Annotated in this window: 107 protein-coding genes, 2 tRNA genes and 1 pseudogene (1 of these 110 cut by a window edge); 48 read left to right on the forward strand and 62 right to left on the reverse strand. The window is 66.1% G+C overall.

Translation table 11 applies throughout. The annotated features are described in order from the left end of the window. From IEX88_RS14525 to IEX88_RS14565, 9 genes are all read left to right on the forward strand, one after another. Positions 1-510, forward strand: a 510-nt coding sequence (locus IEX88_RS14525) for a phage tail assembly chaperone (protein ID WP_210319283.1), incomplete at its 5' end; no start/stop codon positions are given. Then, the gene (locus tag IEX88_RS14530; RefSeq protein ID WP_188851915.1) at positions 511-4,101 is read left to right on the forward strand and encodes a phage tail length tape measure family protein; all 3,591 of its coding nucleotides are present in this window, start codon (positions 511-513) and stop codon (positions 4,099-4,101) included. Further along, the gene (locus IEX88_RS14535) at positions 4,098-4,784 is read left to right on the forward strand and encodes a hypothetical protein (protein ID WP_188851917.1); all 687 of its coding nucleotides are present in this window, start codon (positions 4,098-4,100) and stop codon (positions 4,782-4,784) included. The genes IEX88_RS14530 and IEX88_RS14535 overlap by 4 nt, the downstream gene beginning before the upstream one ends. Next, complete coding sequence (locus IEX88_RS14540; protein ID WP_188851920.1) at positions 4,784-5,371, forward strand: hypothetical protein; 588 nt, start codon at positions 4,784-4,786, stop codon at positions 5,369-5,371. The genes IEX88_RS14535 and IEX88_RS14540 overlap by 1 nt, the downstream gene beginning before the upstream one ends. Next, entirely contained in the window at positions 5,371-5,754 is a 384-nt protein-coding gene (locus IEX88_RS14545; RefSeq protein WP_188851922.1) for a DUF6950 family protein, read from the forward strand. The genes IEX88_RS14540 and IEX88_RS14545 overlap by 1 nt, the downstream gene beginning before the upstream one ends. Beyond that, a complete protein-coding gene (locus IEX88_RS14550; protein ID WP_188851924.1) occupies positions 5,754-6,410 on the forward strand; it encodes a hypothetical protein in 657 nt (218 codons plus the stop codon). Before IEX88_RS14545 ends, IEX88_RS14550 begins: the two co-directional genes overlap by 1 nt. Before the next feature lie 527 nt (positions 6,411-6,937). After that, positions 6,938-7,729, forward strand: coding sequence for a hypothetical protein (locus IEX88_RS14555; RefSeq protein WP_188851926.1), 792 nt, complete (start codon positions 6,938-6,940; stop codon positions 7,727-7,729). Positions 7,730-7,785: 56 nt separating this feature from the next. After that, positions 7,786-9,381 carry an SGNH/GDSL hydrolase family protein gene (locus tag IEX88_RS14560; protein ID WP_188851928.1) on the forward strand — a complete coding sequence of 532 codons (1,596 nt, stop codon included), beginning with the start codon at positions 7,786-7,788 and terminating at the stop codon, positions 9,379-9,381. A 13-nt stretch (positions 9,382-9,394) separates the two neighbouring features. Then, positions 9,395-10,267 (forward strand): hypothetical protein, encoded by an 873-nt coding sequence (locus IEX88_RS14565; RefSeq protein WP_188851930.1) that lies wholly within the window; start codon positions 9,395-9,397, stop codon positions 10,265-10,267. A 19-nt stretch (positions 10,268-10,286) separates the two neighbouring features. Here IEX88_RS14565 and IEX88_RS14570 read toward each other — a convergent pair whose 3' ends face one another. The 5 genes from IEX88_RS14570 to IEX88_RS14590 form a co-directional block, all read right to left on the reverse strand. Beyond that, the gene (locus IEX88_RS14570) at positions 10,287-11,582 is read right to left on the reverse strand and encodes an acyltransferase family protein (RefSeq protein ID WP_188851933.1); all 1,296 of its coding nucleotides are present in this window, start codon (positions 11,580-11,582) and stop codon (positions 10,287-10,289) included. Between the two features lie 136 nt (positions 11,583-11,718). Further along, the gene (locus IEX88_RS14575) at positions 11,719-13,164 is read right to left on the reverse strand and encodes a hypothetical protein (protein WP_188851935.1); all 1,446 of its coding nucleotides are present in this window, start codon (positions 13,162-13,164) and stop codon (positions 11,719-11,721) included. 122 nt (positions 13,165-13,286) lie between these two features. Beyond that, a complete protein-coding gene (locus IEX88_RS14580) occupies positions 13,287-13,559 on the reverse strand; it encodes a hypothetical protein (protein WP_188851937.1) in 273 nt (90 codons plus the stop codon). 172 nt (positions 13,560-13,731) lie between these two features. Further along, positions 13,732-14,013 (reverse strand): hypothetical protein, encoded by a 282-nt coding sequence (locus tag IEX88_RS14585; protein ID WP_188851939.1) that lies wholly within the window; start codon positions 14,011-14,013, stop codon positions 13,732-13,734. Beyond that, positions 13,988-14,164: a hypothetical protein gene (locus tag IEX88_RS14590; RefSeq protein ID WP_188851941.1), complete on the reverse strand. Its 177-nt coding sequence runs from the start codon at positions 14,162-14,164 to the stop codon at positions 13,988-13,990. The genes IEX88_RS14585 and IEX88_RS14590 overlap by 26 nt, the downstream gene beginning before the upstream one ends. 143 nt (positions 14,165-14,307) lie before the next feature. On the opposite strand from IEX88_RS14590, the gene IEX88_RS14595 reads away from it, so the two are divergent. From IEX88_RS14595 to IEX88_RS14620, 6 genes are all read left to right on the forward strand, one after another. Further along, positions 14,308-14,451 (forward strand): hypothetical protein, encoded by a 144-nt coding sequence (locus IEX88_RS14595; protein ID WP_188851943.1) that lies wholly within the window; start codon positions 14,308-14,310, stop codon positions 14,449-14,451. Between the two features lie 109 nt (positions 14,452-14,560). Then, entirely contained in the window at positions 14,561-15,628 is a 1,068-nt protein-coding gene (locus IEX88_RS14600; protein WP_188851945.1) for an N-acetylmuramidase domain-containing protein, read from the forward strand. Then, positions 15,625-16,143, forward strand: a complete 519-nt coding sequence (locus tag IEX88_RS14605; RefSeq protein ID WP_188851947.1) for a hypothetical protein — start codon at positions 15,625-15,627, stop codon at positions 16,141-16,143. The genes IEX88_RS14600 and IEX88_RS14605 overlap by 4 nt, the downstream gene beginning before the upstream one ends. Before the next feature lie 3 nt (positions 16,144-16,146). Beyond that, a complete protein-coding gene (locus tag IEX88_RS14610) occupies positions 16,147-16,461 on the forward strand; it encodes a hypothetical protein (protein ID WP_188851950.1) in 315 nt (104 codons plus the stop codon). After that, positions 16,458-16,883 carry a hypothetical protein gene (locus IEX88_RS14615; protein ID WP_188851952.1) on the forward strand — a complete coding sequence of 142 codons (426 nt, stop codon included), beginning with the start codon at positions 16,458-16,460 and terminating at the stop codon, positions 16,881-16,883. Before IEX88_RS14610 ends, IEX88_RS14615 begins: the two co-directional genes overlap by 4 nt. Positions 16,884-17,067: 184 nt before the next feature. Beyond that, positions 17,068-17,376, forward strand: a complete 309-nt coding sequence (locus tag IEX88_RS14620) for a hypothetical protein (RefSeq protein WP_188851954.1) — start codon at positions 17,068-17,070, stop codon at positions 17,374-17,376. An 83-nt stretch (positions 17,377-17,459) separates the two neighbouring features. Here IEX88_RS14620 and IEX88_RS14625 read toward each other — a convergent pair whose 3' ends face one another. The 3 genes from IEX88_RS14625 to IEX88_RS14635 all read right to left on the reverse strand — a co-directional run bounded on the left by IEX88_RS14625 (position 17,460) and on the right by IEX88_RS14635 (position 18,369). After that, complete coding sequence (locus IEX88_RS14625; RefSeq protein ID WP_188851956.1) at positions 17,460-17,648, reverse strand: hypothetical protein; 189 nt, start codon at positions 17,646-17,648, stop codon at positions 17,460-17,462. Positions 17,649-17,717: 69 nt separating this feature from the next. Then, positions 17,718-18,020, reverse strand: a complete 303-nt coding sequence (locus tag IEX88_RS14630) for a hypothetical protein (protein ID WP_188851958.1) — start codon at positions 18,018-18,020, stop codon at positions 17,718-17,720. An 85-nt stretch (positions 18,021-18,105) separates the two neighbouring features. After that, positions 18,106-18,369 (reverse strand): hypothetical protein, encoded by a 264-nt coding sequence (locus IEX88_RS14635; protein ID WP_188851960.1) that lies wholly within the window; start codon positions 18,367-18,369, stop codon positions 18,106-18,108. Between the two features lie 323 nt (positions 18,370-18,692). On the opposite strand from IEX88_RS14635, the gene IEX88_RS27195 reads away from it, so the two are divergent. Beyond that, the gene (locus IEX88_RS27195) at positions 18,693-18,881 is read left to right on the forward strand and encodes an Rmf/CrpP family protein (RefSeq protein ID WP_308423847.1); all 189 of its coding nucleotides are present in this window, start codon (positions 18,693-18,695) and stop codon (positions 18,879-18,881) included. A gap of 105 nt (positions 18,882-18,986) precedes the next feature. On the opposite strand, the gene IEX88_RS14640 is transcribed toward IEX88_RS27195, so the two are convergent. The 4 genes from IEX88_RS14640 to ligD form a co-directional block, all read right to left on the reverse strand. Next, positions 18,987-19,502: a thermonuclease family protein gene (locus IEX88_RS14640; RefSeq protein WP_188851962.1), complete on the reverse strand. Its 516-nt coding sequence runs from the start codon at positions 19,500-19,502 to the stop codon at positions 18,987-18,989. Beyond that, positions 19,499-19,783, reverse strand: a complete 285-nt coding sequence (locus tag IEX88_RS14645) for a hypothetical protein (RefSeq protein WP_188851964.1) — start codon at positions 19,781-19,783, stop codon at positions 19,499-19,501. Before IEX88_RS14645 ends, IEX88_RS14640 begins: the two co-directional genes overlap by 4 nt. A gap of 95 nt (positions 19,784-19,878) precedes the next feature. After that, on the reverse strand, positions 19,879-20,076 hold the full coding sequence (locus IEX88_RS14650; protein WP_188851966.1) for a hypothetical protein: 198 nt from the start codon (positions 20,074-20,076) through the stop codon (positions 19,879-19,881). Positions 20,077-20,683: 607 nt separating this feature from the next. Next, entirely contained in the window at positions 20,684-21,739 is a 1,056-nt protein-coding gene (gene ligD, locus IEX88_RS14655) for a non-homologous end-joining DNA ligase (RefSeq protein ID WP_188851968.1), read from the reverse strand. 297 nt (positions 21,740-22,036) lie between these two features. On the opposite strand from ligD, the gene IEX88_RS14660 reads away from it, so the two are divergent. The 3 genes from IEX88_RS14660 (at position 22,037) to IEX88_RS14670 (ending at position 24,629) form a co-directional block, all read left to right on the forward strand. Further along, positions 22,037-23,539, forward strand: coding sequence for a hypothetical protein (locus tag IEX88_RS14660; protein WP_188851970.1), 1,503 nt, complete (start codon positions 22,037-22,039; stop codon positions 23,537-23,539). Positions 23,540-23,613: 74 nt separating this feature from the next. Continuing rightward, on the forward strand, positions 23,614-24,057 hold the full coding sequence (locus tag IEX88_RS14665) for a hypothetical protein (RefSeq protein WP_188851972.1): 444 nt from the start codon (positions 23,614-23,616) through the stop codon (positions 24,055-24,057). 56 nt (positions 24,058-24,113) lie between these two features. Next, positions 24,114-24,629, forward strand: a complete 516-nt coding sequence (locus IEX88_RS14670; protein ID WP_188851974.1) for a hypothetical protein — start codon at positions 24,114-24,116, stop codon at positions 24,627-24,629. Between the two features lie 295 nt (positions 24,630-24,924). On the opposite strand, the gene IEX88_RS14675 is transcribed toward IEX88_RS14670, so the two are convergent. Beyond that, positions 24,925-26,160: a tyrosine-type recombinase/integrase gene (locus tag IEX88_RS14675; protein ID WP_188851976.1), complete on the reverse strand. Its 1,236-nt coding sequence runs from the start codon at positions 26,158-26,160 to the stop codon at positions 24,925-24,927. Positions 26,161-26,318: 158 nt separating this feature from the next. Beyond that, positions 26,319-26,408, reverse strand: a tRNA-Ser gene (locus IEX88_RS14680). 572 nt (positions 26,409-26,980) lie between these two features. On the opposite strand from IEX88_RS14680, the gene IEX88_RS27065 reads away from it, so the two are divergent. From IEX88_RS27065 to IEX88_RS14715, 7 genes are all read left to right on the forward strand, one after another. Beyond that, complete coding sequence (locus tag IEX88_RS27065) at positions 26,981-28,198, forward strand: septal ring lytic transglycosylase RlpA family protein (RefSeq protein WP_188851978.1); 1,218 nt, start codon at positions 26,981-26,983, stop codon at positions 28,196-28,198. 132 nt (positions 28,199-28,330) lie between these two features. Further along, entirely contained in the window at positions 28,331-29,521 is a 1,191-nt protein-coding gene (locus IEX88_RS14690) for a D-alanyl-D-alanine carboxypeptidase family protein (protein WP_188851980.1), read from the forward strand. A 31-nt stretch (positions 29,522-29,552) separates the two neighbouring features. Continuing rightward, complete coding sequence (tmk, locus tag IEX88_RS14695) at positions 29,553-30,248, forward strand: dTMP kinase (protein ID WP_188851982.1); 696 nt, start codon at positions 29,553-29,555, stop codon at positions 30,246-30,248. Continuing rightward, positions 30,245-31,300 (forward strand): DNA polymerase III subunit delta', encoded by a 1,056-nt coding sequence (locus tag IEX88_RS14700; protein WP_188851985.1) that lies wholly within the window; start codon positions 30,245-30,247, stop codon positions 31,298-31,300. Before tmk ends, IEX88_RS14700 begins: the two co-directional genes overlap by 4 nt. Positions 31,301-31,389: 89 nt before the next feature. Beyond that, on the forward strand, positions 31,390-32,931 hold the full coding sequence (gene metG / locus IEX88_RS14705; protein WP_188851988.1) for a methionine--tRNA ligase: 1,542 nt from the start codon (positions 31,390-31,392) through the stop codon (positions 32,929-32,931). Next, on the forward strand, positions 32,931-33,734 hold the full coding sequence (locus IEX88_RS14710) for a TatD family hydrolase (protein WP_188851991.1): 804 nt from the start codon (positions 32,931-32,933) through the stop codon (positions 33,732-33,734). Before metG ends, IEX88_RS14710 begins: the two co-directional genes overlap by 1 nt. Continuing rightward, a complete protein-coding gene (locus IEX88_RS14715; RefSeq protein WP_188851993.1) occupies positions 33,731-34,540 on the forward strand; it encodes an MBL fold metallo-hydrolase in 810 nt (269 codons plus the stop codon). The genes IEX88_RS14710 and IEX88_RS14715 overlap by 4 nt, the downstream gene beginning before the upstream one ends. A 33-nt stretch (positions 34,541-34,573) precedes the next feature. On the opposite strand, the pseudogene IEX88_RS14720 reads toward IEX88_RS14715, so the two are convergent. The 5 genes and pseudogenes from IEX88_RS14720 to IEX88_RS14740 form a co-directional block, all read right to left on the reverse strand. Continuing rightward, positions 34,574-35,388, reverse strand: a pseudogene (locus IEX88_RS14720) (DUF2189 domain-containing protein). A 1,035-nt stretch (positions 35,389-36,423) separates the two neighbouring features. Then, positions 36,424-36,813: a response regulator gene (locus IEX88_RS14725; protein WP_188851995.1), complete on the reverse strand. Its 390-nt coding sequence runs from the start codon at positions 36,811-36,813 to the stop codon at positions 36,424-36,426. Between the two features lie 64 nt (positions 36,814-36,877). Continuing rightward, entirely contained in the window at positions 36,878-38,050 is a 1,173-nt protein-coding gene (locus IEX88_RS14730; protein WP_244640205.1) for a sensor histidine kinase, read from the reverse strand. A 381-nt stretch (positions 38,051-38,431) separates the two neighbouring features. Next, the gene (locus IEX88_RS14735) at positions 38,432-39,433 is read right to left on the reverse strand and encodes an SH3 domain-containing protein (RefSeq protein ID WP_188851998.1); all 1,002 of its coding nucleotides are present in this window, start codon (positions 39,431-39,433) and stop codon (positions 38,432-38,434) included. Positions 39,434-39,607: 174 nt separating this feature from the next. Continuing rightward, a complete protein-coding gene (locus tag IEX88_RS14740; protein ID WP_188852000.1) occupies positions 39,608-39,934 on the reverse strand; it encodes a hypothetical protein in 327 nt (108 codons plus the stop codon). A 259-nt stretch (positions 39,935-40,193) separates the two neighbouring features. Here IEX88_RS14740 and IEX88_RS14745 point away from each other — a divergent pair, with 259 nt between their 5' ends. Together IEX88_RS14745 and IEX88_RS14750 are read left to right on the forward strand one after the other, a co-directional pair. Continuing rightward, positions 40,194-40,577 carry a DUF2946 domain-containing protein gene (locus IEX88_RS14745; protein WP_188852003.1) on the forward strand — a complete coding sequence of 128 codons (384 nt, stop codon included), beginning with the start codon at positions 40,194-40,196 and terminating at the stop codon, positions 40,575-40,577. A 98-nt stretch (positions 40,578-40,675) separates the two neighbouring features. After that, positions 40,676-41,218 carry a copper chaperone PCu(A)C gene (locus IEX88_RS14750; protein ID WP_188852005.1) on the forward strand — a complete coding sequence of 181 codons (543 nt, stop codon included), beginning with the start codon at positions 40,676-40,678 and terminating at the stop codon, positions 41,216-41,218. A gap of 134 nt (positions 41,219-41,352) precedes the next feature. Here the strand turns inward: IEX88_RS14750 and IEX88_RS14755 are convergent, their stop codons facing one another. Further along, a complete protein-coding gene (locus IEX88_RS14755; protein ID WP_188852007.1) occupies positions 41,353-42,573 on the reverse strand; it encodes an adenylate/guanylate cyclase domain-containing protein in 1,221 nt (406 codons plus the stop codon). A 276-nt stretch (positions 42,574-42,849) separates the two neighbouring features. Here IEX88_RS14755 and IEX88_RS14760 point away from each other — a divergent pair, with 276 nt between their 5' ends. From IEX88_RS14760 to IEX88_RS14770, 3 genes are all read left to right on the forward strand, one after another. Next, complete coding sequence (locus IEX88_RS14760) at positions 42,850-43,710, forward strand: transglutaminase-like domain-containing protein (protein ID WP_188852009.1); 861 nt, start codon at positions 42,850-42,852, stop codon at positions 43,708-43,710. Between the two features lie 111 nt (positions 43,711-43,821). After that, on the forward strand, positions 43,822-44,952 hold the full coding sequence (locus tag IEX88_RS14765; protein ID WP_188852012.1) for a YihY/virulence factor BrkB family protein: 1,131 nt from the start codon (positions 43,822-43,824) through the stop codon (positions 44,950-44,952). A gap of 166 nt (positions 44,953-45,118) precedes the next feature. Beyond that, complete coding sequence (locus IEX88_RS14770) at positions 45,119-45,274, forward strand: DUF1127 domain-containing protein (RefSeq protein ID WP_188852014.1); 156 nt, start codon at positions 45,119-45,121, stop codon at positions 45,272-45,274. A gap of 96 nt (positions 45,275-45,370) precedes the next feature. Here the strand turns inward: IEX88_RS14770 and IEX88_RS14775 are convergent, their stop codons facing one another. Both IEX88_RS14775 and pcsA read right to left on the reverse strand, forming a co-directional pair. Beyond that, on the reverse strand, positions 45,371-46,345 hold the full coding sequence (locus IEX88_RS14775; protein WP_188852016.1) for a quinone oxidoreductase family protein: 975 nt from the start codon (positions 46,343-46,345) through the stop codon (positions 45,371-45,373). Further along, entirely contained in the window at positions 46,342-47,085 is a 744-nt protein-coding gene (gene pcsA / locus IEX88_RS14780) for a phosphatidylcholine synthase (RefSeq protein WP_188852018.1), read from the reverse strand. The genes IEX88_RS14775 and pcsA overlap by 4 nt, the downstream gene beginning before the upstream one ends. A gap of 143 nt (positions 47,086-47,228) precedes the next feature. Here pcsA and IEX88_RS14785 point away from each other — a divergent pair, with 143 nt between their 5' ends. Continuing rightward, on the forward strand, positions 47,229-48,449 hold the full coding sequence (locus tag IEX88_RS14785) for a UbiH/UbiF family hydroxylase (protein WP_188852020.1): 1,221 nt from the start codon (positions 47,229-47,231) through the stop codon (positions 48,447-48,449). Here the strand turns inward: IEX88_RS14785 and IEX88_RS14790 are convergent. Next, complete coding sequence (locus tag IEX88_RS14790) at positions 48,414-49,379, reverse strand: AEC family transporter (RefSeq protein ID WP_188852022.1); 966 nt, start codon at positions 49,377-49,379, stop codon at positions 48,414-48,416. The two genes, IEX88_RS14785 and IEX88_RS14790, sit on opposite strands and share 36 nt — an antisense overlap. Before the next feature lie 241 nt (positions 49,380-49,620). Here IEX88_RS14790 and hspQ point away from each other — a divergent pair, with 241 nt between their 5' ends. Continuing rightward, positions 49,621-49,944 (forward strand): heat shock protein HspQ, encoded by a 324-nt coding sequence (gene hspQ / locus IEX88_RS14795; protein WP_188852024.1) that lies wholly within the window; start codon positions 49,621-49,623, stop codon positions 49,942-49,944. 70 nt (positions 49,945-50,014) lie between these two features. Here hspQ and IEX88_RS14800 read toward each other — a convergent pair whose 3' ends face one another. Beyond that, on the reverse strand, positions 50,015-50,626 hold the full coding sequence (locus IEX88_RS14800; RefSeq protein WP_188852439.1) for an invasion associated locus B family protein: 612 nt from the start codon (positions 50,624-50,626) through the stop codon (positions 50,015-50,017). A 250-nt stretch (positions 50,627-50,876) separates the two neighbouring features. On the opposite strand from IEX88_RS14800, the gene IEX88_RS14805 reads away from it, so the two are divergent. Beyond that, positions 50,877-52,721 (forward strand): extracellular solute-binding protein, encoded by a 1,845-nt coding sequence (locus IEX88_RS14805; RefSeq protein ID WP_244640207.1) that lies wholly within the window; start codon positions 50,877-50,879, stop codon positions 52,719-52,721. Positions 52,722-52,961: 240 nt separating this feature from the next. On the opposite strand, the gene IEX88_RS14810 is transcribed toward IEX88_RS14805, so the two are convergent. The 3 genes from IEX88_RS14810 to IEX88_RS14820 form a co-directional block, all read right to left on the reverse strand. Next, entirely contained in the window at positions 52,962-53,579 is a 618-nt protein-coding gene (locus IEX88_RS14810; protein ID WP_188852027.1) for a hypothetical protein, read from the reverse strand. Between the two features lie 175 nt (positions 53,580-53,754). After that, positions 53,755-57,264: a transcription-repair coupling factor gene (gene mfd, locus IEX88_RS14815; RefSeq protein WP_188852030.1), complete on the reverse strand. Its 3,510-nt coding sequence runs from the start codon at positions 57,262-57,264 to the stop codon at positions 53,755-53,757. Beyond that, positions 57,261-57,557: an FAD assembly factor SdhE gene (locus tag IEX88_RS14820; protein ID WP_188852032.1), complete on the reverse strand. Its 297-nt coding sequence runs from the start codon at positions 57,555-57,557 to the stop codon at positions 57,261-57,263. The genes mfd and IEX88_RS14820 overlap by 4 nt, the downstream gene beginning before the upstream one ends. 131 nt (positions 57,558-57,688) lie before the next feature. Between IEX88_RS14820 and recG the strand changes: the two genes are divergently transcribed. Continuing rightward, a complete protein-coding gene (gene recG, locus IEX88_RS14825; protein WP_188852034.1) occupies positions 57,689-59,794 on the forward strand; it encodes an ATP-dependent DNA helicase RecG in 2,106 nt (701 codons plus the stop codon). A gap of 95 nt (positions 59,795-59,889) precedes the next feature. Here the strand turns inward: recG and IEX88_RS14830 are convergent, their stop codons facing one another. From IEX88_RS14830 to IEX88_RS14855, 6 genes are all read right to left on the reverse strand, one after another. Continuing rightward, positions 59,890-60,306: a hypothetical protein gene (locus tag IEX88_RS14830; RefSeq protein ID WP_244640208.1), complete on the reverse strand. Its 417-nt coding sequence runs from the start codon at positions 60,304-60,306 to the stop codon at positions 59,890-59,892. A gap of 150 nt (positions 60,307-60,456) precedes the next feature. Beyond that, on the reverse strand, positions 60,457-61,143 hold the full coding sequence (locus IEX88_RS14835; protein ID WP_188852036.1) for a DUF502 domain-containing protein: 687 nt from the start codon (positions 61,141-61,143) through the stop codon (positions 60,457-60,459). Positions 61,144-61,297: 154 nt separating this feature from the next. Continuing rightward, entirely contained in the window at positions 61,298-62,626 is a 1,329-nt protein-coding gene (locus tag IEX88_RS14840; protein WP_188852038.1) for a chloride channel protein, read from the reverse strand. A 60-nt stretch (positions 62,627-62,686) separates the two neighbouring features. Next, a complete protein-coding gene (gene glmS / locus IEX88_RS14845) occupies positions 62,687-64,513 on the reverse strand; it encodes a glutamine--fructose-6-phosphate transaminase (isomerizing) (RefSeq protein WP_188852040.1) in 1,827 nt (608 codons plus the stop codon). Positions 64,514-64,654: 141 nt separating this feature from the next. After that, entirely contained in the window at positions 64,655-66,019 is a 1,365-nt protein-coding gene (gene glmU, locus IEX88_RS14850; RefSeq protein ID WP_188852042.1) for a bifunctional UDP-N-acetylglucosamine diphosphorylase/glucosamine-1-phosphate N-acetyltransferase GlmU, read from the reverse strand. 68 nt (positions 66,020-66,087) lie between these two features. After that, positions 66,088-66,915, reverse strand: a complete 828-nt coding sequence (locus IEX88_RS14855) for a cytochrome c biogenesis CcdA family protein (RefSeq protein ID WP_373289596.1) — start codon at positions 66,913-66,915, stop codon at positions 66,088-66,090. 283 nt (positions 66,916-67,198) lie between these two features. Between IEX88_RS14855 and IEX88_RS14860 the strand changes: the two genes are divergently transcribed. The 5 genes from IEX88_RS14860 to IEX88_RS14880 all read left to right on the forward strand — a co-directional run bounded on the left by IEX88_RS14860 (position 67,199) and on the right by IEX88_RS14880 (position 70,715). Then, positions 67,199-67,274, forward strand: a tRNA-Lys gene (locus IEX88_RS14860). 293 nt (positions 67,275-67,567) lie between these two features. Then, positions 67,568-67,933: a hypothetical protein gene (locus IEX88_RS14865; protein WP_188852044.1), complete on the forward strand. Its 366-nt coding sequence runs from the start codon at positions 67,568-67,570 to the stop codon at positions 67,931-67,933. A gap of 80 nt (positions 67,934-68,013) precedes the next feature. Beyond that, positions 68,014-68,241, forward strand: a complete 228-nt coding sequence (locus IEX88_RS14870; RefSeq protein ID WP_188852046.1) for a hypothetical protein — start codon at positions 68,014-68,016, stop codon at positions 68,239-68,241. A gap of 40 nt (positions 68,242-68,281) precedes the next feature. After that, on the forward strand, positions 68,282-69,460 hold the full coding sequence (locus IEX88_RS14875; protein ID WP_188852048.1) for an endonuclease/exonuclease/phosphatase family protein: 1,179 nt from the start codon (positions 68,282-68,284) through the stop codon (positions 69,458-69,460). 139 nt (positions 69,461-69,599) lie between these two features. Continuing rightward, positions 69,600-70,715, forward strand: coding sequence for an acyltransferase family protein (locus IEX88_RS14880; RefSeq protein ID WP_188852050.1), 1,116 nt, complete (start codon positions 69,600-69,602; stop codon positions 70,713-70,715). Positions 70,716-70,742: 27 nt separating this feature from the next. On the opposite strand, the gene IEX88_RS14885 is transcribed toward IEX88_RS14880, so the two are convergent. From IEX88_RS14885 to IEX88_RS14910, 6 genes are all read right to left on the reverse strand, one after another. Further along, positions 70,743-71,753, reverse strand: a complete 1,011-nt coding sequence (locus IEX88_RS14885; protein WP_188852052.1) for an AI-2E family transporter — start codon at positions 71,751-71,753, stop codon at positions 70,743-70,745. A gap of 208 nt (positions 71,754-71,961) precedes the next feature. Then, complete coding sequence (locus IEX88_RS14890) at positions 71,962-72,141, reverse strand: CsbD family protein (protein WP_188852054.1); 180 nt, start codon at positions 72,139-72,141, stop codon at positions 71,962-71,964. A gap of 212 nt (positions 72,142-72,353) precedes the next feature. Beyond that, complete coding sequence (locus IEX88_RS14895; RefSeq protein ID WP_188852056.1) at positions 72,354-72,524, reverse strand: DUF2256 domain-containing protein; 171 nt, start codon at positions 72,522-72,524, stop codon at positions 72,354-72,356. After that, positions 72,521-74,050 carry a cryptochrome/photolyase family protein gene (locus IEX88_RS14900; protein WP_188852058.1) on the reverse strand — a complete coding sequence of 510 codons (1,530 nt, stop codon included), beginning with the start codon at positions 74,048-74,050 and terminating at the stop codon, positions 72,521-72,523. The genes IEX88_RS14895 and IEX88_RS14900 overlap by 4 nt, the downstream gene beginning before the upstream one ends. A 67-nt stretch (positions 74,051-74,117) precedes the next feature. Next, positions 74,118-75,320 (reverse strand): FAD-binding domain-containing protein, encoded by a 1,203-nt coding sequence (locus tag IEX88_RS14905; protein ID WP_188852060.1) that lies wholly within the window; start codon positions 75,318-75,320, stop codon positions 74,118-74,120. A gap of 282 nt (positions 75,321-75,602) precedes the next feature. Then, positions 75,603-76,130 (reverse strand): MarR family winged helix-turn-helix transcriptional regulator, encoded by a 528-nt coding sequence (locus tag IEX88_RS14910; RefSeq protein WP_188852062.1) that lies wholly within the window; start codon positions 76,128-76,130, stop codon positions 75,603-75,605. Between the two features lie 109 nt (positions 76,131-76,239). On the opposite strand from IEX88_RS14910, the gene IEX88_RS14915 reads away from it, so the two are divergent. Continuing rightward, positions 76,240-77,766 (forward strand): MDR family MFS transporter, encoded by a 1,527-nt coding sequence (locus IEX88_RS14915; RefSeq protein WP_188852064.1) that lies wholly within the window; start codon positions 76,240-76,242, stop codon positions 77,764-77,766. 144 nt (positions 77,767-77,910) lie between these two features. On the opposite strand, the gene IEX88_RS14920 is transcribed toward IEX88_RS14915, so the two are convergent. Continuing rightward, the gene (locus IEX88_RS14920) at positions 77,911-78,396 is read right to left on the reverse strand and encodes a MarR family winged helix-turn-helix transcriptional regulator (RefSeq protein ID WP_188852066.1); all 486 of its coding nucleotides are present in this window, start codon (positions 78,394-78,396) and stop codon (positions 77,911-77,913) included. A gap of 238 nt (positions 78,397-78,634) precedes the next feature. Continuing rightward, the gene (locus tag IEX88_RS14925) at positions 78,635-80,542 is read right to left on the reverse strand and encodes a heavy metal translocating P-type ATPase (protein ID WP_244640210.1); all 1,908 of its coding nucleotides are present in this window, start codon (positions 80,540-80,542) and stop codon (positions 78,635-78,637) included. A gap of 283 nt (positions 80,543-80,825) precedes the next feature. On the opposite strand from IEX88_RS14925, the gene mazG reads away from it, so the two are divergent. Beyond that, positions 80,826-81,692, forward strand: a complete 867-nt coding sequence (mazG, locus tag IEX88_RS14930; RefSeq protein ID WP_188852068.1) for a nucleoside triphosphate pyrophosphohydrolase — start codon at positions 80,826-80,828, stop codon at positions 81,690-81,692. A 141-nt stretch (positions 81,693-81,833) separates the two neighbouring features. Here the strand turns inward: mazG and hflX are convergent, their stop codons facing one another. The 7 genes from hflX to dusB all read right to left on the reverse strand — a co-directional run bounded on the left by hflX (position 81,834) and on the right by dusB (position 91,005). After that, on the reverse strand, positions 81,834-83,222 hold the full coding sequence (gene hflX, locus IEX88_RS14935; RefSeq protein ID WP_188852070.1) for a GTPase HflX: 1,389 nt from the start codon (positions 83,220-83,222) through the stop codon (positions 81,834-81,836). Further along, a complete protein-coding gene (hfq, locus tag IEX88_RS14940; protein ID WP_188852071.1) occupies positions 83,223-83,468 on the reverse strand; it encodes an RNA chaperone Hfq in 246 nt (81 codons plus the stop codon). 197 nt (positions 83,469-83,665) lie between these two features. Continuing rightward, a complete protein-coding gene (ntrX, locus tag IEX88_RS14945; RefSeq protein ID WP_188852073.1) occupies positions 83,666-85,030 on the reverse strand; it encodes a nitrogen assimilation response regulator NtrX in 1,365 nt (454 codons plus the stop codon). Continuing rightward, a complete protein-coding gene (locus IEX88_RS14950) occupies positions 85,030-87,279 on the reverse strand; it encodes a sensor histidine kinase NtrY-like (protein WP_188852076.1) in 2,250 nt (749 codons plus the stop codon). Before IEX88_RS14950 ends, ntrX begins: the two co-directional genes overlap by 1 nt. Before the next feature lie 79 nt (positions 87,280-87,358). After that, entirely contained in the window at positions 87,359-88,807 is a 1,449-nt protein-coding gene (gene ntrC / locus IEX88_RS14955; protein WP_188852078.1) for a nitrogen regulation protein NR(I), read from the reverse strand. A gap of 13 nt (positions 88,808-88,820) precedes the next feature. Continuing rightward, positions 88,821-89,963, reverse strand: coding sequence for a two-component system sensor histidine kinase NtrB (locus tag IEX88_RS14960; RefSeq protein WP_188852080.1), 1,143 nt, complete (start codon positions 89,961-89,963; stop codon positions 88,821-88,823). A gap of 1 nt (position 89,964) precedes the next feature. Continuing rightward, the gene (dusB, locus tag IEX88_RS14965) at positions 89,965-91,005 is read right to left on the reverse strand and encodes a tRNA dihydrouridine synthase DusB (protein WP_188852082.1); all 1,041 of its coding nucleotides are present in this window, start codon (positions 91,003-91,005) and stop codon (positions 89,965-89,967) included. Between the two features lie 182 nt (positions 91,006-91,187). Between dusB and IEX88_RS14970 the strand changes: the two genes are divergently transcribed. Together IEX88_RS14970 and IEX88_RS14975 are read left to right on the forward strand one after the other, a co-directional pair. Then, positions 91,188-92,381 carry a bifunctional 2-C-methyl-D-erythritol 4-phosphate cytidylyltransferase/2-C-methyl-D-erythritol 2,4-cyclodiphosphate synthase gene (locus tag IEX88_RS14970; protein WP_188852084.1) on the forward strand — a complete coding sequence of 398 codons (1,194 nt, stop codon included), beginning with the start codon at positions 91,188-91,190 and terminating at the stop codon, positions 92,379-92,381. Next, complete coding sequence (locus tag IEX88_RS14975; RefSeq protein WP_210319284.1) at positions 92,378-92,899, forward strand: CinA family protein; 522 nt, start codon at positions 92,378-92,380, stop codon at positions 92,897-92,899. The genes IEX88_RS14970 and IEX88_RS14975 overlap by 4 nt, the downstream gene beginning before the upstream one ends. Here the strand turns inward: IEX88_RS14975 and IEX88_RS14980 are convergent. The 9 genes from IEX88_RS14980 to IEX88_RS15020 all read right to left on the reverse strand — a co-directional run bounded on the left by IEX88_RS14980 (position 92,872) and on the right by IEX88_RS15020 (position 101,385). Continuing rightward, positions 92,872-93,336 carry a type II toxin-antitoxin system RatA family toxin gene (locus IEX88_RS14980; protein WP_188852086.1) on the reverse strand — a complete coding sequence of 155 codons (465 nt, stop codon included), beginning with the start codon at positions 93,334-93,336 and terminating at the stop codon, positions 92,872-92,874. The genes IEX88_RS14975 and IEX88_RS14980 overlap by 28 nt on opposite strands. A 12-nt stretch (positions 93,337-93,348) precedes the next feature. After that, positions 93,349-94,323 (reverse strand): lipoyl synthase, encoded by a 975-nt coding sequence (gene lipA / locus IEX88_RS14985; protein WP_188852088.1) that lies wholly within the window; start codon positions 94,321-94,323, stop codon positions 93,349-93,351. 41 nt (positions 94,324-94,364) lie between these two features. Further along, positions 94,365-94,628 carry a GlsB/YeaQ/YmgE family stress response membrane protein gene (locus IEX88_RS14990; protein ID WP_188852090.1) on the reverse strand — a complete coding sequence of 88 codons (264 nt, stop codon included), beginning with the start codon at positions 94,626-94,628 and terminating at the stop codon, positions 94,365-94,367. Between the two features lie 168 nt (positions 94,629-94,796). After that, entirely contained in the window at positions 94,797-96,251 is a 1,455-nt protein-coding gene (gene lpdA, locus IEX88_RS14995; protein ID WP_188852092.1) for a dihydrolipoyl dehydrogenase, read from the reverse strand. 67 nt (positions 96,252-96,318) lie between these two features. After that, positions 96,319-96,963 carry an SGNH/GDSL hydrolase family protein gene (locus IEX88_RS15000; protein WP_188852094.1) on the reverse strand — a complete coding sequence of 215 codons (645 nt, stop codon included), beginning with the start codon at positions 96,961-96,963 and terminating at the stop codon, positions 96,319-96,321. Positions 96,964-96,973: 10 nt separating this feature from the next. Beyond that, complete coding sequence (locus IEX88_RS15005) at positions 96,974-98,398, reverse strand: pyruvate dehydrogenase complex dihydrolipoamide acetyltransferase (protein ID WP_188852096.1); 1,425 nt, start codon at positions 98,396-98,398, stop codon at positions 96,974-96,976. A 12-nt stretch (positions 98,399-98,410) separates the two neighbouring features. After that, entirely contained in the window at positions 98,411-99,838 is a 1,428-nt protein-coding gene (locus tag IEX88_RS15010; protein ID WP_188852098.1) for a pyruvate dehydrogenase complex E1 component subunit beta, read from the reverse strand. Positions 99,839-99,851: 13 nt separating this feature from the next. Beyond that, a complete protein-coding gene (pdhA, locus tag IEX88_RS15015) occupies positions 99,852-100,949 on the reverse strand; it encodes a pyruvate dehydrogenase (acetyl-transferring) E1 component subunit alpha (RefSeq protein WP_188852100.1) in 1,098 nt (365 codons plus the stop codon). A gap of 157 nt (positions 100,950-101,106) precedes the next feature. Further along, entirely contained in the window at positions 101,107-101,385 is a 279-nt protein-coding gene (locus tag IEX88_RS15020; RefSeq protein ID WP_308423849.1) for an FtsB family cell division protein, read from the reverse strand. A 187-nt stretch (positions 101,386-101,572) separates the two neighbouring features. Between IEX88_RS15020 and IEX88_RS15025 the strand changes: the two genes are divergently transcribed. Continuing rightward, positions 101,573-102,538, forward strand: coding sequence for a formate/nitrite transporter family protein (locus tag IEX88_RS15025; protein ID WP_188852102.1), 966 nt, complete (start codon positions 101,573-101,575; stop codon positions 102,536-102,538). 76 nt (positions 102,539-102,614) lie between these two features. Here the strand turns inward: IEX88_RS15025 and eno are convergent, their stop codons facing one another. From eno to tpiA, 5 genes are all read right to left on the reverse strand, one after another. Then, on the reverse strand, positions 102,615-103,892 hold the full coding sequence (gene eno / locus IEX88_RS15030; RefSeq protein ID WP_188852104.1) for a phosphopyruvate hydratase: 1,278 nt from the start codon (positions 103,890-103,892) through the stop codon (positions 102,615-102,617). Positions 103,893-103,991: 99 nt separating this feature from the next. Continuing rightward, a complete protein-coding gene (locus tag IEX88_RS15035; RefSeq protein ID WP_188852107.1) occupies positions 103,992-104,879 on the reverse strand; it encodes a VOC family protein in 888 nt (295 codons plus the stop codon). A gap of 364 nt (positions 104,880-105,243) precedes the next feature. Then, complete coding sequence (gene pyrG / locus IEX88_RS15040; protein ID WP_188852109.1) at positions 105,244-106,872, reverse strand: CTP synthase; 1,629 nt, start codon at positions 106,870-106,872, stop codon at positions 105,244-105,246. A gap of 108 nt (positions 106,873-106,980) precedes the next feature. Then, positions 106,981-107,664, reverse strand: a complete 684-nt coding sequence (gene secG, locus IEX88_RS15045) for a preprotein translocase subunit SecG (protein WP_188852111.1) — start codon at positions 107,662-107,664, stop codon at positions 106,981-106,983. An 87-nt stretch (positions 107,665-107,751) separates the two neighbouring features. Continuing rightward, positions 107,752-108,510 (reverse strand): triose-phosphate isomerase, encoded by a 759-nt coding sequence (tpiA, locus tag IEX88_RS15050; protein ID WP_373289597.1) that lies wholly within the window; start codon positions 108,508-108,510, stop codon positions 107,752-107,754. 239 nt (positions 108,511-108,749) lie between these two features. Between tpiA and IEX88_RS15055 the strand changes: the two genes are divergently transcribed. The 3 genes in view from IEX88_RS15055 to trpC are tightly spaced (each overlapping or abutting the next) and all read left to right on the forward strand, a layout consistent with a single transcriptional unit that may run on beyond the window. Beyond that, the gene (locus tag IEX88_RS15055; RefSeq protein ID WP_188852113.1) at positions 108,750-110,639 is read left to right on the forward strand and encodes a SurA N-terminal domain-containing protein; all 1,890 of its coding nucleotides are present in this window, start codon (positions 108,750-108,752) and stop codon (positions 110,637-110,639) included. Continuing rightward, positions 110,636-111,667: an anthranilate phosphoribosyltransferase gene (gene trpD, locus IEX88_RS15060; protein ID WP_188852115.1), complete on the forward strand. Its 1,032-nt coding sequence runs from the start codon at positions 110,636-110,638 to the stop codon at positions 111,665-111,667. Before IEX88_RS15055 ends, trpD begins: the two co-directional genes overlap by 4 nt. Continuing rightward, a protein-coding gene (gene trpC / locus IEX88_RS15065) for an indole-3-glycerol phosphate synthase TrpC (RefSeq protein ID WP_188852117.1) crosses the window boundary here: on the forward strand, positions 111,664-112,162 show its 5' portion. Its footprint extends 314 nt past the window's final position; the window shows 499 of its 813 coding nt (coding positions 1-499); it begins with the start codon at positions 111,664-111,666; its stop codon lies beyond the right edge, outside the window. The genes trpD and trpC overlap by 4 nt, the downstream gene beginning before the upstream one ends.

A 112,162-nucleotide genomic window follows, 5' to 3' on the forward strand; every position in this document is an offset into this window, starting at 1 on the left:
ACAGGAAAGGGCCCGATCGGGCCCTTTCCTGTGTCGTGCCCTCTCGGACGCGTGGCCTGGTTTTACTCCGCCACACTGGCCTGGAATTGCTCCGCCGTTGACACGCGCCGCCGGCATGGTGAACCGATCGATCCGCGCCAAGACCGAGGCGACAGTAAAAAACTGACCAGGGTCGTCGGGTGGCTTCTCGCCAATCCCGCCGGCCCGACCAAACACAATCCCCAGCCGCGGCTTCTGCCGGGTCTGGGGGCATGGATTGACGCCTTCTGGGAGCTCTCGACTGAGCGTCAGATCGGTATGGGTTCCGGGCCGATCCCGTCTCATGCGATTGACCGATGGGCCGAAAGGCTCGGGGCCGAGCTCGGCATGTTCCGGGCCGCGGTCCGGGCCATGGACCGCGTCTATCTCGACCACATCAACACCCCAGCCGATGAGCACGCCGCTCGCCAGACTGTCTCTGACAGGCCGGTGACGACGGAGCTGATCGGCGCACTGTTCGGAGCCCGATGAATGGCTGACATCGCAAGCCTCGGGCTCTCAATCACGTCAGCGCCTGCCAAGGTTGCCGCTGCCGATCGGAACGTCTTGACCACAGCTGCGGTGGCGACCGAGGCGGCTGTCGAGAAGCTCGGCACCACCTCGTCCAAGGCTGCCCGCGCGAGCAAGGAAATCTCGGCCGCGGCGCGCGAGGCGGGGCAGGGGGCCAAGACCGCGGCCGCAGGCGTCACCGCGCTTGCCCAGGCGAACGACAACGCCACGCGCTCGATCGACAAGACCCGCGCCGCACTCGCCGCACTGACGGCCGCCGAGGCTGGGAACAACTCGTCCAGCCGTTCCATGCGGGCCGATGACGTCGCAGCCTATGGCAACGCTCTCGATGACCTCCGGGCGAAATACTCCCCGTTGTTTGCGGTCCAGCGCACGTATCTCGCCTCGCTCGACGACATCCGCCAGGCGCGCAAGGTCGGCGCTCTCAGCATGGCCGAAGAGGCCGCCGCAGTTCAGCGTCTGGATAGGGCCTATCTCGCACAGACGGCCGCGCTGACGGGCACGAGGGCGCAGACGCAGGGTGTGGCCACCGGAGTGGCCGCCGTGGGCTCTGCGGCGAAGCTGACGTCAAACCAGCTTCTGAATCTCAGCCGGCAAGGCAACGACACAATCACGATGCTCGCAATGGGCGCGCCGGTGTCTCAGGTGTTCGCGTCGCAGATCGGCCAGATTTACGGCGCGCTCGAAGAGGGTCCGGGCGGTCTTCGCGGCAGCCTGAAGGCGGCTGGCGACGGCATCATGGGCTTTGCCCGTGGCGCCGCCTCGGCACTTGGCCCCGGCGGCATGGTCATTGCCGGCGTCAGCGCCGCCACGGCTGCGGCGATCTATTTCACCGACAAGACCGAATCCAACCTCCTGAAGATCGACAAGGCGGCAAAGAGCTACGCGGAAACGCTGAAGGTCATCGAGCGTAGCCAGCGCGGGCTTGGCGCCGGCATCTCCTCCGTCGTGGATGAAGCGCAGCGGCGCAATCCTGCCGAGATCGCGGTCACCAACGCTCGGGAAATCCAGGCTCAGCGCGAGGCTCTCCGCGCAGCTCGCCAAAACGCACTGAACATCGATCCTGTCGACGTCGACATGCTGCCGAACGTCATCACCGACTTTCGGAACCTCTTCCGTGAGATCGGCGGGGCGGTCGCAGCGTCCGACCTCGATATGCTGGGCCGCGACTTCTACGAAGCCAGCCGGCCCATTGCAGACATCCGCACGGACATCGAGCAGATCCTGGCGAGCGAAGGCCTCCCCGGGTATCTACGCGACGCGGCTGAAAACATGCTCTCGCTGGTCAACTCCGGCGACGCGGCCCTGGCGAAGATCAGGGGCCTTGAGGAGGGCGCGGCGCGGCTTCGCCGGATGACTGCGCTTTCCGACATCGAAGCCGGCGGCGTCGATTTTCAGCGGTTCGTGCCGGGCGTTCGGACAGAGCGTGACGAGATCAATCGGGCGTATCAGGCGCGGATCGCGCCGATTTCTCGACTGGGCGGCGCTGATCGCGGCATGGCCGAAAGCCTGCTGAAGGCCGCCGACAACGATCGCCTGAAAGCTCTCGACGAGATCGGCCGCAAGGAAGGCGTGATCCGCCAAAAGCGCGAGCTCGACCTTCGGGCCGTCGGTGCGCGCACGGTAGCGGAACAGGCTCTGGTCGCCGAGCAGCAGAAGCGCCTAGAGCTATCCGGCTCGCTTCTGACGGACGCTGAGAAGGAACTGGCAGTCGCGCACGAGCGCGCGATGCTGATCGCTCAGACGAACAAGGCGGCCGAGGACACCCTTCGCTCCAGCCGGCAGCAGAACGCTTCGGCAGGTCTCCAGGGCTACCAGGCTGCGGCGCAGGCCATCATTGACCGCTACGCGCTGGAGATCGATAAGGCCAAAGGGGCGGAGAGTGCGGTTCGCGACCTCACGGCGGCCCGGAACCTCGATCTACAGACGCTTCAGCTCCAGACGCGGCGCTCGCTCTTTCAGCCCCAGCAGGACCAGCTTGCCAGTCTTGCGGCAGAGGCCGCGGCGATCGGCGCCTCGGACGACGTCCGGCGCCGGCTGATCGATGGCCTGAAGGTCGAGAACGACATCCGGCAGGCCGGCGTCAGCTCGACCGGGGCGCAGGCCGACGCCTACCGCGCCAACGCGGCGGCGCTGTCCGAATATGAAGACCGGGTGCGCAAGTCCGCCGGTGCCTGGGACGACGTCAAGCAGGCGGGCGAGAGCGCGATCGATGGGCTGGTCGGCAGCATCACGTCGGGCGATCTGTCCGGCGCGCTGAAGAGCATCGCCGATGATGTGGCGAAGACTGCGCTGCAGCTCGCCGTCGCGAACCCGCTGAAGAATGCGCTGCTCGGCACGAGCTACGGCACCATGGGCGACCTGCTCAATGGACCGGGCGCCGCGCCGACGCTCGGCGTGCCGGGGGTGCAGTCGACTGCGGCGATGAACGTGACGGCGGCCGTCGTGAACATCGGCGGTGTCGGTATGGGCGGTGCCGGCGGCGCGATCGAGCGCCTCCTGAACCCGGCCAACGGCAACGCGCCCGGCGGCGTGGCGTCGGCGACCCTTGGGAAGAACGGTCTCGTCCCGGTCAGCGAAGTCGCGGCCTATATCCAGCAGGCTGCCGCGGCGCGCGGGATTGACCCGAACATCGCGCTTCGGGTCGCGAAGTCGGAAGGCCTCGGCGAGGGCATCTGGCAGTCGAACTATGAAAAGAACGGCTATCGCGAGCCGTCCTATGGCCCGTTCCAGTTGCTCAAGGGCGGCGCCGGGACTGGCTTCGGCCAGGGCATGGGCAATGACTTCATGCGCCAGACCGGGCTGGATCCGGCCGACCCGCGGAACACGTTTCAAGGGATCGACTTCGCCCTCGATGGCGCGGCCAAGAACGGCTGGGGCGCATGGTATGGCGCGGGCAAGGCGGGCATCGGCAACAGGGAGGGATTGGCCGGCGCTCAGCCAATCGGTGTCAACCTGGAAGCCGCGGTCGCGAAGCTCGACGCTGCGGCTCCCAAGCTGGCAGCGTCTGCCGAGACCTTCGCCACCGACTTCAGCCAGTCAGCGAGCACGGTGACTTCCGGGCTCGGGCAGATCGCTGAAACGGTCGTTCCAGGCCTCGGCGGCGTGCTTCAGACCCTCATCAGCACCATTTCCAACGCCAGCGGCGGGGGCGGTGGCATTGGATCGCTGATCGGCGGCCTCGGCAGCATCCTGGGCTTCGCCTCCGGCACGGACTCCGCGCCCGGCGGCCTCGCCATGGTCGGCGAGCGTGGCCCGGAACTGATGAACGTCCCGAAGGGGGCGCAGATCATCCCAAACCATGTGCTCTCGTCGATGGCGCAGGCGCGAGGCCAGCAGCAGCAGCAGGCTTCGCAGCACAAGGAGGTGACGCTGGGCGTCAGGATCGACGAGGAAACCGGAACGATCATGCCCTACGTCAAAAAGATCGCCGACGACGCGGTCGAGAGCAAGCGCGGGTCGTTTGTCGGGCAATCGACGGCCGCCGCCACCCGGACAGTGCGCAACAACTTCGGCGGCATGCTGAACGAATACCAGACGAGGCGGGCATGAGCGATCCGGTCCTGACCTGGCCGTTCGAAGTCCTCACGCCGGCAACCATGTCGTTCAATATGCGAGCTCGCAACACGGCGGGCTCGCGCTCGCTGTCGGGCCTGTCGCAGGACATCGCGTCAGGCGCTGGCGGCTGGGTGGCGCGCTACAGCAAGGTCGCCATCATCGACCAGAACAAGGCGAAGAGGTTTTACGCGATCGCGGCCATGCTCCAGGGGCGGCTTAATCCGCTTCTCGTCACCCTCTACGACGAGAGGCGAGCTCCGTTCCCGGCCTCGCAGCCGAAGCCATACAAGTCGATACCCTTCAGCGATGGGGCGTACTTCTCGGACGGGGCGGGCTTCTACGAGGCAGTCATCCAGGCCGTGCTGGCGTCTGGGATGGCGCGGGGCGCGACCACCGCAACAATCATCATGCAGTTTGGTGGCGAGATCGAACCGGGCCAGCACTTCTCGATCGGGATGCGGCTTTATCGGGTCGTGACGGCTTCCTACTCGTCCGGACCGACGCAGACGGTGACCTTCTGGCCACCGGCTCGAGATGCCGCGTCCGCCGGCGCTGCTGTCGAGTTCGATCGGCCGGTCTGCAAGATGAAACTGGCGGACGACAACATGATGGACGTCGAGCTTGATCGCGACACCTGGGGCTATCCGAACGTCGATTTCATCGAGGATCTCTCCTGATGGCCGGGTTCTTCACGCCGGAGCAAATCGAGATCCTCAGCGCCTCAACGGTGCGGGTTGCCACCCTTGCCGAACTGGCCTTCGCTTCCGGGACCATGCGGCTGTTCGCAGGGGCAGGCGTGCGCGACTTCGGCGGTCAGGAGTGGCGCGGGCTCGGCGGGCTGATCTCGATCGACGGCCTCGGCGACATGCGAACGACGCAGGCGAACACCGTGAGCATCACGCTGTCGGGCGTTGACGAGGCGACGCTGCCAAAGGCGATCGGGGAGCCGGAAGAGGTCGTGGACCGGCTGATCGTGATCTACTGGCAGTTCCTCGACAGCGGGATGCAGCCGGTTGGTTCGCTGGTCCCCATCTATTTCGGGCTGATGCAGTCGCCATCCATCGACCGGAGTGAGGCGAGCGACGACGAAGGCGCCGTCTGCACGATCTCGCTGCCGTGCGAAGGGCTGTTCGTCGGCCGATCCAAACCGCCCCGCGGCCGGTACACGGATCGCGACCAGCAGGCCCGTCATCCAGGCGACCGCATCTTTGACCGCATGAGTGAGAATCGCGGGAAGGTCGTGCTCTGGCCGGACTTCGACTGATGACGCTCGCCGAGCACATTCGCGGGACGGCAGGCAAGACCTTCAGCCTCGTGGGCTACAACTGCGCTCGCTTCCCCGCCGAATGGGTGCTCCTGCGCACCGGTCGCGACCCGCTGGCGATCTTCGACGGGCTGCCAGGGTGGAAGTCGCAAGACCTCATCGCCCGCCGCCGAATGCTCGCCGCATTCGCGCGTGGCGCCCGCTCTGCCGGCTTGGTCAGGACCGACGAGCCGGGCATCGGAGATGTCGGTGTCATCGAGTGCGCCGGCAGGCACCGTTGCGCTATCCGCGGCGCGCGGGGCTGGGTCTTCTTCGACGAACACGGCGTCTCGATCGTGGACGACGCCATGACGATCACCGTTGCCGCCTGGAGCGTTCCCTGATGCCGCAAGCTTTAGGCCTTCTCCTCTTCACGATCGGCGCACCAATCGGCGTGGTGAATGCTGTTGCTATCGGGTTTGGCGCAACGCTGGTCAATGCCGCCATCGGCATCGGCCTCTCCTATGTCGCCAGCCTTCTCGCTCCGAAGCCAGAGGCACCCAAGCCTAGCGACGGCAAGACGAACATTGCTGAGCCGACCGCTCCCCGCGTCAGGCACTACGGGCAAGTGCGGGCCGGTGGCGTCATTGCCATCATCGAGCCGAGCAACGGCAAGCTGCACAAGATGGTTGTCACCGGGACAGACGAGGTCAAAGCCATCGTCGGCATCTACATCGACGATATCGCGGTGACGCTCGATGGCTCCGGCCAGGTGAACGAGTGGAAGGAGAGGGGCGAAAATGCAGCGAATCGCTTGATCGTCAAAACGCGCCTGGGCCTTCCCACCGAGACGGCATATTCCGAGTTGGTCTCTGCGTTCCCCGGCAAATGGACGACTGCACATCGAGGCGACAACGTCACGTCCGCCCTGATGATCCTTAACACGGGCAAGCCGGAGGACTTCAGCAAGCAGTTCCCGTCCGGGGCCAACACGACGATCAGCCTCATCTACCAGTCGTCGATCGTCTGGGACCCGCGCCTGGGAGCCTACAATGCCTGAAACTGCCACGCGGAAATTCTCCGAAAACGCCGCCCTCATCATCCTCGACTTCATGACTAGCAAATGGGGTTTTCGGCTTGATCGGTCGTGGGTTGAGAACGCCCTGCCGGACTGGATCGCCGCGGCGAACATCAGCGACCAAGCTGTCGCGCTGAAGGCCGGCGGCACTGAAGCGCGCTGGCGGCTTGGCATGTCCTACAACATGGCCGAGCGGCCGGTGGACGTGCTGCAGCGCATGCTTGACGCCTGCGACGGCGCGATCTTTGCCACACCGAACCAGGGGCTCGCGCTCAAGGTAGGGCAGTGGGAGGAGCCGACGGTGACGCTCGACGAAGACGCCGTAGTGGCATTCTCCGGGCTCACCAGAGGCGGCGACGTGCTGACGAGGGCCACGACCGTTCGAGCCCGCTACACGTCGCGTCCGCACAAGTATGTGGAGCAGGACGCCGACCCGTGGGTCGATGATGAGGCGGCTTCGGTTGCCGGCGAGGATGGGCCAGATCTCTCGCTGTTNGCCAGCGTTTGTCATGGCCGAAGGAAGCGTCGTGAAGGGCGTTCAGATCGAGGTCGCGTCAATGAGCGCGGCGGCCTACGCATGGAACCCGGCTACGGAGGAGGGGACCGCGCCGTTGGTGCCCGAAGAGATCGAGCCGGAAGAGCGCGATATTCCTGTGCCAACTGGGTTTACGGTCTCGCGGGTCAACCGCGTCGTCTCTGGCGTCTCTTTGGCCTTCATCCGTATGACTGCCAACGCGCCAGACTTCGGCGGCGACACGATCGTTTTCGAGATATCGACCAATGGGGGCGCGTCGTACGGCGCCGTGACAAAAGAGCGGTCCGCAGTAGAAGCCGAATATGGGCCGATGCAGGACGGCGTGACCTATTCCATCAGAGGCGTGATTGTTTCGGCGACAGGTAGGCGGGGGGCCGCAACAAGCGCCGTAAACCTGACGAGCATCTTCGGTCCAGAATTGGTCGTGAATGGGGCGTTTAGCACCGACACTGCATGGGACAAGCAGGCCGGGTGGACCATTGGCTCGGGCGTCGCAACACACAGCGGCGCTGGCGGCAGTATCTATCAAGCTGTCACGTTGGTCGCAGGTCAAACCTATTGCCTAAGCTTCTCGGTTACGGCGTATACCTCTAGTACAATGACTCCCTATCTCTCAGGCTCAACAACTGCTTCCGGCCCATCTGTTTCGGCTGTCGGCTCCTACACGCAGTATCTTGTTGCGCCTGCCGGATCAACAATTCTTGGCTTTGGCACAAGCGGAACAATGTCGATCGACAATGTCAGTCTGCGCCGGATCTCCGGCTGATCGCCCAACGCAATACAAGCATCCGCTTTTCGGCGGTATTTCCACTGAGGTGAAGCATGCCCAACGAACTCCGCGACCTTGCACGCGACATCTACGGCGTCGGGCTTCCGGGCGCAGCCGTGCGTCCAGACAAGCGACGCCTATCCGACGAGCTTATGGGGGCGGCAGATGTCGCCTTCTCGGCCGTCGACGCTCGTATCAACAGCGAGGTTTCGGCTCTTGAAGCCAGTCTCGATCAGGAGGTCGCCGCCCTTGAAGTCAGCATTGAGGCGGCTGCGCAGGGCCTGGTTCGCTTCCGGTTCTGGCCTGAACTAGCCGCGACTCCCGGAACCCGGCAAGGCCAACCGGGAGAGGTCACGATCGGCGGGTCGACCCACACCGACCCCATCTCCAGCACCTCCGTGGCTGACAAAGGTCGGTATACGTGGACTGGATCGGCGTGGGGCAGGGCTGGCGACCTGATCGACCCGGTCTCAATTCAAGCTGATATCGTCGCTCTGCAGTCTCAGGGCTATACTGCCCTTGAGACGCTAGATCCCTCCATCTCGGACCGCTTCGCCATTACCGATAGCGCCGGCCTGGAGATATTCTCGTATGAGCCCCCGGCTGTCGCAAACGCCGAACGCCTGAAGCAGATCCGGTCGCGCCTGCGCAGGATTAAGCAAGGAATGGGAGGACAGCTGAATATCGGCTTGATTGGCGATAGTTGGACCGACTCTGGCCCCATGTGGTCTTCGCACCTATCCGCAGCACTCAAGGCAGCTTATGGGAACGCGGGGCTCGGGTATCTCGGGTTCGGGTCGGGTGGCGCGATCGACGGCACCTACACGTCAACCGAGACGGGGACGTGGGTAGTGACAAACTACCTGAACCCCACGCCTGACACGTCGATCTTCACCTCTTCGACTGTTGGATCTCGGCGGCGAGTTACCGGCCCAGCGGCGCCAGTTATCAGCGCCGCGAAGCTCTTCTACATGGCCAGCGCTGACGGCGTGGTGCGGTATCGTTGGAATGACGGGACCTGGGCGGCCAACCTGTCTCTCGCGGGAACCGGTCTTAAAATCGCGGCTTTGACTGGCTTCCCGACATCGGGAGCGTGGTCGTTCGATGTCGAGGTCGTTTCTGGCACCGTGATCCTTGGCGGGGTTGAGTTCCAGTCCGCGGCGACTGGCGTCCGCGTTCACAAGCTCGGCAAGGCGGGTAGCACGGCGAAGCAGTGGGCGGCACTCGACGGGGCGCAGTGGAAGGCCGGCATGACATCTCTCGGGCTGCACGCTGCGGTCATCCTGCACGGCACGAACGACAACGGGTTAGCCTTCACTCCCGGCCAGTTCCGATCCGACCTTAATCAGATCGCGGATCGCTTGAAATCCGCAGTCAATACGCCAGACCTGTTTTTCGTCGCTCCCTTCGAGAACATGCTCACGGGGAAACCCTATCCGATGAGAGACCACGCGCGGGCGATGCGCGGCGTGGCAGACGAACAGTGGGGCGCGATGTTGAACCTCCAGCACGTCGTGGGGAGGTCTGTCTCAGACTACGACACGAACGCCGCCTTCCCGCTCATGCAGGACGCCGTCCACCCCACCACCGATTACTGTGGTCCCCTTATCGCCGACGCGGTTCTTCGCGTCATTGATCCTAGCCTTTGAAGGAGCCGGAACTATGGGCTTGATCCTCAGAACGCAGCTACCCTTCAGCACAGGCGACACGTCTCGCCGTAAGTTCAAGGTCGACCCGCTGCTCTACGGCGACACCGAAGGCGTCCGGTTCACGTTGGATTTGGAGAAATTTTCCTACTCCGGTACAGCCAACCCCGCAAACAATGCGCCGATGTTCGACCTAAGCGCGAACGAGAATGGCGTCATGAAAGTGCGCACCGGGTCGACCGTGACCCGTGCCGGAAATGGTTTCGCCTTTTACGGGACCGCTGCAGCTGGAGACTACGTCGAGATTCCCGCGAGCGTCGCGGCTGATATCCAAGCCTCGCAGAACTTCCTGATCGGCATGCACGTCAGATTGCCGACTGCCGCGGAGTGGATTTCCGCTGCTCCTTCAAATGCCCCCATTCTGACGTGGACGGACGCGGCCACTGGCTGGCCGACGGCTGAACTTCTGCATGTCAGCATGACGGCATACGGCGGGGTCAAGAGGATCAACTGGACTCGCCAGACGGCGGCCAACGTCGTCCAGGACGTCGGCCTGCCACCTGCAGCCGCGGATTTCGGGGGAATAGTTCAGCTCGGCTACTGGCGAAACTCGGCGGGCATCGGGTTCCGCATCAAGTCGGAGAACGGCTTGATCTCCGCCACCGATGTCCGCGGTGCTGACAATTCCCTGAACTTCAGCGCACAGAAGGGCAAGTTCGGAATCGGCCCCTCGAACTGGCAAAGCATCCTCTCAGGAGGGCCGAAGACGGCCAGTAATTTCCGGATCCACCGGCTGTTCATCGAAAACCTCGCCCGGTCGAACAGAGACCCGACTGCAGTCCTTGATCGCGATTACGCCCGGGCGAAGACGCGCACCGTCTTCTCGTAAGGAGGACAGGCGGACGCTCTTAAGCGGTCGGCGCATCAGCCGCAGCGGTGCGGGGTATGCGGCGGGAATATCCGATTGCCGCCTTCGCGGCTCGCTGGCAGGGGCGCTCTACCACGTGATAAAGCGCGACCGAACAGGCCGCGACGGTACAGACATAAAGTGCGATGAGCGCTCCCTCGGGAAGGCCAGCGAAGCTCGCTTCGTGCTGGCGGAACCAAGTCTGAATAAGCTGGTGCGTGAGGTAGATGGCGAAAGATATTTCGCCGAGGTAAACAATCGGACGGCGAGAAAGCAGCCAGCTGATGGGACCTTTACCTGACGCCAGCACAATGATCGCCAGAGCGCTCGGTATGGCTGGAACGGCGGCCATAATGGCCCAAAAGGAGAAGGCACTTGTCTCGGGAAGCATCTGCAAGATGCGGGGCAGGAAGATGGTCACGTCGTAAAAAAGTAGAGCCGCGGCAAGGGGCTCTGCGATCCATGCGACCAATGACGGTATATGTCGTCCCGAAAGATGTTTGACCCACAAGTGCCCGGCGCTCATTCCAAGCGTGAACTCGAAAAGTCGGGCGAGCGGAGATGTCATGACGAAACCCTGCACCACGGGGCCGGTCACGCCGGCTCCGTAAAAAGGGGCGTCGATCCACGATGCGTAGGCTGGCATGCTTAGAGCAATGATCAGAGTGAGTGGAAGCTTCCAAAACCAAGTCCGCTCAAATCGGTAAAGCAAGAGCGGAAAGGCGAGGTAGAAACCCAATTCAGTAGAAATGCTCCAGCTGACGGCGTTATAGCTGAAGAAGTAATCTCCAACCGGGTTCCAAGCTTGAATCAGCGCAAGATTTGCCAGAAACGGTCCCTGAACAATAGGGAACCCGATGGCCAGAGCAGCCATCAGTACGACAAAATGAGAAGGCCAAATGCGTGCAATGCGTTTAACGTAGAAGGCGCCTGTTTCCGCCCAGGATTTAAGCTCGCGGTTTGCGAATATAAGAATGAACCCAGATAAAACAAAGAATATGCTCACACCTTGTGAGAAGTCGGAGTTGGCAAAAAATTCTGCCGGAACACCAAGTGTTCCTCGTACGTGGTGGACAACGATAGTGGCTGCGGCGAAGAACCTAAGTCCCGTCAAGGCATCAAGCTTCTGCGTTCGTCCCATCGTCAGTCCATCTTTTGAGTGCAGTCGTTTATCCGCCTCAGTTGGACGCGGGGCAATGCTAGGGTAGCTAAAGGGTTTGGGATGTGTCGAGGTGGCAACACCAGACACCGTGCGCTCGAAATCATGTGAGGCTTGCGGCATCACTTCTGCGGTCACTTCGTATCGATATGGCAAGCCAGATCGTTGCCGGCGTGGCTCAGATCGCCAAACCCTGAACTCGCCTGTCGGGCAGGCGAAATGGGGTTCACTCAAGGTGATTAGGGGCGGGCAGTTGGTGCTTTGGCGGGTTCTTTCAATCGGCCTGGCGACGTCTTTCCGCATCGTCCATCTGCTTCTGCGCGACGATCGGAGGGGCCTGCCGCTGAAGCCACTCGGACAGGCATAACGCCAGAACTACGTACAGTGAAAGGGAGATTGCGACAGCCACTCGGCCGCTCATCGTCATCCTCGCCACACAGACCGCGCCGACAAATGCCAGCGGAAAGAGGAAAGCGAGAACAGGGAGGCCGAAGCGGGACTCCACCGCTGCGGTCCCGTAGACCCCACAGAAACCAAGAAGGAAGGCAACGCCGACAATGCCGACCTCCCATCGTTTGCGAACACTCAAAGCCTGCATGATCTTGACGGCGCCTATCACAGACAATAGCAGGACTGCGTGGTTGATGATCGAAATGGGCCATCTGAGTGGGGGCGTCAGGTCGCTCGTGTACGGGATGATGAAGTCCTGATCGAGGGCGCCGAAGAGGTGCAGGGTGACGGTCGCGAGACCCTGTAACGGGTGCATGAAGTACCAGTCGATCCGAGGCCAGGTCAGAGGTCGGCCGACTTGTAAGGGATTCTGGTAGAAAACATTCGCCGGCTGGGCGAAAACCTGAAGCTCGGGATTGTAGGTCACCGCAGGGAACCCCGGCGGCGTTAGCAGGGTGTAGTACTTGAGCGCGAGGACGCCGAGGCCCTGCTGCGTGGTACCAAGATCAACCACGGTAAGAAGATTGGTCGAGCCGTAGTAGTAACGGTTGTGGTACGCCTGTGGTGCCAGAATGCCCGCGAATACTACCGCTGATAACGCACCGGCAGCGACCAACCGGCCAAAGTTCTTCCGGTAGGAGACGGCTAAGGCTGCTCCCCATAGAGGGATCAGAAATAGGTTGGCCGGGCGAACCATTACAGAGTAGCCGAGCAACAGGGCACCAATAAGCACCAGCGAGAAGGTTGGGGCTCTCAAGACCCGAACCGCCACAACGGCAAGCCATAGAGCCAGCCCGATGGTGAGCCCGTCCGACATCGCGTGCGTGAGGTAGGCGGCGGCAAAGAAATTCGCCGAGAAGCCGAACAGCGCAGCTATACCGAACGTCCGATTAACCCTCGATATCTCCCAAGAGAGAGCCGCCGCCGCGCCAACGTAGATGGCGGACTGTACAACGGTTGCTGGAATACGGGGGTCAATCTGAAACACTCGCCCGATCCATACCGGCAGCACTAAGAACAGCGGGTAGCCGTAAGGTCGCACGTCCGAGTACGGGTAGGGTTCCATGACCCAATTATCGAGAAGTCCCGCAGCAGCTCGTAAAAAGCTGTCCTCATCCCCCAGGGGGACGAGTTGTACCGAAACAATCGAAAAAACCAGAATGTTGACGGCAAAGATCAGTACGATGCCGGCCATGAGGAACTCGATAGAGCTCCGCTCGCCGCCGACGAAGCCGCGCGTCGTGTCTCGGGGCGGTCGAAAATAAGTCATGACTATCCTCGCGCGAGCGCGCCATGCTCAGACTCCGCGTGAAAGCCGACCACCCGCAACGTCTCGGCCAGTGGGAGCGGGCGGTACCGTTCGTAAGCGGAAAAGGCTCTGTCTGATAAAATTCAGCGGCTGATCCGCTCAACCCAGGCCGGTACCGGCTCGTTGCGTACGAGATTCGCCCGGCTCTGGGAATAATGGACATTGACTGAGCCGCAGGTAGGGCATGGTGCCTTCAGCGATTCATAATTCGCGTTGGTTAGAGGCACGTCGCCCCGCTCATCCTTGATCAGTTCGAACAGGTTGGCGGGCGCCTCGCTCGAACAAGAGCGGCACTCGATCATCAGCGTGCGTTCGCGCTGTTTTAGGTCTCGGATCGTATCGACTGCAGAATTCATCGGCCACCTCCGCGGCCAACACTGCCCGATCATACTCTTCGAGCCAACCCCACGGCCTGCTTCGGCGGGCCTTTTCCCACGCGGCTGCCTGTCATGTTAAAAGGAGATTAGATGGACGTCCCTTGACGCGGCAATGCCAGAGCGATGCCGCGCGCCGTCTTCTCGTAAGGGATCACATTCCGCCGTCTTGGTTTGCTATCAAGTATTCCTCGATCTCATCCGGGGTGGGGTTTCGAAATTCAACCGCTCCACTCAACCGACGCCGCATCACCACCCGGCCAGAGATTTTCTCGCCGTCAACGATGGCGGGCCTGATCGTGGGCACGTAGGCACGCCATTCAGCCGATACCGCCAACATGTTCCTGATCATCCTCTGCCCTCCAGGCGTATGAGTTCGGCCGCTTTGCAGCACATCAGGAGGATACAGCTCACCACGCCCGATCGAAAAATTCACCCACCGTCTCTTCGCGGACGCGGTATTCGCGTCTGCCGCCATTGATGCGGGTCTGGGAGCACGGCGCCAGAAACGTGTGCAATTTCCCGTCGATGTCGCGGAAGATCAGCGGCGGGAAAAGCATGTCGGTCCATTCCTGTTCGGCGTTCATCGCAATCCCTCATTGGTGGCTTCCGCCAGCAGTGATGCAAAGCCACTGCGCGGTCAATACCACCCTTAACCGCCTATCTAAGCCAAGCCGCAAGCTCTGATTAATGCTGTCCATTTCCCCTTTTCCTGTCTGGAGGTTGACCCATGCCCCTCACCAACGACGAAATCAAAGCTCTGCTGGAAGCCGTCAAGGTCCTGGCCGGCGCGCTCGACCGGCAGATCCCCGCTGGCGACACGCCGCCGCCCACCACGTCGATGTGGCCGAATGATTGGACATCAATCTGGTAGGCTGAAGCGCTCCACTCGATGACCCCAGGCTCGCTCACGCGGGCCTTTTTCTTGACCGCAAGGCGCTCCTCACCGGGCGCCTTTTTTCATGCGCCCATAGGAGGCACCCATGACTGACTTCCGAGGATTCAAAGGCGCCGCGAAGCCGCTCGATGACATCGATCTGCCGAAGCTCGGCGCGCGGGTCAGCGTCGGCGAGGACGAGATCCACGCCGTCATCGATGTCGAGGCATCGGGCGGCGCCTGGGACCGGCAGGGGCGGCCGAAGATGCTTTTCGAGCCGCACGTCTTCTATCGCAACCTCTCCGGCGCCGCGCGCGACAAGGCTGTCGCTGTCGGGATGGCCTATCCGAAGTGGGGCACCAAGCCTTATCCGGCCGACAGCTATCCCCGACTGCTGCAGGCGATGGCGATCGATGAGACAGCAGCGCTGAAGGCCGCGTCGTGGGGCCTCGGCCAGATCCTCGGCGAGAACTTCGCCATGGCCGGCTTCGCTTCACCGCAGGCGATGGTCCTTGCCTTCCTCGACGATGCCGAGGCGCACCTCGAGGCGATGGTCGCCTTCATCATCGCGGCCGGGCTCGACGACGACATCCGCCGGCACGATTGGTCCGGCTTCGCGCGCGGCTACAATGGGCCCGGCTACGCCAAGAACCGCTACCACCTGAAGCTCGCCACGGCTTTCGCCAAGTGGTCGAAGATCAAGGACACACCCTGGTCGGCTGCAGACGCGGTCACGGCGGCGAACGACAATGCGGCGATCGATGCCTCGCCGGTGGCGCTGAGCCGCGGCGACAAGGGCGATGCGGTGAAGGCGCTGCAGGTGCAGCTGCGCGATGCCGGGTTCTATACCAGCAGGCTCGACGGCGACTTCGGCGCCGCGACCGAGGCGGCGGTGCGGGCTTTCCAGAAGTCACGCGGTCTGACGGTCGACGGCTGGGCCGGGATCAAGACGGTGGCGGCTCTGTCGGCCGCGCTGCAGACGGCGCCGGTCGTAGTCGCCGCCCCAGCGCCGGTCATCGCGGCCGAGCCCTCCATGCCGGTGACTGTTCAGCCCCCTCCGCCGACCACCGCAATGTCGCCGGACGCACCGATCGGCACGCCGCAGCAGTATTTCACCCTCATCCAGGCGATGGCCGCTGCAGGCATCGCCGCCCTCGAAAAGAAGGCCGCATGACAATGTGGGAATCGTTCTGGAACACGACCTGGGAGATCCTCGGACCGTTCTATGCCGCGGTGCTGCCGATCGCCGCCTCGGCCGTCGTCGGTTACCTGGTGAAGCTCTACCGCGACAAGACCGGGCAGGAGGTGAACGCCATCTTCCGAGAAGCGCTGCAGGGTGCGATCACGCGGACGGCCAACGCGATCGTCGTCAAGGCGGGCGGCGCCGCGGCACTGAACGCGCTGCCGGCGGACGCCCTCGACCTCGGCGTGCGGATGGTGAAGGAAGCCGTTCCCGAGGCGGTGGCGCACTTCGCCAGGGAAGGTCTGACGGACGAGAATATCGCGTCGAAGATCCTGCCGCAGGCGGAGGCAATCATCGCGGCCGCGCCTCTCGCGCCGGCGGCGATGGAGATCGCCAAGCATGTCGAGCAGGCTTTGACGGATCCGACCAAGGTCGCCCCCGATATCGGGAAAGTTCTCGACCAGATCATCCGCAGTCTGCCGCCCCGAGCTTCCGGCAACGGGTGACGCATGAACGGTGATCGCGATAGGGAGAACGCGAGCCTCCCCGAGTTCCTGGCCTTTGGCCAACTGCCTGGGCCGACGAAAGAGTTTTTCGGCCAGCTGCGTCCGGAGGAGGTCGACACGCTCAAGAAGCTGTCTCGGCTCGGCCCGGAAGAGCAGGACCAACTCTTCCAGGCGATCAGGCTGGCACATTCCTTCATCACCGCTGGCAAGGCGGCGAAGTGGCTGATCATCACCATGGTCGGCACCTTCATTGGCTTCATGCTGCTGGCCGAGAACATCCAGAAGGCATTCGCCTGGTTTCAGGGAGGTACGAAATGAGACGGGCCCTGATCTTCGCCATCTGCAATGTTGGGGCTGCCTTGCTTGCGATCTGGGCTGCGGATCGCAACCCCGCGACCGAGACTGTGTCAGTGACGATCGCCCCGGCCTTGGTGTCCGCCGGCGGCGACGCGGAGGTGCGCTACATCTACCAGCGTTTCCGGCTATGCAATCGCCGATCGGTGCAACAGGTGGCTGACGCCGGAGGTCGAACCTTCCAGATCGGCGAGACCGAAAGCCCGCCGTATGTCGGACGGGTCCAGGGCACGGCCGGGACGTTTGTCCAGCCGTTCCGGGTGCCGCTGGCCGCTCAGCCTGGTGCCGCCGTCTATCGTGTCGACATCCGCGACTATTGCAACCCGATCCATCGGCTGTGGCCAATCCACAAGACGATCGAGGCGCCGTTCATGATCGCGCCGTGACCAGGCAGGGTGAGCAGCATCTTCAATCTCGTGCCCGTTCTGGTCGAGCCTTACTCACTCGCGTGGGGATTATTTTGAGACGATACGAGCTTTCCGCATGTCGCATGAACACGCCGAGTGATTGCTTCCCGAGGAACGGAAAGCCGTCCGCCGGGTTCTCAGCTCACTCATATTGGAGAAATTCATGCGCATGTCCTTCAAAGCAGCCGCCGTCGCCGTGGCTCTCATGACCGCGGGTCTCACCGGCACGGCAGCTCCTGCAATGGCGCGAGACGGCATCTCGTCGGGCATCGTCCTTGTTCACGACACGGGGCGCCGGCATAGCCATGATCGTGATCGCTACGAGCGTCGCCATCACCGCGGTGGATACGACCGTCGGGATCGCCACGACCGTCGAGATCGCTATGAGCGCCGTCATTCGCGGCATGACCGGGATCATCGTCGAGATCGCCGTGATCGCCGGGACAACGACATCGTCATCCGCCTGCGATAGGACATTCGAGACTGGCGTATTGAAGCCATGTCGAAGCCGCCGTCTCCCTTCACCGGGCGGCGGCGGCTTTTTGCGTTTCAGCGTTAGGTGGTCGATTGTTCGGCGAGCGCTGTGAAGTAGGCCGCCTCGGCTTCTGCTCGCGCCCGGCGCCGTGCCTCGTCGATGGGTACATCCTCGGTGATGGCGATCAGCTGCGCGTGGAACTCGATCGTCTCGCGTTCAGCCTCGTACTCGGCCTCGGGGTTCGGGTCGTAGAGCGATCTGAGGGGCATGGTCTCACTGCGGCGTTGCTCCGATGGCATCGTCCAGGTCGCGCTCAACCGGTGGCGCAGACAGGCGCCTCAAGGCGTTCGTTTCTTCATCTGCATCGCGTCCGCGAACGCTCCGGGAGACCGGACCAGATGCGCCATGACCGAACGATCTTCCGTGTAGGCCACATACGCTGCCGAAATCGCATCGACGCTGCGCTGCCCGAAATTGGGATGTCCCTTGTGGAGGTGCCCGTTCTCGACGAACGTCATAATGTCGGCGGAGAGCAGGGGCCGGCCTTCGATCTCCAAGACGTTCCGGATGACGGTGACGGCGTTTTTCCCCAGCCCAGAAGGGGCGATCGGCTGACTACCCTTCTTGACGATCTGCTGCACCCTTGAGGTGGTTACTCCATGGTCTCGGGCAACGGCCGACATGGTCTCGCCCGCCTCGACGCGACGGACTATATTTGCGTTTCGCCTAGTCGTCGCTTTCAGGTTCGGGTGCATTAGGTTGGTCTGTCCACTCGGCGCGATAGACGTCCGCTTGGGTGCGCCAGTGCGCCAAGATCCCCTTCAAATGGTTGTGCGCTAGGTCGATCATCGCTGCGGCGACGTCGGCTTCGGTCCACCCGGCTGCGACCGCCTGCCTCACCAGATCCTGGAAGGCCGGCTCCAGGCTGAGCTGGCACTCCAACGCGCGGTCGGGATGGTCTTCGGGAAGACGCGGCAAGGAGATGATCATCGGCGAACCCCATACGTTGCAGGGTCAATCGTTAGCCCGATCTTGTTCGACCCGCACACTGAGCACTTTATGCCCCATCTCTGGTTGATGTGACAGCGGTCGCGGCCCCACAATTCGATAGCCTTCTCCAGGTCGAGGTTCAGCTCCCGGCCGCATAATGTCTCGGTGCACTGAAAACTCAGACGGTCGCCGGCGTCCGGCATGTCGCAGGGCGTGGCGCTGAGAGATCGGCTTTCAGCCAACTTCCTGTTCTGTATCAGGTGGATAGGTTGGCACATGTTCACTCCCTCAAGATTAGCTGGAAACTGTAGAAGGACTTGAACATGGACGGCAGTCGGAAGATCGAGGGCGCACGGGCGTTCAACCGTGGCATCGAGAGGGATCGCTGTCCGTACGCTCCGGGTTCCGCTCCGTTTAAGGAGTGGGTCGAAGGATGGAAGCACCAGAAAGCCGAGTTCGAGAACAGGCTCGAGTATGAGCGCCACGCGCTGCAGGTGGCGAGAGCGAGCTGAGGCTCGATTGCGGATTCAGTGCTAGAGCGATGTTCAGACGCTATTGAACCAGGTTTCGACGCGACGGCTCCGCGCGGGGGACCATGTGCGGCAGAGGCCCTCGATCTAGCTCCGACACCAGCGGTTTCCGCTGTTCGGCCAGTTCTGCGCTAGTCCTTCGCGGATGAGCACCGTGCCGGCGTCGCGCCCGTCGGCCAGCCGAAACTTCAGGAGCTGGCGACTAAAGTGGTCGTTGCGTCCGCGCTCCGCAGTGAAGCCTTCGCCGAGCAGTTCTGCAAGCCGCTGTTTCGCCCTCTCGCCGGTCCTGCGTTCCGCTGAGCATTCCGGTTTGCCGATCTCCGGCGCGTCGACGCCTTCCAGTCGCCACTGGAGGCCCTCAAGCCACCCGCTGTCGCCGTCGATGACGCAGGACCCGCTGGGCGGCGCATGGCGGCCGTTCGTGCATAGCGGCATCGCGATACGCTGAGCGTTCCCCGCGGGCGCCGGCGCCCGGCTGCCGGCCGGCGCTGGACGGATCGCGTCACCGAGCTCGCCCAGATCCAGCTGCTGGAGGATCGATGGGCCGAAGACCGCCACAAGAGCGACGACGGCGACCAGTTTCCAGATGCCCGTAAGCCTCATGCTCTCCCCTCGGCTTCTGCCTCGAGGAATTCCGTCAGCACCAGCAAGCTCCGAATGGCCGCCCGCGGGTCGCCGCCACAGATCGCGAGCGCCTCGTCGATCGACGCTTCAATGTCGCCTCCAACCTCTTGCCAGCCCAGATCATCGCCGCCGCCCCTCGTTGAAGCCATGCGAGCAAAGTCCGCGGTACCGTCGCTCACCTCGCGGGCAAAAGCGCATAGCGCGGCTGCCAGATCGCTAGCCGCTTGGTAGTCCGGACCGGACGTCTCGAGATGTCGCATCGTCCCGCACGTCGCCGACCACAGCGCATGGGCCTTCCGAAGGAGCTCGTCGCGCTCGGGAGAATAGAGGGCTTTGCGGCGCTGCGCCCGCCGGCTCACCGCAGCCGGCGCCGGACATAGCCTGCCGATGTTGACGCCCGCGCCTCGGCTGCGATCGCATGCTGGCCGCGGACCAGGCCCAGGATCGCAGAGCGCAAATCGCCGCCGGCCGCCGCGATCACCTCGTCGACAACGCTGTCGAAACTTTCATCGACGGTCACCAGCGGCGCGGACTTCGGGGACATGTGGGACATGTGGCTCTCCTGATTCTCCGCCGGATGGTGCCACCGCAGGAGCAGGATAAGAAGACAATGTTCCTATTTTGTTCCAGATATGGACGGCTGTCCACAAGCGATCTTCCCGGTAAAGCGACCCTCTAGTGGCTTGTCTCGCCAGCCAGATTTTCCGGCACCCGGATCGAGGCCGCCGTGACCAATACGCTCCCAGCCCTCTCGGTAGAGCTCGATATTGTAGCTCTTCGGCTGCAGCCAGTACGATACCTTTCCCTCGCCGTTCTCTCCCCTGTGGGCGCTTTCGCGAACCTCTCTGGGGACCATCACGTAGGTCTTCGGGGCGCGGTCGGCGACCGGTCACGATGATCCAGAAGTCGCCCATTATCTTGTCGAGGGACGTTCCCAGGGGCACAGGATTTAGCTTGCTCAGGGTCTTGATCTGGATGCCGAGCATGCGCGAGGCATCCTCATTGTAGATTATCAGATCGACGCCCCGTGCATTTCGTGCGGTCGGCATGCAGTTCCATCCTCGTAGCGATAGCTCGAGGCAGGTGTGATAGAGGCCGACGTTTCCGACGAGTTGGGGGTTGAGCTTTGTCATGCTGAGCCTGCGAAAGAGAGCGACCAGTCAGAGCTCGAGCACGGCGCCGGCGTCGGCATCGTCGCGCAGCCCCTTGAACGAAGCGTGCCGCAGCCGGCCGTCGTTCGTCCAGGCGCGGAAGTCGATTTCGGCAACGAGATCCGGCCGAGCAAAGACGAGGCGCTTGCTCTGACCGGGCGGCAATGGGGCCGCGGGCTTCGCGATCTTCAGCGCGTCGAGCTGCAGTTTCAGCGCTTCCGCCGTCTCGTCGCTGAAGCCGGTCCCGACCGATCCGACAAACACCAGGTCACCACCGCGTCGGGCCGCCAGCAACAAGCTGCCTATCGCGCCGCGCATGGCCGTCGAGGGTTCATAGCCGAGGACTGCGAAACTCTCGCGCTGGACGCACTTGATCTTCAGCCAATCGCCTTGGCGCCCGGATCGGTACGGCCGATCGCGGTGCTTGGCAATGATCCCCTCGAGCCCGTGCTGGCACGCCGTCTTCAGCAAGGCGGCCCCATCGGCTTCCACTTCTTGCGATAGGCGGATGTCGCCCGTCTGGCCGGAAAGGAGATCCTCGAGCAGGTGGCGGCGCTCGGCGAGCGCCATGCCCGAAAGGTCCATCCCGTCGAGATATAGGAGATCGAAGGCGTAGAGGATGGCTTCGCTGGCTGATCGCTTGCCGCCGCGCCCGCCGAGAGCCTGCTGCAAGGCGCCGAAGTCGGACCGGCCCTCATCGTCGAGCACGACCGCTTCGCCGTCGATAATCAACGTCGATGTGTCGAGCGCGCGGGCAGCGTTCGCAATGGCAGGAAAGCGGTGCGTCCAGTCGTGTCCGCCGCGCGTGAGGATCCGTACGCCCGCGGGCTCGACATGGATCGCCAGGCGGTAGCCGTCCCATTTGATTTCGAAGGACCAGTCCGGACCCACAGGCGGAACCGCTGTGAGGACGGCCAGGCAAGGCTCGATGCGCGACGGCATGAGGTCCAGCGGCAGCTGTGGCTGGCGGGGGTCGCGAACCGGCTGCGCAGGCCCACGCAGCTCTGCCGCCGCCTGGTGGCGCAGAGGGACGACTTGGCGGGAACGGGGTGGTCGCTTGGCCATTCCTGCATTTGGCAGGCCGACCGGTTAAATTCTCGTAGCGGGATCGCGACTTAGACCGACTGCGACCGCGATGCCTGCGGCACCGGGAAGGCAATAAAATGTGTGCCTGCCTGGATCGGGCGGTAAGACTTCCACGTAAGGTAACCCTATGGAAAAACTGAGCTGAATCTGTTCGTGATGGAGCATTAAGGGGGCCCGGCAGAGGCGCGGGTGTGTAGCCACGCTTTGAATTTCTGAGATTGTGTTAATAAAGCGTTATGTTACAGCTCAGTAGTTACTTAGCTGGGGGGCGTTCATATGAGCTCGATGTGGTCGTTCTTGGGTGGTCGAAGTTCCAGCGGGGACCGCGCCATAGAGCAGGATCCATCTGGCGATGCACTGGCTCCGCAGCCGATCGAGGAGCCACAACGCCCTCAGCGCAGCTCCGGCCCGCTCGACAGCTTGGGCCAGCGCAACGAGCTCTTGCGCGTACGCTTCAGTCAGATGATTGATCGGTTGGAAGATCTGAAGTCACTGAGTGACGACTTCAATATGATCATCGAGCCCATCGAAGCCATTGCCGTGGAGCTACCGCAGGCAAAGGCTCGGGTCATGGAGACCCAGGCAATGCTGTCTCGCGAGGTGGAGACGAGCCAGATTCTGCGCCGGGAGGTGGATGAACTAACAAGCCGTCTCTCCTCCGTCTCCGGCGAACTGGCGTCTGTCGACAGCCGGTCGCGAAAACTCGAAGCGCAGATCAGCGAGTATGAGTCGGCTCTTGATGAGCACCGCATTCTACTGCGAGAGAAAAACCTGCTCGTCGACAACGTCGAGCGGCAGTTGGCGGCGGAAGTCGAGCAACATGCGTCGACTGCAGCTGAGCTCGCCCTGCAACGCGCCGACAGCGAGGCCATCGAACAATCCTTACAGCGCGCCGAAGCCGCAGTTCAGCGTGAGTCGGAGCAGCACGCGATCCATGAGCGTGAAAGCCGGCGCCTTCAGCAGCTTGCCGGTGAGCAGATGGCAAGGATCGCTGATCTAGAGACTCGCCACAATGAGCTGGCTGACCAGCGGCAGATCAATCTCCAGACTATCGCAACTCTGGAGGCGCGTTTAGTCGAAACCGAGCTTGCCCGTCAGAAGAGCGCTAACGAACAGGACGGGGCAATCGTTCAGCTCACGGCCGATCGCTCGTCCCTTCTTTTGAAGCTGGATGCCGTAACTGCACGATTGACATCAACAGAGCAGATCCTCTCCGGCGTGCGCAGTCAGTTTCGGGAAAAGGACGAGGCACTCCGTACCGCCGAACGAAGCCTGAAGGAGGCGCTACTGGAGCGGATCACCGCAGATCGTCGCGTCGAAGCTGTTCGAAGTGAACTTGCGCATCACGTTGACCAACTGGGCGAAGCGCACCGCCTGCGCAATGAGTTTGAGGAACGGTGTGAAATGCTAGCCAAGGCAATGGCGGCAAAAGACGCGACGCTGGAGACGAGTCTCGCGAAAGCTGCCAGCTTGGGCGACCGCCTGGAATCTCTGACAAAGCGTTACGAAAATGACCGGATGGCGCAGGATGCGGCCGGGCGTCGTCTGATTGAGGAACTGGAAAGCGAAAAGGCCGAACGGACCTTGGCGCAGGGAGCATTGGAGATTGCTCGGGAAAACCGTGTCGCTCTGCAGCGTCAGAACGAGACGCTGAAGCGAGCGATCCGCGCGTTGCAGACACAAGGCGATCCGGCCGATCTTCGGCAGCTTTCTTCTCAATCGTTCGAACAGCACACCAACGTGAGTTTTCTGGCCCAGCCCGATAATCGGGCTGAATAAGGCCTTGGGAGAGGTATCGGCAGCCGCGCGGCGGCAGGCGGGTGCCGGCGGGGAACTTGGAAGGGAGATGAGTGATGTCATCAACAATTGAGCTCGAGGCGGATAAGTCTTGGCCGATACGCGGTCCTGTAGACATCACTCGGGGTGAGGTTGCCAGGGATAAGGCACCGGCACTGCATGCCGTTGCCACCAGGGAGACTGCGGCTGAGCCGAAGTCTGAAGAGCCGCGTCGTGACTGGGCCGCCGCGCTGACGCTGGTTGAAGAAGCTTCTCAGGCCATCCGCATGAGCGACGAGCGGGTCGCCGAGCTGGAACGCCTGTTGCAGACACAGTCGCTGCAAATGCGGGAAGATCTGCTGATGATCCAAAATCAGCTGCAGAAGGCGCAGCGGGAGGTGGCGGCTGCGCACCAGCAGGCTGCGGCAGCGGAAGCCCGAGCCAGGGAGTCGGAGGAGTGGCTCATGCGCTTGAACGACGCTATCACGGACGGTTTTGGCTCTCTTCCCAGGCGGGATTGAACCCTCAACAGAGGTCGGTCGACATGGCCGCAAGAAGACGGCTCTGGAGGAAATTGATGGATCACGCAATCAACGCCGTTTTCGAACGGTTCAAGTCCACCGAGGATCCTGCTGCGTCGATCACTTCTATGTCCGATTCCCGAGCGCGCTCTACGTTCGCACAGCCGTCAATGGCACTGGCCGCCATCAACGGTGGGGCCATTCCTCGGACGGGAGTCGACGGCGAATCCGCCCTAAGGATGGTCGAACAGGCGGCCGACCTGATCAAGGAATACGAACGGCGGTTCGTAAACATCGAGGCCGATGCCCGGTCCTTCATGTCGCGTATCGAAAGAGACCGCGTAGCTCTGACCACCAAAATGGAGGAGCTGCAGGATAAACTAGAAGAGAGCGAAACCAACGCGCGCTCATTGGAGGGGGCGTTGCGGTTGTCCAGATTAGAGCTGGATGAGGCACGGTTGAAAATCAAGATGCTGGAAAACCGGTTCAACGAAGCGGTTTCAGAGCTGTTCCAGTCCTCCAGCTATTTTCAGATCATCCAAGATAAGCTCGGTGGGCTCAAAAGTCTCTAAGCGGCAGGTGGCCCGCCATTCGTTGCTTGGAGGCTTTGCGAGAGCCCCCTTGCAGCACAGCGGCAATCGCAACTTCCAGCCATTGAAATCAACCTGCTGGCCCGAATTCCTAATCTGAGGACTGGTGAGCTTCCTGTTGGCGAAACTCGGTGCGGAAGGTAAGGCTGTCACCGGTAATTCGCCAATGGCATAAATGGCCCCCAATTTCCCCGCACCGTATCAAAAGACTGATTGGCGGCAAGGAAGTAGGTTAGTCTATTGCTACACAGCCGGGGTTGCCACCATTTAAGATCACCTACCTCCTAGGCATCGGTATCAGATCGGCCGCCGGCGCCTGATCGACCATCAGCAGATCGGCCCACTCCTGCGCCAGTTCAATCCGTCGATCGAGATAGGCCGCACGGTTGTAGGCGCGTTCGACGCGGTCCTTCGGCACATGTGCGAGCATCAGGTCGATCACGGCTCTGTCCGCGGGGAAGCGCTCGTTCATCACCGTCGAGAAGGTCGCACGCCAGCCGTGCGGGACGTGGCGGCTCTGATAGCCGGCCCGGTTCAGCAGATAGCCGATCGCGTTCTCGCTCATCGGCCGGTGCGCGTGCCGGGTGTTCGGGAAGACGAGGGGCCCCGCGCTGTTGAGTGTGCGTAGCGCGGCGATGGCCTCCACCGCCTGGCGGGAGAGCGGCACGATGTGGTCGCGGGCTTCGTCGTCCTTGTGGTGCAGCCGCATCTTCATGCGCTCGGCCGGGACGCGCCAGAGGGTCTGACCTTCACCGACGCCCTCGAACTCCGGCCAGGGCGTGGTGATCAGCGAGCCTGGCCGCAGCGCGGTCAGCGCCAGCAGCCGCAGCGCCAGCTTCGTCGTCGGATGCGCCGTCTGGGCGTCAGCGTCGCGGATGATCTGCCGCGCCTTCTCCAGGCTGGTCACCGCCGGCTGCCGGCTCTTTCGGATCGGGGCGAGGGCCCCCTTAACGATCGCGGCAGGATCGGCCTCTGCCCGGCCCGACGCTATGGCGAACACGAACACCGCCGACATGCGCTGCCGGACCCGATGCGCGGTCTCGATCGCCGGGCGCTTCTCTATCGCCCGAAGCACCCCCAGCACGATTGGGGGTGTCAGGTCTTCGATGGGGGTATCGCCGATGGCGGGGAAGACGTCGCGCTCGAGCGAGCCGATCACATCGCCGGCGTGGGTCTTCGTCCAGGTGCCGCGGTTCAGCTCATACCATTCCCGTGCAATTCCCTCGAATGTCGGCGCCCCTGTCGGGTTCGCTGACGCACGTTTGGCAGCGGCCGGGTCCATTCCCTCACGGAGCAAGCGTTTCGCTTCCTCGCGCTTTTCACGGGCAGCGGCAAGTGTGATAGCCGGGTATGGGCCAAGCGACAGAAGCTTCTCTTTCCCGCCGAAGCGGTACTTCAGGCGCCAGAGCTTTCCTCCGGTCGTGGTGACGAACAGGTGCAAGCCGCCTGAGTCGGCGAGCTTGTAAGCCTTCTCGCGCGCCTTGGCGGTGCGAGCCGCAGTGTCGGTCAGCACGAAATACCCCCACTTTTCATCGCATACCCCCAGAAGCACCCCCAGACGACCCCGAGTTGTCCAGTCATATGGCGAATGACTACGGGCAAACTATGCTGCTGGAAAGCCTATGACTGTGGGCTTTAACGTGGCTGTACGGGAGAGTGCGAAAGGTGGAATGGCGGATGGGGTGGGATTCGAACCCACGAGACGGTCTCCCGCCCGCCGGTTTTCAAGACCGGTGCCTTCAACCGCTCGGCCACCCATCCGACAGCGCAGGATTAGCCGGTGCGGTGGGGGCGATGCAAGAGCGTTGACGACACGGGACGGGCGGTATGGCGGCCCAAGCGGTGTGGTGGCCCGGGCGGTGCGCGCGAAGGGCCGGGCCGGGCTTCAGGGCGAGGCGGGGAGGTAGAGGCTCTTGTAACAAATTGTGATGAAAAATTAACTTTTGGCGCAAACAAGGACAAAACATGGCAACAAAAAGGCCGAGACGCCGGGGGCGGCGCCGCGCCCGGAGGCGCTGAAGGCCCTGCTGGAAGCCGGCACGCGGGCCCAAACCCGTTCCGCATCAGGTGTTTCGCTCTCATTTTGCATCGCCGAAAGGGAGGGCTGCGCCGCCCGTCCCAGGCCGCCATCGCCTTGGACGGGTGACTGTCACCGGAAAACGACAGTCAATCCGTTAACCGCTACGCCCCGAAGCGGAGCCGTAAGAGGGGGCGGTTGCCGCTCTGGATTAATGCGCTGATAACTCTTTCACGACAGGAGTGGGACCAAGGCGGGGGCCTTCGGTCCCGGCGCGCCCAATCTATCGAGCACGACTTCCCGGGGGATTATCCGAATGCACATGGCACACCCGTCTCTTCGACGCGCCCTGGCCGTTTCGGTCGTCTTTTCCGCCGTCGTCGTTTCGGGCTGCCAGTCGGGTTCTTCCACGCATGGCGGGGGAGAACATGAGCGGGTCAAGAGCGATCCGAACGAGTCCTTCTCGTCCAAGGAATACGGCGTCGCCGCCAGCCCGCGCATCACCGATTCCAAGATCGTGCCGAAGGGCGGCGGCCGGGCCCAGATCGGCAAGCCCTACAAGGTGCGCGGCAAGTGGTACTATCCGAAGGACCAGCCGGGCTACGTGAAGACCGGCAAGGCCTCCTGGTACGGCGCGAGCTTCCACGGCCGCCTGACCGCCAATGGCGAGATCTACGACATGTTCGCCCTGTCGGCCGCCCATCCGACTTTCCCGCTGCCGTCCTATGCCCGCGTCACCAACAAGAAGACCGGCAGCAGCGTCATGGTGCGCGTCAACGATCGCGGCCCCTATGTCGCCGACCGCGTGATGGACGTCTCCTCCCGCGCCGCCGAGCTTCTCGGTTACAAGTCTGACGGCGTCGGCGACGTGAAGGTCGAATATGTCGGCAAGGCGCCGGTCGAGGGCGACGACACCGCCATGCTGATGGCGAGCTACCGTCCGGGCAATGCGTCGCCGCTGAACGACGGCCTCGCCACCGGGGTCATGGTCGCCTCGAACGACGTCCCCTCGCGCCTCGCCTATGCCACGCCGGCCCGCTCGGCAGCCGCCCGCGTCCAGGCGATCGGCCTGCCCGGCGTCAAGCCCATGGCCCTCGGCGCCACCGGCACGGCTGCCCGGACGCCGGGATCGCTCTTCCCCGGCGGTGAGACGAGCGTCGACGCCATTATCTCCGAAGCCGAAGCACCCGCCGCGGCCCCCGTGCCGACGCCGCGCGCCGATCCCTACCGCCTCGTCGTCTCCTCCTATGCCGCAGCACCCAATCGCGCCGGCGCCGCCGATGCGGTGACCGCCATGGCGGCAGGCCAGGCGGGCGAGCGGATCGAGATCGGCCTTATTGAAAATGCGGCGCTGGTCGCCGCCGTGCGCGAGATCGCCGAGGGCCATGGCCGTCTGGTGGTTGATGCCGGCATGCCCGATCAGCCGGCGACGGTGTCGCTCGCCATCGACACCCGCCCCGGCGAGGATGTCGATGCCATGCTGCAGGCGCTCTGGCAGGCTGGCGCCGAAGGCGCCTTCGTGCTGCGCGACTGACTTTCGCAACCGCCGTCAATGACGTGTTTTGTCAGGGCAAAGGGCAACGCTGCCCCATGACCGCATCGCGATAGTCTGATAGGGAAGGGCGAGGCCATCGCGGTCGATCTGCACTCCCATGTCAAGAAACCGATGTCAGAGATCGTCGTCTCCCGAAACAAGCTCGCGGTCTTCGGCTCCCTCGCCGTCGCTTGCCTCTTGTCGGCCTCCGCCGCGCTCGGCGCCGATCCGGCCATCGTCGAGACCAAGGCGAAGCAGGCCCTGATCGTCGACGGCGAGACCGGGGCCGTTCTCTTCGAGAAGGATCCCGACACCCGCTTCCGCCCGGCCTCTCTGGCCAAGCTGATGACCATGGAAGTGGTGTTCGAGGCCATCGAGTCGGGACGGCTGTCGCCGACCCAGGAATTTCCGGTCAGCGAACACGCCTGGCGGACGGGCGGCGCGCCGTCCGGCACCTCCACCATGTTCGCCAAGCTGAATTCCAGCGTCTCCGTCGAGGCGCTGATCCGCGGCACCATCGTCCAGGCCGCCAATGATGCGGCGATCGTCCTGGCGGAAGGCATGGCCGGGTCCGAGGAGGCCTTTGCCGGGCTGATGAACCAGACGGCGCAGACGCTCGGCCTCACCCACTCGACCTTCGTCAACCCGACCGGCCTGCCGGCGGAGGGACAGGCGGTCACCGCGCGCGATCTGGTGCGCCTCGCCCGCCACATCCAGGCGGAGCACGGACAGTTCTACGGGATCTATGCCGAGCCGAGCTTCGAATGGAACAAGATCTTCCAGCGCAACCGCAATCCACTCCTCACTATGAACATCGGCGCGACCGGCATGGGCACCGGCTATACCGAGGCGGCCGGCTACTCGATCATCGGCGTGACCGAGCGCGAAGGACGCACGACCTTCATCGCGCTGGGTGGCCTCGAGAGCATCAAGGACCGGACCGAGGAGGCCCGGCGCCTGCTCGACTGGTCGAACACCGCTTTCCGCCGCAAGCAGCTGTTTGCCGCCGGGGATGCGGTGGGAGCGGCGACCGTCTTCGGTGGCGGCCAGGCCGAGGTGAAGCTTCTGACGCGCGAGGCGGTCGTCGCCTATGTCCCGCAGGACCGCCCCGATCGCGTCACCGCGCGGGTGCGCTATGCCGGGCCTTTGCGCGCGCCGATCGCCGCGGGCCAGCAGGTCGGCGAAATCGAGGTGCGGATCGACGACAAGGTGAGCATCGCCCAGCCACTCTTTGCCGCCGAGAGCGTCGAGCAGGGGACCTTCGCCGCCCGGGCCCTCGACGCGGCGCAGGAACTCGCCTTCGGATGGATCAGATCGCTTTGACCCGGCCAGGAACGCACCGGACCGTGCGGCCTTGACCGGCTTTTTCGTCACCTTCGAGGGCGGGGAGGGCAGCGGCAAGACGACCCAGATCACCCGCCTGGCGGAGATGCTGCGGCAGCGCAAGATTCCCGTCGTCGTCACGCACGAGCCGGGTGGATCGCCTGGCGCCGATGCTGTCCGGCAGATTCTCCTGTCCGGTGCCGCCGAGGCGCTCGGGCCGGAGGTCGAGACGATCCTGTTCTCGGCCGCACGGATCGATCACCTGGAAACCGTCATCCGCCCGGCGCTGGCCGAGGACAAGGTGGTGCTGTGCGACCGTTTTCATGACTCGACCCGCGTCTACCAGGGTCTGGCCGGCGTCGACCCGGCCATGCTCGACGGCCTGGAGGCGGCCGTTCTCGATGGCCTTCGACCCGATCTGACGCTGATCCTCGACATTCCCGCCAGCGTCGGCCTCGGCCGCGCGGCCGACCGCCGCGGCGAGAGCGTGCCCGACCGCTTCGAGCGCGAGAGCCTGGCGCTGCACGAGGCCCGGCGCAACGGCTTCCTGGCGATCGCCCGGGCCGAGCCCGAGCGCTGTGTCGTCATCGACGCCAACCGGCCGGCCGACGCGATCGCCGCCGAGATCGGCTTTCTCGTCGCCGAGCGCCTGGAAATCAGCGCGCTGCGGCAGAGCGGACGCCGGCTCGGCGAAACCGCTCGCCCGGCCGGGACTCGCAAGCCGTGAGCGACAGCACGGTCGAGGCGCGCGAAGATCACGACGCGCTGCCCGACATTCCTTCGCCGGCGGCCCGTTCCCGCCTCTATGGCCATGACGCGCCCTGGGCCGCCCTCGTCGGCGCGCACCAGAGCGGTAAGCTGCACCACGCCTGGCTGCTGCAGGGACCGCGCGGCATCGGCAAGGCGACGACAGCCTTCGCCTTTGCGCGCTATCTGCTGTCGCCGCACACGGCAGGAGACGCGGCGGAGCCCGTCGCCGATCCCGCCAGTGCCGTGGCCCGGCAGATCGCCGGCGGCGGCCATCCCGGCCTCGTCCACATCACCCGGCCGGCGGCCGAGCGCGGCGGCGGCTTCAAGACGCAGATCACCGTCGAGGAAATCCGCAAGCTCAACCGCTTCTTCCGGACCACGACCGGCGGCGGCCAGTGGCGGATCGCCCTCATCGATCCCGCCGACGACATGAACCGCAACGCTGCCAACGCGCTCCTGAAGATCCTCGAGGAGCCGCCGGAGCGGTCGATCTTCCTCATCACCAACCACCTGCCGGGACGCCTGCTGCCGACGATCCGCTCGCGCTGCCGCGTCCTGCGCTTCGACGGGCTGGGCGAGGGCGACATGGCGGCGGCGCTGCACTCGATGCCCATGACCTTCGGCGAGGCCGAGATCGCCGGTGCCATCGAGCTCGCCGGCGGCAGCGTGCGCAACGCGGTCTCGCTGATCGCCAATGGCGGGCTGGAGATCGAGGCCGAGATCCGGCGGCTCTACACCGCCGACGAGCCGGACTGGCAGGCGATCCAGGGCCTTGCCGACCTGTTGACGCAGAAGGGCCGGGAATCGGCCTTCGACCTGATGCTCGAGGCGGTGTTCAAGTGGATCGCGCATGAGGCGGAGGCGCGGCTTTCGGGTGCCGCCCCTTCCTCCGCCCGGCGCTTCGCCGCGCTGTGGATGGCGGAAAGCCAGCGGCTGCGCGAGGGCCTGGCCTACAATCTCGACCGCAAGCAGATGCTCGTCTCGCTGTTTTCCGCCGTCTTCTCGCTGCGCGCCGCCGCCGCCGCCTGAGCCGCCGGCGCGGGCGCATTGAGGCGGGGGCCGGAATGCCCTATGTCGGCGGGATGCAACGCCCTGCACGCGACTCGCAAGAAAGCCCGATGGCCGAACGCTATTATCTGACCACCGCGATCTCCTATCCCAATGGCAAGCCGCATATCGGCCATGCCTATGAACTGATCGCGACCGATGTCGTGGCGCGCTTCAAGCGGCTCGACGGCTACGACGTGCTGTTTCTGACCGGCACCGACGAGCACGGCATGAAGATGCTGCAGACGGCCCGGGCCGAGGGCATCGAGGTCGAGGCGCTGGCCGACCGCAATGCGGCCGAGTTCCAGCGCATGGCCAAGGCGCTCGGCGGCTCGAACGACGATTTCATCCGCACCAGCGAACCGCGCCACAAGATCGCCAGCCAGGCGATCTGGAAGCGCATGCAGGACGCCGGCGACATCTACAAGGATGCCTATTCCGGCTGGTACTCGGTGCGCGACGAAGCCTATTACGCCGAGGACGAGACGACGCTCCGCGACGACGGCAAGCGCTACGGGCCGCAAGGCTCGCCGGTGACCTGGGTGGAGGAGGAGAGCTACTTCTTCCGCCTCTCCGCCTTCCAGGACCGCCTGCTGGCGCATTACGACAGCCATCCCGACTTCATCGGTCCTTCCGAGCGTCGCAACGAGGTCGTGTCCTTCGTCAAGTCGGGCCTGCGCGACCTCTCGGTCTCGCGCACGACCTTCGACTGGGGCATTCCGGTGCCGGGCGACGAGAAGCACGTGATGTATGTCTGGGTCGACGCCCTGACAAACTATCTGACGGCGACGGGCTTTCCGGAGGAGGGGGACAAAAGCGCCTTCTGGCCCGCCGATCTCCACGTCATCGGCAAGGACATCGTGCGCTTCCACACCGTCTACTGGCCGGCCTTCCTGATGTCGGCGGGTCTGCCGCTGCCCAAGCGCGTCTTCGCCCATGGCTTCGTCTTCAACCGCGGAGAGAAGATGTCGAAGTCGGTCGGCAACGTCGTCGACCCGTTCGCGCTGATCGAGGCCTACGGGCTCGACCCGTTCCGCTATTTCTTCCTGCGCGAAGTGCCCTTCGGCCAGGACGGCAATTATTCGCACGAGGCGATCGTCAACCGGACCAATTCGGAACTGGCGAACGATCTCGGCAATCTCGCCCAGCGGTCGCTGTCGATGATCGCCAAGCATTGCGCGGCGAGCGTGCCGACGCCCGGCGCCTACAGCGAGGCCGACGAGACGATCCTGGCGGCCGCCGCCGGCCTGCTGCAGACGGCCCGCGACGCCATCGACCGGCAGGAGATGCACCACATGCTGGCGCCGATCATCGGCGTCGTCGCCGATGCCAATCGCTATTTCGCCGGCCAGGAGCCCTGGGCCCTACGCAAGAGCGATCCGGATCGGATGGCGACGGTGCTCTACGTCACCGCCGAGATCCTGCGGCGCGTGTCGATCCTGCTGCAGCCGGTCATGCCCGGCTCGATGGCGAAGATGCTGGATCTCCTCGGCGTCGGCGCGGACGAGCGGACGTTCAACGAACTGGTGCCGGAGGCGACCCTCGTTTCGGGCCGTCCGCTGCCGGCACCCGAGGGCGTGTTTCCGCGCTATGTGGAACCGGACGTCGCCTGATGGCGGGACTTTTCATCGTCGACAGCCACTGCCACCTCGATTTTCCGGAATTCGAGGGCGAGCACGATGCGCTGATCGCCCGCGCCGCGGCTGCCGGCGTGCGGCTGATGGTGACGATCTCCACGCGCGTCGCGAAGATCGACGGGCTGACGGCCCTCACGCAAGCGCATGCGCCCGTCTATGCCTCGGTCGGCACGCACCCGGTCAATGCCGCCGAGGAGCCTGACGTCACGACCGCAGAGCTGGTTCGCCTGTCCGCCCATCCGAAGATCGTCGCCATCGGCGAGGCCGGGCTCGACTATTTCCACGACCGCGCGCCGCACGATCTGCAGGCGGCCGTGTTCCGCCGGCACATCGCAGCGTCGCGGGAGACCGGCCTGCCGCTGGTCATCCATTCGCGCCAGGCGGACGAGGACATGGCGGCGATCCTCAAGGACGAGACGGGGAAGGGCGCCTTCCCTTTCATTCTGCACTGCTTCTCGTCCGGCGCCGCGCTCGCCCGGACCGGGGTCGCGCTTGGCGGCCACGTCTCGTTCTCCGGCATTCTCGCCTTCAAGGGCTCGACCGAACTGCGCGCCATCGCCGCCGAGGTGCCGATGGAACGCCTTCTGGTCGAGACCGACGCGCCCTATCTCGCGCCGCCGCCGCATCGCGGGCGGCGCAACGAGCCGGCCTTCACGCGCGAGACCGCCGCCGTTCTGGCCGAGGTCAAGGGCGTCGACCTCGAGACCATCGCCGCGGCCACCTCCGACAACTTCTTCAAGCTGTTCGGAAAGGTGCCGGACCCGAGACCTGTCGCGTGAGCGACACGCTGCGCCTGACGATCCTCGGCTGCGGTTCGTCGCCGGGCACGCCGCGCATCACCGGCGACTGGGGCGCCTGTGACCCCGCAGAGCCGCGCAACCGGCGCAGCCGCAGCTCGGCGCTGATCGAGCGGGTATCGGGCGAGGGCACGACGACCGTGGTGATCGACTGCGGCCCGGACTTCCGCCTCCAGATGCTCGCCGCCCAGGTTTCCCGCCTGGACGCCGTGCTCATCACCCATCCCCACGCCGACCACATCCACGGCCTGGACGACCTGCGCGGCTACAATCAGGACTCCAAGGCGCTCATCCCCGTCCACTCCGATGCCGCCACGCATGCGCGGCTTCTGGAGGCGTTCGGCTACTGCTACCGGACGCCGACGGGCAGCGACTATCGGCCCATCGTGCGCCACGTCCCGATCGAACCGAATGAGGTCTTCGCCGTCGATGGCCCTGGCGGGCCCTTGAGCATCCGCGCCTTCCGGCAGGTTCACGGCTCGATCCACTCGCTCGGCTTTCGTATAGGCCCGCTGGCCTATTGCACCGATGTCAGCGATTTTCCGCCGGCGGCCGTGGAAGCCATCGAGGGCGCGGAGCACATCGTCATCGATGCGCTGCAGTACCGCCCGCATCCCAGCCATCTCTCGCTCGACCAGGCGCTCGACTGGATTGCGCGGCTGAAAGTCGGACGGGCAACGCTGACGCACATGCACACGCCACTCGACTACGCGACGCTCTGCGCGGCCCTGCCGGCGCAGGTGCGCCCCGGCCATGACGGCCTTCGTCTCGAATTTCCGGTCGACTGATCCGAGCCAGACCGGGATCACGGTCGAGATCGCTCAGGAAAGCCGTGACGGCGCCCCGGGCGCGACGCACGCCCGGTAGAAGTGCCAGGTGGCATGGCCGAGGATCGGCACCGCCACCGCCAGTCCGGCAAACAGCGGAATCGATCCGACAAACAGCGACGCCCCGACGATCAGCCCCCAGCAGAGGACGGGCTTGGGGTTGCTCGCGAAAACCCGCAGCGAGGTTTCGACGGCGGTGACGAGACCCACCGGGCGATCGAGCAGCAGCGGAAACGAGACGACGCTGATGCTCAGCGTGACCAGCGCAACGCCAACCCCAGAAGATTGCCGGCGACGATCAGGGTCCAGCCGCGTGCCGTGCCGAAGAGATCGGCGGCAAACGCCCGAAAGGACTGCGGATTTTCTCCGGCGAAGGCCCAGTCGAACAGCGCCTGGGCGCTGAACAGCCACATGATGAAGATCGCCATCAACACCACGCCCAGCGCCGCGATCGACAGGATCGACGGCGAGCGGAACACCGCGAAGACATGGCGCCACCCGGTGTCCAGCCCGCGCTCGCGGCGCCGGCTGATCTCGTAGAGTCCGAGCGCGGCGATCGGCCCGAGCAGCGCGAATCCGCCAACCAGCGGAAACAGCGACGGCAGCGCCTTGTTGCCGGACGTCCACAGGCCGATGACGATCCCCATCAGCGGATAGACGAGGCACAGGAAGACATAGTGCGAGGGTTTTTGGCGAAAATCGTCGAGGCCCTTGCGAAAGGCTGCTCCGACCTGTTCGAGCCCGATGCGTCTGACGACCGGACGCTGGCTGTGACGGCGCGTATCGATGGCATGCGGGATATGGGTCATCACGACACTCCCCAGAACGCGTCGCCGCATCGGTCGACGCCATGCCTTTCATCTGGGCCGAAGCAGGCGGGCGTACAGAGGAAGTGACATCCCAAGGCCGTGATATCCGTCCATGTCGCTGGACAATTTCGCCGGTGACGTTGGCTTTGCCGGCTCATGTCGTTCTCGCCGAGGGCTTCGCGACCAAAGACAGGCAATTCGGTCGGATCGAAACGCGACGGTGACCGGACCGCCCATCCACCAACAGCCATCAGGGGAGACATGTCGCAGACCGGCGGGCCACTAAGGCCAGTCGCTCCGCAGCAGCCCCTTTGCATCCATATGGTTCCATAATCTATCTTATGCAACTTTTGGATTGGGGTGTATGGGCGCTGCTTTGTGCCGGGCCTCTCCCCGCATCGTCGTCCGACATCGCCGTCGGGCTGGTCGATCGTCGGTGGAAGACGACCATGGCGTGGTTGCCCGGCGTCTCGGCCAATGCGGTTCGTTTCGGGCCCCCTCGACTCGATATCCCTTGCGCCGTCACCCGGTCCTGCAGGCTGTCCGTCGGACGTGGATCGTCTCCGGGACCCTGCCGCTTCGCCGAGGGCTCATAAATCGCGACCCCGTTCGACGAACGACGGGCCGCTTGAGATCTGGAAGCACCGGCGACGAGGTCGTCTGTGCAGACCTCCTTGGCGGAGCTCTCCATACCGAACACACGCCTGTCGATGGCGGACGGCGCTTCGACGACGCCTTGAGCTTGATCCTTTCCCGGCAATGGCTCCGCCTTCCACAGATCGGCCTGTTGCCGGTGCTGTGGCGGCCGAGAGTCGAGGCTTTGTAATCGGAGAGTGTGACTGCAACGACAAAGGCTCGGCCAAGCGGTCGCCGACGATCGCTTGGAAAACCACCGCCGAAGGTCGCTGCGATCATCCGGTCGCTGCCGGGCCCCAAGGCGGCGGTTGGGCCGTCTGCGAGCATGCCGTGGGAGCCGGCGCCATTGGACCGGAGAGCTCACGTGCCGCGGCAGTTTCCGTCAGCCTCGGGTCCTGCTCAGAGCGGCATGGAAGACGCGTAGATCTTCATGGCGGAAATAATGGCGTCGTGGGCGTAGGGCTTGGTGAAGAACTGGCCGCCTGGCGGCACGTCCGCCAGCGTGACGGCGCCATGCCCCGAAACCACGATGATCCAGACCGGGGGCCAGCGGTCCCGAACCGCCTGGGCGAGCTTTAGTCCGTCCATTTCGCCGGGCATTTCGACATCGGTGAAGAGCAGTCGGATGTCGGGATGACGCTCGAGCAGGCGGATCGCTTCCTCTGCGTTGCGGGCTTCGTAGGCCACGAAGCCCGCCTGTTCGACCATGTCCACCGCGTCCAGCAGAAGCAGAGGATCGTCCTCCACGACGAGAACGGCGAATGTCGATGGATCAAAGGCTTGTGCCATGCCGTGCTGATAACCTAGCGCGTCGAGAAGCGGAATTGTCTAAAGCTCTCGGAGCCCAAATCGTTCATTCGATCCGGCCCGTCAGCGTGAACAGAACCCCTTCGGCTTCATAGCTGAGCTCCCCTCTCCCGCTGAAATAGCTGCCGACGATCCTCTCCACGAGGCGGGAGCCAAAGCCTCTCCGCGAAGGAGGCTCGACTTCCGGTCCGTCGCATTCGCGCCAGCTGAAGAGGAAGTCCCCCTCTGCGGCCAGGGTCCACGAGATTTCCACCCGGCCTGCGCCGTCCGACAGCGCGCCGTATTTCGCGGCGTTCGTCCCCAGTTCATGGATCGCCAGCGCCAGACCGAGGCTCTGCTGCGCCGTCAGGTAGAGGTCGGGACCCGATATGCGAAAGCGATCGGCGACATCGACATGCGGCATGATTGCGGCAGACACGACCTCCCGGATATCCGTCGTCTCCCAGCTGTTCTTCGTCAGGATATCCTGCGCCTTCGACAGCGCCCCGATCCGCTCCGACACCACGCGCATGGCGTCGTCGAGAGATGCGGAGTGGCGGATGCTCTGGGAAACGACCGCCTGCACCATGGCGAGTGTATTCTTCATCCGGTGGGTCAGCTCGCGCTGGAGGACGCGATTGCGCTTGTCCGTCTCGATTCGGTGCTCCAGCGCCTCCCGGGTCCGCTCGACTTCGACGGCGAGGTCAGCGTTCGCTTTCACCAGCGCCTGCCGGTCGAGGACGCTCTGCGTCGTCTCCGTCACCGTGTTCAACATTCCGACCACCCGCCCGGCATCATCGCGGACAGGGCTGTAGGAGAAGGTGAACCAGGTCTCCTCGTTATAGCCGTTTCGCGTCATCACCAGCGGCAGATCTTCCCGCCACACCGCTTCGCCCGACAGCGCCTGCCGGATCAGGGGAAGGATGTCGTCCCAGACATCGTCCCACAAGAACCGCGCCGGCCGGCCAATGGCACCGGGAGCCCGCTTGCCGAGCATCGTGGAATAGGCATCGTTATGGAAGTTGTAGAGCTCGTGTCCCCACCACATGCACATGGGTTGGCGCGACGAGAGGGTCAGGGCGACGGTCGTGACGAGGCTCTGCGACCAGGTCTCCATGGCGCCGAGCGAGGTCGTTGACCAGTCGAACCCCAGCACTTCGTGCCCAGCGCGCCCGCAAGTGCCGAGAATTCCCTCGAGGGTGGCGGTTCCGCCTTGCACCCCGACCCAAGCACTGTCCATCGCTATCGAGCCCTGATTATGTCATTTTCTCACAAACACTTGCTTCAAAAATGTGCGACAGGCAATCCTCACATTCAGCGTGTCGGGGCGCGTTCTTTCAGGACGGTGGATTCGCCGAAAGCGCCCTGCCGGCGCCGGCGGCGAGTGAATGCCGGTCCCCTCCTGATCAAGCAGACCGGGTTGGCCGGCATGTCGTCCTCGGCCCGAGTCCGTCGACAGCCTCGGCCGAGGGCGCGACGCGAAAAACCATCCGAGCCGACAGTCGGCCGGATCGGCCAGACCGGCCTCGCCGCCGTGCGGATGGGATATATCCTCGGCGCCGGCACCTGCGGCTTCAAGCATGCCAGCGGGCACCCGCTTCGGTGCCGCGAGCGCAGGGGCTTAGCGTCTGCCGTCGTAGATCTCGATCGGCTGCTCGTCGTCGAGCCACCAGCCGGGCGCGTCGTCGCGGCGGCGTCGATCGCGGCGGCGGTCGTCGAGGCGCATCTCGTCGTCATAGGGGTCGGCCGTGCGCGCCACGGACCGCTGGCTCGGCGCCCGCGGCGCCGAGGCGCTGAGGAAGGACGGGTGGATCCAGCCCGTCACGCCGCCCGAACTGACCTCGCACCAATCGTCGCATGGGCCGCCCAGGACCTCGGCGCCGCGCCCGAGCATCGCCACCTCGCGGCCGCCGGGTCCCGAACGCAGGGGGACGGGCCGGATGGTGACGAAACGTTTCACCGACCGGCTGGCTTGCCGGCCCTCCGGCGGACGGGGCGCCGCTGCTGGCGTCTTGCGGCTCGCTGATGAAGGGTCGGCTGTTTCGCGGACCTCGGCCGACGCGCCCGGTTCTCTCGTCTGGCGGGGCGGCCGCGCCGTCGGAACGACGGTGACGGCGAGCGCTTGCGCCTCGCCCGCATCCTTCGCCTCGGGCGCGGCATTGTCGGTCGCCTCCGCCGGCGGCGGTGACTCGGCCGTCTCCACCGGCGGCAGCGACTCGGCAGTTTCCTCCGGCGGCAGCTCCACCGGCGCTAGCGACTCCGCCGTCTCCTCCGGCGGCAGCGCTTCATCCATCTCTTCCGGCGGCGGGGCCACGGTGGCCGGGCTTGCTGCGTCGCCGATCTCCTGCGGTGGCGCGTCGGCGGGAGGATCGTCGGTGGCCGTGGCTTCGGGTGATGGCAGGATGGACGCGGTCTGCATTGTCTCCGGCGGCGGTGCGTCGCGGGCGACCGGGCTTGCCTCGGGAAGGAGGAGGTAGATCGGCGCGGCGCCGCCGATGACGACCAGCGCGCACAAAGCCGGGATTGCCACCAGCCAGCCGGCCGTCTTGATCGCCATGCGGCCGGCCCGCGATTGCACGGCCCGTCTGGCCAGCGACGCGTCTGTCCGATCCTTTGCTTCCATCACCCTGCCCTCCTTGCCCGGCCGATCCCAAACGACGTCAGGCTTTGGTGATCGCCGGCAAAGATGGCTTCGGTGCGTCAGGCAAGAAAACAGCGCAGGCCTCGATGACCTTGGTCCAGCGAGGCCCTGCGCGCGGAGGCCATGCCAACAGGATACGCGCCTGCCCGCCCGGACCTAGCGCCCTGCCTTCGTCGCGGAATGAAAGTCGGCGGGCTTGTTGGCGACCCATTTGACGAAGCGAGCGACCGTCTCATTGTCGGTCAGCGCAATGCCCCCTTCCGCATGGCGGACGAGTTCGCTCGCCGAGAAATTCGCGTCGATGGTCTCGCGGCAGATCGGATGAACGGGCACGGTGTCGCGGCCGCCCCGGCTCTTGGGGATCGGGTGGAAGCGGTCGACGGTCTTGCCCAGCGGCCGACCGCACAACCAGCACGGTTCTGCCGGCTCGGCTTCGTCGGCCGCATTCTCCAGCCAGCTCGCATCCCGAATCTTCCGTGCCATCCCGGCGCTCCCGCTGTGCAGACCACGAGGCGGCCCCGGGGCCACGGTAGGTTCTGCCTTTCGCGGCAGTGATGAGCCAAGCCACCGCTGCCGGTCAAGCCGGAGACGCGATGCAACCGCCATCTCGAAGCCTCGGCACGGCGCCGGCCCCCGCCGCGCCTGTTCGGCGACCATGCCGCCGATCGGGGTGTCCTGGTGCGCCATTCCCTCGCACTAGGTGCCGTGCTATCGGCTGGTCACGCGAACGGAGACAGCGAACGTGAAGACCTTGCGCACGGGCTCGAATCGATGGACGGCCAAGCTCGCCGCCCTTCTGTTCGTCGTCCAGATGCTGCTGGTCTCGGTTTCGATGGGCGCGAGCGCCAGCCCCATGCCCCGCGACCAGTTCGGCAACGTCATCTGCACGAGTCTTAGCGACGAGAGCCGCGAGGGAACCGGCGACCGCGACCAGCACGCCGGCCAGCACGACTGCTGTACCCTGGGATGCTCGATGGCCGGGGGCGCTTTGGCGACGCCGCCGCTCGTCTCCACCCTTCTTCGCCAGAGGCTGGTCCGCTCCGTGCCGTTCGTCCTCTATGAGGATGTCGGCGCCGGGGCCGTGGAGACGCCGCGACAGGCCCGAGGACCGCCGCTTTCGGCCTGACACCGTCCGGCGCTGCGCGCTGGAATCGCCATCGTCAGTCCAGGATGCCCTCCGCAGTGCCATCAGCGCCTGCCCGCGTCCGCCCAGAGAGGCCCATCATGTCCCCCTTCCCGTCTTACCGTCGTCTGTCTGCTCTCCATGGTCTGTTCGGCGCCGTCGCCCTTGTCGGCCTTACCGTGGCCGTTGCGCCGTCGGGCGCCCTCGCCCACGAATACAAGGTCGGCGCGATCGAAATCGCCCATCCCTGGAGCCGCGCGACGCCGCCCGGCGCCAAGACCGGCGCGGGCTATCTCGGCCTGACCAACGAGGGTGCGGACGCCGACCGGCTGGTCGGCGCGAGCTCGCCGGTCGCGGCGAAGGTCGAGGTCCACCAGATGTCTGTCGTCGACGGCATCATGAAGATGGGCGCCGTCGAAGGCGGCCTGGAAATCCCCGCCGGCGGCACGGTCGCGCTCGAGCCGGGTGGCTATCACCTGATGCTGACCGGGCTGACCCGGCCGCTGGTCGAGGGCGAAAAGGTGCCGCTGGCCCTCGTCTTCGAAAGGGCCGGCCGGGTCGAGGTCGAACTCGCGGTCGACAAGATCGGCGCAAAAGCGCCGGCGGACGGCGCCGAGGGCAAAGCCCACCATCATCCTGAGTAGTCGGCCCAGGCTTCTGCCTTGCACCGACGCTGGCCTTCGTCGCGACGACGGGGGCCAGCGGTTCTGTTTCTGCCGATGACGGTCGATCGTCTCGGCCCGGCGGCAGCCCGCCGCTCGGGCCGACGGGCGGGAAGCTAAGGCATCCGCAGGGCAAAGACCTCGAGGGGCTCGCCGAGGCCCTTCAGCGGGTGGAAGCCGACAGGGTCCATGGCATCCATCTGTCCCGCCATTTCGGCGAAGGCGCGCGAGACCAGAACAGGACGCTTCACCTCCTTCGTCAGCGTCTCCAGCCGCGATGCGACATTGACGGCCGGACCGATGACGGTGAAGTCGAGCCGCTTTTGCGAGCCGATATTGCCGTACATGACGTCGCCGACATGGATGCCGATGCCATAGCCGAGCGCGTCGTGCCCCAGCCGGGCATGCTCCGCATTGACCGCGACCATCGCCGCCTGCGCCTCGGAAACCGATCGCAGAAGGGCAGCGCAGGCATCGGGATTGCTGAGCGGAAAGATGGCGAGCAGGCCGTCTCCGACGAATTTCAGGATCTCGCCGCCATTGCGCTCGATCGGCTCCGACATGGCGTCGAAATAGCCGTTGAGCAGGTCGATGACATGGTCGCGCGGCCAGAGTTCCGAGATGGTGGTGAAGTCGCGCAGGTCGCAGATCAGGATGGCGGCGCCCACCGTCACGCCGCTGCCGCGCCGCGTCGCGCCGGCCAGGATGAGCTCGCTGGCGTGCGGGCCGACATAGGTTTCCAGAAGCGTGCGGGCTAGCCGGTTCTTCACCCGGATTTCGCTGACGAGGGCGAGGACGGGCAAGAGATCGGCGAGGCAGCGCAGTTCGCTGTCCTCGAAGCCGCCGGGGCGGTCGGTCGCGAAGCTCACCACATGGCGCTTGCCGCCGGTGTGCAGGATCGGCCAGGCGACGTAGTCCGTCAGACCCTCGGCGGCGAGGTCGTCGAAGATCGAATGCGGGAAGGCATGCCCGGCCGGCAGGTCCAGCCGCTGCCGGACTTCGTCGGCCCCGTTGTCGATCTCGCTGACGGGACTGTCGATGTATTGCGGGGTGACGAGGACGCCATGGTCGAACAGGTCGATCTCGCAGTCCGGCTGATCCTTCCGCCACAGGATCCGCGCACCCAGCCATTGCGGATGCTGGATGGTGAAGGCGAGTGTCGCGCGTGCAATGCTCACGCCTTCGGCGCGCAGCCGCTCGCAGAGCCCGGCGAAGATGTTGTCGATGAACCGCTCGTCGCGCGTACCATTCACCAGCCAGTCGAGAATCGGGCTGTGTCGCGTCGGCCAGTGCAGGCTGTCGCTGGGCGGGATCAGGTCGGCCGTCTGAAGAGTCATCGTCTGTCTCCGGGTCGAGACGCCTCACCTAAGCTCTCTCCGGGCGATCCGCCACCCTGCCCGGTCCACCCCGCCGATCGATCGTGATGGGCCGCCATCATGGCGGGAACCGACAGCGTGGAACCCTTCCTGCCGGCGACGATTGTCCGGGCGTCATGGACCGCACCTTGCTGGGGACTTCGCGGTCGACGAGGCTGTCGGGCACTGGGCGGTCGAAGCCGGGATTCGCCGATGAGCGGCGAGCTTCCGCGCGATGGGGAACGAGGAAATATGGGCGTGCGCTACAAACTGGGATGCGAGCTTTCCTATGAGGTTCAGGGACCGACCGTCTTCATCTTCAATCTGGAAGTGGCGAAGCTCCAGCGCCATCGCGATCTTACCGAGCACCTGACGATCACGCCCGATCATTCCCGCCGCAGCTATGTCGTACCGGACATCCACAACCGCTATTTCGCGCTGTCCGCCGAGGCCGGGCCGCTGCAGGTGAAATACGAGGCGGAGGTGACGCTCGACGTGTTCCGCGCCGATCCCGACACGATCAGGGAGACGCCGCTCGAAGCCCTGCCGCTCGACATCATGCCCTTCCTCCTGCCCTCGCGATTCGTCTCGTCGGACCGGCTGAGCGCCTTCGCGCAGAAGGAGTTCGGGCAGTTGCCGAAGGGCCATAACCGGGTGACGGCGATCTGCAACTGGATCTATGACAATCTCGACTACCAGCCCGGCTCTTCCGATTCGCAGACCACCGCCGACGAGAGTCTGATCCTGCGCGCCGGCGTCTGCCGCGACTTCGCCCATCTCGGCACGGCTTTCTGCCGGGCCCTGAACATCCCGGCCCGCTTCGTCAGCTGCTATGCCTATGGGCTAGAGCCCCGCGACTTCCACGCCGTGTTCGAGGCCTATCTTGACGGCCGCTGGTGGCTGTTCGACGCCACGCGGCAGGCCAATCTCGACGGGCTGGTGCGCATCGGCGTCGGCCGCGACGCGGCGGAGATCGCCTTCGCCACGCCCTTCGGGCCGTTTCAGCCGGGGCCAATCAAGATCACCATCGACCATGCTGACGGATCGCCGGAACTTCCGGGACGGACCACGGACGCGATTTCGACCGAAGAGCCGGCCCCCAATGCCGGCGCCAACTGATCCTGCCGCCCGAGACGGCGCCAGCTGGGGCGCCGGGCGACATCGCACAATGCGGTGCAGAGGCCGCCGTCCTGCGCGGCGGACGCTAGCCTGAACAGGGAGAACGACACGATGCGGCAGCTGCAACGACGGAGCAGACCCTTCGCCTCCGACCTCGCCCTGGGTCTGGCCTCCGGCGCAGCGCTGACGCTGCTCGGCTTCATGGCCGGGCGCAGCCGCGACGGCGCGCGAGAGGAAAGCGACGAGGCGTCCTGGCGCGGAAGGAAAAGCGATGTGGCGGCGCCCGTCGCCGACCCCGGACGAGGGCGGACGGCCGACACGCCCTCCGCCATGCCCGCCCAGGGATGGAAAGATATCCTCCTGCGCGTGTTCCGGGAGTTCTCCGAGGACCGGCTGATGCTCGTCGCGGCCGGTGTCACCTTCTACGTCCTCCTGGCGCTTTTTCCGGCGATCACCGCGCTCATCTCCATCTACGGACTGTTCACCGATACTGCCGGTCTCACCGAGCAGATCCGGGCGCTTTCGGGCGTGTTGCCGGGCGGTGCCGTCGACATCGTCAGCGAGCAGATGGCCCGTGTCGCCGGCCAAGGCGACGGGGCTCTCGGCCTCGGACTCTTGTTCGGCCTCGGCCTCGCCTTGTGGAGCGCCAATGCCGGCATGAAGACCCTCTTCGATGCGCTGAACATCGTCTATGAGGAGAAGGAGAAACGCAGCTTCGTGCGCCTGACGCTCATTTCACTGGCCTTCACGCTCGGCTCTCTCGTCTTCGTGCTGCTGACGCTCGGGGCCATCGTCGTCCTTCCCATCGCCCTGAAGTTCGTCGGCCTCGGCGGCCTGGAAGCCTGGCTGCTGCTCCTGCGCTGGCCAGCCATGCTCGTGGTCGCCGTTCTCGGCCTGACGCTGATCTACCGCGTCGGTCCCAGCCGGACTGGTGCGAAATGGCGCTGGCTGTCCTGGGGCGCGATTCTCGCCGCGGTACTGTGGCTCGGTTTCTCGCTCGCCTTTTCCTGGTACGTCACGAATTTCGGCAATTACGACGAGACCTATGGTTCGCTCGGGGCGGCGATCGGCTTCATGACCTGGATCTGGATCTCGACCATCCTGGTCCTGATCGGGGCCGAGCTCAACGCCGAGCTGGAGCACCAGACCGCGGTCGACACGACAGTCCATCAGCCGCGCCCGATGGGGACCCGCGGCGCCGAAATGGCGGATACGCTGGGGAAGGCGCACGGCGCGGACTGAGCGCGCCCGTCACGGCGCGGCACATCGGGGGTGCCAGTCAGGCATCCTGACCGTCACCTCACTGTCACAATATGCACTACGTGCATATCTTCTGTGCGCCAGATGCACTTCTTTTGGGCAGGGACAAAGCCTATCTGACGGTCACAACATTGGAATGGACCGTTACATGTTTTCCCAGATCGCCAAGCGCTTCCGCGCCTACCAGGCCCACCGCAAGGTCGCCAGCCACCTGTCGCGCATGGACGACCGCGAACTCTCCGACATCGGCATCAGCCGTAGCGAGATCGAGTACGCCGTCCAGCGGGGACGCCTCCAGCATTAAGCTCTGGTCGCCCGATTGAAAAAGGCCCGTCGCTCCTGGAGCGGCGGGCCTTTTTGTTTTGGCGGCCTTCGTCACCGCATTGCGACGGGGCGCATCTCACACCGTGAGGATTGTCGCGCCCGTGGTCTTGCGCGCTTCGAGGTCGCGATGCGCCTCGGCGGCGTCCGCCAGAGGATAGGTCTGGTCGATCCGCACCTTCACCGCGCCCGAGGCGATGACGTCGAACAGGGCGCCGGCCGACTCTTCGCGCTCTTCCCGGTTGCTGACATAGCCGAAGAGGCTCGGCCGCGTGGCGAACAGCGAGCCCTTCTGGTTGAGGATCGACAGGTCGATGTCCGGCAGCTTCCCCGAGGACTGGCCGAAGGTGGCCCAGAGACCCCGTCGCTTCAGGCAGTCGAGGCTCTTCGGGAACGTATCCTTGCCGACCGAATCATAGACGACGTCGCACTTCTTACCGTCGGTGATCTCCAGCACGCGCGCGACGAAATCCTCCTCGCGGTAGTTGATCATGTGATCGTAGCCGTGCTCGAGCGCGAGCGCGCATTTCTCCGCCGATCCGGCCGTGCCGATGACGGTGGCGCCGAGATGTTTTGCCCACTGTCCCGCAATCAGGCCGACGCCGCCGGCGGCGGCATGGAACAGCATGACGGTGCCCGGCCCGACCGGAAACGTCCGTCGCAGCAGATATTCCGCCGTCATCCCCTTCAGCATCACGGCGGCGGCCGTTTCCGAGGCGATCGCCTCGGGAAGCTTGACCACCTCGTCGGCGTCGATGACCAGCCGCTCGGCATAGCTGCCATTCGCCCCGCTATAGGCGACGCGATCGCCGACGGCGACCGAGGTTACGCCCTCGCCGAGGGCCACCACCGTCCCGGCGCCCTCCTTGCCGAGGACGAAGGGCATGGAGGCCGGCTTGTAGAGGCCGGTGCGGAAGTAGACGTCGATGAAGTTGACGCCGGCGGCCGCCTGCTCGACGAGGATCTCGCCCGGGCCTGGCTGGCCGATATCGCGCTCCTCCCAGGACAGGACCTCAGGGCCTCCGAAGGCGTGTACCACCATCGCTTTCGTCATTCGGCATCTCCCAGTTTGGCTTGCTTGCGGCCGCCGAGCCAGTCGACGACCTGGACGACGGCACCGATCGAAAAGAGATAGAGCCCCGTCGCCAGGATGCCGGCCTTCGCCCAACCGGGCAGGTCGAAGCTGTAGTAGAGGGCGAGGAGCCCGAAGACCGACCAGAGCGCCACGATCGCGAGATTGAGCGGGCGCAGCCGCTTCACCCGGACGGGGTGAAGGAACTTGATCGGCAGGAAGGTGGCGATCGAGCAGAACGCGACGAAGGCGAAGGCGGTGATCTCGCTCGGCTGCACGGCGAAGAAGGTGAACACCACCATGTTCCAGGCGACCGGAAAGCCACGGAAGAAATAGTCGGTCGTCTTCATCCGCGTGTCGGCATAGTAGATCGCGCTGGAGATGACGATCATGCCGGCCGCCACGAAGGACAGGGGGCCACTGATCATGCCCGACTCATAGAGCGCGAAGGCCGGGATGATCACATAGGTCGCGTAATCGATGATCTGGTCGAGCACGTCGCCCGACCAGTTCGGCAGCACGCGCAAAATATCGACCTTGCGCGCCATCGGGCCGTCGATGGCGTCGACGAAGAGGGCGAAGCCCAGCCAGCCGAACATCGCCACCCAGCGGTGGTCGGCGGCGGCAATGATCGACAGAAAGGCCCAGAAGGCACCGCTGGCCGTCAGAAGATGCACGGCGAAGGCGCGCCGCTGTTCCCATTTCGATACCGGCTCGGCCATGTCTTCCCGTACTCGTTGTCGCAGGGACGGCTCGCTGCGCGGTCCCCCATTGCTTAAAGCTGTATCGTCCGTATGTCTGAAATCAAAGGGAAACAGGGCATCGGGCGCCGCTTCTTTGGCCTGGGTCACGGAAAGGGAACAGTATGGGACATCTGAGGAGCGAGATTGCCGTCGTCGGCGGGGGGCTTTCCGGTTACGCCACGGCGATCGGCTTTGCAGCGGCCGGCTTCGATACCGTGCTGGTGGCGCCCACTCCCACGCGCGAGGACAGGCGCTCCACCGCGCTGATCGGGCCGTCCGTGGCCTTCCTGGAAGAACTGGGCGTGTTCGCGGCGGTTCGCGCCGTGGCCGAACCGCTGGCCGTGATGCGGATCATCGACGACACCGGCCGGCTCCTGCGCGCCCCGACCCTCTCCTTCGACGCCGCCGAAATCGGCCTGGCCGCCTTTGGCTTCAACGTGCTGAACGCGGATCTGATGCAGGCGCTGACGGAGCGGGCGCGGGCCCTGGACAGCCGGCTGCGCATCGTCGACCAGGCGGTGGACGATCTCCGCATTGCCGCGGACGAGGCCGTGCTGCATCTCGGCGACGGCACGACCCTCACCGCCTGTCTCGTCGTCGGCGCCGACGGGCGCAACTCGTTGGTGCGCGAGCGGTCTGACATCGCCTGCCGCGCCTGGGCCTATCCGCAGACGGCCATCGTCCTCAACTTCGCGCATCGGCGCGATCACGGCGGCATCTCGACGGAATTCCACCGGACCACCGGTCCCTTCACCCAGGTTCCCCTGCCCGGTCGCCGTTCGTCGCTGGTCTGGGTCGAGACGCCAGAGACGGCCGACCTGATCGTCGATCTGAAGCCGGAACGGCTGGAGAGGATGATCGAGGAACGCCTGCATTCGATCCTCGGTGCGGTAACGCTGGACGGCCCGGTGCAGAGCTTTCCGCTAAAGGGCGCCAGCGCCGCGCGCCTGACCGCGCCGCGCGTCGCCCTGGTCGGCGAGGCGGCGCATGTGTTTCCCCCGATCGGCGCGCAGGGCCTCAATCTCGGCCTGCGCGACGCCGAGGCGATCATCTCGGCCGCGGAAGACGGTCGCGACGATCCCGGCCGTCCGTCCGTCCTGTCGGCCTACGAGGCGGCGCGGCGCGGCGACGTGATGTCGCGCAGCGTCGGCGTCGACCTGCTCAACCGGTCCCTGCTCGCCGGACTCCTGCCGACCCAGGCGGCGCGGGCGGCCGGCCTGTCGGCGCTGGCGGCCCTGCCCTTCCTGCGTCGCTTCGCCATGCGCGAAGGCGTCTCGCCCGGCGCCGGATTCAAGGGCATCGCGCGCTCAGTGCGCGAAGGGATCGGCGGGGAGAACGCCTGACGACATCAGGTAGAGCGCCAGCGTCACCGTCACGACGGACGCGAGGGTGGTGACGAGGACCGCGGCCGAGGCCCGCTCGACCCAGACCCCGTATTGCTGCGCGATGACGAAGACATTGGTCGCCACCGGCAGGCAGGCAAGCAGCACCGCGACCTTCACCCAGACCGGATCAAACGGTCCGGCGAAGGCCAGGAAGAGATAGACGACGATCGGGTGCAGGACGAGCTTGGCCGGCACGATGTAGCCGAGTTCGGGCGGCACCCGCTTCAGCGGACGCAGCGCCAGCGTCACCCCCATGGCGAACAGCGCGCAGGGCGCGGCAGCGCTCGCGAGCAGGGTCAGCAGCCGGTCGATCGGCGCCGGCAGATGCAGGCCGAGGAGCGCCGCGCCGATCCCGACGATGGTCGCGAGGATGAAGGGATGGGTGAAGATGCGGGTCAGCACCTCGGCCATCATCGCCGGCACGGAGCGGCCGGATCGCCCACCCAGGGCCATGCACAGCGGCGCCAGCACGAAATGCAGCGTGTTGTCGAAGCAGAAGATCAGCGCCACGGGTACGGTCGCCTCCGGCCCGAAAGCCGCGATGGCCAGCCCCGGACCCATGTAGCCGATATTGCCGTAGGCCGCCGCCAGTCCCTGGATCGTCGACGCGGGGACGTCGCCGCGCGTTCGCGCATAGCCGGCGGAGAAGATCGTGAGGAAGATGGCGAAGGTGGCGAGCGTCGTCGCAGTGATGAAGGCGGGATTGGCGAGCCGTTCGACAGGCGTCTTCGACAGGAGCTGGAAGAACATCGCCGGCAAAGCGAGATAGACGACGAAGACCTGCAGCCAGGCGAGCCCCTCGATCGGGCGCGGCGTTGCCCGGCCGGTGCCGTAGCCAAGTCCGATCAGGGCGAAATAGGGGAAGATCAGCCCGAGGATGGCGATCAAGGCCGGCATCCGGCGCTGCGCGGTCCCGTCCGCGCGGGGAACGAGGAAGCCGCCGAGCGGGTTTTCGAAGGGCCGACGGCGCGCTTGCCGACAGCGCCGATCTGGCCCGATGTTTGCATATTGCCCACCACAATGATTATCCGGCAGTACACGACATTGGTGGTAGACAAGGCAGCCCGGGACCGGTGCCTGATTTCAGCGGCATCGGCCGGGCCGAATTAACAGACCCATGAAGGCCGCCATGCAGACAGCTCGTTTTTTCATCGGTCAAGTCGTCCGGCACCGGTTCTTCCCCTTCCGCGGCGTGATCTTCGACGTCGATCCGCAATTCGGCAATACCGAGGAATGGTACCAGTCCATCCCCGAGGAAGTCCGTCCGCGCAAGGACCAGCCCTTCTACCACCTCTTCGCCGAGAACGCCGAGACCGAATATGTCGCCTATGTCTCCGAGCAGAACCTTCTGCCCGACGACACCGACACGCCGGTCCGACATCCCCAGGTGAACGAGATGTTCGACGGGCCGATCGACGGCGCCTACCGCATCAAGGGCGCGCATCGTCACTGACCCGAAAGGCTGGGATGGCCGACAGCAAAACGGCGGCTCCGAGGAGCCGCCGTTTTGCATTGAGATCGGATTACTGTGCCGGTGCGCTCTTGGCGGCGGCCTGCGCCTCTTCGAACTTCTTGCGGCGGGCCTCGGCCTGCTGCTTCAGCGCGTCGTTCAGCTCCTGCTGGCGCTGCGCCAGTTCCGGCTGGGCGACGGGCGGGCCGTCATAGGCCTTGCTGAACCCCGACAAGGTGATCTTGATCGGGTTGGGCTGACGCTGGAAATTGATCGACGTCACGGTCAGGCCATTGCCCTTCTTCATGCCGGCGATGATCGCGTCGGTCAGCTGGGCCTCGGCGATGCAGCGGTCGGGGAAGCAGACGGAATAGTTCATGCCCTGCGGCGCGCTCTGGTCGACCTGCATCTGGACGCCGGCCGGAATGACGCGGCCGGTGGGGACGACGACCTGCAGGACGCGCTGGTTGACCTTGCCCTTGACGTCGATGAGGTTGATCGCGGTCACCAGCTGACGCGTGTCGGCGATCAGCGTGAACTGGGTGTTGCAGATGTCGTTGTCGCCCTGCTTGGTGCAGACCTTGAACCACTGCGGCGCGGAGCCGCCTGCAGCCGCCGCGGGAGCGGCAGGTGCGGCAGGTGCGGCGGCCTGGGCGGCGGCGGCGGTCATCCCCGCGCCGAGCATCGCCAGAGCGATGGCCCCGGCGGCGAGCGCTTGGACGGGGGCGTTGTGCAAACGGATCTTCACGGGTCGTGCTTCCTCTCGGGCGTCTATCTCAAGCGTGCTGACGGTTCCTTAGACCGTGTGGTGCTCTTTCGCAAATACGGCCGTTTGAAGGCTTTGGCGCTCGCGTCCGACGACCGGCACGCGGTAGGCAAAGCCATGCGAAGCCGATAAGAATCCGCGCGACCCTCTACCGGAGAAATCACGTCCCATGGCCTTTCGGATGCTCGTGCCGACCCTTGCCACCGCATTATTGGCCTTCACGGCCCTCGGCACGGCAGCCTTGTCCGCGCTGGCGGCGCCGATGCATGGCATCGCCATGCAGGGCGAGCCGAAGCTGCCGGCCGACTTCCCACATTTTCCCTTCGTCAATCCGGACGCGCCGCAGGGCGGGACGATGCACTACGGCGTGTTCGGCACCTTCGACAATCTCAGCCCGATCATCGTGCGCGGCGCGACGACCACGGCGCGCGGCATCTGGGCGGATCCGGAATACGGCAATCTGGTCTTCGAGCCGCTGATGCAGCGCAGCCCGGACGAGCCCTTCACGCTCTATGGTCTTCTGGCCGAGAGCGTCGAGACGGACGACGCCCGCACCTTCGTCGAGTTCACCCTGGACCCCCGCGCGAAATTTTCCGACGGCAGACCGGTGACGGTGGAGGACGTTCTCTTCACCACCGACATGATGAAGCAGATCGGCATCGTCCGGCCGCAATACACCGCCTGGCTGCAGAAGGTGGACCGGATCGAGAAGGTCGGCGAACGCGGCGTGCGCTTCACCTTCAACGACAAGGCCGACCGCGAGCTGCCGCTGCTCTTGGCCGGTCTGCCGGTGTTGCCCGAACACGGCTTCGACCGCGCGACCTTCGAACGCACCACGCTCGAGCCGCTGATCGGCTCCGGCCCCTATGTCATCGACAAGGTCGAGCCCGGCCAGCGCATCACCTATCGCCGCAACCCCGATTACTGGGCCCGGGATCTGCCGGTGAAGCGCGGCGTCGACAACTACGACAGGATCGTGATCGAATATTTCCGCGACGCCAGCGCGCAGTTCGAGGCCTTCCAGAAGGGCCTCTACTACGTCTTCCCCGAGGGCAGCCCGCGCCATTGGCAGTCGGCTTACGATTTCCCGGCAGTCCGGGACGGGCGGGTGGTCAAGGAGACGTTCCAGACCGGCAAGCCCGCGGGGACCTACGGCTTCTTCTTCAACACGCGGCGGCCGGTGTTCCAGGACCGGGCGGTTCGGTCGGCGCTCGGCCTCCTCTTCGATTTCGAATGGGCCAACAAGAACCTCTATTTTGGCGCCTACAAGCGGGTGACGAGCTTCTTCGAGAACTCCGAGCTGTCCAGCGTCGGCAAGCCCGCGAGCGAAGCGGAAAAGGCGCTGCTGGCCCCCTTCCCCGACGCGGTCACGCCCGAGGTGATGGCGGGCACATGGCGTCCCGCGGTCAGCGATGGTTCGGGCAGCGATCGCCGCTTGTTGCGGCAGGCCGTCGAGCAGCTGAAGCAAGCCGGCTACAGCTTTGCCGGCGGCAAGATGGTCGGCCCGGGTGGCCAGCCGCTCGCCTTCGAGATCCTCGCCCAGAACGCCGACCAGGCGCGGATCGCGCAGGGCTTTGCCGGCACGCTCTCGCGCATCGGCGTCGGCGTCAACATCCGGCAGGTCGATGACGCGCAGTATCAGCTGCGCAAGCAGGGGTTCGACTACGACATGCTGATGTCGTCCTTCACCTCCTCGCTGTCGCCGGGTGCCGAACAGCGCGGCCGCTGGGGCTCGGGCGCGCGCGACGCCAACGGATCGTTCAACTTCGCCGGCACGGCGGAGCCGGCGATCGACGCGCTGATCGACGCGATGACGCAGGCCCGCAGCCGTGAGGATTTTGTCGCAGCCGTGCGTGCTTACGACCGCGTGCTGATCTCCGGCCAGTACATCGTGCCGCTGTTCTACATCCCCGACCAGTGGCTCGCCCGCTGGAGTTTCATCAAACATCCCGAGGTGACGCCACTGACGGGGTATTACCTGCCTTCGTTCTGGCGCGAGTCGACGAGCGAGTAGCCGTCGGTGGATACTGGCTTCTTCTCCCGGGTGGAAGAAAATGGTCCTGACGCCTTCGCTCGCAGGATCTCGATCGTCGACGTGGGCGACAAGCTTCTTCTCCCCTCTGGGGAGAAGGTCGCGGCAGCGGGATGAGGGGAGCGCCGTCGGCGGTCGTCCTGACGCGTCGGCCCCCTCATCCGGCCCTTCGGGCCACCTTCTCCCCCATGGGGAGAAGAAAATGGTCCTGACGCCGCTGCGTTACACGATCCCCCGCCAGACCTCTTCGTGGCTGCCGCCATGGTTCGCCATGCCGGGCTTCGTCAGGCAGCCCTTCGGCGCGACGAAACTGTCGATCCGCCGGACAGGACGCTCGTGCCACGAGAGATTGAAGGCGAAGTAGCGCGGGAAGAACTGCATTGACGCATAGGGTAGATGGTCGTGAATCCACCAGGCGAGCCGCTGCCAATCACCCGGTGCCTGGAAGCGGTCCCAGAAAGCCGGGACGACAACGCAGGCGGTCGCACCCATGCAGCCATCTGCATCGCGCCGATCCCAGATGTGGCCCGCAACGTCGTTGGCGGCGCAGTTGTAGCCCGCCTTGCCCGCTCGCTGCTGCGCGCAGCCAAAACCGTTGACCTCCACCGAGCGGTAGGAGGAGCGCACCGCCAGCCGGCCGAAGACGTCCTGCAACGGTTCGAGAAGATCCTCGCAGAGCCGCGTACCGGCGGCGATCGCGAGGTCGGGGTCGTCCGGCAGGTTGGCGAGGCGGTGAATCGTCGCGATGTCGGAATACAGGAAGTCGCGCATGAAGAAGGTCTTCGACAGCCGCGTCCGGCCGAAGTCGGTCAGCGCCTGAACCGATTGTGGTTTCCGCATCCGCTGTCCCCTCGCATCGGCCCCGATCGGCGGAGGACAGCAGAGGCGAATCGCGGCGGGCCCGCAACCCGATTTCCGGGAACGGCGCCCGTAGGCGCCCTGCCCGATCACCGGCGTGCAGCGGCCGCTGTCAGGCCGCGCCGGCCATCGGCCCGGGCCGGATGGTCGTCGCCCCTCACGCCGCCTTCTTCACCGCCTCCTCGGCAAAACGCGCGAGCTGCGTGGCGATGGTCGCGGCGCCGGCGAGGCGCTTGGCCGGCTCCGTCCAGTCGCGCATGAGCACGATCGACTGGTCCGGCCGGATTTTGGCCGCCGCGCCCTGCTCCGAGATGTAGCGCACCAGCGCGATCGGGTTGGCAAAAGTCTTGTCGCGGAACTGCACGACGAGGCCCTTCGGGCCTGCATCGAGCTTTTCGATATTGGCGCGTCGGCACAGTGCCTTGATGTAGACGACCTTCAGAAGGTGCTCGACCTCGTCCGGCAGCGGGCCGAAACGATCGATCATCTCGGCGCCGAAAGCGTCGATCTCGCGGATGTCGGAGAGATCGGCAAGGCGCCGGTAGAGGCTCATGCGCAGCTGCAGGTCGGGGACGTAGGTTTCCGGGATCATCACGGCGCTGCCGAGGCTGATCATCGGCGACCACTGGCCGTCGCCGACGTCCGGCTCGCCCTTCATCTCGGCCACGGCCTCCTCCAGCATCTGCTGGTAGAGCTCGAATCCGACTTCCTTGACGTGGCCGCTCTGCTCGTCGCCGAGGAGGTTGCCAGCGCCGCGCTGGTCTAGGTCGTGGCTGGCGAGCTGGAAACCGGCGCCGAGCGTATCCAGCGACTGCAGCACCTTCAGCCGGCGGTCGGCCTGGGCGGTCAGCGTCTTGTTGGCGGGAATCGTCATCAGCGCATAGGCGCGCAGCTTCGAGCGGCCGACACGGCCGCGCAGCTGGTAGAGCTGGGCGAGGCCGAACATGTCGGCGCGGTGGACGATCATCGTGTTGGCCGAGGGGATGTCGAGGCCGGATTCGACGATCGTCGTCGACAGCAGCACGTCATACTGGCCCTCGTAGAAGGCGTTCATGATGTCCTCGAGCTCGCCCGCCCCCATCTGGCCATGGGCGACCGCAACCTTCAGCTCCGGCACGTGCTCGGACAGGAAGTCGTGGATCCCCTTGAGGTCGGCGAGGCGCGGAACGACGTAAAAGCTCTGGCCGCCGCGGTAGCGCTCGCGCAGCAGCGTCTCGCGCACCACCAGCGGGTCGAATGGCGTGATGAAGGTGCGCACGGCCATGCGGTCGACCGGCGCCGTGGTGATCAGCGACAGTTCGCGCACGCCGGTCAGCGCCAGCTGCAGCGTCCGCGGAATCGGCGTCGCCGACAGCGTCAGCACGTGGACGTCGCTCTTCAGCTCCTTCAGCCGCTCCTTGTGGCGGACGCCAAAGTGCTGCTCCTCGTCGATGATGAGAAGGCCGATGTTCTTGAAGGTGACGCCCTTGCCAAGCAGCGCGTGGGTGCCGACGACGATGTCGATCGTCCCGTCGGTGAGGCCCTTTTTTGTCGCCGCGAGATCCTTCGCCGTGACGAGGCGCGAGGCCTGGGCGACGTTCAGCGGCAGGCCGTGGAAGCGCTCGGAGAAGGTCTTGAAATGCTGGCGGGCGAGCAGCGTCGTCGGCACCACCACGGCCACCTGCAGGCCGTTCATCGCGGCGGTGAAGGCGGCGCGCAGCGCCACTTCCGTCTTGCCGAAGCCGACATCGCCGCAGACGAGGCGGTCCATCGGACGGCCGAGCGCGAGATCGTCGGCGACGGCGTCGATGGCGCTCTGCTGGTCCTCGGTCTCCTCATAGGGAAAGCGCGCGGCGAACTCGCCGGACAGGCCTTCGGGCGGCAGGAGTTTCGGCGCGCCGCGGGTCTGGCGCTCGGCGGCGATGCGAATGAGGCCGCCGGCCATGTCGAGCAGCCGCTTCTTCAGCTTGGCCTTGCGCGCCTGCCAGGCGCCGCCGCCGAGCTTGTCGAGAATGGTCTCCGAGCCCTCGCCGCCATAGCGCGAGAGGAGCTCGATGTTCTCGACCGGCAGGAACAGGCGGTCGTCGCCGGCGTAGCGGATTTCCAGGCAGTCGTGCGGGGCGCCGGCGGCCTGGATCGAGCGCAGGCCGACGAAGCGGCCGATGCCGTGATCGACATGGACGACGATGTCGTTCTCGTCGAGGCCGGAAACCTCGGCGATGAAATCGGCGCCGCGCTTCTTGCGGCGGGCTCTTCGCACCAGTCGGTCGCCGAGGATGTCCTGTTCGGCGATGACGGCGATGCGGTCGGTCTCGAAACCGGCCTCGATGCCGAGCACGGCCGTGGCGACGAGGTTCTTCGGCGCCTCCAGCGCCTGCTTGAAGCTCTCGACCGCCTTGAGGCCCCCGAGACCGTGTTCCTCGACGACCTGCACCAGGCGCTCGCGCGTGCCCTCCGACCAGGCGGCGAGGATCACCTTCAGGCCATTCGCCCGGAGCGTCGAGATATGCTCGACGGCGCGCTCGAAGACGTTGACGTCGCCCGCCGCGCGCTCGGCGGAGAAATTGCGGCCGCGGCTGACGTCGAGGTTCACCGTGTCGCGCCCGCCGGTATCGGGCAGCGCGAAGGCCGACAGCCGCACCGGATCGGCGCTGGCGATGCCGCCGATCAGCTCGTCCTCTGAAAGGTAAAGCTCGTCCGGATCGACCGGGTGGTACGGGACCGCCTCGCTCGTCCCCTCGCCCGCGCCCCGCTTGCGGCTCTCGTAATGGTCCTGGATGGTCTTGCGGCGCTCGGCCACGGCCTCCAGCACGAGATGGTCGAGGACGATGGGGAAGCCGGCGCAGTAGTCGAAGAGCGTGTCCAGCTTTTCGTAGAACAGCGGCAGCCAGTGCTCCATGCCGGAGAATCGGCGCCCCTCGCTGATCGCAGCATAAAGACCGTCATTGCGCAGCGGCGCGCCGAAACGCTTGAGGTAGTTGGTGCGGAAGCGGCTGATCGTCTCGTCCTTCAGCGACACTTCGCTGACGGGGGCGAGCTCAAAACTCTTGCGCTGGGCGGTGGTGCGCTGGGTGGCGGGATCGAAGGTCCGGATTGATTCCAGCGTGTCGCCGAAGAAGTCGAGCCGGATCGGCTCCTCGTCGCTCGGCGCGAACAGGTCGAGAATGCCGCCGCGCACGGCGAATTCGCCGCGCTCGCGCACGGTGGCCACACGCTCGAAGCCGCCGCGCTGCAGCACCTTGACGATGTGGTCCATGGCGATGCGGCCGCTCGCCTTGGCCGAGATCGTCTCGTCGGCCAGCACCTGCGCCGGCGGCATTTTCTGCAGTAGGGCATTGGCGGTGGTGAGGATCAGCGCGCGGTGCGGTTCGGCGCGCAGATTGCCGAGCGCCGTCATCGCCGAGAGGCGCATGGCCGCGGCATCGGCGGAGGGGCCGACGCGGTCGTAGGGCAGGCAGTCCCAGGCGGGCAGCGAGATGACCGGCAGGTCGGGCGCGACGAAGCGGAGCGCGTCCTCGAGCTCGGCCATGCGGTTGCCGTTGCGCATGACGAAGATCAGCGGCTTCTTCGGCGCCCGCTGCCGGGCGATCTCGGCGAGCAGGAAGGGCTCGTAGCCGTCGAGCACATTGCCGATCGACAGGCCGTGGCCGCCGCCGAGGGCCTTTGCCAGGCGCTCCTGGTTCTTCATCGCGCGACCGCTCCGTCGACGGCGCAGAAGCCCTTGATGCGGCGATAGAGCGGCGTGTCGAAAGCTTGGGGCACGGCGATTTCGTCGGTCAGCCACATGAAGACATCGCGGTCGATGGCATCCAGCAGCAGCTCGAAATCGCTGAGTTCGCTGTCGCTGAGGTCCGAAATCTCGGCGTCGGCGAATCGGCCGAAGACGAGGTCCATCTCGCGCATGCCGCGGTGCCAGGAGCGGAACAGGGCGCGCCTGCGGCGGACGTCGAGATCGGTGGAGGAGCGGCGCGTGCCTGACATGACATATCCGATGCTGGGATTGTGCTCCGTATATAGGGAGCGTTCGGCAGTGTCAGCCCATTGTCCGATTTGATGAGCCGCCTCCATGGCCGCCCTTGTCACCGCGGCAAGAGCCTATAAACCTGCCGCGCATGCGCCCCTCGCTTCTCGATCCCCTCTTCGCCCCGGTGACCACGCTCGACGGCGTCGGGCCGAAGCTTGCCGGCCTGCTGAAGACGCTGCTCCTGCCTTCGGGTTCGGACGCCGCTCTTCGGGTGCGCGACCTTCTGCTGCACTTGCCCTCCAGCGTCGTCGACCGGCGCCAGCGCGGCGAGATCGCGATGGCGCCGGAGGGCGGGATCGTCACCCTCACCGTGCGCATCGATCGCCACCAGGCGCCGGGCCGCGCCTCGACCATGCCCTACCGGGTGTTCGCGCAGGACGAGACCGGCGAGATCGCCCTCACCTATTTCCGCGCCCAGTCCGGCTGGATGGAAAAGCTGCTGCCGGTGGGCGAAACCATGGTCGTTTCGGGCCGGGTCGAGTGGTTCAACGGCCGGCCGCAGATGGTCCATCCCGACTTCGTCTGCAGCCTCGAAGAGGCCGAGACGCTGCCGCTGGTCGAGCCGGTCTATCCGCTCACCGCCGGCCTGTCGGCCAAGGTCCTGCGCAAGGCGATCGCGGCGAGCCTCGCCGAAGTGCCCGTGCTGGCCGAATGGATCGATCCGGCCATCGTCGCCAAGCACTCGTTTCCCCCGTTCAAGACGGCGCTGGACCGCCTCCACGCGCCGGAGGACGCGCTGGCGATCGACCCGCTCGGCGCGCCCTGGCGGCGGCTCGCCTATGACGAGTTCCTGGCCGGCCAGCTGGCGCTGGCACTGGCGCGCCAGAAGGTGAAGAAGGCGCGTGGCCGGCCGCTGAAGGGCGACGGCAGCCGGACGAAACGCGTCATCGCCGCCCTGCCCTTCACGCTGACCGAGGGCCAGGCCCAGGCCATCGCGGAGATCGAGGCCGACATGGCCGATGGCGAGCGCATGCTGCGCCTCCTCCAGGGAGATGTCGGTGCCGGCAAGACGGTGGTGGCGCTGATGGCTATGGCGCGCGCCGCCGAGGCCGGCGCGCAATCGGCGCTGCTCGCGCCGACGGAAATTCTCGCCCGCCAGCATGCGCAGGGCCTTGCCGCCTATGCGGAGGCCGCGGGTCTGCACATGACCCTCCTCACCGGCCGCGACACTGGTCGCACGCGGACGGAAAAGCTCGCGGCGATCGCCGAGGGGCGCACCGACATCGTCGTCGGCACCCATGCGCTGTTCCAGGACGCGGTCGAGTATCACGACCTCGGCCTCGTCGTCGTCGACGAGCAGCACCGTTTCGGCGTCCACCAGCGCCTCAGCCTGACGGCCAAGGGCCGGACGCCCGATCTTCTGGTGATGACCGCGACACCGATCCCGCGCACGCTGGTGCTCGCCGCCTTCGGCGACATGGACGTCTCGAAACTCCAGGGCAAGCCGGCCGGGCGCAAGCCGATCACCACCGTCGCCGTGCCGATGGAGCGCCTGTCCGAGATCGTGGCCCGCGCCGGCAAGGCGATGGACGACGGCGACAAGCTTTATTGGGTCTGCCCGCTCGTCGAGGAATCGGAAAAGAGCGACCTGATGGCGGCCGAGGAGCGCCACCGCCAGCTCGCCGGCATCTTTGGCGACCGCGTCGGCCTCGTGCACGGGCGCATGACCGGCGAGGAGAAGGACGCCGCCATGGCCGACTTCAAGTCCGGCCGCACCCGCATCATCGTCGCCACCACGGTGATCGAGGTCGGCGTCGACGTGCCGGACGCCACCATCATCGTCATCGAGCACGCCGAGCGTTTTGGCCTGTCGCAGCTGCACCAGCTGCGTGGCCGCGTCGGGCGCGGGTCCAAGCCCTCGTCCTGCGTCCTCCTCTACCGCGCGCCCCTCGGCGAGACGGCGAAGGCGCGCATCGCGGTGATGCGCGAGACGGAGGACGGCTTTCGCATCGCCGAGGAGGATTTGAAGCTGCGCGGCGAAGGCGACCTGCTCGGCACAAAACAATCCGGCCTGCCCGGCTTTCGCGTCGCCCGGGTCGAGGTCCACGGCGATCTCCTGGAGACCGCGCGCGACGATGCCCGCCTCGTTCTCACCCGCGACCCCGAACTCGAGACGCCGCGCGGCGAGGCGCTGCGCACGCTGCTCTATCTGTTCGGGCGGGACGACGCGATCCGGCTCCTGCGCGCGGGCTGAAAGCCGAGACTGCGGCCGCCGACACGGCCGGCGTCAGTGCTCCGCGCGGACGCGGGCCTCCGATGCGAAAGCGCCAGGCCGCAAAGCCGCGCTGTTCAGCCGATGATCTCGTAGGAATAGGACGCACACATCTCCGCATCGCTCTCGGGAGCCTCGTCGCCGGTGAACACGGCCAGCGTCATGTCGCGGCCTGTGCCCCAGCTTGCCATGTAGGTGACGGCGCCATTGCCGCAGAGCGTGTTGCCGTTTTCCAGTTCGGGATCGGCGGGATCGGCGACGCGGTAGACCGAGGCGGGGACGTTGCGGCCGTCGACGACGAAATGGTCGGCGACGAGGTCGGACAATTCCATGCTCGTGCCGTTGGCGAAGGTGATGCTGAAATCGTCCATCTCGATGTCGCCCGTGATGCTCATCGCCGTGTTGCTGATGGCGGTGTAGCTGTCGGCGTGCGCCAGCGGCTGGAAACCGAGGACGAAGGCGGTGGTGAGCGCGGCGCGAGGCAAGAAACGCATGGAGTGTCTTTCCGGAATTCCCGGCCGTATCGGCCGCGGTGCCGATGTCATCTCACGCCGCGTGGTGGCTGTCGATGCGGCCTTCCTCGGCTCGCTCCCATACGGTGAACGGCGACGCAATACGCCAGCACCCGGCCTTGCAGTACCCCGTCAGGCGATCTCTTCCGGCTGCGGCGCGAGCCGTCCCTCCGCGATCCGTGAGGCCTCGGCCTGGGTCACCGACTGCTCGCCCTCCGGGCCGACGATCCCGGCGGAGATGACGAGCTTCATGGCGTCCTCGACCTTCATGTTCAGGATTTTCACGTCCTGGCGCGGCACGTAGAGCAGGAAGCCGGAGGTCGGGTTGGGCGTCGGCGGCAGGAAGACCGCCAGCATCTCGGTGCCATCCGCCTCGAACAGCGAGGCGATCTCGCCGCGCGCGGTCGTCGCGATGAGCACGATCGACCAGATCCCGCGGCGCGGATATTCGATCAGCGCCGCCGTCTTGAAGGAGTTCGACTGGGAGGCGAACACCGTCTCGAAGATCTGCTTCAGCGCGGTGTAGAGCGTCCGCACCAGCGGCATGCGCCCGAGCGCGCGTTCGCCCCAGCCGACGACGGTCTTGCCGATCAGGCTGGCGGTCAGGAAGCCGATCAGCGTGATCAGCACCAGCGCGACGACGAGGCCGAAGCCCGGAACGCGGAAGAACAGGTAGTTGTCGGGATTGTACGCGCCGGGAATGTAGGGCTTCACCCAGCTGTCGACCCACACGACGAAGGACCAGGTCAGCCAGGCCGTGATCGCCAGCGGCGCGCAGATCACGAAGCCCGTGAGGAAGTAGTTTCTCAGCCGTGTCATCGTCCGTCCAGATCTGAAGCCGTCATTGCAATGCAGCAATCTGCGCCGCATTGCGACGAGACGCGAGAGCAGCATGGCACGCTTCTCGCCGAACAGGGGCGAAATCGGGCCGGACGGAGACGATTCACGGTCATGTGTGCGGGAGCTTGAGACGTCATCCTGGCGACAGCGGGGTATCCCTCGCCGCCTCGGCGTTCTTCTCGCGAAAGGTCTTGGCGAGACCGTGATAGAGCCGCTCGCGGCAGACCAGTGCCGAAACGCCGTCGGCAATGAGGGCCGTGGCGAACAGCGGCAGGATCATGGCGCGGCTGTCCGTCATCTCCGAGACGATCAGGACGGCGGTCAGCGGCGCCCTGACGACCCCGACGAAATAGGCGATCATGCCGAGGGTCACGACCGCGGCCGCCGGCTGCAGCGGAAACAGCCAGGCAATGACATTGCCCATGCCGGCGCCTGCCGCGAGTGAGGGCGCGAAAATGCCGCCGGGAATGCCGCTGACGGTCGTCAGCAGCGTCGCGACCAGCTTGGCCGGGCCGAACCAGAGCGGCTGGCTCTCGCCCTCGATCAGCGAGCGGGCGGCAGCGTAGCCGGTACCCCAGGTCGTGCCGTAGCTCATCACGCCGATCATCGCGACGCCGAGGCCGCAGGCCAGGGCGCAGAGGACGGGATGGCGGCGCAGGATCACCAACGGCCCCCAGCCGGAGCTCCCGACGGCCAAGACCGCGCGCGAGAACAGTCCGCCGCAGAGCCCGCCGAGAATGCCCGCGACGGGGCAGACGAGGAGGTCGGCGCGCAGCGTCAGCACATCGTGCATGGCCCCGAAATAGAGGTAGTCCCCGGCGATGCCGAGGCTGACGAGACCCGAGATCATCACGGCGGCCATGACGAGGACCGCCAGGCGCTGCTCATAGGCGGAGGCCAGTTCCTCGATGGCGAAGGCGACGCCGGCGAGCGGCGTGTTGAAGGCGGCCGAGACGCCCGCGGCGCCGCCGGCGATGGTCACGGCGGCCGTCAACGGAATCCTGAACAGGCGGTGGGTCGCCTGCATGATTGCGGCGCTGATCTGGACCGTCGGCCCCTCGCGACCCACCGAGCCGCCGACGAGCAGCGCGGCCAGGGTCAGGACGAACTTGATCGCCGCCGTCCTCAGGCTCGTCAGCGCGGCGTTGCCCGGCGCATCCGGATTGTGCGCGTTGACGATCACCTGCGGAATGCCCGAGCCCCGCGCGGCCGGCGCCCAGCTCAAGGTCGCCCAGGCGATGGCCCCGAAGCAGGCCGGCGTCATGAGCAGCGGCGCATAGGGGGCGACGGCGACCAGCGCCTCGAAGCTGTCCTGGGCCCCGTCGGCGAGTTCCGCCAGTCCCAGCGCGATGAGGCCCAGCACCACGGCGCCGATGCCGGTCGCCGCGCGCCGGCGCCAGACGAGGCCGAAATTCGCGAACACCGTCATCGAGCCGATCCCGGTCGGGCCGGCGGTCGGCATGCAACCATTGTCGCAACGAATGTCATCAAGCCTTTACCGATGCTGGTTTTTGAGCCCCGGTCACTCCACCGTCACGGACTTGGCGAGATTGCGCGGCTGGTCGACATCCGTGCCCATGTGCACGGCGGTGTGGTAGGCCAGCATCTGCAGCGGAACGGCAAAGGCGATGGGGGTCAGGATCTCCGGCATATCCGGCAGGATCAGCGTCTCCATGGCGCTCACGGCGCCGGCACGGGCGCCCTTCTCGTCGGTGATCAGGATGATGCGGCCGCCGCGCGCGGCGACCTCCTGCATGTTCGACACCGTCTTTTCGAACATCCGGTCGTGCGGTGCCACGACGATCACAGGCATGGTCTCGTCGATCAGCGCGATCGGCCCGTGCTTCAGTTCGCCCGCTGCATAACCTTCCGCGTGGATGTAGCTGATTTCCTTAAGTTTCAGGGCGCCTTCCAGGGCAAGGGGATAGCTGAGGCCGCGGCCGAGATAGAGCGCATGGCGATAGGTCGCGAGCTCGCGCGCCAGAATCTCGATCTGGCCCTCCAGCTTGAACGCCTCGGCCACCATGCGCGGCCCTTCGGCCAGCGCCCGCGTCATCGCCAGTTCCTCGTCCGGCGAGATCACGCCGCGGTCGACGCCGGCGCGGATCGACAGGGCCGCGAGCGCCATCAGCTGGCAGGTGAAGGCTTTCGTCGAGGCCACCCCGATCTCGGGCCCGGCCAACGTCGGCAGGACGACGTCGGACTCGCGGGCGATGGTCGATTCCTGGACGTTGACGACCGAGGCCGTCTTCAGCCCCATCGACTTCGCGTAGCGCAGCGAGGCCAGCGTGTCGGCGGTCTCGCCCGATTGCGAGACGAATAGCGCGAGGTCGACATCGCCAAGCGGGCTCTCGCGGTAGCGGAACTCCGAGGCGACATCGATGTCGCAGGCGATCCGTGCATGCCGCTCGAAGTAGTAGCGGCCGGTGAGGCCGGCGAGGTAGCCGGTGCCGCAGGCGGAGATTGCCATGCGCTTGATGTCTTTGAAATCGAGCGACTGGCCGTTCGGCACGCGGGTGCGCCCCGTGGTCATGTCGACGAAGGAGCCGAGCGTGTGGCCGATCACTTCCGGCTGCTCGTAGATCTCCTTCTGCATGAAATGGCGGTGGTTGCCCTTGTCGACATAGAAGGCCTTGCCGACCGAGCGCCGGACCGGCCGTTCCACCGCCAAACCGTCGACGTCGTAGATTTTCGCCTGGCTGCGGTCGAGGACGACGAAGTCGCCGTCCTCGAGATAGCGCACGGCGTCGGTGAAGGGCGACAGGGCGATGGCATCGGAGCCGAGGAACATCTCGCCCTTGCCGATGCCGACGGCGAGCGGCGAGCCGCGGCGTGCACCGACGATCAGATTCTCCTCACCGGAGAAGACGAAGGCGAGCGCAAAGGCGCCTTCCAGCTGCGGCAGGATCTGGCGGACCGCCTCCACCGGCTCGGCGCCCCGGTCGAGGGCACGGGTGACGATGAGGGCGATGGTCTCGGTGTCGGTCTCGCTCTCGAAGACGTAGCCATCCGCCTCGAGCGAGGTGCGCAGTTCGCGGAAATTCTCGATGATGCCGTTGTGGACGACGGCGACGCGGGGCGTCGCGTGCGGATGGGCGTTGCGCACCGTCGGCGCACCATGCGTCGCCCAGCGGGTATGGCCGATGCCGATCGTGCCGCCGAGCGGCTCGGTCTTCAACAGCGTCTCCAGATTGACGAGCTTGCCCTCGGCCCGGCGCCGGTCGAGGCCGGCGTCCGAGAGGGTGGCGATCCCGGCGGAATCATAGCCGCGATATTCCAGCCGCTTCAGCGAGTCGACCAGTCTGTCGGCGACCGGCTGACCGCTGACGATCCCGATGATGCCACACATTCCACGTCTCCTCGGTTGGGTCGGGCTGCGTCCGGCCCGGTCGAACTGGCTTTGCAATCGATGCCGGCCGGCGTCCAGACACTCTTCGTTGCCGGCCGTGACACAGGGGCCCCGCCGAGCTCTTCGTCGAAGGCCTTTACGTCAGGCGGAAGGCTTGCCGCGCGCGGCCTTGGCGGCGGCATTGCGCTCGGCGATCTCTCGGCCGCGGCCGGGCTTGGTCACCTGGCGCGCCCGGCCGATGGCCAGCGCATCGTCCGGCACGTCCTCGGTGATGACGCTGCCGCTGCCGACATAGGCGCTGGCACCGATGCTCACCGGCGCGACGAGGGCCGAGTTCGAGCCGATGAAGGCGTTGGCGCCGATGGCCGTATGGTGTTTCAGCGCGCCGTCGTAGTTGCAGGTGATCGTGCCCGCGCCGATATTGGCGGCCGCGCCGACCGAGGCGTCGCCGATATAGCTGAGATGGTTGATCTTGGCGCCCGCGCCGACCTCGGCATTCTTCACCTCGCAGAAATTGCCGACCTTGGCGCCCTCGGCGAGCCGGGTTCCGGGCCGCAGCCGGGCGAAGGGGCCGATGGCGACGTCCTCGCCGATCCGCGCGCCCTCGAGGTGCGAGAACGCATGGACGACGCTGCCCGTGCCGATCGAGACGCCCGGACCGAAAACCACGTTGGGCTCCAGCAGCACCTCGGCGGCGATTTCGGTGTCGTGCGAAAAGAACACCGTCTCGGGCGCGATCATCGAGACGCCCTGGAGCATCATTTCGCGCCGGCGGCGCTGCTGCCAGATGGTCTCGACGGCGGCGAGCTCGACGCGCGTGTTGACGCCCAGCACCTCGTCCGCGTCCGCCTCGATCGCGCGGACGCTCTCGCCGCGGGCGCGGGCGATCTCCACGGCGTCGGTCAGGTAGTATTCGCCCTTGGCATTGGCATTGCCGATCGCCTGGAGAAGGTCGAGCGCAATGTCGCCGCGCAGCGCCATGACGCCGCCATTGCAGAACTCGATCCGGCGCTCGACCTCGCTGGCATCGCGCTCCTCGCGGATCGCGAGCAGCTCGCCGTTCTCCTCGATCAGCCGGCCGTAACCCTGCGGCGTCGCGGTCCGGAAGCCGACGACGCACAGCGCCGCGCCGGCGGCCAACGTCTCTCGCGCGCGCGCGAGCGTTTCCGGCCGGACCAGCGGCGTGTCGCCGAAAAGGACGAGGATGTCGTCGAAGCCTTCCGCGATCGCGTCCCGCGCCGCCAGCACGGCATGGCCGGTGCCGAGCCGCTCCGTCTGGACATGCGCCGACAGCCCGGCAACGGCGCCGCCGACGGCGGCCGCCACCGCGTCGGCATCGCGGCCGATGACCAGCGCCGTGCGCGTCGAGCCCGCCGCGGCGGCCGTCTCCGCGACATGGCAGACCATGGCAAGGCCCGCCACCTCGTGCAGCACCTTGGCTCGCGTGGATTTCATCCGCGTGCCTTCGCCGGCCGCGAGGATGATGGAAAGGCATGTACGGTTCATCGTCGGGTTCCGTTCGGATGGTCCGCTGAAATTAGCAGAGGAAGCTGAGCAATCGGTGAATCGCCGTCTCAGGTGGCGATCGCCTCGACATTCATCAGCGCCGGAAAGGTCTCCAGCAGCCAGAAGGACACCGTCTGCATGCCGCCGGTGAGGAAGAGGATGCCGGTGAGGACCAGAAGGGCGCCCATTGCCTTCTCGACCAGGCCGAAATGCTTTCGGAAACGGCCGATCAGGCGCAGAAACACGCCGGAAAAGGCGGCGGCGAGGAGAAAGGGAATGCCGAGGCCGGCGGAATAGAGGCCGAGCATAAACGCGCCCTCGCCGACCGTGTCGTGCGTGCCGGCGAGGCCCAGAATGGCGCCGAGGACCGGCCCGATGCAGGGCGTCCAGCCGAAGGCGAAGGCGAGGCCCATGAGATAGGCGCCGAGAACGCTGCGCGGTCTGTCGGGCGCCCGGAAGCGGGCTTCGCCGGACAGGAAGGCGATGCGGAAGACGCCGAGGAAGTTGAGGCCCATGACGATGATGGCGAGCCCCGCGACAAGCCCCAGCCAGTCGAGATTCTGCCGCAGCATCTGCCCGATGGAACTGGCCCCGGCGCCGAGCGCCACGAAGACGGTGGAAAAGCCGAGGACGAAGACGAGCGCCGTGGCGAGCACCCTGAGATAGCCGTGGCTGCCGAGCCGGCCCGCCGCCCCTGCCCCCGCCGTCGCGCCGCCCGCCGGCACCCCGCCCCCTTGCATCTGGAGCGCGCGCATCTGCGGCCCCGCCCTCAGCTCCTCGACCGAGACGCCGGCCATGTAGCAGAGATAGGGCGGCACCAGCGGCAGGACGCAGGGCGACAGGAAGGAGAGCGCTCCGGCGAGAACGGCCGTCGGATAGGAGAGATCCTCGATCACGCAGCTTTTCCTTCCAGCCGGGATGCTTGACCCGGAAAACGCGCCTTGGGGCGACAGTCGGCGGCGGTCGGACCCGACTGGTGCCTGCCCCGCGGCTCCGCGCCGGTCGCCGCCCGGGCGGGACAGGCCCACCACGGCCGGCCGTGCCACGAACCCGCCCAAACTGCAAATCACGCCCTCTTCGGCTTTTCTGGGACCATGGCCGATTTGCGGTTGACCGCCCCCGGCCCCCTTTCTATGGTCCGCCCGATTTCGCGAGCCGGCCAAGGCCCTCTCGCCGGTCGAGCGCGTAGCTCAGTTGGTAGAGCAACGGACTTTTAATCTGTAGGTCCCGGGTTCGAGCCCCGGCGCGCTCACCACCAAAAGCAACCTATCAGGTTCAAATCTGCCTTTGTCATGTTGCATCATGTCCTAAGCTGGTTCCTTTGATTTCCAAGGGCTTTCCGGTGCCTTCGGCTGGTTCCCGCACACGGAATGCAAGATGTGGGTCCCGTGATGCCGTCTTGAACCGGCTGGATTCGCAGGGGCAGCCGATTGCGTCAAAGGGATCGACGAGGAGCGGATGCTTCCGAAGCTTCGGCAGTTCATCGCCACTTCGCTCTCGCTGCTCAGGAGAAGCAAGATCGCCTAAGAGACCACAGGGCGAGCGATGATGCTCGACAAGATCGCCCGGCAGACTGCAAGTTCCAAAGTAGCACGCGCCAAACCGCAGCCGGCAGATGGCCGTCACGCGGAACATCACAGTCTCGAAGCGAACGGAACCGGAGCCTGTTCCGAACCTTTCCTCATTCTGCAACAAGAGGAGGCCTCAATGTCCGAGATCAGCAAAACGACGAAGCACGGCGAGTATCGGGAGGACGGCTCGAAGATCGCCACCGAGGACAACCCGGCTGGAGAGACGGAAACCGAGAAAGTTGAGCGGGAACAGAGCAAGCTGCCCAATGGCGGCCGTTCACCGGAGTACGACGAGGCCGACGAAGACGACATTGCGGCGCCATCGCCTCCCACCGGAGCGTAACCGCTCGCGCCCCTGACGCTTTGAACAAAAATGCCAGGCCCCGCCGAGAGATCGCGCGGGGCTTTTCTATGGGGCACGCCATGGCCGAGGCGAAAAGCGCCGCCAGCATCTTCCCCGGAGGAGATGAGGATGCCCGCACCCGAATTCATGATGCCGCGTTCACGGACGAGCATCCGGTCCCTGACTTCTCGACGAGTATGCTGCCGTTCACTGCGCCGGCCACGGACCATCCGGATCTGGAAAGGCGGATGACCTCGAATAAAGGGCTACGCGCCGGGATCGCGAACAGGCGGCGCGCGACAGGGTGAAGGCCACGGGCCTCGTTCTGCCGCAGCGGTGAACCGGTCCATGGAGTCACTGCGTCCGCACGTTGACGCAGTTGCGCTGGAAACTCTATCTGGACAGGCCGAGCCCCCGATCGCCGTCTCGGACGCGGTCGAAGCGGCGGTGCCCAAAGGAGACGGTCCCATCATCATCACCGCCATCGTCAGACTGTTCGCGGGTCTTCTGGTCCTGGCAACGGCCCTCAGCATCGTCGAATCCGACGAATGGTGGATCCGCATCTGGGACTTTCCCCGGGTGCAGATCTTCGTGCTGCTGGTGGCGGCGGGGGTTCTTGCCCTGTGGCGTGATCGGTCTGCGGGCCGATGGATCGCCGTCCTGTGTGCGGTGGCGGCCGCCTGGCAAGTCTATCGGATCTACCCCTACACGCCGCTGGCGACACCCGAAATCACGTTCGCGGACGACCTTCCGATGTCGGACGACCGATGCTTCAGCCTGCTGTCGCTGAATGTCCTGGAATCCAACAGAGATTACGCGCGGACGACGGCACTCATCGGCAGGGCGCAGCCTGACATCCTGCTGCTGATGGAGACCGACCAGCGTTGGGCCGACGCTCTGGCGCCCCAGTTGGCGCGATTTCCGAACGTCCTCGCGCGGCCGCTCGGCAATACCTACGGCATGATCTTTGCGACGAATCTCGCCATGCGCGATGGCCGCATCGAGACGATCGCCGAGAAGGACACGCCCTCGGTCCATGCCGAACTGACCGCGGGCAACCCGTTCCGCGTGATCGCCCTGCACCCCCGACCGCCCGTTCCAGGCCAGGACACCGACGAGCGGGACGCCGAGATCGCCGTTGCCGCCATGCGCGCGGCCGAGGAAAAGCTCCCGGTGCTCGCCATCGGTGATTTCAACGATGTCGCCTGGTCGCATACCTCGCAACTGTTCAAGCGGATCGGCGGCTATCTCGACCCGCGCATCGGCCGCGGCACCTTCGCGACTTTTCCGGCTCGGACCCCGCTATTGGGATGGCCGCTGGACCATCTGTTCGTCACGCCCGAATTCCAGGTTCGCTCGCTCGAGGTGCTGGAGGATGTCGGGTCCGATCACCGTCCCATCCGCTCCGAGCTCTGCCTGACCGGACGCACTTCCGCCAACGAGGCGCCGGAGACGGTGTCGCCCGAGGATCGCCGCGATGTCGACGAGGTCATGGAAGAGTACCGGGAAGACCAGACGGATCGATAGGCAGTGTCCACCCATTCCCGCTCGATTTCTATCTGCACTGCAACAAAACGGCTTGCTCCGCTTTGGACAGGTGGGCAGGCCGAGCCGGTGACGGTGGGCGGCCACAAAGCCCAATCCTGCCGAGTGAATGAGGCCATCGATGAGTACGACCGCCCGCGCAGACCTTGCGCCGCTGACGTCCATGCGCGGGATCGCCGCCCTTGTGGTGGTGATCTACCACTTCAGCGGCGGCTTTCTGCCGAACCTCGATCTCGCCGCCACCACGGGTCTGGTTTCCAAGGGCTATCTCTGGGTCGACTTCTTTTTCGTCCTCAGCGGCTTCATCCTGTCCCACGCCTATGCCGACAGGTTCAGCGACACAGTGACATGGGCCAGCTTTCGCGCCTTCATCGACGCCCGCTTCGCCCGGATCTATCCCCTGCATTTCCTCATTCTGATGGGCTTTCTGCTGCTGGAGCTGACCAAGCTCGCGCTGATCCATCTGGATTGGGGCCAGAGGGTCGATCGCCCTTTCGGCGATAGCACCGATGCCTACGGTTTCGTTCTCAACGCCCTGCTCCTTCAGACCTCCGGTCTTCAGTCCTATAACACCTGGAACGGCCCGGCCTGGTCAATCGGCGCGGAGTTCGGCGCCTATCTCCTCTTTCCGCTTCTGACGATCCTGGTGGTCCGTCATGGCGGCTCGCTGCGCCTGGCGCTGGCAGGGGCGGCCCTGGCGGGCCTTTGGGTGATTTCGGCCGAGGGCACCGATCTCGACCGAACGGCGGATTTCGGCCTGTTGCGCTGTGCCTTCGAGTTCACGCTCGGGATTTTGACCTATCGCGCCTTCCTCAGGCTGCCGCGGCACCTTTTGAGCGGCAGCGACCCTTTGATGCTCCTGGGGGCCGGAATTCTGCTCGCCATGCATTTCGAGTGGCCGGACGTCCTGATCCCGCCCGCCTATGCCCTACTGATCCTCTTTCTGGCCGCGAACCAGGGATTGCCGGCCCGCCTCCTCTCCCGCGCCCCCTTGGTCCGTCTCGGGGTCATCTCGTACTCGATCTACATGTCCCACTACCTCGTCCTCAGCGTCATCCAGGTCATGGCCCGTGCCCTGACGGGCGCTGGCGTGGGGCGAAACCTCGATGCAGGCCTGTCGGTGCTGGTCCTGGGGTTGGTCACGCTGGTGGTGGTGCTCGGATCGAACTGGCTCTACGAGGCAGTCGAGGAGCCAGCCCGGGCGCGGGTGAAGGGGTGGCTGGCGCGGATCGGATGAGACCAGGCCTCTTCGGCGCCATGGCCGTCAGCGAATGCCGTCGAAGCTGGGTGCCTCCTTGTCGAGATAGTCCTCGACATAGAATTTGCGCCCGACCCGAAGGAGGACCGCGGCCAGCGGCGTGGCGAGGGCCAGTCCGAGGACCCCGAAGAGCACGCCGAACAGGAGCTGGAAGGCGATGGTCAGCGCGGGCGGCAGCGACACGGCGCTTTCCTGGACCTGGGGCGTGACCAGGTAGCTCTCGATGGCCTGCACCGTGACGTAGAGAGCGACGATCCACAGCGCTGTCGAGAAGCCGTCCGCCAGGCCAAGCAGCACGGCCGGGACGAGCGCCAGCACGGGGCCGATATTGGGAATGAAGGTCAGGAAGGCGGCGAGGACCGCCAGGATCGGCCAGAGCGACACGCCGAGAATCCAGAGGCCGAGCCCGGTGAGAAAGCCGACCACCGCCATCGACACGAACTGTGCCTTCAGCCAGCCCTGAAGCGCGATGCCGGACTCCCCCAGCATCGACCGTGCTTTCGGCCGAGCCGAGGGGGCGACCACCGACACGAAACCGTGGATGTAGGTCGACGGCGCCGCGGCGCCGTAGATGCCGACGAAGGCGATGATCACCGCATTGCCGACGGCGCCGAAGGTCGAGGACAGAGCCGACGTCGCACCCGATCCGGAAGGGGCGACGGCGGCGGGGTCGAACTTGTCGAGCGCCTTGCTGATCCAGGCGTGGTCGTCGACGTAGCTGCGCAGGGTGGCGACCGCTTCGGGAAGCCGATCCCAGAGCTGTTGAACCTGGTCCGCCAGCGCCGCCCCGGCAAAGCCGAGGAAGACGAGCGCGCTCGCCGTCAGCGCAACGCAGAAGATAGCGACGCCATATCCTCCCTTGACCCCGAGCCGTCCCGCCACCCAGTCACCGCCGCCGCGCAGGAAAACGGCCATCAGGATCCCCGCAAACACCACCAGCAGCACATCCGGCGCCAGCCACAGCAAAAGGACGAACGTCGCGCACAGGACGGACAGCGAGACGGTTCTACGGGTCATGGGGCCATCGGAGTTGGTTGCGGAAACTGCGTCGCGACAGGGCTCGAGACACAGGACTCGAGACATCGGTGCTCAGGACATGGGAGCCCAAGACTTGGCCGAGACATGGGCCAAGAGATGGGCCGAGACATGGGAATGGCCGCCCCGGATTTTCCGGGACGGCCATTCAGTCGGTCATCTGTCCGCGATGCGGACACGGTCGCTGAAATCAGCGCACGGCGTCCTTGGCGGCATTCTCGACTTTGCCGAGATTCTTCTCCGTCTTGCCTTCGACGCGGTCGGCGGCACCTTCCGCCTCGACACGCTCGTTTCCGACGGCCTTGCCCGCGGTCTCCTTGATCGATCCGCCGACTTCCTTGATCGTGCCCTTGGTCTCGTGATCAGCCATGGTCGCAACCTTTCTTTCAGGGCGGGATATCCGCCCGGTCCTTGGGGGAACCGGCCCACGGCGTCATGGTTCCGAATCCAAGGCAGCGCTGCAGGAACAGGGATCCAGCCGGGTGGGCGCGCCGGAGGTCGAATCCGGGAACCGTTCAGACCTTCGCGATATGGCGCGTGAGAAAGACGTGGCCCCAGGCCGCCAAGGCCCGCGCCATGTTTTCACGGGGACGGCGCGGCGTTCTTGCGGCGCAAGTCGCCCTTGCAGCGGTCCGAGCAGGTTTTGACCGCATCCCAGTCGCGGGCCCATTTCTTGCGCCAGGCGAAGGGGCGGCCGCAGGCGGCGCAGGTCTTCTGCGGCAGGGTCGACTTGGTGAAGCGCTTGTCTTTCACAGGCTCGCCAGGAAGGTCGCGGCGCTCTCGGCGATCCGCGCCCGTTCGTCGGCCGGGAAATTGTCGTAGCTGCGCACCATCTGCGCCATGCGCGGATTGCGGCCGACCCTGTCGCGGTGGCGGGCCATGAAATCCCAGTAGAGCGCGTTGAACGGGCAGGCATTCGGGCCGGTCCGCTGCTTCACGTCGTAGCGGCAGGCGGCGCAGTAGTTCGACATGCGGTTGATGTAGGCGCCGCTCGCCGCATAGGGTTTGGAGGCGAGCAGGCCACCATCGGCGAACTGGCTCATGCCGACGGTGTTGGGCAGTTCCACCCATTCATAGGCGTCCGCGTAGACCATCAGATACCATTCGTGCAGCTCGTGCGGATCGATGCCGGCGAGCAGCGCGAAATTACCGGTGATCATCAGGCGCTGGATGTGGTGGGCGTAGGCCTCCTCCTTGGTCTGCGTCACCGCGGCGCGGACGCAGGCCATGTCGGTCTCGGCCGTCCAGTAGAAATCAGGCAGCGCCCTGTCGTGGCCGAAGAAATTGCTGCGCTCGTAGCCCGGCATCTTCAGCCAGTAGATGCCGCGGACATATTCGCGCCAGCCGATGATCTGGCGGATGAACCCCTCGGCCGCATTCAACGGCACCGTGCCGTTCCGCCAGGCTTCCTCGACCTGCCGGCAGACGCGCAAGGGATCGAGCAGGCCGCAGTTGAGGTACTGCGCGACGACCGAATGGTAGAGGAAAGGCTCGCCCTGGAGCATGGCGTCCTGGAAATCGCCGAAACGGGGCAGCGCCTCCTTCACGAAGGCGGCGAAGGCGGCCTCGGCATCGGCGCGGGTGACGGCGTAGCGGAAGGGTTCGAGATCGCCGAAATGATTGCCGAAGCGCGCCGCGACGAGCGAGAGCACGTCCTTGGTGATGGCGTCGTGGGCATAGGCGCGCGGTCGCGGCATGAAGAGATCGACATCGGCCGGCTTGCGGTTCTCGGCATCGAAATTCCACCGGCCACCGACGGGCTGGTCGCCCTCCATCAGGAGCCCGGTCCGGCGGCGCATGTCGCGGTAGAAGTATTCCATGCGCAGCTGCTTGCGGCCCGTCGCCCATTCCCGGAAAGCCGACGGCGTGGTGAGGAAACGGTCGTCCGGCAGGATATCGACGGGAAGGGCAAGCCGCTCTCCCCAGCCCTTCATCATCTCTGCCACGCGCCATTCGCCCGCCTCGGTGACGACGATCCGCTCCGGCCGGTGCTCGGCGACGGCCGCCGCGAGCTGGGCGGTGAAACTGCCCCGATGGCCCGGTGCATCGAGCGTGACGTAGTCGACCGTCCAGCCCGCGCCGCGGAGCTCCTCGGCGAAATGGCGCATGGCCGAGAACAGGAAGGCGATCTTCTTCTTGTGGTGGCGGACATAGTTCGCCTCGTCGTGGAGCTCGGCCATCAGGACGCGGTCCCGTGCCGGGTCGCTGGCGGCAAGACTCGTCAGCGTCGGCGTCAGCTGGTCGCCGAGGACCAGGACGAGATTTTGGACCTGAGCCATCAGCGCCCCCTTGGCGGCGGGCCGATGTCGTGGCGGGCCTGGCGGCGAGAGCTCGGCGGCTGCGCGCTCACGACAGGCCCTCGTCGCGCAGCAGCGCCGGGATGCACTGGTTCAAGGCGAAGAAGCCCTTTTTCGCCTCCGGCCAAAAACGGTCGTCCCAGGAGCGGCGCATTGGGACGAGTTCGATGCCGTCCTGCCGCAGGATCGGGGCGATGGCGGCCAACGCTTCGGCGACCGGGCCGACCGGGGCAGAAGGCGTCACGATCTGCCGCACGCCGGCGGCCCGTGCCGCCGCCAGGAGCGCGGCGGCATCGAAGCGGGTGGCGATCTCCACCGGGCAGGCGAAATGCGCGGCAAGGCGCGTTGCCGTGTCCGCGGCCGCCGAGGCGACGAAGGCGCGGGCGCCCTCGCCCCACAGCAGCCCGCCATCGACGACCACCAGGGCCGCTGCGATCGGCACTTCGGGGAAAAGCAACGATTCGGGATGCAGATCCTCGTGGCTGACGAGCAGCATCGACGGCTCCCCGGTCACGGGTCGCGCGAGGCTGGGCACTTCGCGGGCCGGAGGAACGGGGGCTTCGGTGAGCGCCACGGCCACCTCCGCCAGACCCTTCGGGGCAAAGCGGCCGTTGGTACAGCGCGCGATGTTGTCGGTGGTGGCGAGATAGGTCTTGCCGACCGTCTGCAGTCCGGCCACCCAGCGCCAGGACAGCGTGTTGCTGGCGGCATCGGCATCGAGAAGGTGGCGCAGGAAGAAGTCGGCGCCGAGCGTCCAGGGAAGGCGCAGGGTGAAGATCCAGATCGAGGCGAACCACATGCGGGCGTGATTGTGCAGATAGCCGGTCGCCACCAGTTCGCGCGCCCAGTCGTCAAAACCCTCGATGCCGGTCGCGCCGCCCTCGGCATCGGCCAGCGCCCGGACGTCGGAGAATTCCTGGCGCTGCTGGTCGCGCTCTTCCAGAAAGCGCGACCAGACGGCCGGCCGCATTTCCAGCCAGCCCTTCCAGTAGGTGCGCCACAAAACCTCGCGCACGAACTGCCCCGCAGCCGGAAGGTCGTGCCGGGAGAGCACTGCGGCGACGATCTCCCGCTCGGTGATCAGGCGATAGCGAACATAGGGGGAAAGCCGGGAGATCGCGCCCTCGTTCTCGGGGCCGTCGTCAATGTTGCGACCGGCGGCATAAGCCCGCCCGGCCCGCGGCGCGAAGTCTGCCAGCCGCGCCAGTCCCGCATCGCGCGTCGGAGGAAAGCAGAGATGTGATGGCCCCATGGCGAAGGGCTTAGCGGAAGCCCGGCACCCTGTCCCGCGACGTGGTGCCGCGACGGCTTCTCCACCGCGCTGGACCGATCACGACTGCGTCAGGATGCTCCGTCGCTGTGCCGGATTCGCGTGAAGCGCGCGGCGGCCACCATCCAACCCCGCTGCAGGAGCCCGACGAAAGCCCGCCCGGCCTTGCCTGGGCGCCGGGCCTCGGGATCGCGGGAATGCCAGCCGCGAATCGTGACTCGCCGCTGGCCCTGGCGAAACGGCCGCGCCTTCGTGGCCCGGCACCTATCCCGGCGTCTGCGTGTCGAGCGACTGGAAGACGCGCTCGTAGCCGGCGATGAAACGGTCGAAGAGGGTGGCGAAGGCGTCGACGTCCTCGGGCGGCCAGTCGGCGACGATATCGGCGATGAGCGCCCGCTTCTGGGCCTGGATCTGCGCCAGCAGCCTCTGGCCGAGCGGCGTCATTACCAGGACGATGCGCCGGGCGTCCGCCTGCGACGCCTTCCGGCGCAGGACGTTGCGCGCCACCATCTCGGCCACGACCCGGCTGGCACGCGATGGATCGATGCGCAGCGTGGCGGCGATCGCGCCGACCGTCGCCTCCCCCGCCGCCTCGGCGCGACGCACCGCATCGAGCACGTCGAGATGCGACAGTTCCAGGTCGGGCGCTACGTTCTGGATCGCCAGTCGGCCGATCAGCCGGCGTCCGGTCATCAGCCGCATGCGCGTCATCACCTGGCCGATGCGCAGCACGTCGGGGTCTTCCGACGGAGCGGGATTGTTGGGGTCGTACTGGGGCTGAGGCACTGTCATGGCGCGATGATAACAGAGCGCGCCGAGGCTGAGAACATGCCGGACAAAGGTGACATTGACAGATATGTGCTAATAGCACATATCTCCGCCCACCAGCCGGAGATCTGCCATGTCCCAATCGACCCTTCCTCTCGTCGCCGATCCTCGCCGGCGGCTGGTGCTCTTCCTGTTCCTGATGGCGGCGATGTTCATGGCCACCCTCGACAACCAGATCGTCTCCACGGCCCTGCCGACGATCGTCGGCGAGTTCGGCCAGCTCGAACGTTTCGGCTGGATCGGCTCGGCCTATCTCCTGGCCCTCTCCGCCGTCATGCCGCTCTACGGCAAGCTGGGTGACCTGTACGGCCGCAAATATGTGATGATGGCGGCCATCGGCCTGTTCACGCTGGGTTCGGCGGTCTGCGGCCTTGCGGTTTCGATGAACACGCTGATCGCCGCGCGGGTGCTCCAGGGGCTCGGCGGCGGCGGCATTCTGGTGTCGATTTTCGCGATCAACGCGGATCTGTTCGAGCCGCGCGAACGCGCGCGCTACCAGAGCTATGCGAGCCTCGTGCTGATGGCGTCGGGGGCGATCGGGCCGGTGCTCGGCGGCACGATGAGCGATCTCTTCGGCTGGCGCTCGATCTTCCTCGTCAACGTGCCGATCGGCTTCGCTGTCCTCGCCGGCCTTTTCTTCATGCTGCCCGAGCGCCGGCCGGACCGCCGCCCGACGATCGACTTTGCCGGCGCCGGTCTGCTGGCCCTAGCGATGACCAGCCTCGTTCTCGGCGCCGACAGCGCCCAGTTGTTCGGATCGCTGCTCTCGCCCTTCAGCCTCGGCGTTGTCGTCGTCGGCATCGTGTGCGCCACGCTGTTCGTGCTGGTCGAGCGACGGGCACCCGAGCCCATCGTGCCGATGCAGCTTTTCCGAAATTCGACGTTCAGCCTGCTCTTGGTGATCTCGATCATGGGCGGGTCGATCGGCATCGGCATGATCAACTATTTCGCCCTGTTCCTGCAGACCACCACCGGGCTGTCGCCGACGTCGGCCGGCCTGTTCTTCATCCTGCTGACCGGTGGAATCGTCTGCGGGTCGCTGGCGGCGGGGCGCATCATTTCCGCGACCGGCCACTACAAGCCCCTGGCGATCGCCAGCACGGCCTGCAGCGCGATCGCCTTTGCGCTGCTGTCGCAGGTCCATGCCGGCACCTCGCTCGCGCTGATCGGCGGTCTGATGCTGATGCACGGGATCGGCATCGGCTTTGCCCAGCAGGTGCCGATCATCGGGGTGCAGAATGCGGCGCCGCGGCGTGACGTGGGGGCGGCGAGCGGTGCGGTGACGCTGTCACGCATGGGCGGCGCGTCGATCGTGATCTCGGTCTACGGGGCCATCATCGGCGCCAGCATGTCCCGGGTGGGGGTGAGCATTCCGGGCGTCGCCAATATCGCCGAGATGACGCCGAGCATGATCGCCACCTTGTCGCCGGCCGCCCGCGAGGCGGTGGCGAACAGTTACGCTGCGGCCTTCTCGCCGCTGTTCATGACGTCATGCGGCTTTGCCCTCGTCGGACTTGTCGCGGCCCTGCGGCTGAAGCCGACGCGTCTGCCGGTCGAAGCGGACGCCGACGTCGTCCCGGCTGCTGGACCCGCGAAATAGTCCGTCTGCAAGCCACGGAGCGACGTGCTCAAGCACAGGGCAAACGCGTCGACCGGCGCGAGACCTGTTGCCCGGTCGACCGCAATACGGCCCGTCGACGCGCGGCCAGAGGGGCGTCGCTGCCGCTGGGCATCCCGGGTGTCGTCAGGCAGCGTGCCGGGCGGCCTGCGGGGCTTCCATGCCTTCCGCGTCGATCCCGACGAGATTGGTCCGGATGTGGGCCAAAGCGCGGGACATGATCGCCGTTTCCTCGACGTCCAGGCCCTCGATCATCTGGTTGTAGAGGGCGATGGCGAGCGGCCGCACCTGGTCGAAAACCTCTCCGGCCGCGGGCGTCACCTTGATGGTCTTCGCCCGCCGATCCGTCGGATCGCAGGTGCGCGTGATCAGGCCGCGGGCTTCCAGCCGGTCGAGATAGGCCGACAGGGTCATCGGCTCGACGCCCATCACCTGCGCCAGCTTGGCCTGCCGTGCGCCGTCGCAGCGCGAAGCATGCGCCAGAGCCCGGATTTCGCCCGAGGTCAGGTGCAGGCCGGCATTCTGCACGGACCGATCGAACGCTTGGCGGAACAGGCGCGAGACATCCGTCAGAAGGAACCCGAGGGAGTCGGAGGGCAGAAGCTGGGTCATTTCAGTTTCCTCGATTTTTGATTCGCGACGCGGACTACGCCGCTTTTTTAGAACTCTTCTAAATCATCTAAGTTTATTTATGGACGAGGGCAATCCCGGTTTCTCTGCTTTAGAGCCACTGAGCAATAAATTCTGCAACACAAGAGCGTGATAAGCACTTGCCGCTTTTCGAACGGGGCCATTTGAAAGCAGTCGCTTACGGACAAGAACGCTCCTTTCGGCCGGCTGAGGCATGGGTTCAGGCCCGCAAGGCCCTGAGGGCGTTGAGGATGACGGCGACATCGATCGCTTCCTGCATGAGCGCTCCGGCCACCGGCGACAGCAGTCCGCCGGCAGCGGCCAGCATGCCGAGCGTCGACAGGCCGATACCGGCGCCGACGCTCTGCAGCGCGATCCGGCGCGATCGCCGTGCGATCTCCATCCCCTCGGCCAACCCCTCCAGATCATCGCGCAGAAGGATGATGTCGGCGGCCTCGGCGGAAGCGGCTGCGCCCTTCGCGCCCATGGCGATGCCGAGATCGGCCTCGACAAGAGCCGGGGCGTCGTTGACGCCGTCGCCGACCATCATCACCGGGGCCGTCTCTTTCTCCCGGCGAACCAGCTCGATCTTGGCCGCAGGCAGGAGGTCGGAGACGATCTCGTCGATGGCCAGGCCGCGGGTGACGGCCAGAGCGACATCCCGGCGGTCGCCAGTGGCCAGAACGATTCGGCGGATGCCGCTCGCCCGAAGTCGCGCAAAGACGGCGCCGACCCCCTCACGCAGGCCGTCTCGCATCAGGATGGTGCCGGCCAGCCGCCCGTCGACCGACACCGCCACGGTGAGGGATCCCGGGCGGGCCGCCGCAGCCAGAAGGGCTGCGTCTTCCGGCGGCAGGCCCGCGGCGACGAAGGCCTGGCCGCCGACGCGCACGCGCCGATCGCCGAGGCGCCCCTCGACACCATCGCCCGCCCGCTCGCTCGTATCGCTCGGCATGTCGATGGGCAGGCCGCGCGCCTCCGCCGCCGCGACGATCGCCCTGGCGACGACATGCTGAGACATCCGGTCGAGGCTGGCGGCCAGCCGAAGAATCTCGGCGGCGTCGAAGCCGTTGGCGGGAAGGATCTCGGTGACGGATGCGGTGCCGTGGGTCAGCGTTCCGGTCTTGTCGACCACCAGCGTCCGGATGCGGCCGAGTGCCTCCAGCGCGCCGCCGCCCTTGACCAGAATGCCGACGCGCGCGGCGCGCGAAATGCCGGCGACGATGGCGACGGGAACCGCGAGGATCAGCGGACAGGGCGTCGCGACCACCAGGACGGCGACGGCGCGGATCGGGTCCTGACTCCACCACCACGCCGACGCGGCGAGGACGAGGGTCACCAGCATGAAGCCCAGCGCATAGCGATCGGCGAGTCTGGCCATTGGCGCCTGGGCGCGCAAAGCGGCATCCACCAGCCGGACGATGCCGGCATAGGTGCTGCGGGCCGCCGGCTCGCTGGCCACAAGGTCGAAGGCCGGCCCGGCATTGGTCGATCCGCTCATGGCCGCCTCGCCCCGCTGCCGCCGAACCGGGATCGATTCGCCAGTCAGCGCCGCCTCGTCGAGAAGCACCGTTCCCATCACCACCCCGTCGACCGGCAGGACGTCGCCCAGCCTGACCAGCAGCCGATCACCGACCGCGATGCGCGCGATCGGCACGGTTTCCATTCCATCCCCGCTGTAGCGCGTTGCAAAGCGCGGCACCCGGTCGAGCAGCGCGTTCATGTCGCGACCGGCGCGGCCCTCGGCAAAGCGCTCCAGCGCCTGTCCACCGGCATACATCAGCGCGACCACGGCCGCGGCCAGCGCCTCGCCGATCGACAGGGCGGCGCCCATGGCCAGCGCCGCGACGAGATCCAGGCCCACATCGCCCCGTCGCAGATGATCGAGGATCTGCAGGACCAGGAGAACGAGGACGGGCAGCGCGCTGGCCGACCAGAAAAGGCTGGCCAGATCCGACCGGCCGGCCGCATAGGCCGCGGCACCGGCGGCGAGACCCGCGCCGGCCCAGACAATGCCCACCTGCCCGGCGAGGCCGTCCAATCGCTTGCCGCGTTCGACCGGCGGCAGAATCGGGATGGCGGAGGCCAGCGGGGCAGCCATCGAGGTCTGTTCCATTCTTTGCGACATCGCGCTTCCGACACGGCTGGCGGATGCCCGCGAAGGGGTTAAGGGACCGAGGGGCGCCGCTGGCGCCAGCAGGGCGATGATCCGATGGCCCGCAATTCTCCGCACTTTGCCATGACCGCATCGCTTACGGCATTGATCCGCCTCAAATCTAAGCCGGACGCGGAATATCGACGCTTCCGGCGTCTGGCCCTCCCCGGCTTGCCGGTCGAGCGATCTCTCGGCATGGTGCCCGGATTCGAGGGAGACCTTGGCGGGCGCCCGGCCGTCGAACAGAGAGAACTTCATGCAGCCTTCGCGCGACATCGCCCGTCTGATCGAAATCATGGCAGCCCTGCGCAACCCGGATGGGGGGTGCCCGTGGGACGTCGAGCAATCCTTCGAGACGATCGCGCCCTACACCATCGAGGAAGCCTACGAGGTCGCCGACGCGATCGAGCGGCGCGATGCCGAAGATCTTCGCGAGGAACTCGGAGACCTGCTGCTGCAGGTCGTCTACCACGCGCGACTGGCGGAAGAGAAAGGACTGTTCCGCTTCGAGGACGTGGTCGAGGGCATCACCCAGAAGATGATCCGCCGGCATCCGCACGTCTTCGGCGACGAGACCGCGCGCAGCGCCCGGTCGGCCAAGGGTCAGTGGGAGCGGATCAAGGCTGAGGAGCGGGCCGAAAAGGCCGCGGCACGACAGGCGCGCGCCGCTTCCGGCGGCGACGGCTGGGGCGCGACGGCGCTCGCCGGCGCCTCGCCTCTGCTGCTCGACGGCGTGCCCTCGAACTTTCCCGCCCTCACGCTGGCGCTGAAGGTTCAGGAGCGCGCGGCGCGGGTCGGATTCGACTGGGACGCGGCGGCGCCGATCCATGCCAAGATCGCCGAGGAATTCGCCGAATTCGACGGCGCGCTGACGGAAGGCGACGCGGATGCCATGGAGGACGAGTTCGGCGACCTTCTGTTCAGCCTCGTCAACCTCGCGCGCTATCACGGCCTCGATCCGGAAAAGGCGCTGCGCCGCTGCATCCTGAAGTTCCGCAGCCGCTTCAACCATATCGAGGAGAGCCTCGTGGCCCGCGGCGCATCGCTGGAAGCTGCGTCGCTGGACGAGATGGAGGCGCTCTGGGTCGAGGCGAAGCGGAAGGCTCAGGCCGTTCCGGTCTGAGGCCGCATCAGGCCTTCCACGGGATCATGCGGCCTGGGGGAGTGGATAAGGAATGGCGTTAGGCCATTCCAGGCACGGCGATACGCCGCCCCGTGCCGGTCGAGGAGCGGCGCCGCTGCGGCCCGAGGGCCGCAGCCAGCGTCAGTCGATGTGCAGGCCGGGGTTCTTCTCGGCGAGGCGTCTGAGTTCCGCATGGGCCTGCGTGGTGATCTCGGCCGTCAGCTCGACAGCGCCATTTTCCTGGTCGACGCGGCTCTGGACGGAGGCGTTTTCGTAGAGCCAGGGCAGGAGCGACAGCGCGGCGGGCTGGATGGTCAGCGTCACCTCGCCCAGAACGCCGCCGATGCGCTTCTCGATGTCGGAGAGAAGCGCAGCGAGACCCTCTCCCGTCAGCGCCGAGACGAGGTGGACGCCGTGGCCATCGGCGCGGTTTTCCGCCGCCGTCTGCAACTGCGAAAGGGCCGCCTCGTCGAGGAGATCGACCTTATTCCAGACCTCGATGAGGTGCCCCGCATCGGCGGTGTCGATGTCGAGATCGGCGAGGATCTTGTTGACGTCGCTGGCCTGCGCCGAGGCGTCGGGATCGCTCATGTCGCGCACGTGGAGAATGAGCTCGGCCTCGACCACTTCTTCCAGCGTCGCCCGGAAGGCGGCGACGAGATGCGTCGGCAGGTCGGAGATGAAGCCGACCGTGTCCGAGACGATCACTTCCGTGCCGTGCGGCAGGGTGATGCGGCGGAGCGTCGGATCGAGCGTGGCGAACAGCAGGTCCTGCGCCAGCACCGAGGCGCCGGTGATGGTGTTAAACAGGGTCGATTTGCCGGCATTGGTGTAGCCGACGAGCGCGATGACCGGATGCGGGGCCTTCTTGCGCTTGGCTCGGTGCAGCGTGCGGGTGCGGCGGACGGCCTCGAGATCCTTCTCCAGCCGCTTGATGCGCTCCTGCAGCTGGCGCCGATCGGATTCGATCTGCGTCTCGCCGGGGCCGCCGAGGAAGCCGGCACCGCCACGCTGGCGCTCCAGATGCGTCCAGGAGCGGACGAGCCGGCCCTTCTGGTAGTTCAGATGCGCCAGCTCGACCTGCAGCCGGCCTTCCTTCGTGCGGGCGCGGCGCCCGAAGATCTCGAGGATCAGGCCGGTGCGGTCGAGCACCTTGGTGCCCAGTTCCTTTTCGAGATTGCGCTGCTGCACCGGTGTCAGCGGGTGGTCGACGATGACGAGGCCGATCTCCTCGGCGGCGACGACGCCCTTCAGCTCCTCCACCTTGCCGGCCCCGATCAGCGTCGCCGGCCGGGCCTTGGAGACGGGAATGATGCCACTCGCCACGATCTCCAGATCGATCGCTGCGGCCAGGCCACAGATCTCCTCGAGCCGCTGCTCGTCGGCGCGCCGGACGACGTCGGACCCGGCGCTGGCGCGGTCCTCGGCCAGCTGCACCTTCTTGAGAAGGGGCAGGAACACCCCTGCCCGCGTCACGACAGCCTTATGCTCGATAGGGCCTTTCGGCCGCGTCTCGTCGAATTCGGTCAATCAGGCTTGTCCCGGTTCTTCGGTCTCGAACATGTTCACCGGCTGCGATGGCATGATCGTCGAAATGGCGTGCTTGTAGACGAGCTGCGAATGGCCGTCGCGGCGCAGCAGCACGCAGAAATTATCAAAGGAGGTGACCACGCCCGTCAGCTTGACGCCGTTGACGAGGAAGATGGTCAGGGAAATCTTTTGCTTCCTGACGGTGTTCAGAAAGACGTCCTGCAGGTTCTGCAAGCGATCGGCCATGAAACGTTCCTATTTTCTTCTTGGCGTAACCCAGGACGTTGCCCGGGCCGGCGCGGTTTTCGGTCGGGTGGACACTCTTAAAGACGCATGTCGATCCCGTTCCGGATAGCACTTTCGCACGTTGCGATGCAACCTCGCCACCCCTTGGCCAGCGCACTCCAATCCTTGGCTGGCAAGGGTCCGCCGTCGCCCAAAAGTCAGATGCCGAGCGACTTCAGCTTGCGGTGCAGCGCCGAGCGCTCCATGCCGACGAACTCGGCCGTGCGCGAGATATTGCCGCCGAAGCGGTTGATCTGCGCCATCAGATATTCCTTCTCGAACACCTCGCGCGCATCGCGGAGCGGCAGCGCCAGGATGCGGCCGTCGGATTGGCTCGGCGTGCGCGGCAGCATGTCGCCGACCTCGTGCGGCAGCATGTCGGCCGAGATCGGGGTGTCGTCGTCGCCCTCGCGCGACAGGATCATCAGCCGTTCGACATTGTTGCGCAGCTGGCGGATATTGCCGGGCCAGTCGCTCGACTGCAGCACCGCCATGGCCTCCGGGCTGATCGCCTTCGTCTTGATGCCCGTCTGCTCGCCGATCTGCTTCATGAAAGCCTCGATCAACAACGGGATGTCGGCGCGCCGCTCCGACAGCGGCGGCACGGCGATCGGGACGACGGCCAGGCGGTGATAGAGGTCCTCGCGGAAGGAGCCCTCGCTGATCATGGATTCCAGGTTCTGCGCCGTCGAGGAGACGATGCGCACGTCGACCTTGACGCGCTTGGTGCCGCCGACCCGCTCGAAGGTCTGCTCGGTCAGGACGCGCAGGATCTTGTTCTGGGTCTCGCGCGGCATGTCGCCGACTTCGTCGAGATAGAGAATGCCGCCATGCGCCTCCTCGAAGGCGCCGACCTTGCGCTCGACGCCGGGCGGCGCGTCGGTGCCGAACAGTTCGACCTCCATGCGGTCGGGCGTGATCGCCGCTGCGTTCATGGCGACGAAAGGCCCATTGGCGCGCGACGAGGCGGCGTGGATGGCGCGCGCCACCATTTCCTTGCCGGAGCCGGAGGGACCGAGGATCATCACGCGGCTGTTCGTCGGCGCCACGCGCTCGATCGTGGTGCGCAACTGGTTCATCGGATGCGACTTGCCGAGGAGTTCGGAAAAATCGACCGAGCGGCGCCGCAGGTCGGACACCTGCCGCTTCAGCTTGGACGTCTCGAGCGCCCGCTCGGCGACGAGGACCAGCCGGTCGGCCTTGAAGGGCTTTTCGATATAGTCGTAGGCGCCGCGCCGGATCGCCGAGACGGCCGTTTCGATATTGCCGTGGCCGGAGATCATCACCACCGGAACTTCCGGATGCTGCGCCTTGATCGCCTCCAGCAGATCGAGCCCGTCGAGCCGGCTGCCCTGCAGCCAGATGTCGAGAAAGACCAGCCGCGGCACGCGGTCGGCGATGGCTTGCAGCGCGGCGTCGGAATTTCCGGCGATGCGCGTCTCGTGGCCTTCGTCTTCGAGAATGCCGGCGACAAGATCGCGAATGTCGGCTTCGTCGTCGACGATGAGGATGTCTGATGCCATCAGTCACCAGTCCTTTCTAGCGTATGGGAGCGTGGAGTGGACGCGTCGTCGGCCGGAATGTCGGTCGCCGGCAGAATGACCCGAACCATTGCGCCCTGTTCTTGTTCCGGGGCGTCGCCGAGCTGGATCGTCCCGCCGTGTTCTTCGATGATCTTGCGCACGATCGCGAGGCCGAGGCCCGTCCCCTTCTCGCGTGTGGTCATATAGGGCTCGAGCAGACGATCGCGATCCTCGCGCGGGAAACCGCGGCCGTTATCGGTGAAGTCGATCCGGTGAAAGCCGTCGCTGGTGGTGACGGTGATGCCGATGCGCCCTTCCGCGACCTCGGACGCCTCGACCGACTCCACTGCATTCTTGACGATGTTGCCGAAGGCCTGGCTGAGCAGCCGGATGTCGAACGTGCCATGTAGCGGGACCTGGCCGAAATCGGTGGTGAAGACGATGCCGTGATCGCCCATCTCGCGCATGAACACCGCCTCTTTCAGCGCCTCGCGCAGGTCGCGATTTTCCATCCGGGGCTTGGGCATCCGGGCGAAGCTGGAGAATTCGTCGACCATGCGGCCGATGTCGGAAACCTGCCGGATGATGGTGTCGACGCAGCGGTCAAACACTTCCCGATCGCCCTCGACCATCTTGCCGTAGCGTCGGCGGATGCGTTCGGCCGAGAGCTGGATCGGCGTCAGCGGATTCTTGATTTCGTGTGCGATGCGGCGCGCGACGTCGGCCCAGGCCGAGGAGCGCTGCGCGTCGACCAGATCGGTAATGTCGTCGATGGTGACGACGCTCGACTGCGCGCCGTCGCGGGTCTCTTCCGACGTCACGCGGATGGCGAGCACGCGCTCGCGCTCCTGCGTGCGCAGCTTGATCTCTTCCTGGTATTCCGCCTTTCGCGACGCGGCGGCCGCGCGGTGGATCTGCGCGATGAGCGGAAACATCTCGCGCAAGGTCCGTCCGACGGCCGCCTCGGAGGAAATGGCGAGGATCCGCTCGGCCGACGGGTTCAGCATCGAAATCGTGCCGTCGCTGCCGACTCCCATGACGCCAACGGTCACGCCCGACAGCACCGCTTCGGTGAAGCGGCGCCGCTCGTCGATCACGTCCTTGGCGTGGACGAGTTCGCCGCGTTGCGTCCGCAGCTGGCGGATCATGTTGTTGAAGGTGTTGGACAGCGACCCGACGTCGCCGTCCGAGGCGCGGACCGGCACGGAGACAGCAAGATTGCCCTCGCTCACCTCGTCGGCCGCCGAGATCAGGAGGCGGATCGGGCGCACCAGCCGGTCGGCGACGCCGATGCCGGTCCAGATCGCCGACAGGAGCACGATCAGCGTGATGCCGAGATAGAGCAGCGCGAACGCGATCTGCGTGCCGATCCGGTTGTTCTGCAGGCTGGAATATTCGGCCGAGCGATCTTCCATCAGCCGCAGCGCCGAGATCACCTCCGGATCGACGGCACGCACGGTGTAGAGGAAGATGTCGTCGCCGAGCGCGCGCAGCTTGAGGATGGCGCCGACGAGATTGGTCACGCCCGGCGGGATGAAGACGAGATTGCCCTGGCGCGCCTGCTGCATCGCGTCTGCCGGCGGGGCCGGCAGCGGCCGGTCGACAGGGACCTCGGCCCGCATCACCGGATCGCCGCTCGCCCGCAGCAGCTGGGCGCCGATCAGCGACCGTCCCCTCGCCTGCTCCGTCAGCAGCGACTGGAAGCCCGTGCGGTCGAGATCGTAGAGGCGGCGCTGCGCGTCGAGATCGTAGGCCATCGACAGGGTCGTGCCCTGCAGGTTGCGGGCGTTCTCGTTGACATAGGCCCTGGCGACGCTGACGGAGGATTCGACGATGGCCCGCGTCCGGATCTCGAACCAGCGGTCGAGCCCGAGGTCTAGGGTGATGCCGGCGACAACGGCGACGAGCAAAGCCGGCAGCGCGGCGACGATGGCAAACAGCACCACGATGCGCACATGCAGGCGCGAGGCCGCCTTGCCCTGATGGCGCGCCCGCGCCATCCGCGCGACTTCGCGCCAGATCAGCGCGCACAGGCCGAGGACGAAGGCGCCGTTGACCACCGAGGCGATCCGCACCACCGCTTCGGTCGGCTCGATCGGCGTCAGACCCATGAGCACCACGAACGAGATCGCGCCCGTCACCAGCGCGCTGGCCACGGCGATCACGCCAGGCACCAGCATGAACCGCCGCCGCTCCGGAAGGACGGCGGGTTCTTGGTCGGAATCTGCAGGCGTAATCTCAGTCGTCATCGAGTCGCTTCGAACGTTGATCAGTTGCCAGATTGCAACGTATTGTGTTCGAAATGCAACGAACGCTCGAAAAGTTGAGCTAGCGGAGCGATCGGACGACGGAAATGTCGAGATCGCGGATTTTCTTGCGCAGCGTGTTCCGGTTGACGCCGAGAAGGTCGGCCGCCTTGACCTGATTGCCGCGTGTGGCCGCCAGGGCGGCGGCGATCAGCGGGTACTCGACTTCCCGCAGGATGCGGCCATGCAGGCCCGGCGGCGGCAGCTGGTCGCCGAACGAGGAGAAGTAATCCGACAGATAGCGCTCGACCGAGGCGCTGAGATCCACAGGCCGGCTGCCGTCCGTCTCGCTGTCGAGGGCGCGGGCATATTCGTTCGACAGCTCGTGCTCGATCAGTTCGCCGGAGATCTCGTCCTGCGGATAGAGGGCGGACAGCCGCCGGATCAGGTTCTCCAGCTCGCGCACATTGCCGGGCCAGGTGTAGCGCCGCATCACGTCCAGCGCGCCCTGGCTCAGCGTCTTGCGCGGCAGGCCCTCCTTCTGCACCTCGGTGAAGAAATGGCGGGCGAGATCGGGCAGGTCCTCGATCCGCTCGCGCAGCGGCGGCAGGCGCAGCGGCACGACGTTGAGGCGGTAGAACAGGTCTTCCCGGAACAGGCCGCGGCTGATCAGCTGGCGCAGGTCCTTGTTGGTGGCCGAAACGATGCGCACATCGGTCGCGATCGGCGTGCGGCCGCCGACGACGGTGTATTCGCCCTGCTGCAATACGCGCAGGAGCCGCGTCTGCGCCTCCATCGGCATGTCGCCGATCTCGTCGAGGAACAGCGTTCCGCCCTCCGCCTGCTCGAAGCGGCCGCTCGACCGGCTCTGTGCCCCGGTGAAGGCGCCCTTCTCGTGGCCGAAGAGCTCCGACTCGATCAGGTCCCGGGGAATGGCCGCCATGTTGATGGCGACGAAGGGGCCTTTCCGGCGACGTCCGTAGTCGTGCAGGGCGCGGGCAACGAGCTCCTTGCCGGTGCCGGATTCGCCGGTGATGGTGACGGTGAGATCCGTCTGCATCATCCGCGCCAGAGCGCGGTAGATGTCCTGCATTGCCGGCGACCGGCCGACGAGCGGCATGTTGTCGCCGGGATCCTCGCCCGGCGCGGCGTTCGGCTGGGGTTTCGGCTCGGCCAGAGCGCGGCGGGCGATGGCGACAAGTTCGGTCAGGTCGAAGGGTTTGGGGATATAGTCGTAGGCGCCCTTCTCCGACGCCTTGATCGCGGTCATGAAGGTATTTTGGGCGGACATCACCACCACCGGCAGGTCGGGCCTGCTGTTTTTGATCTTCGGCAGCACGTCGAAGGCATTGCCGTCGGGCATCAGCACGTCGGTGATGACGAGGTCGCCCTCGCCTGCCGAAATCCAGCGCCAGAGAGTCGCGATGTTGGCCGTGACCCGCACCTCGAAGCCGGCGCGCATCAGGGCCTGGGAGATGACGGTGCGGATCGCGGCATCGTCGTCGGCAACGAGTATCTGAGCGGGAGCCATCAGATCATGTCCTTCACTGGTCGCCGGATGCGACATCTTGGTCGACGGGTTCGGTCGTGTCCGTGGCCTCCCGCCACATCGGCATGAGCACCCGGAACGTGGTGTGTCCCGGCTGCGACTCGCATTCGATCACGCCGCCATGGTCCCCGACTATCTTGGCCACAAGGGCGAGCCCGAGGCCCGAGCCGCTCGGCTTGGTGGTGATGAACGGGTCGAAAATGTTCTCGCGGATGTCTTCGGGAACGCCCGGGCCATTGTCCTCGACGAGGAATTCCAGCGGCAGCGTGACGCGCCGCTTCGTCCCCGGCACCGACAGGCGGACGCCGGGGCGGAAGGCCGTCGACAGGCGGATCTCGCCGCCGTCCTGGCCGGCAATGGCCTCGTTGGCGTTTTTCACGAGGTTCAGGAACACCTGCACCAGCTGGTCGCGGTTGGCGAAGACCGGCGGCAGCGACGGGTCGTAGGTCTCGGTGAACTTCGTGCCGCGGGCAAAGCCGCTGCGCGCCAGGGTCTTCACATGGTCGAGCACGGAGTGGATGTTGACCGCCGAGCGCTCGATCGGGCGCTGGTCCGAAAACACTTCCATCCGGTCGACCAGCTTGACGATCCGGTCGCTCTCTTCCTGGATCAGTCGGGTCAGCACCCGGTCCTCGTCGCTGGCGGCGGTCTCGAGCAGCTGCGCCGCGCCCTTGATGCCGGAGAGCGGGTTGCGGATTTCGTGCGCCAGCATCGCCGCAAGGCCCGTCACCGAGCGCGCCGCTGAACGGTGCGTCAGCTGCCGGTCCATCTTGTCAGCGATCGAGCGGAGCTGGATCATGATCACCACGTGGTCGGGCGAGTCGACGAGGCCGGAGACGTAGAGATCGACGAGGCGTTCGCCGCCGATCCGCGGCGAGGAGACGTCGACGCGGTATTCGCTGATGCGCGAACGCTCCGTGCGCACCTGCTCGATCAGGCCGAACAGCGGGCTGTCGGCCGGGATAAAGTCGCTGAGCCGCTTTTTCACCAGATGCGAGGCGCCGGCGGAGAAGAACTGCTCGGCGTCCGAATTGGCGAACACGAAGAAGCCTTCGGCGTCGATCACGATCACCGGGTGCGGCAGCGCGTTGAGAATGCGGAGCTGCAGCTCCGGGAGGATCTTGGGCGTGGTCTTCATGTCAGGCAGCCTCTCGCCTCCTTGTCGCGTCGGTCCCGCGCTCGATCTCGGCGATGCTGACATCGCCCAGAACGCGGCGAAGCCGCTCGATCGCCACGGCCGGCGACGGCGTGACCATGATGGCGGCGCGGTCGGCGGCGAGCTCTGCGCCGCTCGCCGCGGCAAAGCCTTCGAGATACCAGCTGAGATGCTTGCGCGAATGGCGCAGCCCCATCTCGTTGCCGTAGTGAACGAGCATGTCCTCGTAGTGGTCGACCACGAAGTCGGCAAAGGACAGGACAGCGAGATCGTCCATGCCGATCGCGCCGGCCAGAAGGCCCGGGAACCATGGGCGGCCATAGGTGCCGCGCCCGATCATCACCGCATCGGCGCCGCTCGCCGCCAGCATGGCCGCGCGCTGGCCGGCCTCGACGAGGTCGCCATTGGCCACGACGGGCACGCTCACCGCCGCCTTCACGGCGGCGATGGCATGCCAGTCGGCCGTGCCGGTGTAGAGCTGCTGGCGCGTGCGACCGTGCACGGTGATCATCTTCACGCCCGCGGCTTCCGCGCGCGCCGCGATCTCCGGCGAGTTGATGGTCTGGTGGTCCCAGCCGAGCCGCATCTTCAGCGTCACCGGGACGGCGCCGGCGCCGGCGACGGTGGCGTCCACCAGCCGCAGCGCCAGGTCCGGCTCGCGCATCAGGGCCGAGCCGGACTGGCCGCCGACGACCTTCTTGGCCGGGCAGCCCATGTTGATGTCGATGATGTCGGCACCCATGTCCGCCGCCCGCTCCGCCGCCTCCTGCATCCAGGCGGGATCGCGCCCGGCGAGCTGGACGACATGCACGCCGTCGCCGTCGCGCATGGCGCGCAGCATGCTCTCGCGAAAGCCGCGCACGAGTTCGCCGCTGGCAACCATCTCGGAGACGACCAAACCGGCCCCGAAGCGACGGGCACGGCGGCGGAAGGGAACGTCGGTAATGCCGGAGAGGGGCGCGAGGAACACCGCATTGCCCGGCACGAGACCGCCGATGGCGAAAGGCGCCGCGCCGAATCCCATTGCCCCGCCCGAAGGGGCGCCGCCTATTGCTTGGGCAGATCGGGGAAGTGTCGAATCCGGCATCATGTCATCCGCAATCTAACTGGACATGCCCAAAAGACAAGCACATCTCGCTTGCAGCGCACAGTTGGCTATGATCAGTCCCAGGCAGCGCTTGTGCGATGCAATATCACGGATGGACAATGTCGAAGCGAAAAGTCGCAGTCATCATCGTCGCGGCGGGCCGAGGCGCCCGTGCCGGCCAGTCGGCGGGCCCCAAGCAGTACCGCAGGATCGGCGGGCGGACGGTGCTGGAGCGCAGCATTTCTGCCTTTGCGGACGTCACGGATCTGGCGGCAGGGCTGGTGGTGGTGATCCATCCGGAGGACCGCGATCCCTTTGCCGCCGCGACGAGCGGCTTCGCCGCTCCCGTCGCCACCGTCCCCGGCGGCGCGACCCGGCAGGGATCGGTGCTCTGCGGGCTGGAAGCGCTGGAGGCGTTTTCGCCCGACATCGTCCTTATCCATGATGCCGCACGGCCTTTCGTCGACGGGGCCACCATCGCACGGGTCATCGACGGCATCGGCGACGAGACCGGCGCGATCCCGGCTACCGCCGTTTCCGATACGCTGAAGCGGGCAACGCAGGCCGGGCATATCGACGACACCGTCGACCGCGAGAGCTTGTTTGCTGCCCAGACGCCGCAGGGTTTCCCGTACCGCGCCATTCTGGCGGCCCATCGCGCGGCAGCAGCGGCCGGGCTCGGCGCCTTCACCGACGACGCGGCGATCGCCGAATGGGCTGGCCTCGCCGTCAGGCTGGTCGAGGGGTCGCCGGAAAACCTGAAACTGACGCGGAACGAGGATATCATCCGGGCAGACCGGATTTTGCGAGGGGAAGCCGCGATGATTGATGTCAGGACCGGCAACGGCTACGACGTGCACCAGCTGGTCGACGGGGACCACGTGACCCTCTGCGGCGTTTCCATCCCGCACGACCAGACGCTGCTCGGCCATTCCGATGCCGATGTCTGCCTGCACGCTCTCACCGACGCCTTGCTGGCCACTTGCGGCGCCGGCGACATCGGCACGCATTTCCCGCCGAGCGACGAGCAATGGCGTGGCGCCGCCTCGCATATCTTCGTGCGCCGCGCGGTCGAGATCGTGCGGGAAAACGGCGGCCGGATCGCCAATGCCGACATCACCTTGATCTGCGAGGCGCCGAAGGTCGCGCCACACCGGGAGGCGATGCGGCAGACGGTGGCCGAGATGACCGGGCTCGACCTCTTCCGCGTCTCGGTCAAGGCGACGACGAACGAGACGATCGGCTTCGTCGGTCGGCGCGAGGGCATCGCCGCCCTGGCAACCGTCAGCGTCATCTATGGAGAAGCACGATGAGCATCATGCCCGAGGAACTGAGGGGCCAGGCAGCCGGTCTGGTGGAGAGCTTTGCCGACAAAGGCAAGGTCATCGCGACGGCGGAATCCTGCACCGGGGGCATGATCGCGGCGGGGCTGACGGATATCGCCGGCGCCTCCTCGGTGCTCGACCGCGGCTTCGTCACCTATTCGAATGCCGCCAAGACCGAGATGATCGGTGTGCCGACCGCCCTCATCGAAGCCCATGGGGCCGTTTCGGAAGCTGTGGCACGGGCCATGGCCGAAGGGGCGCTGGCCGCCTCGCGCGCCGACGTCGCCCTTTCCGTCACCGGCATTGCCGGGCCCGGCGGCGGCTCGGTGGCAAAACCCGTTGGCCTCGTCCATCTCGCTCTGGCGAGCCGGCGCGGCACGACGCACCGCATGGAGCGCTTCGGCGATGTCGGCCGGGCAGAGGTCCGGCTCCAGACGGTGGCCCTCGCCTACGCCATGCTGGGCGAATGGCTCGCCGCTCAGGAGCCGGCGGCGACCGGGCCGTAGATCTCGTCGGCGCGGGTCTCGAAAGCCGAGGCGAAGCGGCGGAAGGCGAAGTCGAACATCGAGCCCATCAGGAGGCCCAGCGTCCGGCTCTTGAATTCGTAGTCGATGAAGAATTTTACGTCGCAGCCGCCGCCCTCACGGGCCTCGAAATTCCAGCGGTTGTCGAGATAGCGGAACGGGCCGTCGACATATTTGACGTCGATCTGATGCTCGTCGGGCTTCAAGAGCACCTGCGAGGCGAAGGTCTCCTTCACCATCTTGTAGGCGACGGTCATGTCGGCGACGAGCAGCGTCTTGCCGTCGGATTCGCGACGGTCCCGGATCCTCAGACTCTGGCAGAGCGGCAGGAACTCGGGATACCGCTCGACGTCCGCGACGAGCGCGAACATCTGGTCTGGGCGGTGGCGGACGGGACGGACGGTTTCAAATTTCGGCATGGGCCACAGATATTAGGCGGCGACCGCCCTCGCAAGCCGCGCCGCCTTCAGCCGCTCGAAATCCTCGCCGGCATGGTGCGACGAGCGGGTCAGCGGGCTCGAAGCGACGACGAGAAAGCCCTTCGACGTCGCGACCGTGGCAAAGGACTCGAACTCGGCCGGGGGAACATAGCGAATCACGGCGTGATGCTTCTTCGTCGGCTGCAGGTACTGGCCGATGGTGAGGAAGTCGACATCGGCCGAGCGCAGGTCGTCCATCAGCTGCAGGACCTCGTTCCGCTCCTCGCCAAGACCGACCATGATGCCGGACTTGGTGAAGATCTCGGGGTCGATCTCCTTCACCCGCTGCAGCAGGCGGATCGAATGGAAGTAGCGTGCGCCGGGACGCACCGTCAGATAGTTCGACGGCACGGTTTCGAGATTGTGGTTGAAGACGTCGGGCTTGGCGGCAACCACGGTCTCGAGCGCGCCAGGCTTGCGCAGGAAATCCGGCGTCAGGATCTCGATCGTGGTGCCGGGGGCGGCGGCGCGGATGGCGCGGATGGTCGCGGCGAAATGCTCGGCGCCGCCATCGTCGAGATCGTCGCGGTCGACGGAGGTGATGACGACGTGGTTCAGCCCCATCGCGGCGACAGCGCGGCCGACGCTGGCCGGCTCGTTCGCGTCGAGCGCGTTTGGCTTGCCGGTGGCGACGTTGCAGAAGGCGCAGGCCCTCGTGCAGATGCCGCCCATGATCATGAAGGTCGCGTGCTTCTTCTCCCAGCAGCCGCCGATATTGGGGCAGCCGGCCTCTTCGCACACGGTGATCAGCTTGTTAGACTGGACGATCTCGCGGGTCTCGAAATAGCCCTTCGAGACCGGAGCCTTGACCCGGATCCAGTCCGGTTTCGGCAGGGTATTATCCTGATCCGGCCGGTGGGCCTTTTCGGGGTGGCGGAGCCGGGGCAGATCCCCGGCTCCGCGGAGGGTATCGATGATGGTGACCATAACGTCCAATCTAAGGAGCGTCGGTCACCGATGCAATCGGATCAGACGCGGCGACCGCGGAACATCCGGGCGATCGCGATGAGCAGGCAGGCGCCGATGAAGCCGGTGATCAGGTAGGCGATCAGGCCGGTGCCGAAGCTGAAGCCGATGGCCGCCAGGATCGCGTTCAACACGATCGCGCCGACGATGCCGAGGATGATGTTCATCAAGAGCCCCATGTTGCTCTTCATCACCTGTTCGGCGAGCCAGCCAGCGACCGCGCCAACTACGATCGCACCGATCCAACCCACGCCATTCGTATCCATAGTCAGTCTCCGTTCAGGACAACAGTGTCCCGAACGAAATTGGGCGGAACTGCGATACAGCAAGGCGGCCGGACGATTTTATATTATGGCGTGCCGAAGGAACCAATCGCCGCCTTGCGGCCCGCCCCGCCGGCGCCGCCGATGCTGGCGGTCCGGCGGGAAAAGCCACTACATGTGGATGACGCGGCCATACGCGTCGAGCACGCTTTCATGCATCATCTCCGACAGCGTCGGATGCGGGAAGACCGTGTGCATCAGCTCTTCCTCGGTCGTCTCCAGCCCCATGGCGATGACGAAACCCTGGATCAGCTCGGTGACTTCCGCGCCGACCATGTGGGCGCCAAGGAGCTCGCCGGTCTTGGCGTCGAAGATGGTCTTGACCATGCCCTCGGGCTCGCCGAGCGCGATCGCCTTGCCATTCCCCTGAAACTTGAAGCGTCCGACCTTGACTGCGCGGCCGCTCTCTTTGGCCTTGGCTTCCGTCAGGCCGACTGAGGCGACCTGGGGCTGGCAATAGGTGCAGCCGGGAATGCGCTCCTTCTTCATCGGATGGACGTCGAGGCCCTTGATCTTCTCGACGCAGATGGTGCCCTCGTGCTCGGCCTTGTGGGCGAGCATCGGCGGGCCGGCCACGTCGCCGATGGCGTAGATGCCCTCGACATTGGTCCGGCCGAAGCCGTCGACGGTGACGATGCCGCGGTCGATGGCCACGCCCATTTCCTGCAGGCCGAACCCTTCCGAATTACCCTGGACGCCGATGGCCGAGATCAGCCGCTCGGCGCTGAGCGTCTGCTTGGCGCCGTCCTTGCCCTCGGCCTCGACCGTGACGCCCTCGCCCGACTTCGTGACGTTCGTCACCTTGGTGTCGGTGAGGATCTTGATGCCCTGCTTCTCCAGCGCCTTGCGCGCCAGAGCGGCGATCTCGCCGTCCTCGACCGGCATGATCTGCGGCAGGAGTTCGACCACCGTCACCTCGGCGCCCATGGTGCGGTAGAAGGAGGCGAATTCGATGCCGATGGCGCCCGATCCCATGACGATCAGCGATTTCGGCATGGTCTTCGGCTTCATCGCCTCGAAATAGGTCCAGATCCGGTCGCCGTCCGGCTCGATCCCCGGCAGCACGCGCGGCCGCGCGCCGGTGGCGACGATCACGTGCTTCGCCTTGTAGCTGCCCTCGCCGAGGACGCCCTTCGGGATCGGGTTCTGCGGCTCGACGATGGGCTTCTGCATCGTGCCGACCGAGACCTCGACGGGACCGCCCTTCCCGGCCTTGGTGATCTTCGCCTCGCCCCAGATGACGTCGACCTTGTTCTTCTTCATCAGGAAGCCGACGCCGCCGTTCAGCTGGGCCGAGATGCCGCGCGAGCGCTTGACCACGTCGGCGATGTCGAAATCGGGCTTGGCGATCTTCAGGCCGTAGTCCTCGGCATGTTCGGCATAGTGGTAGACCTCGGCCGAGCGCAGCAGCGCCTTGGTCGGGATGCAGCCCCAGTTCAGGCAGATGCCGCCGAGATGCTCGCGTTCGACGATGGCGGTCTTGAAGCCGAGCTGGGCCGCGCGGATCGCCGCGACATAGCCGCCGGGTCCGCCGCCGATGATGAGGATGTCGTAGATGTCGGCCATCAGGTTCGTCCTTGCCGTCTTATTCCAGGTGGGTCAGGCGCTCATGTGGGTGGCCTGACAAAGCAATTCACGGCCGGGCGAGAATCGCCTTCACCGGCTCGACGAGCGCCTCGCCGATCCGCCGCGTGTTCTCGGCATCGAGGTGGATGCCGTCCAGGGGCGAGCACTCGGCGACTTCCGAGGCGTCAAAAATGTCGCCGCCATATTCGTCGACAACGAGCCCGTAGGCGGTGCCGAACTCCTGCGAATTCTCGATCGCATGGCCGAAGAGCTTGTGAAAGTCCGGATCCTCGGTCGCCACGAAATGCGGCGGCGCGACGATGAGGATTTTGGGCACGCCGTAGCCGGCATTGTAGGGCGACAGCCTGACGATCTCGAGCAGCCGCTCCATGCCGAGCCGCGCCTCGAAGGCCCGGCCGCCGCCGGTGCTGCGCTTCAGGTCGTTGGTGCCGAGGAAGAGGATCACGAGATCGAGCGGCTGGTGCGTCGCCAGCACCGTCGGCAGGGTTTTCGCGCCGTTGCGCTCGGCTAGTGACGAGTGATCGTCGTAGCAGGTGGTCCGGCCGTTGAGGCCGTCGGCGATGACGACCACCTCCGGCCCGAGGCCCGCCGCCAGCACGGTCGGCCAGCGGTCGGCATAGGCATGGCGGTCGGCCGTCGCCGGATCGTAGCCCCAGGTCAGCGAGTCGCCATAGCAGAGGACGGTCTTCATCGCCGCGATCCTAGACCAGCATGCCCATCGGGTTTTCGATGTACTGCTTGAACGCCGCCATCAGCTCGGCGCCGAGCGCGCCGTCGACGGCGCGGTGATCGGTCGAGAGCGTCACCGACATCACCGTGGCGACGACGACGGCGCCGTTCTTCACCACCGCCCGCGGCTCGCCGGCGCCGACGGCGAGGATCGTCGCATGCGGCGGGTTGATCACCGCGGCGAAATCCTTGACCCCGAACATGCCGAGATTGGAGACCGCCGTGGTGCCGCCCTGGTATTCCTCGGGCTTCAGCTTGCGGGCCCGGGCGCGCCCGGCCATGTCCTTGACCTCGTTCGAGATCGCCGACAGCGTCTTCTCGTCGGCCCTGCGGATGATCGGCGTGATCAGCCCGCCCTCGATCGACACGGCAACGCCAACGTCTACGTTCTTGTGCTTCAGCATCGCCGCTTCCGTCCACGAGACGTTCGCCGCCGGCACGGCCTTCAGCGCCAGCGCATGGGCCTTGATGATCATGTCGTTGACGGACAGCTTGTAAGCCGGCTTGTCGCCCTTCTCGCTCTTCGTCACCGGGGCCGCGGCGTTCAGCTGGGCCCGCAGCGCCAGCAGCGCGTCGAGCTCGCAGTCGATCGTCAGGTAGAAATGCGGGATTGTCGTCTTCGCCTCGATGAGGCGCTTGGCGATGGTCTTGCGCATGCCGTCATGCGGCAGGCTCTCGTAGGAGCCCTCGGCGAAGAGCTTTTTGATCTGCTCGTCGCTCTGACCTTTTGGTGCTGCAGCCGCGCCCGCGGGAGCGCCCGCGGCGGACGTTGCCGCCGGAGCGTCGGCCTTGGGGGCTTCCGCGGCCTTCGGCGCCGGGCCAGCCTTTGCGGCGGCCTCCACATCGGCCTTGACGATCCGGCCGTGCGGACCGGAGCCGGTGACGGCGCTGAGGTCGACGCCCGCTTCCCGAGCGATGCGCTTGGCCAGCGGAGAGGCCACGATGCGCCCACCCTCGCCGGCGCCCGACGAAACGGGCTGGCGGCTGCCGGCTGTCGACGGGGCAGCCGATTCAGCCTTCGGCGCTGTCGCCATCTCGGCAGGACGGGCGTAGCTCTGCTGGTTGGCGGCGTCACCCGTCGGGGCGACCACGGCATTGTCGGCCTTCGGATCGGCAGCGACGACGCTCTCGCCCTCGCCAGCAGAGGCGTCCTCCCCTTCCGCGGTGAGGATGGCGATGACGGCGTTAACCTTCACGCCTTCCGTGCCGGCGGCGACGAGGATCTTCGACACCGTCCCCTCGTCGACGGCCTCGACTTCCATCGTCGCCTTGTCGGTCTCGATCTCGGCGATGACGTCACCCGAGGAGACCTTGTCGCCCTCCTTGACCAGCCATTTCGCGAGGGTGCCCTCTTCCATCGTCGGAGAAAGGGCCGGCATCGTCACATTGATCGGCATCGGGGTGTTCCCTTAATCGCGGTAGCAGACGGCTTTCACCGCATCGATGACGTCCTGGACGGTCGGCAGCGCCAGCTTTTCCAGATTGGCCGCATAGGGCATCGGCACATCCTTGCCGGTAACCTTGAGAACCGGCGCGTCGAGATGGTCGAAGGCTCGTTCCATCAGTTCGGAGGCGATGTGAGAGCCGATCGAGGACTGCGGCCAGCCCTGCTCGACGGTGACGCAGCGGTTGGTCTTCTGGACCGAGCGCACGACCGTCTCGATGTCCATCGGCCGGATCGTGCGGAGATCGATGATCTCGCAGTCGATGCCTTCCTTGGCGAGTTCCTCGGCCGCGGCGATGGCATAGGTCATGCCGATCGAGAAGGAGACGATGGTGACATCCTTGCCCTTGCGGTGGATGCGCGCCTTGCCAATCGGCACAGTCCAGTCGTCGCCCTTGGGGACTTCGAAGCTCTGGCCGTAGAGGATTTCGTTTTCGAGGAAGACGACCGGATTCGGGTCGCGGATCGCCGACTTGAGCAAGCCCTTGGCGTCGGCCGCCGAATAGGGCGTGACGACCTTGAGGCCCGGAATCTGGCCGTACCAGGCGGTGAAATCCTGGCTGTGCTGGGCGCCGACGCGGGCGGCGGCGCCGTTCGGCCCGCGGAACACGATCGGGCAGCCCATCTGGCCGCCGGCCATATAAAGCGTCTTGGCGGCGGAGTTGATGATCTGGTCGATCGCCTGCATGGCGAAGTTGAAGGTCATGAACTCGACGATGGGGCGCAGGCCGGCGAAAGCGGCGCCGACGCCGAGGCCGGCAAAGCCGTGCTCGGTGATCGGCGTATCGACGACGCGGCGGGGGCCGAACTCTTCGAGGAGCCCCTGGCTGATCTTGTAGGCGCCCTGATATTCGGCGACTTCCTCGCCCATCAGGAAGACGCTGTCCTCGCGGCGCATTTCCTCGGCCATGGCGTCGCGCAGGGCTTCCCGCACGGTCGTCGTCACCATTTCGGTGCCGGCGGGATATTCCGGGGCGCTGTCGTCGGGTTCGGGATTGGCCTTGGCGGCGGCAGGTACCTTGGTGCCTTCCGAGACCGACTGGGCCTTTTCGCCGGAGGCGTCGGCGGGCTCGGGCTTGGTCGGCGCCTCTTCCTTTGCAGGCTCCGCGGCGGCGGGTGCCGCGGCACTCTCCATCGCGCCGGCGTCCTCGCCCTCGGCGAGGAGAATGGCGATGACGGCGTTCACCTTTACGCCTTCAGTGCCGGCGGGAACGACGATCTTGCCGATCGTGCCCTCGTCGACGGCCTCGACTTCCATCGTCGCCTTGTCGGTCTCGATCTCGGCGATGACGTCACCGGCGGCGACATTGTCGCCTTCCTGCTTCAGCCATCTCGAGAGGGTGCCCTCCTCCATCGTCGGAGACAAAGCGGGCATCAGGATATTGGTCGGCATGTGCCCGGATCCTCTACTTCGTCGCCTGGGGCGCGATGTCGGCGTAAATGTCGGTCCAGAGCTCGGCCGGATCGGGCTCGCGGTCGTTCTGGGCGTAGTCGGCGGCGTCGGCGACGATGTCGCGCACCTTCTTGTCCATCGCCTTCAGCTCGTCGTCCGACAGGCCGTGCGCCTCGATCAGCCGCTGCTTGACCTGCTCGATCGGGTCGTGGTCCGAGCGCATCTTCTGCACCTCGTCGCGCGACCGGTATTTTGCCGGATCCGACATGGAATGGCCGCGGTAGCGGTAGGTCATCATTTCCAGGATGATCGGGCCGGCGCCGGAGCGGCAGTGGGCGGCGGCGAGATCGCCGGCGGCCTTCACGGCGCGTACGTCCATGCCGTCGACCTGAATGCCCGGAATCTTGAAGGACAGGCCGCGATGGGCGAAATTGGTCTCGGCCGAGGCGCGGCTGACCGAGGTGCCCATGGCGTAGCGGTTGTTCTCGATGATGTAGACGACCGGCAGCTTCCACAGCGAGGCCATGTTGAAGCTCTCGTAGACCTGGCCCTGGTTGGAGGCGCCGTCGCCGAAATAGGTGAGCGAGATGGCGTCGGTGCCGTTGTAGCGGTTGGCGAAGGCGAGGCCCGTGCCGATCGGCACCTGCGCGCCGACGATGCCATGGCCGCCGAAGAACTTCTTCTCCTTGGAGAACATGTGCATCGAGCCGCCCTTGCCGCGCGAATAGCCGCCGCGACGTCCGGTGAGCTCGGCCATGACGCCGCGCGACTCCATGCCGGTGGCCAGCATGTGACCATGGTCACGGTAGCCGGTGATGACCTGGTCGCCTTCCTTCAGCGCCATCTGCATGCCGACGACGACCGCTTCCTGGCCGATGTAGAGATGGCAGAAGCCGCCGATGAAGCCCATACCGTAGAGCTGGCCGGCCTTCTCCTCGAAGCGGCGGATGAGCAGCATGTCGCGGTAGGCCGACAGCTCCTCGTCGCGGGTGAATTCGCTCGGGGCCGGAGCGTCGAAATGCTCCAGGGTGCGGACGATGTCGGCAGCCGAATCGGGAACGGCGGCGTCCCCGTACTCGGCAGCGGGTTTCTTCTGCTTGATGGTCGCCATCGCGCCCTCCGATCAGCCCCGCGCCCGGTTGGGTGCGAGTTTGGGCGGAGTATAAGCGGGCGCCGTGGCAGAGCAAGCGACGGTCGTCTAATATACCAGTATTCAGTTAAAATGCTGCTCTGCAGCACGTTTAACTGAATATCAGTTACCGACTGCGTCAGCGCATGATGGTGACTTCGTCCGTGGCCGAATAACCCAGAAGCCGGCGGGCGCTCTCGTCGATCATGTCCCGCTCCAGCGTGCCGTCATGCAGCAGTTGAACGCGGCGTTCGAGCTTTTCGCGGCGATTCAGCAACTGTTCGTAGCGCGTCTGCGCGCCGGCGAGGTCGCTGGCCAGAATTTCCTTCGAGCCGATGCCGTATTTGCCGCTCTGCGCGTGAAACGCGAAATAGGCCAGGAAGCTCAGCGTGATCGCGGGCACGATCAGGCGCCCCATCTTCGAGTTTCTGTGCTGTCTTGTGCGCATCGGGCTCTCCTTGCGCTCATTCTGCCATCCGAGCTTTAAGGCCCGGTTAAGCCTGGCATGTCGCGAAGCCGCGCTGCGCCAAGGAACTTCGTCCCCGTTGCCGCGCTCTGTAGCCATTGACGGCATCCCCCGCCGTCGGCTTTGGAGTGTGACACGCATGGCATCTTCCGAACGGGAAATCGTCCAGGCCACCGCAGTGGAGGAGCCGGCCGCGCATCATGCCCCTGAGGCGATCGAAAACCCGCCGGACGTCGGCGAAACCCTATCCGACTATTTCGCTTTTGAGGAAGTTTTTGCGCGCGTGCTGGGCACAGCCGACCACGAACTGGCGGCGTCGAGCAAGTTCCTGTTCTGGAGTGGCCTGGCAGCGGGACTGGCGCTGGGCGTGACCTTCCTGGCGCGGGTGATCTTCACCCACCACGCGGGCGAAACGAGCCCCGGCATTGTCGGCAATCTGATGTATCCGCTCGGCTTCGTCATCATCGTCGTCGGCCGCTATCAGCTGTTCACCGAGAACACGCTGACTCCCGTGACTCTCGTCCTGACGAAGCTGGCGAGCCTGGCCAATCTCTTGCGCCTCTGGATCGTTGTCTTCGTCGCCAACATGCTGGGCGCGGCGATGAATGCCGCACTCGTCGCCTTCACGGAGGTCCTCGACCCCGGCGCCTTCAACGTCGCGCTGGAGAACGCCCGCCACGCCGTCGGGCTGACCTGGGGCGCATTGTTCTCCAAGGCTTTGGTCGCCGGCGTCGTCGTCGCCTCCATGGTGTGGCTGATCCACGCCGCCCGGGACACCATTTCCCGCATCATGATCGTCTGGCTGCTGATGTACTTCATCGGCGTCGGCGGCTTCTTCCACGTCGTGACGTCGTCGGTGGAGGTGCTGTTTCTGGCTTTCCGCGGCGAGACCGCCTTCTGGGCGCTGTGGCCCAACTTCATCCTGCCGGTCTTTCTCGGCAACACGCTCGGCGGCATCGGCTTCGTCGCCGTCATCAATTACGTTCAGTTCGGCGAACACGAGCGCAGCGCCACGCTGGAGCGCTATGGCAACCGGCTGACCTGGCGCGAATGGATGTTCGGCCGCTCCCGCGTCTTCGGCGATCGCTCGGCGCGGGTAGAGTAGAAAGGGGCCCGTCGTTTCCGGCGGGCCCCCTCGTCTTTCCACTGATGTGCAGGTGCGGACTTCCTGACCGCAGCCGTCAGCCCTGACGCAGGACCGAGCGGCCGGCGTAGACGGCCTGTTCGCCGAGCTCTTCTTCGATGCGCAGGAGCTGGTTGTACTTGGCGAGCCGGTCGGAGCGCGCCAGCGAGCCGGTCTTGATCTGTCCGCAATTGGTCGCGACGGCGAGATCGGCGATGGTGGAATCCTCGGTCTCGCCGGAGCGGTGCGACATCACGGCGGTGAAGCCGGCGCGGTTGGCCACGCTGACGGCGTCGAGCGTCTCGGTCAGCGTGCCGATCTGGTTGACCTTGACGAGGATCGAGTTGGCGACGCCCTGGGCAATGCCCTGGCGCAGGCGCGTGGAATTGGTGACGAAGAGATCGTCGCCGACCAGCTGGCACGTCGCGCCGATCTTGTCGGTCAGCGCCTTCCAGCCGTCCCAGTCGTCCTCCGCCATACCGTCCTCGATCGAGGCGATGGGATAGGCGGCGGCGAGCTCGGCGTAATAGGCGGCCATGTCGGGCGAGGAGAGCTTGCGGCCCTCTCCGGCGAGATCATAGACGCCGTCCTTGAAGAACTCGGTCGAGGCCGGGTCGAGCGCCAGGAAGATGTCCTCGCCGGGCTTGTAGCCGGCCTTCTCGATCGCCTGCATGACGAAATCGAGGGCTTCCTTGGCCGAGCCGAGGTTCGGGGCAAAACCGCCCTCGTCGCCGACATTGGTGTTGTGGCCGGCAGCCTTCAGCATCTTCTTCAGGGTGTGGAACACCTCCGCGCCCATGCGCAGGCCTTCCGAGAAGTTCTCGGCGCCGATCGGCATGATCATGAATTCCTGGAAGTCGATCGGGTTGTCGGCATGCGCGCCGCCATTGATGATGTTCATCATCGGCACCGGCAGGACATGCGCCGAGGCGCCGCCGACATAGCGGTAGAGCGGCAGGCCGGAGGAATCGGCGGCGGCCTTGGCGACGGCGAGCGACACGCCGAGGATGGCGTTGGCACCGAGCCGGCTCTTGTTGGCGGTGCCGTCGAGCTCGATCATGATCTGATCGATGCGCATCTGGCTTTCGGCCTCGAGACCGCCGAGCGCCTCGAAGATCTCGCCGTTGACGGCGTCGACCGCGCCGAGCACGCCCTTGCCCATGTAGCGCTCGTCGCCGTCGCGCAGTTCCATCGCCTCATGCGCGCCGGTCGAGGCGCCCGAGGGAACGGCGGCACGGCCCATCGAGCCGTCCTCGAGGATGACGTCGACCTCGACCGTCGGATTGCCCCGGCTGTCCAGAATTTCCCGTCCGATGATGTCGATGATCGCGGTCATGGCCCACTCCTCTGCTGACGCGTTGGAAGCCTCTTAGACCAGACCTGCGACGGATTGAACTCGTTTCGAGAAATTGATCCGGGGGATCGCCGGCTGCCGTCAGGCCGTGGCTTCGAAGGCGAGAAACGGCCCGCCCGCCTCGGCGAGCGGCACGACCAGGCAATCGCCCTCCCGCCGGGCGTTCAGGCCGCCTCGAGATGCGCGCTCCTCCACCGACCCGAGATCCGGAACCCGGACGACGACGCCCTCGAAGCGCAGCCCCCGTTCGGCGTTCCGCTCGGCGCCATAGCGCCCCGCCAGCCCTGCCGGCGTCAGCACCTCGATCACCGCATCGGCGGCGGCGAGACGGAGGCCCTCGGGGCCGGTCTCGGCATCCTCCCGCCCCAGCAGATCCTGCAGCAACGGCTGAAAATCTTGCGGCTGGGGTTCAGACAGCACCAGGTGCGCGATCCCGCTGACGCCGTTGGCGTGGCGGGTCAGCGCCGAGCGGTCGCCGGGCTTGGCGAGCGCCTGGCAGGCGAAGAAGAACAGGTCGGGCGAGCGGCGGTCGGCGGCGAAGGCCAGGCGAAAGCCGAGCTCGCGCCGCGTGCCGTCCGGCGCCTCGAAGGTCCGGGCGAACTGGAAGAGGTCGCCGTCGGCAAGGCCGGCGTCGCGGAAGGCGCACCAGTCCGCTTCGGCGTCATCCGTCTTGAAGGCGATGCCGGAGAAGCCGGGTGCGCCGCGGCGGAAGCGGAAGGCGGTGTCGCGCGAAACGAAGATGGCACCGCTTTGCCCGGCCGCGGCATGGGACGCGGCGTCGCCGATGGCGAGGGGCTCGAGATAGGTGCCGTCGGCGAAGAAGACGCAGGCGTTTTCGGTGCCGAAGGGGTGCGATGCCGCCGGCGCGACGGTGAAGCCGAGGGTCTTGAAGAAGGTGCGGGAGGCGCTTAGCGAGGTGACGGGCATGACGATGTGGTCGATGCGGCGGGGATTGCGTGGCTGCTGCATGCAAGGCGCCTCTTCAATCGGCGCCACGGCGCTCACCCGTGCCCGAAGCCGACAAACAACGGATCACCCTCATCCTGAGCCTGTCGAAGGACGAGGGTCGGTACGGCCTGCGCGTGGTCCTCGTCCTTCGACAGGCTCAGGATGAGGACCAAGGAAACGCCGCAGCGCGTCAGCTTCTTCTTCTCCCCTTCGGGGAGAAGTGGCCGGCAGGCCGATGAGGGGTGCCGAAGGCGACGACGCGAAAGTCCTGTCTTGCGGCAAGGACCGATCGGGCGGCGCTCCCTCTTCCCGCTGCCGCGACCTTCTCCCCGGAGGGGAGAAGAAAAAGCGTCACCGTTCCGCGGACCTCATGGGACGCCGCGCGTCAGACCAGCCGCGACTGCTCCAGCGCCGCGGCGATGAAGCTGCGGAAGAGCGGGTGCGGCTCGAACGGGCGGGATTTCAGCTCGGGGTGGTACTGCACGCCGATGAACCAGGGATGGTTCGGGAATTCGACCGTCTCGGGAAGCAAGCCGTCCGGCGACATGCCGGCGAAGATCATGCCGGCGGCCTCGAGGCGCTCGCGGTAAGCGCGGTTCACCTCATAGCGGTGGCGATGGCGCTCGGTGATGTCGGTGGCGCCGTAGATCTCGGCGATGCGCGATCCCGCGGCGAGGTCGGCGTGGTAGGAGCCGAGCCGCATGGTGCCGCCGAGGTCGCCCTCGCGCGCCCGCTGCTCCAGCTCGTTGCCGCGCATCCACTCCGTCATCAGGCCGACCAGCGGCTCCGCTGTCGGGCCGAACTCGGTGGAGTCGGCGTCGGTGATGCCGGCCAGCGAACGGGCCGCCTCGATGACGGCCATCTGCATGCCGAAGCAGATGCCGAAATAGGGCACGTCGTGCTCGCGCGCGAATTTCGCCGCGAGGATCTTGCCCTCGGCGCCGCGCTCGCCGAAGCCGCCGGGCACGAGGATGCCGTTGACGCGCTCGAGATAGGGCGCGGGATCCTCGGCCTCGAAGACTTCCGACGAGATCCAGTCGAGCTTGACGCGCACCTTGTTGGCGATGCCGCCGTGCTGCAGCGCCTCGGTCAGCGACTTGTAGGCGTCCTTCAGGCCGGTGTATTTGCCGACGATGGCGATGGTGACCTCGCCCTCGGGATTATGGATGCCGAGCGAGATGTGCTTCCAGCGCTCGAGTTTCGGCTTCGGCGCCGGGTCGATGCCGAAAGCGGCCAGCACCTCGGTGTCGAGGCCTTCATGATGGTAGGCGATCGGCACGTCGTAGATCGTGGCGACGTCGAGCGCCTGGATCACGGCGGTCTCGCGGACATTGCAGAACAGGCTCATCTTGCGCCGCTCCTCGACCGGAATCGGCCGGTCGGCGCGCACCAGAAGAATGTCGGGCTGGATGCCGATGGAGCGTAGCTCCTTGACGGAATGCTGCGTCGGCTTTGTCTTCAGCTCGCCGGCAGTGGCGATATAGGGCATCAGCGTCAGGTGGATGTAGATGGCGCCGTTGCGCGGCAGGTCGTTGCCGAGCTGGCGGATCGCTTCCATGAAGGGCATGGCCTCGATGTCGCCGACCGTGCCGCCGATCTCGCAGAGGACGAAGTCGAACTCCTCGTTGCCGTCGAGGACGAAGTCCTTGATCGCGTCGGTGACGTGCGGAATCACCTGCACGGTGGCGCCGAGATAGTCGCCGCGCCGTTCGCGCGCGATGATGTCCTTGTAGATCCGGCCGGTGGTGATGTTGTCCATCTTGTTGGCCGGCCGGCCGGTGAAGCGCTCGTAATGGCCGAGGTCGAGATCGGTCTCGGCGCCGTCGTCGGTGACGAAGACCTCGCCGTGCTGCGTCGGGCTCATCGTGCCCGGATCGACGTTCAGATAGGGGTCGAGCTTGCGCAGGCGCACGCGATAGCCGCGGGCCTGGAGCAGGGCTCCGAGGGCCGCCGAGGCGATGCCCTTTCCAAGAGATGAGACCACGCCGCCGGTGATGAAAATATATCGCGCCATGGGGCTTCCAGTTAACTGCTGTGGGTCGATTCGGCCAGACAAACTTCGGACCGCAAAATGAAACAGGGCGCCCGGAGCGCCCTGTCGAAGATGTCGGCCGTGGCCGGCTTACTGGGCCGGCGCCGTCTGCCCCGCCGGCGGGGTGGCCGGCCTGGTCGGTGCGGCGTCGGATGTGGACGGTGCAGCCGATGCCGGCGCGTCGGCTGGCGCTTCGCTGCTGGAAGGCGTGCCGGTTGCCGGCGCCTCCGTTGCCGGCGCCTCGGTGGTCGGCTCGCTCGCCGATGCAGCCGGCTCGGTTGCCGGTGTTGCGGCGGGAGCCTCGGTCTGCGGCGTTGCCGCCGGCTGGTCGGCAGCGTCGTCCGCCGGGGCGGTACCGGTCACGGGCGCCGTGCCCGTTGCGGGCGCCGTGCCGGTGGCCGGTGCTGCGGGTGCCGGCGGGGCGTCGGTGTCGGCCGGGAGGCCGCCGAGCTGGTCGAGCAGATTGCCGCTCGCGGCCCCTGCCCCGGCCGCACCCGGCACGCCGCTTTCGCTGGCCGGCAGGCGGTCGAGAATGTCCGTCGGCTGCGAGCCGTAGCGGGCCGTCAGGCCGAGCGCGAGCGAGGTGATGAAGAACAGGCCAGCCAGAATCGCCGTCGTCCGCGTCAGGGCGTTGGCGGCGCCGCGCGCGGTCATCAGGCCGCCGCCACCGCCGCCGCCAATGCCCAGCGCCCCGCCCTCCGAGCGCTGCAGCAGCACGACGACGATCAGCGCAAGCACGATCATCAGATGAACGATAATGAGGACAGTATCCATGATCAGCTTCGCACACGACTTTTGAGGAGACGCGCGCCTTCTATAGGAGGGTTCGACTTATTCCAAACGCTTTCGCGCCGAGGGCGGTCAGTGCTGGGGCGCGTTCTGGCATATTGCGATGAAGTCGTCAGCCTTCAAGCTCGCTCCGCCGACCAGCGCCCCGTCGACATTGCGGACGCCGAGAAGTTCGGCCGCGTTCGATGGCTTCACCGAGCCACCATAGAGGATGCGGACCGCGCAGCCAATCGCCGCGCCGAAACGCGCCGTCAGGGTGGTGCGGATGAAGGCGTGCGCCTCTTCCACATCCGCGACCGTCGCCGTCTTTCCGGTGCCGATCGCCCAGACGGGCTCGTAGGCGACGACCGTCGACGCCGCGGTGACGCCGTCCGGCAGCGAGCCGGCGAGCTGCCGGCCGAGAATGTCGAGGGTCTGGCCGGCGCTGCGCTCGTCCTCGGTCTCGCCGATGCAGACGATGGCGACGAGCCCTGCGCGCCACGCGGCCAGGGCCTTGGCGCGAACGACCGCATCGCTCTCGCCATGGTCGGCGCGCCGCTCCGAATGGCCGACGAGGACATGGGTCACGCCGATGTCGGCGAGCATTTCGGCGGCGATGTCGCCGGTGTGGGCCCCGCTCGGGTCGGCGTGGCAGTCCTGTCCACCGATCGCGACGCTCGAACCGGCGATCGTGACCGCCTCCGACAACAGGATGGCCGGCGGGCAGATCAAGAGGTCGCAGCGCGCCGACAGGTTCGGCTGCGCCGCGACGATCCGGCCGAGTTCGGCCAGCGCCGCCCTGTCGCCGTTCATTTTCCAGTTACCCGCGATCAGCGTTCGGTTGCTCATCATTCCCCCATCCGCGTATCGGCGCCCCCCGTCGGGCCTGCCTAAACGCGAAGAAAGGCGAAATCAATCATGGCGCCGGCTTGCGCCCGGGCACCGCATTTTCCTAATAGTGCAGGAATGGCCCGCCGGCGCGTCCACCGGCAGGGATCGCCTGTATCTGCCCCAAGGGCGGCGATGGACCCAAATCATGGACATGAAGCCGGCGGCGCAGGGGCGCGGACGGCTGCGGGAGAATCCGGTCGATGATGAACAGTCTTCGCAAGAGCGTCTCCGGCGGGGCAGCCAAGGTGCTGCTCGGCGTGGTGGTCGTTGCCTTCGTCGTCACCGGATTTTCCGGATTCTTCGACGGCGGCTCGTCCAACGCCGTCATCGCCGCCGGCGACACCGAAGTGACCACGCAGGACTACCGCCTCGCCTATCGCCAGGCCGAGGTGCAGCTGTCGCAGCAATTGCGCCGTCGCCCGACCCGCGAAGAGGCGATCGAGAACGGCATCGACCAGCGCGTCCTCAGCCAGCTCGTCGCCGAAGCCGTGCTCGACGAGCAGGGCCGCGCGCTCGGCCTCGGCATGTCCGAGGATCGGCTGGCCCAGCTGATCGCCGAGGACCCCTCCTTCCACGACCAGGCCGGCCGCTTCTCCCGCGCCACGTTCCGCGATCTTCTCGGCAATGTCGGGATGACCGAGAACGACTTCATCCGCAACCGCGAGGAGGCGGCCGTGCGCAGCCAGATCGTCGACGCGGTCGCCGAAGGCGCGAGCGCCCCCAATCTCGTGATGCAGGCTTTCGGTCTCTATGACGGCGAGCGTCGCACCGCCGACTATCTGACGATTCCCGCGAGCGCGGTGGAGCCGATCGCCGAGCCGGCCGAGGATGCCTTGCAGACCTATTTCGAGGCCAACAAACAGCGTTACGCCGCGCCGGAATACCGCGGCCTGGAATATGCGACACTGACCCCCGAGGCGATCGCCGATCCCGCCAAGGTGACCGAGGCCCAGATCCAGGAAGCCTATGCGGCGGACGGGGCGAAGTTCACGACGCCCGAGCAGCGGCGTGTCCAGCAGATCGTCTATCCCGACAAGGCCGCCGCCGACGCGGCCAAGGCTTCCCTCTCGGCCGGCAAGACCTTCGAGGACCTGGCGACCGAAAGCGGGCGGAGCGTCGCCGACACCGAGCTCGGCCTCCTGGCCAAATCCGCCATTCCCGCCCCGGCCATCGCCGACGCGGCCTTCGCTCTGGCCCCGAACACGGTGTCTGACGTCGTCGAGGGCCTGTTCGGCCCGGTCCTCTTGCGCGTCACCGAGATCCAGCCGGAGAGCCGCAAGCCCCTGGCCGAGGTCCAGGATCAGATCCGCACGGATATCGCGCTCCAGGCGGCCAGCGACGAAGTGCGGCGGGCCTATGACGCCTATGACGCGGCCCGCGGCGGCGGCGCCACGCTGCCCGAAGCCGCGAAGGAAGCCGGTCTGCCGGTGAAGACGATCGCGGCGATCTCGCAGTCGGGACAGACCCCGGACGGCGCCATTGTGCCCGACCTGCCGGTGCAGCAGGAGGTGCTGCAGGTGGCGTTCGACAGCGACGTCGGCGTCGAGAACGCGCCGGTGCGCATCGGCACCACCGGCTTCGTCTTCTTCGACGTCACCAAGGTCGACCCGGCGCACGAGCGCCCGCTGGCCGAGGTCAGGGACAGGGTCGTCACCGACTGGAAGACGGAGGAGACGCGCCGTCTGCTCGGCCTCAAGGCGGAAGAGCTGAAGAAGCGCCTGGACGCCGGCGAGACCTTGGACGCGGTGGCGGCCTCGGAGCAGCTGGCCAAGCAGACGGTGACGGCGGCGACCCGCCGCAGCGGCATCACCGAGATCGGGGAGGACGGCGTGCGCGCGCTCTTCTCCGGCCCTTCCGGCCTCGTCGCCATCGCCGACGCGGTGGATGGCAAGGCCAAGCTGCTGTTCAAGGTGACGCAGGTGGCCGCACCCGCCGATCCTCTGTCGAACCTGCCGCAGGGCCAGGGAGCCCAGCTCGACGCCATGCTGTCGAACGATTTCCTGCAGGCCTATGTCACCCGCCTCCGTGACGACACGCCGGTCGTGACCTATCCCGCGGCGATCAGCGCGACGCAGGCCTCGCCGCAATGAGCCAGACGCTGAAGCCCTTTCTCGCCAAGGTTGCCAATGGCGATGCGCTGACGCGCGCCGAGGCCGAAGAGGCTTTCGGCGTGATGATGGCGGGCGAGGCGACGCCCGCCCAGATCGGCGGCTTCCTGATGGCGCTGCGCGTGCGCGGCGAGACCGTGGAGGAGATCGCCGGCGCGGTCTCGGTCATGCGCGCCAACATGCTGAAAGTGGTGGCGCCTGCCGACGCGGTCGACATCGTCGGCACCGGCGGCGACCATGCCGGGACGCTGAACGTCTCGACCTGTGCCGCCTTCATCCTCGCCGGCTGCGGAATCACCGTCGCCAAGCACGGCAACCGCGCCCTCTCCTCGCGCTCGGGCTCGGCCGACGTGCTCATGGCTCTCGGGGTCAAGGTCGACCTGACCCCCGCCGAGATCTCGCGCGTGATCGCCGAGGCCGGCCTCGGCTTCATGTTCGCGCCGACCCACCATGCCGCCATGCGCTTCGTCGGCCCGACGCGTGTCGAGCTCGGCACCCGCACGATCTTCAACCTGCTCGGCCCCCTCGCCAACCCGGCGGGCGTCGAGCACCTCCTCGTCGGCGTGTTCTCGCCGGACTGGCTGATGCCGCTGGCGGAAACCCTGCGCACGCTCGGCGCCAAGAACGCGTGGGTGGTCTACGGGGACGGACTGGACGAGATGACCGTCTGCGGCCGCACCGACATCGTCACGCTGCGCGACGGCGTGATCGAGCGTCGCGCGATCGAGCCGGAAGAACTCGGTCTTCGCCGGGCCGACATCGCGGAAATCAAGGGCGGCGACGCCGAGACCAATGCGGTGGCGCTGCGCGGCGTCCTCGAGGGCGACATCAATGGCTATCGCGACATCGCCCTCCTCAACGCCGCCGGGGCGTTGACGATGGCCGGGCGCGTCGCGGACCTTTCGGCGGGGCTCACCCTGGCGCGCGATTCGATCGATTCGGGCCGGGCGCTCGCCGCCCTCACGCGGTTGATCGCCGCCACCAACCGGGGCAGCGGAGGCATGGCATGACCGACATCCTGAAGGCGATCGAGACCTACAAGCGGCAGGAGATCACTGCTGCCAAGGCCGCGCGGCCGGAAGCCGAGATGCAGGCGGCGGCCGCGGCCGCCGATCCGGTGCGGGGGTTCGAGGCGGCGCTGCGCCGCAAGCATGCGACCGGCGACTTCGCCCTCATCGCCGAGATCAAGAAGGCAAGCCCGTCGAAGGGGCTGATCCGGACGGACTTCGATCCGCCGTCTCTCGCCCTCGCCTATGAGCGCGGCGGCGCGGCGGCGCTCAGCATCCTGACCGATGCGCCGTCCTTCCAGGGCAGTCCGTCTTTCCTGATGTCGGGGCGTGCCGCGACCGCCCTGCCCGCCCTGCGCAAGGACTTCCTCTTCGATCCCTACCAGGTGCTGGAGGCGCGCGCCTGGAATGCCGATGCCATCTTGATCATCATGGCCGCCGTCGACGATGCCTGCGCCGCCGAGCTGGAATCCGCCGCTTTGGAGCTTGGCATGGACG

This window comes from Aureimonas glaciei (genome assembly GCF_014643375.1).
Lineage (GTDB): Bacteria > Pseudomonadota > Alphaproteobacteria > Rhizobiales > Rhizobiaceae > Plantimonas > Plantimonas glaciei.

Coding starts and splice junctions, on each gene's coding strand:
- IEX88_RS15020 (WP_308423849.1), bottom strand. CDS start 101,385: ATGGGGCGCCTGATCGTGCCCGCGATCACGCTGAGCTTCCTGGCCTAT.
- IEX88_RS14755 (WP_188852007.1), bottom strand. CDS start 42,573: ATGACTCTTCAGACGGCCGACCTGATCCCGCCCAGCGACAGCCTGCAC.
- IEX88_RS14975 (WP_210319284.1), top strand. CDS start 92,378: ATGAGCATCATGCCCGAGGAACTGAGGGGCCAGGCAGCCGGTCTGGTG.
- IEX88_RS14970 (WP_188852084.1), top strand. CDS start 91,188: ATGTCGAAGCGAAAAGTCGCAGTCATCATCGTCGCGGCGGGCCGAGGC.
- IEX88_RS14880 (WP_188852050.1), top strand. CDS start 69,600: ATGAGTACGACCGCCCGCGCAGACCTTGCGCCGCTGACGTCCATGCGC.
- IEX88_RS14805 (WP_244640207.1), top strand. CDS start 50,877: ATGGCCTTTCGGATGCTCGTGCCGACCCTTGCCACCGCATTATTGGCC.
- IEX88_RS14560 (WP_188851928.1), top strand. CDS start 7,786: ATGCCCAACGAACTCCGCGACCTTGCACGCGACATCTACGGCGTCGGG.
- hspQ (WP_188852024.1), top strand. CDS start 49,621: ATGCAGACAGCTCGTTTTTTCATCGGTCAAGTCGTCCGGCACCGGTTC.
- IEX88_RS14690 (WP_188851980.1), top strand. CDS start 28,331: ATGTCAGAGATCGTCGTCTCCCGAAACAAGCTCGCGGTCTTCGGCTCC.
- IEX88_RS14605 (WP_188851947.1), top strand. CDS start 15,625: ATGACAATGTGGGAATCGTTCTGGAACACGACCTGGGAGATCCTCGGA.
- IEX88_RS15000 (WP_188852094.1), bottom strand. CDS start 96,963: ATGAAGACCGTCCTCTGCTATGGCGACTCGCTGACCTGGGGCTACGAT.
- IEX88_RS14830 (WP_244640208.1), bottom strand. CDS start 60,306: ATGCGTTTCTTGCCTCGCGCCGCGCTCACCACCGCCTTCGTCCTCGGT.
- lpdA (WP_188852092.1), bottom strand. CDS start 96,251: ATGGCCGACATCTACGACATCCTCATCATCGGCGGCGGACCCGGCGGC.
- IEX88_RS14980 (WP_188852086.1), bottom strand. CDS start 93,336: ATGCCGAAATTTGAAACCGTCCGTCCCGTCCGCCACCGCCCAGACCAG.
- IEX88_RS14960 (WP_188852080.1), bottom strand. CDS start 89,963: ATGAAGACCACGCCCAAGATCCTCCCGGAGCTGCAGCTCCGCATTCTC.
- IEX88_RS14540 (WP_188851920.1), top strand. CDS start 4,784: ATGGCCGGGTTCTTCACGCCGGAGCAAATCGAGATCCTCAGCGCCTCA.
- IEX88_RS14545 (WP_188851922.1), top strand. CDS start 5,371: ATGACGCTCGCCGAGCACATTCGCGGGACGGCAGGCAAGACCTTCAGC.
- IEX88_RS14620 (WP_188851954.1), top strand. CDS start 17,068: ATGCGCATGTCCTTCAAAGCAGCCGCCGTCGCCGTGGCTCTCATGACC.
- IEX88_RS14640 (WP_188851962.1), bottom strand. CDS start 19,502: ATGAGGCTTACGGGCATCTGGAAACTGGTCGCCGTCGTCGCTCTTGTG.
- ligD (WP_188851968.1), bottom strand. CDS start 21,739: ATGGCCAAGCGACCACCCCGTTCCCGCCAAGTCGTCCCTCTGCGCCAC.
- IEX88_RS14710 (WP_188851991.1), top strand. CDS start 32,931: ATGGCGGGACTTTTCATCGTCGACAGCCACTGCCACCTCGATTTTCCG.
- IEX88_RS14645 (WP_188851964.1), bottom strand. CDS start 19,783: ATGCGACATCTCGAGACGTCCGGTCCGGACTACCAAGCGGCTAGCGAT.
- IEX88_RS14625 (WP_188851956.1), bottom strand. CDS start 17,648: ATGCCCCTCAGATCGCTCTACGACCCGAACCCCGAGGCCGAGTACGAG.
- IEX88_RS15010 (WP_188852098.1), bottom strand. CDS start 99,838: ATGCCGACCAATATCCTGATGCCCGCTTTGTCTCCGACGATGGAGGAG.
- IEX88_RS14565 (WP_188851930.1), top strand. CDS start 9,395: ATGGGCTTGATCCTCAGAACGCAGCTACCCTTCAGCACAGGCGACACG.
- IEX88_RS14775 (WP_188852016.1), bottom strand. CDS start 46,345: ATGACGAAAGCGATGGTGGTACACGCCTTCGGAGGCCCTGAGGTCCTG.
- IEX88_RS14800 (WP_188852439.1), bottom strand. CDS start 50,626: ATGCTCGGCGCGGGGATGACCGCCGCCGCCGCCCAGGCCGCCGCACCT.
- IEX88_RS14650 (WP_188851966.1), bottom strand. CDS start 20,076: ATGTCCCACATGTCCCCGAAGTCCGCGCCGCTGGTGACCGTCGATGAA.
- IEX88_RS14870 (WP_188852046.1), top strand. CDS start 68,014: ATGGCCGAGGCGAAAAGCGCCGCCAGCATCTTCCCCGGAGGAGATGAG.
- IEX88_RS14990 (WP_188852090.1), bottom strand. CDS start 94,628: ATGGATACGAATGGCGTGGGTTGGATCGGTGCGATCGTAGTTGGCGCG.
- IEX88_RS14530 (WP_188851915.1), top strand. CDS start 511: ATGGCTGACATCGCAAGCCTCGGGCTCTCAATCACGTCAGCGCCTGCC.
- IEX88_RS14890 (WP_188852054.1), bottom strand. CDS start 72,141: ATGGCTGATCACGAGACCAAGGGCACGATCAAGGAAGTCGGCGGATCG.
- glmU (WP_188852042.1), bottom strand. CDS start 66,019: ATGAACCGTACATGCCTTTCCATCATCCTCGCGGCCGGCGAAGGCACG.
- IEX88_RS14575 (WP_188851935.1), bottom strand. CDS start 13,164: ATGACTTATTTTCGACCGCCCCGAGACACGACGCGCGGCTTCGTCGGC.
- ntrX (WP_188852073.1), bottom strand. CDS start 85,030: ATGGCATCAGACATCCTCATCGTCGACGACGAAGCCGACATTCGCGAT.
- IEX88_RS15025 (WP_188852102.1), top strand. CDS start 101,573: ATGGCATCTTCCGAACGGGAAATCGTCCAGGCCACCGCAGTGGAGGAG.
- IEX88_RS14590 (WP_188851941.1), bottom strand. CDS start 14,164: ATGAACGCCGAACAGGAATGGACCGACATGCTTTTCCCGCCGCTGATC.
- IEX88_RS14740 (WP_188852000.1), bottom strand. CDS start 39,934: ATGGCACGGAAGATTCGGGATGCGAGCTGGCTGGAGAATGCGGCCGAC.
- IEX88_RS14915 (WP_188852064.1), top strand. CDS start 76,240: ATGTCCCAATCGACCCTTCCTCTCGTCGCCGATCCTCGCCGGCGGCTG.
- mazG (WP_188852068.1), top strand. CDS start 80,826: ATGCAGCCTTCGCGCGACATCGCCCGTCTGATCGAAATCATGGCAGCC.
- tpiA (WP_373289597.1), bottom strand. CDS start 108,510: ATGATGAGCAACCGAACGCTGATCGCGGGTAACTGGAAAATGAACGGC.
- trpD (WP_188852115.1), top strand. CDS start 110,636: ATGAGCCAGACGCTGAAGCCCTTTCTCGCCAAGGTTGCCAATGGCGAT.
- IEX88_RS14595 (WP_188851943.1), top strand. CDS start 14,308: ATGCCCCTCACCAACGACGAAATCAAAGCTCTGCTGGAAGCCGTCAAG.
- IEX88_RS14580 (WP_188851937.1), bottom strand. CDS start 13,559: ATGAATTCTGCAGTCGATACGATCCGAGACCTAAAACAGCGCGAACGC.
- IEX88_RS14635 (WP_188851960.1), bottom strand. CDS start 18,369: ATGATCATCTCCTTGCCGCGTCTTCCCGAAGACCATCCCGACCGCGCG.
- secG (WP_188852111.1), bottom strand. CDS start 107,664: ATGGATACTGTCCTCATTATCGTTCATCTGATGATCGTGCTTGCGCTG.
- pyrG (WP_188852109.1), bottom strand. CDS start 106,872: ATGGCGCGATATATTTTCATCACCGGCGGCGTGGTCTCATCTCTTGGA.
- metG (WP_188851988.1), top strand. CDS start 31,390: ATGGCCGAACGCTATTATCTGACCACCGCGATCTCCTATCCCAATGGC.
- IEX88_RS14670 (WP_188851974.1), top strand. CDS start 24,114: ATGGATCACGCAATCAACGCCGTTTTCGAACGGTTCAAGTCCACCGAG.
- pdhA (WP_188852100.1), bottom strand. CDS start 100,949: ATGGCGACCATCAAGCAGAAGAAACCCGCTGCCGAGTACGGGGACGCC.
- IEX88_RS14920 (WP_188852066.1), bottom strand. CDS start 78,396: ATGACCCAGCTTCTGCCCTCCGACTCCCTCGGGTTCCTTCTGACGGAT.
- IEX88_RS27065 (WP_188851978.1), top strand. CDS start 26,981: ATGCACATGGCACACCCGTCTCTTCGACGCGCCCTGGCCGTTTCGGTC.
- IEX88_RS14875 (WP_188852048.1), top strand. CDS start 68,282: ATGGAGTCACTGCGTCCGCACGTTGACGCAGTTGCGCTGGAAACTCTA.
- IEX88_RS14600 (WP_188851945.1), top strand. CDS start 14,561: ATGACTGACTTCCGAGGATTCAAAGGCGCCGCGAAGCCGCTCGATGAC.
- IEX88_RS27195 (WP_308423847.1), top strand. CDS start 18,693: ATGGACGGCAGTCGGAAGATCGAGGGCGCACGGGCGTTCAACCGTGGC.
- IEX88_RS14910 (WP_188852062.1), bottom strand. CDS start 76,130: ATGACAGTGCCTCAGCCCCAGTACGACCCCAACAATCCCGCTCCGTCG.
- IEX88_RS14725 (WP_188851995.1), bottom strand. CDS start 36,813: ATGGCACAAGCCTTTGATCCATCGACATTCGCCGTTCTCGTCGTGGAG.
- IEX88_RS15005 (WP_188852096.1), bottom strand. CDS start 98,398: ATGCCGATCAATGTGACGATGCCGGCCCTTTCTCCGACGATGGAAGAG.
- IEX88_RS14820 (WP_188852032.1), bottom strand. CDS start 57,557: ATGTCAGGCACGCGCCGCTCCTCCACCGATCTCGACGTCCGCCGCAGG.
- IEX88_RS14550 (WP_188851924.1), top strand. CDS start 5,754: ATGCCGCAAGCTTTAGGCCTTCTCCTCTTCACGATCGGCGCACCAATC.
- IEX88_RS14770 (WP_188852014.1), top strand. CDS start 45,119: ATGTTTTCCCAGATCGCCAAGCGCTTCCGCGCCTACCAGGCCCACCGC.
- ntrC (WP_188852078.1), bottom strand. CDS start 88,807: ATGGCTCCCGCTCAGATACTCGTTGCCGACGACGATGCCGCGATCCGC.
- eno (WP_188852104.1), bottom strand. CDS start 103,892: ATGACCGCGATCATCGACATCATCGGACGGGAAATTCTGGACAGCCGG.
- lipA (WP_188852088.1), bottom strand. CDS start 94,323: ATGGTCACCATCATCGATACCCTCCGCGGAGCCGGGGATCTGCCCCGG.
- IEX88_RS14865 (WP_188852044.1), top strand. CDS start 67,568: ATGCTCGACAAGATCGCCCGGCAGACTGCAAGTTCCAAAGTAGCACGC.
- pcsA (WP_188852018.1), bottom strand. CDS start 47,085: ATGGCCGAGCCGGTATCGAAATGGGAACAGCGGCGCGCCTTCGCCGTG.
- IEX88_RS15055 (WP_188852113.1), top strand. CDS start 108,750: ATGATGAACAGTCTTCGCAAGAGCGTCTCCGGCGGGGCAGCCAAGGTG.
- IEX88_RS14925 (WP_244640210.1), bottom strand. CDS start 80,542: ATGTCGCAAAGAATGGAACAGACCTCGATGGCTGCCCCGCTGGCCTCC.
- IEX88_RS14750 (WP_188852005.1), top strand. CDS start 40,676: ATGTCCCCCTTCCCGTCTTACCGTCGTCTGTCTGCTCTCCATGGTCTG.
- IEX88_RS14535 (WP_188851917.1), top strand. CDS start 4,098: ATGAGCGATCCGGTCCTGACCTGGCCGTTCGAAGTCCTCACGCCGGCA.
- hfq (WP_188852071.1), bottom strand. CDS start 83,468: ATGGCCGATCGCTTGCAGAACCTGCAGGACGTCTTTCTGAACACCGTC.
- IEX88_RS14835 (WP_188852036.1), bottom strand. CDS start 61,143: ATGACACGGCTGAGAAACTACTTCCTCACGGGCTTCGTGATCTGCGCG.
- IEX88_RS14765 (WP_188852012.1), top strand. CDS start 43,822: ATGCGGCAGCTGCAACGACGGAGCAGACCCTTCGCCTCCGACCTCGCC.
- IEX88_RS14905 (WP_188852060.1), bottom strand. CDS start 75,320: ATGGGGCCATCACATCTCTGCTTTCCTCCGACGCGCGATGCGGGACTG.
- IEX88_RS14730 (WP_244640205.1), bottom strand. CDS start 38,050: ATGGACAGTGCTTGGGTCGGGGTGCAAGGCGGAACCGCCACCCTCGAG.
- IEX88_RS14735 (WP_188851998.1), bottom strand. CDS start 39,433: ATGGAAGCAAAGGATCGGACAGACGCGTCGCTGGCCAGACGGGCCGTG.
- IEX88_RS14610 (WP_188851950.1), top strand. CDS start 16,147: ATGAACGGTGATCGCGATAGGGAGAACGCGAGCCTCCCCGAGTTCCTG.
- IEX88_RS14665 (WP_188851972.1), top strand. CDS start 23,614: ATGTCATCAACAATTGAGCTCGAGGCGGATAAGTCTTGGCCGATACGC.
- IEX88_RS14840 (WP_188852038.1), bottom strand. CDS start 62,626: ATGCCGACCGCCGGCCCGACCGGGATCGGCTCGATGACGGTGTTCGCG.
- mfd (WP_188852030.1), bottom strand. CDS start 57,264: ATGAAGAACCAGGAGCGCCTGGCAAAGGCCCTCGGCGGCGGCCACGGC.
- dusB (WP_188852082.1), bottom strand. CDS start 91,005: ATGGGATTCGGCGCGGCGCCTTTCGCCATCGGCGGTCTCGTGCCGGGC.
- IEX88_RS14885 (WP_188852052.1), bottom strand. CDS start 71,753: ATGACCCGTAGAACCGTCTCGCTGTCCGTCCTGTGCGCGACGTTCGTC.
- IEX88_RS15035 (WP_188852107.1), bottom strand. CDS start 104,879: ATGCAGCAGCCACGCAATCCCCGCCGCATCGACCACATCGTCATGCCC.
- recG (WP_188852034.1), top strand. CDS start 57,689: ATGCGCCCCTCGCTTCTCGATCCCCTCTTCGCCCCGGTGACCACGCTC.
- IEX88_RS14900 (WP_188852058.1), bottom strand. CDS start 74,050: ATGGCTCAGGTCCAAAATCTCGTCCTGGTCCTCGGCGACCAGCTGACG.
- IEX88_RS14950 (WP_188852076.1), bottom strand. CDS start 87,279: ATGACGACTGAGATTACGCCTGCAGATTCCGACCAAGAACCCGCCGTC.
- IEX88_RS14555 (WP_188851926.1), top strand. CDS start 6,938: ATGGCCGAAGGAAGCGTCGTGAAGGGCGTTCAGATCGAGGTCGCGTCA.
- IEX88_RS14785 (WP_188852020.1), top strand. CDS start 47,229: ATGGGACATCTGAGGAGCGAGATTGCCGTCGTCGGCGGGGGGCTTTCC.
- IEX88_RS14660 (WP_188851970.1), top strand. CDS start 22,037: ATGAGCTCGATGTGGTCGTTCTTGGGTGGTCGAAGTTCCAGCGGGGAC.
- IEX88_RS14810 (WP_188852027.1), bottom strand. CDS start 53,579: ATGCGGAAACCACAATCGGTTCAGGCGCTGACCGACTTCGGCCGGACG.
- IEX88_RS14615 (WP_188851952.1), top strand. CDS start 16,458: ATGAGACGGGCCCTGATCTTCGCCATCTGCAATGTTGGGGCTGCCTTG.
- glmS (WP_188852040.1), bottom strand. CDS start 64,513: ATGTGTGGCATCATCGGGATCGTCAGCGGTCAGCCGGTCGCCGACAGA.